This window comes from Streptomyces atratus, assembly GCF_014648655.1.
In the GTDB taxonomy this organism is placed as follows: Bacteria; Actinomycetota; Actinomycetes; order Streptomycetales; family Streptomycetaceae; genus Streptomyces; species Streptomyces atratus.
Genome location: NZ_BMRN01000011.1, coordinates 1 through 115343, shown reverse-complemented (window position 1 = coordinate 115343; position 115343 = coordinate 1). Strand labels below are relative to the sequence as shown.

The window sequence follows — 115343 nt, the reverse complement described above, 5'->3', positions numbered from 1 at the left end:
CGGAGGACGACCCACGCAATGCCGCCACCATCGCCGACAACGTGGGCGACAACGTCGGTGACTGCGCGGGCATGGCGGCCGACCTCTTCGAGTCGTACGCCGTGACGCTCGTCGCGGCGCTCATCCTCGGCAAGGCCGCCTTCGGCGACTCCGGGCTGGCCTTCCCGCTGATCGTCCCGGCGATCGGCGTGGTCACCGCGATGATCGGGATCTTCGCGGTCGCCCCGCGGCGCGCCGACCGCAGCGGGATGACCGCCATCAACCGCGGATTCTTCATCTCCGCGGTGATCTCGCTCGTCCTCGTGGCCGTGGCGGTCTTCGTCTACCTGCCGTCCTCGTACGCGGATCTGGACGGCGTCACCGACACCGCCATCTCCTCGCACGGCGGCGACCCGCGGGTCTTCGCCCTGGTCGCCGTCGCCATCGGCATCGTGCTGGCCGCCCTGATCCAGCAGCTGACCGGCTACTTCACCGAGACCAACCGGCGGCCCGTCAGGGACATCGGCAAGTCCTCGCTGACCGGGCCGGCCACCGTTGTACTTGCCGGTATCGCCATCGGCCTGGAGTCCGCCGTCTACACGGCACTACTGATCGGTCTGGGCGTCTACGGGGCGTTCCTGCTCGGCGGTACGTCGATCATACTGGCGCTCTTCGCGGTGGCCCTGGCGGGGACCGGGCTGCTCACCACCGTCGGTGTCATCGTTGCCATGGACACCTTCGGCCCGGTCTCCGACAACGCGCAGGGCATCGCGGAGATGTCCGGTGACGTCACGGGCGCCGGTGCTCAGGTCCTCACCGACCTGGATGCCGTCGGCAACACCACAAAGGCCATCACCAAGGGCATCGCCATCGCCACCGCCGTCCTGGCGGCGTCGGCGCTCTTCGGTTCGTACCGCGACGCGATCGCCACCGCGGTCGACGGCGTGGGGGCCAAGGCCGGGGGGATGACACTCAGTCTGGACATCTCGCAACCCAACAACCTGGTGGGCCTGATCCTCGGTGCCGCGGTCGTCTTCCTCTTCTCCGGGCTGGCGATCAACGCGGTGTCCCGGTCCGCCGGATCCGTGGTCTACGAGGTACGCCGGCAGTTCCGCGAGCATCCCGGGATCATGGACTACAGCGAGAAGCCGGAGTACGGGCGCGTCGTCGACATCTGCACCAAGGACGCCCTGCGCGAGCTCGCCACGCCCGGCCTGCTCGCCGTACTGGCGCCGATCGCCGTCGGGTTCACGCTCGGCGTCGGGGCGCTGGGTTCGTATCTCGCGGGCGCCATCGGTACCGGCACGCTGATGGCGGTCTTCCTGGCCAACTCCGGTGGTGCGTGGGACAACGCCAAGAAGCTCGTCGAGGACGGTCATCACGGCGGCAAGGGCAGCGAGGCCCATGCCGCGACCGTCATCGGGGACACGGTCGGCGACCCGTTCAAGGACACGGCAGGACCGGCGATCAACCCCTTGCTCAAGGTGATGAACCTGGTCGCGCTGCTCATCGCCCCGGCGGTGGTGCAGTTCAGCTACGGGCAGGACGCGAGCGTCGGCGTACGAGCGGTGGTGGCGGTGCTCGCCGTCGCCGTCATCATCGGCGCGGTCTACGTCTCCAAACGGCGCGGGATCGCCGTGGGGGATGAGGAGGACCCCGCTGACAGTGGCGGGGGACCCGCCAAACCGGCCGACCAGGCGGCTGTTTCATGAAGCGGCGACGGGAAGAGGCTGGTGGCATGTAGCCGGCCCCGGCTCAACGACCGGGCGGGCGACGCACTCTGATGTGTCGTCCGCCCGGTCCGTTCTGGTGTCGGCATGCCGGCCGGTACGCCCGTCCGTGTGCTTGCTCGTGCAGGTGCTCCAGCGTCCCGAGGGCTGTGTGGGTGAGTTGTATCTCCCTCATTTCCCTTGGTGCAAATGGCTGCAAAAGGCAACTCATCGGACGTCCGGCACCCGGATGGAGGGCGCTCGACGTGTAAGTTCCGGGGCCGAGAGCCTTGGAAGGGACCGATCCGGTGAACAAGAAGCTTGCGGCCGCGCTGTCCGGCGGTGCGGTACTGGTACTTACGCTGTCGGGCTGCAGCAGCGACGACAACAGCGACAAGGTGAACGCCTGGGCCAAGAAGGTCTGCGACCAGGTCCAGCCCCAACTGCAGAAGATCGCGAACGCCAACGCCGCCATCCAGCAGCAGACCGCCGACAACAGCAAGCCCGCCGATGTCCAGAAGACCGACTCGGCCGCCTTCCAGCAGATCTCGCAGGCGTACAAGGCGCTGGGCGCGGCTGTCGATTCGGCGGGCGCGCCGCCGGTCGACGGCGGCGAGACCACGCAGAAGGAGGCCGTGAAGGAGCTCAACGCCTCCTCCGCGGCGTACGCGAACCTGCAGAAGAAGGTCGACGCCCTCAACACGAAGGACCAGGCGAAGTTCGCCGACGGTCTCAAGGGCATCGCGGACGAGCTGAACAAGATCGGCACCAGTGGTGACGAGGCGCTGAAGAAGCTCCAGTCCGGCGAGGTCGGCGCCGCGATGGCGAAGCAGGAGGGCTGCCAGAAGCCGACGGCCTCGGTGCCGCCGAATACCGCTCCCTCGAAGCCGGCCTCCCCGTCCGCCTCGCCCAGCAAGAAGTCGTAACCGGGCGGAAGCAGTGGTTGTACGGACGGCACGGCGGCCCCGGTGGGCGCCGGGCCGCTGCCGTTGTCAGCGGTAGCGGCCACAATGGGTGGGTGAGTACGACCAGTCTCCCCGCGCCCGACCGTTCGCCCCGGCTCCGCGAAGCCCTGCTCGCCGCCGCCTTCACCGCCGATGGGCTCCTCGACCTGCTCGGTGCGCCGGCCTATGCCGCGCTCGCCCGCAGCGAGACGGTTCCGGCGCTGCGCGCCACCAGGGGGGACTCCCCGCTCGAAATACTGGTGCGGCTTTTCCTGCTCCAGCAGTCCGTCCCGTACGAGCGGGCCCGCGTCGCGCTCCCACTGGCCGAGTGCATCGAGGACGGCTGGGTGACCCGGACCGGCGACGAGGTGCGGGCCACGGTCGACGTACGCCCCTACAGCGGGCCCGAGGGGCAGGACTGGTACATCGTCTCCGACCTGGGCTGCGCGGTCGGCGGCGCGGGCGGCATCGGTTCGCGCGAGGAGGGCGTGGTCCTCGGAGTCGGCGGGGCGTCCACCACACTCGCCGGGATCACTGTCCGCACGCCTGTCGCCTCCGCGCTCGATGTCGGTACGGGCTCCGGCATCCAGGCGCTGCACGCCTCGCAGCACGCCACCCGGGTCACGGCCACCGACCTCAACCCGCGTGCGCTGGACTTCACCCGGCTGACGCTCGCCCTGTCCGGAGCCGCCCCGGCCGAGCTGCGCCAGGGTTCCCTGTACGAGCCGGTCGGAACCGAGACGTACGACCTGATCGTCTCCAACCCGCCGTTCGTCATCTCGCCCGGCGCCCGCCTCACCTACCGCGACGGCGGCATGGGCGGCGACGATCTGTGCCGGACCCTGGTGCAGCAGTCGGGCGACCGATTGAACGAAGGCGGATACGCCCACTTCCTCGCCAACTGGCAGCACATCGAGGGCGAGGAGTGGCAGAACCGGCTGAGTTCCTGGGTGCCTCACGGCTGCGACGCCTGGATCGTGCAGCGCGAGGTCCAGGACGTCACGCAGTACGCGGAGCTGTGGCTGCGCGACAGCGGCGACCACCGCACGGACCCCGCCGAGTACGCCGCACGGTACGACGCCTGGCTGGACGAGTTCGAGGCCCGCAAGACCAAGGGCGTCGGCTTCGGCTGGATCACCCTGCGGAAGTCCGCCGCGGCTGCCGCCGGGAACCCGTCCGTCGTGATCGAGGAGTGGCCGCACGCGGTGGAGCAGCCGCTCGGACCGGCCGTCCAGGCCCACTTCGCCCGCCAGGACTACCTCCGCGAACAGGACGACGCGGCGCTCCTGGCCGGCCATTTCGCGCTTGCCGCCGAGGTCGTCCAGGAGCAGGTCGGGCTGCCGGGCGCGGAGGACCCCGAGCATGTGGTGCTCCGTCAGAACCGCGGCATGCGGCGTGCGACGAAGGTCGACGCCGTCGGCGCGGGCTTCGCGGGCGTGTGCGACGGAACGCTGCCCGCGGGCCGGATCCTTGACGCGATCGCCCAGTTGATGAACGAGGACCCGGTGCTGCTGCGCGACCGCACCCCGCAGGCGATCCGACTGCTGGTGGAGGAGGGCTTCCTGGACCCGGTGCCGACGGCGAGCTGACGGCGTTGCTCTGGTCCTGGTCCTGGTCTCAGCCCAGGTCTCAGCCCAGGTCTCAGCCCAGGTCTCAGCCCAGGTCTCAGCCCAGGTCTCAGCCCCGGCCCCGGGGTGGGGCGGCTGCTGACTCCGCCACCGCAGCTGTCTCCGGCACCGGGCTCCGTTCTGGCCCGGGCGCGTGCTGCCGTACGTAATGAACGGGCTCGCCACCAGCGTCTTCACGCTCACCACCGACGGTCCGCCGCGGGGGCTGTGGATTCCGGTTGGCTCATGGACCGGTGTTGCCCCAGGGCCTCGGTCCCGCGCTTCCGCGATGTGTGAATCCGGCCATTCACCGGGGGTTTGCGTGCACGACGCCCTGGGGTGGCAGCCTCCCCCTGACCGGATGGCACAGGCCCCGGCCGAGCAGGGACAGGGAGGCGTACGGACATGGAGAGCGGACCTGCGGTCTTCGCCGGAACAGCATTCGCGCTGTTCGGCGCCGCGCTGCTGCTGTGGACGGGAGCGCGAGTGCTGCACCGCGCGCCGGTGGCGCACGGTGTGAGCCCCGTCGCGTCCGCCGCTCTCGCCACTGTGTTCGGCGTACTTTTTCTCGTCCTCGGTGTGTGGTGCTTCACCCGCATCTGATCCACTCCCCGCCGGTACCGGGCCGGGAACCGCAGGGCACGGCGGCCAGTGGCAGGGAACACGCCCGGATCGTCCCCTCTCACCGCCGGGGCCGGCAGCTCCGCCACAGCAACCAGAAACCCGCAGGCAGCGGCCGTGCGCGCAGTGGACCGCGCAGTCCGGGCGGCAGGAATGGCGGAAGTCGGGTTACCGTTCGAGTGGCCGTTGCGGGCTTTTGCCGTTTGACACGGGGGCGGGTTGTACCGTCACACTCCGCAGCGACAGCACCGTCGGCAGCGTCATGGCGCTGCCCGGATGCCCACTGAGTGCCGACCGGAGAGAAGAGCGAAGTTGTCCCCGACCAGCGAGACCGCACAGGGCGGCCGCCGACTCGTCATCGTCGAGTCGCCTGCCAAGGCGAAGACGATCAAGGGCTACCTCGGCCCCGGATACGTCGTCGAGGCGAGCGTCGGGCACATCCGCGACCTGCCGAACGGCGCCGCAGAGGTCCCCGACGAGTACACCGGCGAGGTCCGTCGGCTCGGCGTCGACGTCGAGCATGACTTCCAGCCCGTCTACGTCGTCAACGCGGACAAGAAAGCCCAGGTCAGGAAGCTCAAGCAGCTGCTGGCCGAGTCCGACGAACTCTTCCTCGCCACCGATGAGGACCGCGAGGGCGAAGCCATCGCGTGGCACCTGCAGGAAGTCCTGAAGCCCAAGGTCCCGGTCCACCGGATGGTCTTCCACGAGATCACCAAGGACGCGATCCGGGAGGCCGTCGCCAACCCGCGCGAGCTCAACCAGCGCATGGTCGACGCCCAGGAGACCCGCCGAATCCTCGACCGTCTCTACGGCTACGAGGTCTCGCCGGTCCTGTGGAAGAAGGTCATGCCGCGCCTGTCGGCCGGCCGCGTCCAGTCCGTGGCGACCCGTCTCGTCGTCGAGCGGGAGCGCGAGCGCATCGCCTTCCGTTCCGCCGAGTACTGGGACCTGACCGGCACCTTCGCCACCGGCCGCACCGGTGACGCCTCCGACCCGTCGGCCCTCGCCGCCCGCCTCAGCGCGGTCGACGGCCGCCGCATCGCCCAGGGCCGTGACTTCGGTCCGGACGGGCGGCTGAAGTCCGGCTCCGGTCAGGTGCTGCACCTGGACGAGACGAACGCCCGCGCCCTGGCCGCCGCGCTCGCCGACGCCAGGTTCGCCGTACGGTCCGTCGAGTCGAAGCCGTACCGTCGCTCCCCGTACGCCCCGTTCCGCACGACGACCCTCCAGCAGGAGGCGAGCCGAAAGCTGGGCTTCGGGGCCAAGGCCACCATGCAGGTTGCGCAGAAGCTGTACGAGAACGGCTTCATCACCTATATGCGTACGGACTCCACGACCCTCTCGGACACCGCGGTCTCCGCGGCCCGGGCCCAGGTCACGCAGCTGTACGGCGCCGACTACCTGCCGGACAAGCCGCGCACGTACGCCGGGAAGGTCAAGAACGCGCAGGAGGCGCACGAGGCGATCCGCCCCTCCGGCGACCGCTTCCGTACCCCTGCCGAGACCGGCCTCACCGGCGACCAGTTCCGGCTCTACGAGCTGATCTGGAAGCGGACCGTCGCCTCCCAGATGAAGGACGCGGTCGGTAACTCCGTCACCGTCAAGATCGGCGGCCGGGCGAGCGACGGCCGCGACGCCGAGTTCTCCGCGTCCGGCAAGACGATCACCTTCCACGGCTTCATGAAGGCGTACGTCGAAGGCGCCGACGACCCGAACGCCGAGCTCGACGACCGTGAGCGGCGCCTCCCGCAGGTCGCCGAGGGCGATGCGCTGTCCGCCGAGGAGATCTCGGTCGACGGCCACGCCACCAAGCCGCCGGCCCGCTACACCGAGGCCTCGCTGGTCAAGGAGCTCGAAGAGCGTGAGATTGGCCGCCCGTCGACGTACGCCTCGATCATCGGCACGATCCTGGACCGCGGCTACGTCTTCAAGAAGGGCACGGCGCTCGTCCCGTCCTTCCTCTCCTTCGCCGTGGTCAACCTGCTGGAGAAGCACTTCGGCCGGCTCGTCGACTACGACTTCACCGCGAAGATGGAGGACGACCTCGACCGCATCGCGCGCGGCGAGGCCCAGGCCGTGCCGTGGCTGAAGCGCTTCTACTTCGGTGCGGGCGCCGGCGACACGGCCGGAGCGGGGGCGGCCTCCGACGCGGGCAACGGCGACGGCGACCACCTCGGCGGTCTGAAGGAGCTCGTCACCGACCTCGGCGCGATCGACGCGCGCGAGATCTCCTCCTTCGCCGTCGGTAACGACATCAAGCTCCGGGTCGGCCGGTACGGCCCGTACATCGAGCGCGGCGAGAAGGACTCCGAGAGCCACCAGCGCGCGGACGTGCCGGAGGACCTGGCGCCCGACGAGCTGTCCGTCGAGTACGCGGAGGAGCTGCTGGCCAAGCCGAGCGGCGACTTCGAGCTCGGTGCGGACCCGGTCACCGGGCACCAGATCATCGCCAAGGACGGGCGTTACGGCCCGTACGTCACCGAGGTGCTGCCCGAGGGCACCCCGAAGACCGGCAAGAACGCGGTCAAGCCGCGGACGGCCTCGCTCTTCAAGTCCATGTCGCTGGACACGGTGACGCTGGCCGACGCGCTCAGGCTGATGTCGCTGCCGCGTGTCGTCGGTGAGGACGCCGACGGCGTCGAGATCACCGCGCAGAACGGCCGCTACGGCCCGTATCTGAAGAAGGGCACGGACTCGCGGTCGCTGACCTCCGAGGAACAGCTCTTCGACATCACCCTCGAAGAGGCTCTCGCGATCTACGCCCAGCCCAAGCAGCGCGGCCGCGCCGCCGCCAAGCCGCCGCTGAAGGAACTGGGCACCGACCCGGTGAGCGGGGCTCCGGTCGTGGTCAAGGACGGGCGCTTCGGTGCGTACGTCACCGACGGCGAGACAAACGCCACGCTGCGGACCGACGACAGCGTCGAGACCATCACGCCGGAGCGCGGCTACGAACTGCTCGCCGAGAAGCGCGCCAAGGGGCCCGCCAAGAAGAAGACGGCGAAGAAGGCCCCGGCCAAGAAGGCCCCGGCCAAGAAGACGACGACCGCGAAGAAGACGGCGGCCAAGAAGACGACAGCGGCGGCCAAGAAGACCGCGGCGAAGAAGACGACGACCGCGAAGAAGGCGACTGCGGCGAAGAAGGCGACTGCGGCGTCTGTGGAGGACTGACCGTACGACGACCGCCGGAGGGGCTGGGCTTTCCAGCCCCTCCGGCGTTTGCGTACCGGGGCCGGGCGGGCGAAGGGCGGGACGCCTGTGGAGGGGCTGGTCCCCCACCCCCCCCTTTCCGGAACCGAGGCTCTGCCCCGGACCCCGCTCCTCATGCGCCGGAGGGGCTGCGAATGCCTTCCCATCGCCGACGGGGCTGGAGACGCCCACCCCCCGGACGCCCATATGTTCGGGCGGGGCCTCCGGGGACCCCGCCGCTCCGGATAGGCTGGGCGGATGACGCGAGCCGAGCAGCCAACGGTCGTGAGCCCCACCTCCGACACACTTGCCGCAGACTCACGCGAGCGCGCCGTACGAGCCCTGTTGCGTGTTCCCCCGCTGAAGCGGTTGTGGAGCGCCCAGCTCGTCGGAAGCATCGGCGATGCACTCGCCCTTCTCGTGCTGGTGCTGATGTCGCTGCAAGCGGCAGTCCTTGAGGGCTCATTCGGAGCCGGGTACCGAGGGGCGGCATTTGCCGTCGCCGCGGTGTTCGGTGCCCGGATCCTTGCCACCCTGCTCTTCGGAGCCGTACTCCTGGGGCCGCTGACGACGCTCACCGCGCCAGGAGGACCGCTGGACCGGCGGTGGCTGATGATCGGGACGGACGGGCTGCGGCTCGCGCTGCTGGTCGTCGCACCGCTGTGGATCGACTGGATGCCCGACAAGGCGCTCATGATGATCCTCATCACCGTCTTCGTCATCGGCGCAGCCGAACGCCTGTGGACGGTTGCCAAGGACGGCGCCGCCCCCGCGCTGCTGCCCGCCCCGCCCCCCGAAGGCGCCGCCGTACGTCCGCTGCCCGACCACCTCGACGCACTGCGCCGGCTCTCCCTCCGTACCGACTTCGCCGCCATTCCGGCCGCCGCGGCCGTCCTGCTGATCGCCACGCTCATCGGCAATCTGCTGGGCTCGGGCCTGGAGTGGTTCTCGCTCCACCAGGCGGCCCTCGGCTCGTACGTCGCGGCCGGGCTCTTCTCGGCCTCGATCTCCACCTTGTACTTCCTGGAACTGCCCGGTTCGCAGACGCCCCGCCCGCGCTCGCCGCTGGAGGGCCTGCGCCGGCCGTCGAACGGCAGCGGAAGCGACAAGGGCCGCACCGGATCCGTGCCGCTGATCGTCGGCGCCTCTGCCGCAGTCGCCGGAGCCATTGCCGCCGCTGCCGCCGTCGCCGTACTGCACGCCGCCGACCTGCGCGGCGGCCCCGCCACCTTCGCCCTGCTGATCCTCGGCCTGACCGGAGCCACGGGCGTCGGCATCCGAACCGCGGGGAAGGTGCTGCCCGCGCTGTCGCGGCGCCGGCTGTTCGCGCTGGCCACCGCAGTCACAGGCATCGCACTCCTTGCCATGGGGCTCGTGCCGGACACGGCGACCGTGCTGATGATCGCGGTGCTCGCCGGATACGCGGCGGGCGCCGCGGCCGGCACCGGTCATGTCCTGGTCGACCAGGAGACCGAGGAGTTCCGCCGGGCCAGGACCACCGAACACCTCCAGGCCGTCGTGCGGGTACTCATCGCGCTCGGCGCGCTCGCGGGCCCGCTGCTGGCCGCCGCGATCGGCGAGCACCGCCTGACCTCCGGTGACTTCGTCTTCGCCCACGGTGGAGCGGCCTTCGCGCTGATGCTGATCGGCGCACTGCTGCTGCCCGTCGCCGTGATCGTCCTCGCCAAGACGGACGACCGCTCCGGAGTGCCGCTGCGCCGTGATCTGCGCGAGGCACTGCGCGGCGGCGACCCGGCCGTCGCCCCCGCCGCGACCGGTTTCTTCCTCGTCCTGGAGGGCGGCGACGGCGCCGGCAAGTCCACCCAGGTCGAGGCGCTCGCCGAGTGGATCCGCGCCAAGGGCCACGAGGTCGTCGTCACCCGTGAGCCGGGCGCGACCCCGGTCGGCAAGCGGCTGCGCTCGATCCTGCTCGATGTGTCGTCGGCCGGGCTCTCCAACCGGGCCGAGGCACTGCTGTACGCCGCCGACCGCGCCGAGCACGTCGACTCGGTCGTTCGTCCGGCGCTGGAGCGGGGCGCGATTGTCATCTCCGACCGCTACATCGACTCGTCCGTTGCCTACCAGGGCGCGGGCCGTGACCTCTCCCCGACCGAGATCGCCCGGATCTCGCGCTGGGCGACGAGCGGTCTCGTACCGCATCTGACGGTGCTGCTGGACGTCGACCCGGAGACCGCACGGGAACGGTTCACCGAGGCGCCCGACCGGCTGGAGTCCGAGCCGCCCGAGTTCCACGCCCGGGTACGGTCCGGCTTCCTGACGCTGGCCGCAGCCGACCCGACCCGCTACCTGGTGGTGGACGCGGGCCAGGATCCGGAATCGATCACCACGGTCGTACGCCACCGGCTCGACCAGCTCCTCCCGCTTTCCGAGGCCGAGATCAAGGCCCAGGAGGAGGCGCGCAAGGCCGCCGAGGAAGAGGCCAGGCGCAAGGCCGAGGAAGAGGCGGCCCGCAAGGCCGAGGAGGAGCGGTTGGAGCGCGAGCGGCAGGAACAGCTCGCCAAGCTCCGCGCCGAGGAGGAGGAGCGCAAGCGCCGGGAGCTGGAGGAGGCACGCCGGCGCGAGGCCGAACGCCAGGCGGAGGAGGCCCGGCAGCGGGCCGAGGAAGCCCGGCGTCTGGCCGAGGAGGAGAGGGCGAGGCTGGCGGCCGAGGAAGCGGTCCGCGAGGCCGAGCAGGCCCGGCTGCGCAGGCAGGCCGAGGAGGAGGCCCGGCTACGCAAGGAGGCCGAGGCGCGGCGGCTGGAGAAGCAGCGCAAGGCCGAAGAGGCGTTGCTGCGGGCCGAGGAAGCCCGCCGGCAGGCCGAGGCGGCGGCGGAGGCGGCCCGGGCGGAGGCGGCTGCGGCGGCGTCCGTACCGGACAGCGAGATCACGGTGCCGACACCGATCGTCAACCCGAACGATGTGACGCAGCCGGTGCCTTCGCCGGTCACCCCGCCCTCGCCCTCCGACGAGGCCGAGACGGCAATGATTCCGAAGATCCACGACCGGACCGAGCGCCCTGGCGCGGCGGGTGCCGCGGATGAGACGGCGGTTCTTCCTCCGGTACAGGACGTACGCGACGCCCGGGCTGCTCGTGACGCCCGGGACGCGAATCCGGCAGACCGGGTTCCGCGGGGCATCTTCCGTGACGAGCGCCCGGCGGACTCCGCCCGGGAGAGCGAGAACGAGCGCACGCGCGAGCTTCCGCAGTTCAGCGACCCGCATGCGGTCGCGCCGCAGCCGGTTCAGGACCACTGGGACGGTCAGGAGCACCAGGAGCGCCGGGGCCGGCGCCCTCGTCCCGAGTGGGCCGAGGAGACTCCGCTGGACGATCTTCCGACGCTGGCGGACGAGCTGCTGGGCGACCACCGCGACGACGAGGGCTCAGGCCCCTCGGGCCGGGGACGGCGCCCGCGCCGCTGATCCGCGGAGGCTGCCGGGCGGGTCTGCCCGGCAGCCGGACTGCGGTGCTGCCGGGATTGTCAGACCCGTCCCCCACAATGGGAGTCGGATCGGGGAAGCCGGATCGACAAGCAGTGACATCACAGCTGCGCGGCCGCATCGCAGGACAGCCGCGCGGCCGCACACCACCGGAAGGGCGGTGACCCATGACCGTATGGGACGACCTGGTCGGTCAGGACCGGGTGCAGGAGCAGCTCGGTGCCGCCGCCCGGGACGCCGATGCGCTGGTCACCGCCCACTCCGCGGGGGAGCCGGTGCCTCCGGGTTCGAAGATGACCCACGCCTGGCTGTTCACCGGCCCGCCGGGCTCCGGCTGTTCCACCGCCGCCCGCGCCTTCGCCGCCGCCCTCCAGTGCACCAGCCCCGACCGCGCCCTGGGCGGCGCACCGGGCTGCGGCTTCTGCGACGGCTGCCACACCAGCTTCATCGGTACGCACGCCGACGTAGAGGTGGTCCGTACCGATCTGCTCTCCATCGGTGTGAAGGAGACCCGCGAGCTGGTCCGCCGCGCCCAGCTCTCCCCGGCCGTCGGCCGCTGGCAGGTCATCGTTCTGGAGGACGCCGACCGGCTCACAGAAGGCGCGGGGAACGTCCTGCTGAAGGCCGTCGAGGAGCCCGCGCCGCGTACGGTGTGGCTGCTCTGCGCACCCTCCCTCGAAGATGTGCTGCCCACCATCCGTTCCCGCTGTCGTCATCTCACGCTGCGCACGCCCCCGGTCGACGCTGTCGCCGACGTCCTGATCCGGCGCGACGGCATCGATCCGGAGCGGGCCGCGTCCGCCGCCCGTGCCACCCAGGGCCACATCGGCAGGGCCCGCCGCCTCGCCACCGACGAGAAGGCCCGCTCCCGTCGCGCCGCCGTGCTCAAGCTTCCGCTGCGGGTCGAGGACATCGGAGGCTGCCTCAAGGCCGCCCAGGAGCTGATCGACACCGCCACCGATGACGCCAAGCAGGTCTCGGAGGAGGTCGACGCCAAGGAGACGGAAGAGATGAAGGCCGCGCTCGGCGCTGCCGCCGGGGGGCGGATGCCGCGCGGCACGGCAGGGGTGATGAAGGAGCTGGAGGACAGACAGAAGCGCCGCAAGACCCGTACCCAGCGCGACAGCCTCGATCTCGCCCTCACCGATCTGACCGGCTTCTACCGCGACGTACTGGCCATCCAGCTGGGCTCGCGGATCGCCATCGCCAATGCGGACGCACAGGAGGCCCTCGACCGCATCGCCCGCTCCTCCACGCCCGAGCGAACGCTGCGCCGGATAGAGGCGGTGATCGCCTGCCGTCGGGCGCTGGATCGCAACGTGGCGCCGCTGCTCGCGGTGGAGGCGATGACGATGGCGCTGCGTGCGGGCTGACGCCACTCATCACTCATCGCCGCTGCCCATCGCCGTTCGTCACTGCTTTTTCACCCGTACGAGCAGACAAGCGGGCGACCCGTCACGCGGCGACTACGCTCCGGGGATGGACACCAGGCGCGCGCTCCGCATCCTTGCCACCGTGCTCGGCACTGCCGGCCTCCTCATCTCCGGCTGCAGCAGTGACAGTTCGACGAGCGCCTCACCGTCCGCCCCATCGGTCCCCGCGGCGCTCGCGCCGTATTACGCGCAACACCTGAAGTGGCGGGACTGCGGCGTCGAGGGGTTCCAGTGCACGACGATGAAGGCGCCGCTGGACTACGCGAAGCCGGACGGCAGCGACATCGAGTTGGCCGTCTCCCGCACGAAGGCCACCGGACCGGGCAAGCGGATCGGCTCCCTCCTGGTGAATCCGGGCGGCCCCGGCGGTTCGGCCGTCGGTTACCTCCAGAGTTACGCGGCCATCGGCTATCCCGCCCAGGTCCGGGCCCGTTACGACATGGTCGCCATCGACCCGCGCGGAGTGGCCCGCAGCGAGCCCGTCGAATGCCTCACCGGTCCGCAGATGGATGCCTACACCCAGGTCGACCAGACCCCGGACGACGCCACCGAGGTCAACAGGCTGAGCGACGCCTACAAGGAGTTCGCAAGCGGCTGCGAGCGGCGCTCGGGCGAGATCCTCCCTCATGTCTCCACCGTCGAGACGGCCCGCGACATGGACATGTTGCGGGCCCTGCTCGGTGACGAGAAGCTGCACTACGTCGGAGCGTCGTACGGCACCTATCTCGGCGCGACGTATGCCGAGCTCTTCCCTGCCCGGGTCGGCCGCCTGGTCCTGGACGGCGCGATGGACCCGTCGCTCCCCGCAGTCGAGGCGAACCGCGACCAGACCGCGGGCTTCGAGACCGCGTTCAAGTCCTTCGCCGCCGACTGCGTGAAGAAGGCGGACTGCCCGCTCGGCACCACCTCCACCGCCGACGCGGCCACCCGCCTGAAGCAGTTCTTCGCCGGCCTCGACGCCAGGCCGATCCCCAGCGGCGCCTCCCGCGAGCTCACCGAATCCCTCGCCACCATGGGAGTCGTCGCCGCCATGTACGACGAGTCGGCCTGGCCCCAGCTCCGTGACGCCCTCACCGGGGCCGAGAAGGGCGACGGCTCCGGCCTGCTCTCCCTGGCGGACAGCTATTACGAACGCGAGCCGAACGGCACGTACGCCAACCTGATGTTCGCCAACACCGCCGTGAACTGCCTGGATCTGCCGCCCGCCTTCGCCGACGCCAATGCCGCAGCCCAGGCACTCACCGGCTTCGAGAAGGCGTCCCCGGTCTTCGGCAGGACCTTCACCTGGGCCGCCCTGAACTGCGCCCACTGGCCGGTCCGGCCCACCGGCACCCCCCACCGTATCGAGGCGAAGGGCGCCGACCCGATCCTCGTGGTCGGCACCACCCGCGACCCGGCCACTCCGTACAAGTGGGCCGAGTCCCTGGCCGGCCAGCTCTCCTCCGGCACCCTCCTCACCTACCGCGGAGACGGCCACACGGCGTACGGCCGCGGCAGCGACTGCATCGACTCGGCGATCAACACCTACCTCTTGGACGGCACCCCGCCGGCCAAGGGCAAGATGTGCTCCTGATCTCATCCGGCGCTCCGCTGACCTGCGAAAACGGGCCGAAGCCGGGCTGGTGCGGAGCACCCCCGGAAACTGTGTAGACTTGGCGACGCTGCTGATCGCACCATGGTGCGACAGGGCGTGCCGCCTTAGCTCAGTTGGCCAGAGCAACGCACTCGTAATGCGTAGGTCTCGGGTTCGAATCCCGAAGGCGGCTCCGAGAAACCCCAGGACTCACTCGCCGTGACCTGGGGTTTTTCTTATGCGTTTGCTCGACCGCTGCCACAAGGGGCCTCCGGTTGACATGAGGTGACCCGGTGGGAGGGTGGAAGAGGCGTCAAGTCCCGCCCGAGCCCGATATGTCCGAGGCGGTCGGACGGTCACCGGGAGCATCGGCTGGTGGCATGTGCGGATCCAGCGATCCGGAGTTCCGCCGGATTCGCAGGCCGGACCAAGGTCGTCCTCCACCCTGGCGGCATGGGCTGAATCGGGTGCCGGGGTCCACGCAACGCCAATGCGATCCTGCTGGGACTCGTGGTGGAGAGGGCGAGCGGTCGGCCGCTCGCGGAGTACATCGAGCGGAACGTCCTCGAATCGGCGGGAATGAATCACACGTTCCTGCCGCGGGGAACGGAGTTCCCGGCCCCGCACGCCCACGGCTGCACCGACCGGACGGCGAGCGGCAGGACCGAGGAGGCGACGGACTGGAACCCGTCCTGGGCGTGGGCCGCCGGAGGGTCTGCGACCAGCACGACATGCGTATCCGGGCCCGCGTGCTCGTCACCGGCACTCTGGTGACCCCCGCCACACAGGTCGAGCGGCTGAAGATGAGCCCCAGCAATCTGCCGAACACCGGTTACGGGCCGGGCATCTTCGATGTCGAGGGCTGGATCGGCCACAACGGCTCGCTGCCGGGCTATGAGTCCCTGGTCATCCATCTGCCGGAGTCCGAGGCGACCCTGGTCGTGCTTCTCAACACGGACACCGATTACCAGGGCTCCGAACCGAGCCTCCTCTTCGTCGAGGCGATCACCCGTGTCGTGACCCCGCAGCACATCCATACGCTGCCGGCCCAGCCGGCGGGGCGCCGAACGGGTTGGTGGGCGGGGCGGCGGTCCGGGTGCTCAGCCCGCCAACTCGGTGATCAGTGACGTCGCCCGGCCGATGAGGGCCACCTCGTGCGGGCTCATCGTCGGGTTGGCCGCGCGGCGCGAGGCGGCTTCGGCGAGGTGGCGGTCGGGGATGCCGCCGGAGGCGGAGAAGTGCGGCAACAGGGCATCCAGCAGGGCGCGGGCGCCCGCCGAAGCGGGGGAACGGGCGTCGACCGCGACCTGGGCGAGGATCAGGGTCGACATGGCCCGGTCCGCGGCCGGTACGCCTTCCCCGGTGTTGCTCCAGTCGATCACCACCGGGCCCCGGTCCGTCAGCATCACATTGTCCGGGTGCAGGTCGAGGTGGAGGATCCGGTCCTCGGGGTGCGGGGAGAGCCGGGCGGGGACGGTGTGCAGTTCGGCGAGGAGACCGGCCAGTACGGTGCCGGCCTCGGCCGCGGAGAGATCCCCGCAGAGCAGGGACTGCAGCATCGTAGGGCCGCTCAGACGTTGCAGCACCAGGTCGCAAGGGGCTGCCTCGGCGTCACGGGGGCCGAGTTGGGGGACCGGGTAGCCGTAGGCGCTGAGGTAGGACATGACCGTCCACTCGTGGGTGGCGTCCATGCCGTCGCGGTAGCGGCGCAGAACCCACTTCTCGTCGAGCGCGTACACATCGGCGGATCGTCCGGCACCCAGCAGCTCACCTATTCGCATGGGACGAACCTATGGGTGCGGGCGGCGGCACGGGGAGATCACCAGCGCATATGGACGTCCTCGGCCCAGCCGAGGAGCCGGTCCACGGCGATCTCGCGGCCCTTGTCGTCCCGGACGCGGCCGGTGCAATGGCCGAAGCACTGGTCGGTGCGGTTGGCGATCAGACCGGCGTCGGTGCGGGCGGAGCGGTTGTGGAAGGGGGTGAAGGTGAGGTCCACCAGGGGCCGGTCGTCCGCGGTGGAGGTGAGGTCCGCCACGGGCCGGTCGCCCGCCGATCCGATGGTCCACGGGGCCATGCGGTCGTCGGGCGACCAGCGCCACTCCAGCTCCTAGCCGATCTCGGTGAGCCGGCCGTCCACGCAGAGTGCGTTCTCGGTGGCGCCGGTGCCCCGCGTCCAGCGGCCGCCGAACTGCAGCCCCACTGTGTGACCGCCCGTAAGGCCCGATGCGGCGCCCCAGTTCCGGTCGACCGAGCGCGGCCGGCGGCCCCGGCCGTGGTCGAGCACGGCCCAGGCGTCCTCGCCGAACTCCAGGACTCTGTCCCCGATCCGGACCGTCCCGGAGGCCGGGCGGGCCGTGTGCTTCGACGTGTACTGGAAGCGGCGCTCGCTCCACGGCACGACGACGGACAGCGTTTCGTGGCCGGCGGGCAGAGTGGCGAAAAGGTCGACCTGTGGCCATGCGCGGAGCCCAGGGCCTGCCCGGCGGCTCGGGGCCGGGCAGGCCCTGACGCCGCCGGTCACGGGCCCCATAACGCGAAGTGAGGGGGAGAACGGGATCTCCTGAGGCTGACGTGTACGCGGCTACCTTGGCGGCAATTCCCCCGAGGTCAAGGAGAGTTCCGTGGAGAGATCCATCCTCCGCAGACGTGCCCTGGCCGCGTGTACCGCCACCGTGGCCGTCGGCGTACTCGCGCTGGCCGGCCTGACCGGCAGCGCATCCGCCGATCCCTCCCCCCCCACCTTCCCACCTCCACCGCCGCAGGCACCGGCCAGCTCTCGCCCGGTCTGCTGAAGGCCATGCGGCGCGACCTCGGACTGACCGCCGCCGAGGCGCGCGGCAGGATCGGCCACGAGTCCCGGGCGGCGGCCGTCGCCGCCTGGCTGAAGCGCTCCCTCGGAGGGGACTTCGCCGGGGCCCTGGTGAGCGGTGACGACGCCGCCCTGACCGTCGCCACCACCGATGCCACGGACGCCGCACGGATCGGCAAGGCCGGCGCCAGGCCCGTCGTCGTCGAACACAGCCTGGCCGAACTCGACACGGTCAAGGCCGCATTGGACCGGGTGGCACTGGGCAGGGCCCCCAAGGGCATACCCGCCTGGTACGTCGACGTGGCCACCAATCGCGTGGTCGTGCAGGCCGCCCGCGCCTCGGCTGCCGATGCCTTCCTCGCCGCGGCGGATGTGCCGCGTGACATGGTGACGGTGAGTCGATCGAGCGAAAAACCACGCACGTTCGCGGATCTGCGGGGCGGTGACGCGCACTACATGAACGGCTCGGGGCGCTGCTCCATCGGCTTCCCCGTGAAGCGCGGCAGCAGCCAGTCCGGTTCTGTCAGCGCCGGTCACTGCGGAACGCCCGGGGTCAGCGCCAGCGGCTACAACCAGCAGGCCCAGGGCTCCTTCCAGGGCTCCACCTTCCCCGGCCGTGACTACTCCTGGGTCGCCACCAACACCAACTGGACGCCACGCGCCCTGGTGAACGGGTACGGCAACGGCGATGTGACGGTCACCGGATCCACCGAGGCGCTGGAGGGGTCGTCGGTCTGCCGCTCGGGCTCGACGACCGGCTGGCACTGCGGAACGGTCCAGCAGCGCAACACCAGCGTCACTTACCAGGAGGGCACCGTCTCCGGGGTCACCCGCACCGATGTGTGCGCCGAACCGGGCGACTCCGGCGGTTCGTTCATCTCCGGCAGCCAGGCGCAGGGCGTCACCTCCGGCGGCTCCGGCAACTGTTCCCAGGGCGGTACGACGTACTTCCAGCCGGTGAACCCGGCGCTCCAGGCGTATGGGCTCACCCTGGTCATCAGCGGCACTCCGACGGACCCGTCCACCGACCCGACGGACCCGCCGACCGACCCGCCCGGCTCCACCTGGGCGGCCGGATCGCTGTACAACGCGGGAGACCGTGTCACGTACGGCGGGGTCATGTACCGCTGTCTGCAGGCGCACTCGGCCATCGTCGGCTGGGAACCGCCGAACGTTCCCGCGCTGTGGGAACGCTGGTAGATACGCAGCACGGCGCAGGCGTACCACCGCTGCGCGGACGTGCCCCGGGGATTCCCTCGCGGGGGCGCACGCCGCGCTCGGCCCGGGCCGGAGCATCATGCGGTCCGGGCCCTTGTGGGGCGCAAGCGGTGGGGCCGCTGTCCGGGGGCGGGCGCCGGTCCGCGGAGTAGCCTGGATGTGTACGGCTCCCGGTGAGCCGCCTTTGTCGGCCTGCGCATCGAAGGGGGCCGGTACCGCATGAACACCCTGGTCACCGTCGTGGTCGTCCTCGCGATGATCGCGATCGCGGCGTTCGTCATCCACATGCTCAATGCCAGGCATCGGCATCAGCATCTGCGTCCCGCGCACTACGATCACGGGCTGGCCGGGTTCGACGGCGGACCGGGCGCACGACCTGCTCCGGGGCCGGATACGGGTGAACAACAGGGGAGCGGAGGGCCCGGGGGGTCGAGTACGCCCGGCTCCGGCGGGTGATCCGCAGGTGGCGGGCTACTTCGCGTCCGAGTAGCGCTCCACCACCGCCGTCGTGAACGGAAAACGCACCGGCGTATCGCCGAAGGCGGTCCGCCCGGCCATGTCGCCGGCCACCCGGATGGCCTCCACGACCGCCCCTGCCTCCTCCTGTGGACAGTGCACAATCACCTCGTCATGCTGGAAGAAGACCAACTCGGCCCGGAGGCCGGCGGAGCCGAGCGACTGGCGCAGGGCGGCCAGGAGCAGCAGTGCCCAGTCCGCCGCGCTGCCCTGCACCACGAAGTTACGGGTGAAGCGGCCCCGCGCGCGGGCGTTCGACGATGCGTAACCAGGGGTGAATTCGCCCTCGGCGGAGGGTTGTTCCGTGCTCTCCTGAGGGATGCCGGCCTCGTCGTCCTCCTCGCTGCCGGCCGCGGGCGGACTGGTCCGGCCCAGCCACGTCCGTACGAGACGTCCTTCCTCGCCCGCTTTTGCCGCATCGTCGACGTAGGCCACGGCCAGCGGAAATCTTCGGCGCAGGGCTGCCAGGTTCTTCAGGCCGTCGCCCGAGGTCTGGCCGTAGATCGCGCCCAGCAGGGCGAGCTTGGCGTGGTCCCGGTCGCCGTGGAAGGCCCGGTCCGACAGCGACGTGTAGAGATCACCGTCATGGCCCGCCACCTCCATCAGACCGCGATCGCGGGAGATCGCAGCCAGCACTCTGGGCTCCATCTGGTCGGCGTCCGCGACGACGAGGCGCCAGCCCTCGTCGGCGACGACCGCCTGCCGTATCACCTTGGGGATCTGCAGCGCTCCTCCGCCGTTGGTCGTCCAGCGGCCGCTGACCGTGCCGCCCGGCTGGTACTCGGGGCGGAAGCGGCCGTCGCGCACCCAGTCCTGGAGCCAGCTCCAGCCGTGCGCCGTCCAGATCCGGTACAGCTTCTTGTACTGGATGAGGGGTTCCACCGCCGGATGGTCCAGCTCCTCCAGCTCCCAGCGCCGGGTGGACTTCACCTTGATGCCGGCCTGTGCGAACGCCTTCACCACGTCGGCGGGGAGGTCGGGGCGGACCCGTCTGCCGAAGGCGGCCGACACCTCGTCGGCCAGTTCGGCCAGCCTGCGGGGCTCGCCGCCGCCCGCGTAACGCTCGCCGAGCAGTTCGTGGAGCACGTTCCGGTGCACGTCGGCGCGCCAGGGGAGGCCTGACCGGTTCATCTCGGCGGCGACCAGCATGCCGGCCGATTCGGCGGCCGTCAGCAGGCGCATCCTGCCCGGGTGTGCGGTGGCGTCGTGGCGGCGGAGCTGGTCGGCGTACACCTGGAGCAGGTCGTCGAAGGGCAGGCCCGTGCCGGACTGCGGCTCGAAGAGGGATGACTGCGAGCCGGGCTCGGCGGAGCGGGGCGGAGGATCGGGGGGTACGGGGGCGTTGCGCAGGCGGGCGTGGGCGGCGGCTGCGGAACGGGGTTCCCCGAGCCGGCCCTCGTGGGCGAGGAGGAGGGACTCGGCGACCTCGATGTCGTAACAGCGGGCCACGGGGACGCCGGCCGCGAGCAGGCGCGGGTAGATCTCGGCGGTGGACCGCCAGACCCAGCGTGTGACATCCGGGCGGGAGCGGACCGCCTCCACGAGGTCGGGTTCGGTCAGGACCGGGGCGGTGGGCAGGCCGGTGGAGTCCAGCGGGGCGAGGAGGGCGCCGCCGGTCTCCGTGGTGGCCAGAGCCCAACGTTCGGTCATGTTGTCGAGTCTGGCACCCGGCACTGACAGGGGCGTGGGGCGCGGGGTGGGGTGGGCCGCTGCGCGGGTTTCACCCCACCCCCGCCCTTTCCCGAAACCGGGTCTCTGCCCCGGCCCCCGGTCCTCGGACGCCGGACGGGCTGGAGGGGCCGGGGGCCACGAGCGCCGGACGGGTCGAAACCTACTCGGAGTCCGTCGTCCAGGTGCCCAGGGAGATCTCGGCGGTGATGCCGGGGCCGAAGCCCGCCATCAGGCCGCGGTGGCCGTCGAGGGCCGAAGCCTCGTCGAACATGCGGCCTAGGGCGTCGAGCACCACCGCGCTGGCTATGTTGCCGTACTCGGTGAGTGTGGCGCGGCTGAAGCGGAACGCTTCCGGCGGCACGTCGAGGAAGCGGCTCAGGTCGTCCAGGATGCGCGGGCCGCCTGCGTGGATGATGTAGAAGTCCATCTTGCCGGCGTTCCACTGGTGTGCCTCCGCGACGGCGTTCAGGGCCGGGGCGAGGGGTTCCATGGTTCCGGGCACACGCTTGTCGAGCTGGAAGTGGAATCCGGTGGACCGGACCGCGTAGGAGATCCAGTCCTCGGTGTCCGGGATGATGTACGAGCCGTTGCGTTCCAGGCGGACTCCGGTGCCACCGCTGCCGCGGACCACGACGGCGGCTATGCCATCGCCGAACAGGCCGTTGGACAGCAGGGATCCGACACCCAGATCGGTGGGCTGGTAGCACAGCGAGCAGAACTCGCAGGCGACGATCAGCACATTGGCGTCGGGGTACGCCGTGCAGAAGTCGTGGGCCCGGTTGACGGCTGCGCCGCCCGCTGCGCAGCCGAGTTGGGCGATCGGCATCTGCCGTGTCTCCGGCCGGAAGCCCATCTTGCCGATGAGCCACGCGGTCGGCGGAGGCATCATGAAGCCGGTGCAGGAGACGTAGACGATCAGGTCGATCTGCCGCGGCTCCAGTGCGGCCTGATCGAGTGCCCGGCGTACCACCGCCGGCACCCTGGCCTTGGTCTGTTGCTCGTAGGTGATGCTGCGGGCGTCGAAGCCCGGGTGCTGCAGTACCTTCTCGATCGGTTGGATCAGGTGCCGTTTCCGCACCCCGGTATGTTCGATCAGACGAAGGACCAGGTCGATCTGCGGATGGTCGCCGTGCAACCGTTGGGCCAGCTCCAGGGTTTCCTCGTTGGTGATGACATACTCGGGAACCTCGATTGCCGGCTTGCAGAGAACCGCCATGGAACTCCTCCTAGCGGACTTTTGGTCCACACCGCCGGGCCCGGAACGTTGCGGGGTGTTCGCCGACGCGGGATTGGCCACCGCGGCTCCGCACGCGCGGTGCCGCGCGAATCAGAGCTTTGGTGGATTCCTGCGCCGGGGTCGGTACCCCTGATACGGGCGCGGACGGGCCGACCGTCGAAGACTGAGTTCTAGCCGCTCGTGGGCGGATACTGATCCGCCACGGCTTGGGTGGGTGGCCGTCGGGATCACGCTACGGCAGGCGGATCGGGGCCGCATGTCGAGCCGACGCGCAGCGCCCGGCAGGGCACGACGAGGCGCCCGGTGCGCGGCAGGGCACAGCAAGGCGCCCGGCGCCCCGGGATTGTTCCGGGTTGCCGGGCGCCCTGGTGCGACGCATCATCAATGAGCGTCACTGTCTGTGTACAGAGGCCCGGTGCGTTGCCGGACCGTCCCTGTCACCAGGTGACAGGCAGTTCGAGGGGATAGCGCCAGATCGAGGTCTTGTTCCAGCGCACTTCCTCGGCCGGCGTCGCCAGCTTCAGAGCGGGGAAGCGTTCCAGCAGAGTTCCGATGGCGACCTGGAGCTCCGTCGCTGCGAGCGGGGCACCCAGACAGTGATGGCCACCCCAGCCGAAGGTCATATGGGACGGACCCTCGCGCTCCAGATCCAGCTCGTCGGGCCGGTCGAACTTCCGGCCGTCGCGGTTGGCCGTCAGATAGGAGACATGCACGATGTCCCCCGCCCGGATCGCCACGCCGCTCAGCTCCACGTCCTCGGTGGCGACACGGGGGATGCCGACACCCTTGCGGAAGGGAATGAAGCGCAGCAGCTCCTCGATGGCCTGCGGGAGCATCTCGGGGCGCCCGCGCAGCATCGCGAGCTCGTCGGGCCTGGTGAGCAGCGTGTAGGCGATGTTCCCGATCTCGTACGTGGTGGTGTCCTGGCCCGTGATGAGCAGCACCATGGCCATCACGGTCAGTTCATGCTCGTTGAGGATCTCGTCCCCGTCGCGAGCCGTGGCCAGCGCGCTGATCAGGTCGTCGCCCGGGTTCTCGCGCCGCTGCGCCGTCAGTTTCTGGAAGTAGGCGCGGAGATCGGCCTTGGCCCGTACCGCGTCGTCCCGGTTCTCGACGGTCGTGTCCATCATCGTCCGGGCGTGGGCGCGCAGCTGTGCGCGGTCGGCCTCGGGAATGTCGAGGACCTCGCAGATGGTGGTCAGGGGCAGCGGGGCCGCCAGATGCTCGAAGAGATCGGCGGGGGCTCCGTGCTCCTCCATCCGGTCCAGCAGCTCGTCCACGACATGCTGGGTGCGCACCTTCATGCGCTCCATGTGACGAGGCGCGAAGCCCTTGGAGATCAGGCTGCGCAGGCGGCTGCTGCCCGGCGGGTCCATCACGTTGATCGCTTCGTCCTGAACGATCGGCTCAGGGGTCATGCGCGGGAAGTTCCGGCCGATGATGGCACTCCGGCTGAAGCGCCGGTCGGTGGTCACCGTGCGCACGTCGTCGTAGCCGGTGACGAGCCATGCCTCGCCGTCGCCGTGCGGCAGCCGGATGCGGGAGACGGGTTCTTCGGTCATCAAGTGCCTGAGCACCGGGTCGAATTCGAGGGCCTCGGCATAGTCGAACGGGCAGTGCCGTGCGCCGGCGACTGGTTCCATACGGAGCTCCAGAGGGGGGATCTGACGGGTGGTTCGAGGAATCTGCGGGCTGGACGGGACATGGGTGCCCGGTCACCCGCACAGGCACGCGCCACTCCGGGCCGATTGGTCCATATGCAGAACGGATTCGACAGCCGGGGTCGCTGGACCGGCGCAATCGGTCCAGCGACCCGGTCCGGCCGGTCTCAGGCGTGTTCGGCGTGAACGGCCGGTCTCAGAGGGACGGTACGACGTTGGTGGCCTCCACCGCGGGGCGCAGCGCCCGGGCGAGCTCGACGGCGTCGCCCACGGCCCAGAAGTGGGTGAAGAACAGGCGGGGGTCCTCCGCCAGGTGGTGGTTGTGCAGCTCGACGAGCTTGATCCCTCCGCGCCGCAGGGCCTTCAGCGTGTTCTGGACCTCGCCGGCGAGCATGGCGCAGTCGCCCGCGAGCGCGGCCCGGCCGCCGCCCAGCGGCTGGAAGGTGAACGCGCTGGTCGATCCCAGGCCGGGGGGAAGGATCAGATGGCCGTCCGCGATGGTCTCGCGGCGGAGGAAGACGCACTTGTAGACCTCGCCGTCGCTGACACCCTTGGTGCCCAGCGCCGCCTCGATTCCGGCGATGTCCAGGTCGATCGGGGTCCGCGGGCCCGGCGGCAGGGCGGGCGGGGTCCCGGTGCGGTCGAATCCGGCGCGCAGGCCGCGGGCCAGGGCCACCGCGTCGTGACCGTGTGCGTGGACGTGGGTCCACCAGATGTCGGGGGTCTGCGAGAGCAGGTGCTTGTGGAGCGCGGTCTGCTCGATTCCGTGCGCCTGCCAGGCATCGGTCGCCCGCTGCAGCTCGTTCTCGGTGACCACCACGTCGCCCATCAGCATCGTGCTGCCGTCGGCGTAACGGACGAAGGCCACATGAGTGCCCAGCGCGAGCCCCGGTGTGACGACGACGCCGTCGGAGACCACCAGAAGATCCCGCCGGGGGAAGGCCGTGTGGTAGGTCGTTGCGCGCAGCATGTCGCCGGCGCGGCCCAGCGCTTTCGCCACGCCCGCCCAGTCCGCCAGGCTGGTCGGCACCGGCTTGACCCGCTTGCCGTGCCCCGGCCCGGGCATCCCGGTGGGCAGCGCGCGAGCGGCGGCAGGCCCTGCCGCGGTCAGCATCGGCGCGAGTGCGGCCGCGGCCAGTACGCGTCGCCGCGACGTGATCGCCCTTGTATTCGTGTCCTGCTGTCGGTCTCCGGTCATCATTTGATCGCCTCCATGGCGAGATGAAACCACGGGAAACTTGAATAAAAGGGTGAAATCGGATACATCGTCAATGGGTGGGGCTGGATGGACCAATCGCGCTCTCCGGCCCGGTCCCGTACGGCCTATCCGGACCTTCGGTGCACCGGCATCGAGCGGCGCCGCACCGCTCTCGGCAACAGCGCTGCTCCGACCGCGACCACCGCACACACCCCGGCCGCCCCGGCCGTCAGCGGCCACTGCACCGATATCGCCACCGGTGCGGACAGCGAGGCCAGCGCGGCGGCGAGGCCCGCCAGGTTGACCGCGGTCACGGCCAGTCCGAGCAGCGCTCCGAGCCCGACCGCGAACAGGGTCTCCCCGGCCACCACCGCGAGGACCCGCGGCCGGGCGGCCCCGGCCAGCCGGAGGGCGTTCAGCTCCGAGGACCGTGCGGACCCCGCCATCAGCACCGTGTTGGCGAGGGCGATCGCCGTGTACACCAGCGCGATCCCCAGGATCACGATCAGGCCGAGCCGGGTCTGCGGACTCGTACGCGGGTGTGTCGCGGCCAGCCACTGTTCCGTCGACCGCACCTGGCCGCCGGTGTCGCGCAACTGTGCCGCGACAGCGGCCCGGTTCGCGCCCGGCGAGAGGCGTACGTCGATCCGGTCCACCGGAGCCGTCGGCGCGTTCGCCTGCGTGACATAGGCCCCGTTGTTCCCCGTCCCGCGCGCCAGCACCGCCGCGATCCGCAGCGCGACCGGCCGTCCGTCGCCGAGCCACACCCGTACCGTCGAGCCCACCGTGTGCTGTTCCCACTCCTCGTTCACCACGATCGAGCGGTCGTCCAGATCCCGGATGTCGCCCGCCACCACCGGCAGCCGCTCGACCGTCGCGAGGGCCTTCGCGTCGTCCACCGCCCGCGCTTCGCAAGTGATGAGAGCGGTGCCCTCCTCGCGTACGTGGACGGCTGTCGAGGCGGACGCCGACAGCGTTGCGCCACGCACCGGCCGTACCTTCAACTCCTCGCCCGTCACGACCAGATCGGCCCGGGTGTGCTCGCGCGCCTCGGCCGCTTTCGCCGCTGTCACCGTCATCGCGGAACCGGCCACCGAACCCGCCAGCGCCACGGTGATCAGCACCGGAGCGGCCACCGCCGCCGTACGCCGCAGCGACGCCGACGTGTTCGCGGTCACGAGCATTCCGGTCGCCCCGGGCAGCCGGATCAGTCGGGCCAATGGGCGTACCAGCAGCGGCGCGAGCAGGGCGGCGGCCGTGATCAGGACCATCGGCCCAGTGGTGTACGTCTTCCGCTTCAGCAGCGCGGACGGGTCCGTGGCGAGGGACTTCGCCATGAGGAACGCGGCTCCCGCGAGCAGGGCGAAGCCCAGCAGACGACGGGCCGGCGGCAGCACGCCCGAATCGACATCGGCCTCGCGCAGCGCCTCGGCCGGGCCGGTTCTGCCCGCCCGCCGCGAGGCCACCCAGACCCCCGCGAGTGCCACGGCCAGGCCGGTCCAGAAGGCGGCGTGCAGCGGCCAGGCGACGGGGCGGATGGTGAACCAGGACGGCGCCATCCCTTCGTCGGCCAGCAGTCCGGCCGACAGCGGCGCGGCCCAGCGGCCCAGCGCGCATCCGGCAGCCGAGGCGAGCGTGCCGACCACGGCCGCCTCCGTCAGCAGCAGTCGCCGCAACTGGCCCGGCGTGGCGCCGGCCGTGCGCAGCAGCCCGAACTCGCGCCGGCGCAGCGCCACCGCGAAGGCGAACGTCGACGCGACGACGAAGACCGAGACGAAGGCGGTGACGCCACCCGCCGTGCCGAGCAGGGCGTTCACGGTCAGCAGCCCCTCGGCGTCCCGCTCTGCGGCCGGGTCGGCGCGGCGGCGGCCGTCGCCGGTGAGGACGAGGGCGCGGTCACCGACGACGCGGCGCACCTCGGCGACGGGCGCGTCCACACCTACGGCGTCCGGCCCGCGGTGCGCTCCGTTTCCGTCGTCCCGTGTCACCTGGCCGAGCGCCCGGAGGTCGCGCAGGAGTGCGATATCCACAGGGTGTGGATGAGCGAGCCTGCGGCTGACCTCCGCTGTGGACGGCCCACGCCGCACCTCCACGGTCAAGGTGTCGTCACCCATCACCACCACCGGCGATCCGGCGAACCGCTGCGGCGCCCGGTCCGGGGCGTCGAAGGTCGAGGCGAGACCGAGGCCCATGGCCGCGATCAGCCCCACGCCCAGCGCGAGCGCGACGAAGGTGCCGATGAGCATGGTCCAGCGAGTACGCAGGGTGGCCAGGGCGACGGTCAGCACGACGACACCTCCGTGCGGCCCGCGACGGTCAGCACGACGACACCCCCGCATGGCCCGCGGCACCTGCTGCGGCGGCGGTCGTGCGGGGTACCGCGGTGCGTCCCGCCGCCATCCGGGCCGCGATCCGCTCGGCCGGCAGCCCGGTCAGATCGTCCGCCACCCGACCGTCGACCAGGAAGACCACCCGGTCCGCATATGCCGCGGCCATCGGGTCATGGGTGACCATCACGATCGTCTGCCCCTCCCGGTCCACCAGCTCCCGCAGCATCACCATCACCTCCTGGCTCGTCGCGGTGTCCAATGCGCCGGTCGGCTCGTCGCCGAAGAGCACCGAGGGCCGGGTGATCAGGGCCCGTGCCAGGGCCACTCGCTGCTGCTGCCCGCCGGACATCTCGGCCGGCCGGTGCCCCGCCCGGTCGGCGAGACCGAACCGGGCCAGGGATTCACGCACCTCGGTACGGGACGGGCGGCGGCCCGCGAGCCGCAGCGACAGCGCGACATTCTGTGCGGCGGTCAGCGAAGGGACCAGGTTGAACGCCTGGAAGACGAAGCCGATCCGGTCCCGGCGCAGCAGTGTCAGCCGGCGCTCGCTCAGCCCGGTCAGCTCCACCCCGCCCACCTCGACGGTGCCGGACGTCGGCCGGTCCAGCCCGGCCGCGCAGTGCAGCAGCGTGGACTTGCCGGAGCCGGACGGGCCCATGACGGCGGTGAAGGTGCCGGGGCGGACTGTGAGGTCGATGCCGTCGAGGGCGTCGACCTCTCCATAGGTACGGCGTACGGAGCGGAGCCGTACGGCAACGGTGGCACTCGCGGACGCAGCGGACGCATGCGGGGAAGTCATGTCCTCGATCGAACCGTTTCCGCGCTCCGCGATCACGACCACCAGAGCCCGTCCTCGGGGTAGGGCCAGGCATACCCGGCCGCACCGCCCTGCCTACCCTGGCCTCATGGAACCGGTGATCGACCAGGCATTCGCGGCAGCCCTCTACTCCGAGGGCGACGCCGGTCTCGACACCGGAGCTTCTCTGCTGGCCGCCGATCCGACGGCCGACGCGGAACTGTTCCGGCGCGGCGAGGAGTTCGTCCGCCGTGCCTGGGAGCGCGGCTGGCAGCCCGCCGATGTCGTACGCGTCGTCCGCCGCGAACTCGACGAGACCGCGGTCGGCCTCGCCGCCTCGCTGATCGCATCGGAGACCGGACGGTACGAGCAGCTGCCGCCCCGCTGGCGGTCCCAGCTCGACGGGCTCCCCGCCGCGTCGCCCCGGAACCGGCCCGACCGGTTCTCCTACGCCTCCGCGCTCCTCGGCCTGTACCGGCTGCTGCTCAGGCTCCCCGCCATCGAACCGGTCGGTCCGCCGCCCGGCGCTTCCCCGCACGGGCTCCACCTGCCGCCCGCGCACGACGAACCCCGGATGCTGACCCGGATCCGTGCCCTGCTCGCCAAGGCGGAGGCGACGGGCTTTCCCGAGGAGGCGGAGGCCCTCACCACCAAGGCGCAGGAGCTGATGGCCCGGCACTCCATCGACGAGGCCCTGCTCGCCGCCCGTACCCACAGCAAGGAGGCGCCGGGAGCGTGCCGGATCGGGGTCGATGCCCCGTACGAGACGGCGAAGGCGATCCTGCTCGACGCGGTCGCCTCCGCCAACCGCTGCCGTGCGGTGTGGAACAGCGACCTCGGCTTCTCCACGGTGGTCGGCTTCGAGCCGGACCTGGAGGCCGTGGAGCTGCTGTACACCTCCCTGCTGGTCCAGGGCACGGTGGCGATGACGAAGGCGGAGGCGGGCCAGCGGGCCGGTGGACGCAAGCGGACCAAGACGTTCCGGCAGTCCTTCCTGATGGCGTACGCCCAGCGCCTGGGCAGCCGGCTCGCCGCAGACACCGCCCGCGTCACAGCGGCCGCCGAAGTCGAGACCGAATCCGAAGCCGCCGGGGTGGCGGCACCCCATCTGCTCCCGGTCCTCGCCGCCCGCGACATGGCCGTCACCGACACCGCCGAGCGGATGTTCCCCGAGACCACGACCGCGCGCGTCCGGGGCGCCACGGACCTCGACGGATGGACTCATGGAACGGCCGCCGCGGACCGGGCGAGGGTGGGCGGGACCGGACCGGAGATCCACGGCAGGCGCAGAAACCGGTAGAAACCTCAGATGCCCTCTGAATTACGGCAACTCAGGCTTATCGGTGATTCCGGTTAGGCTCTGCGCATGGGCTGGCTCCGGGCGCTGAAGGAGACCGCCCGCTCGGGGCTGACGATCGAGCGGCGGCGTCTCGAACCGCTCATCGCGATCCGCGGTGCGGCCGGTCTCGCCCTCGTCATCGGGGTCGGCCTCGCGCTCTTCGGGCCGGTGGTCGCCGCGAGCTCCGCGTTCGGCGCGTTCCAGGCGGCCATCGCCACGTTCCAGCGCAGTTGGCGCCCCCGCCCCGTCCTCGCCCTGGTCTCCGGGGCGAGCCTCGCCGTATCGACATTCCTCGGCTATCTCGCCGGCCCCCGAATGCCGCTGTTCCTGGCCCTGCTGGTGCTCTGGACGTTCCTCGCGGGCCTGGCCTGGGCGGCGGGACCGACGGGCGGCCTCATCGCGTCGTCCAACGTGGCGATCATGCTGGTGACGGTCACCCTGCCCACCTCCGTCGCGAACTCGGCCGTGCATGCCCTGATGATCCTCTTCGGCGGTGTGGTGCAGGCGGCGCTGATCGTCCTGTTCCCGGTACGGAGATGGGGCGCCCAGCGCGATGCCCTCGCCGACGCCCTGGCCGCCGAGGCCGACTACGCCCGTCGGCTGCGCCACGACCCGCTCGCCGCCTTCGATCCGGTGCCGCTGATGACGGCCCGCAGCGCAGCCGCGGTCACTCCGCGTCAGGCCCGCCACCGGCCGCCCGAACTGCGTGGCTCCCGCGGTGTCGCCGAACGGATCAGACCGGTGCTCGCCTCGCTCGCGGACCCGGCTATGGGCGTCCCGTCCGAGGGGCCGGAGCGGGACCGGGTCCGCGAGCTCCTCGCCGCCGCCGGATCCGTGCTCGACTCGGCGGCCCGGGCGATCCGGGGCGGCGACCCGGTGAAGCTCTCCCCGTCCGCCGTCGCCGCGCTGAAGACCCCCGACACCGGCACTCTCCTCACCGGCCCGTCCCGCCGCGCCGCCGCCCGGCTCGGCGCGCTGCTCTCCGATGTCATCGAGACGGCCGAGGGCGAGGGGACGAAGGAGGAACGGGCCGAGGCCGAGGAGGCCGCCGAGACCATCAGGGTCACCGGGGACGGGACCCCCGCCGTCCCGCACCGCCGCCGCCCCACCCTCCTGCGGCTGGTCCCCGTCGTCGGGAGTGCGGTGCGCGCCGAACTGCGCCCCGGTTCACCGATCCTGCGGCACGCCGTGAGGGTCTGTGCAGTCGTCGCCGTCGGCTATCTCATCGGTGCCGCGCTACCGTTCGGTCACGGCTACTGGGCCCCCATGGCGGCCGTCATGGTGATGCGGCCGGAGTTCTCCCAGACGTACGGGCGTTCCGTGGCCCGCTTCGGCGGCACGATCGTCGGCGTCTCGCTCGCCACCGCGATCGGCCAGGCCACCGACCCCGGTGTGACCTGGTACGCGATGCTCTCCGTGCTCTGCGCCCTGCTGATGTATCTGCTGATGCGCACCGGGTACGTGGTCGGCCAGGCGTGCGTCTCCGCGTACGTCGTCTTCCTGCTCGGCATGGCGGGCGACAACTGGTCGCAGACCGTACACGAACGGGTCGTCCTCACCCTCGTCGGCGGCCTCCTCGCGATGATCTCGTACGCCGCCTACCCGGCGTGGGAGACCCCGAGGCTTCGCGGCAGGCTCGGCGACTGGCTGGTGGCGGACGGGCGGTACGCGGCCGCGGTCGTCGACCAGTACGCCGAACCGGCCGAGCGCGGCCAGGACGACGTCCGTTCCGCCCTGCTCGACACCCGCGAGGCCCGCGTCGCCTGGCAGGAGGCGCTTGCCACCGCCCAGCACGAACCGGTGCGCAACCGCGGCCTCTCCCGCGCAGCCGCCGAGGACACCCAGCACGCCCTCGCCCAGTTCGGCAGGGTCGCGATGCTGCTGGAGGCCCACCTCCCGTGCGGCAGCGCCACCCCCGTACCGGCCGCCGCGCACCTGGCGCAAGCGCTGCGCCGGGCCACCGAACAGGGCGCGAAGGAGCTGCGGGAGCGGCGCGTACCGGACTGGGTGGAGGTGCGCGAGGCGCTGGCGCAGTGGGACGCGCAGCAGCGGACGGGCGAAGGGGAGCCGGACCCGTTCGTGCGGAACGGGGCCGGCCTCCTCCTCGAAGCCCTGGAGGAGTTCTCCCGGGGACTGGGCGGGACGCCGAAGCCGAACCCTCCGTCGGACCAAGCCGATTGAGGGGGCGGAGCGGCGGGCGGTCAGGAGGCCGGCAGGTCCGGCAGACCCGACGGGATCGCGCCCGGTTCGGTCTTGGCCAGGGTGTCCTTTGTCCCGCCGTCCCAGGACACGACGACGGTCTTGCCGTCGTTGGACTCGATGGACCCCGTGGTGCGGTCGGTGTCGCCGTCGGCGCACTTCAGCACCAGCATCACCTTGCCCATGTCCTTCACGGTGCCCGTGCAGGCACGCTGCTCGGTGACGAGCACGGCCTTCCCGGACGCGACGGACAGGACCACGGCCTTGCCGTCGGTCTTCCCGGCCCAGCCGCCCTCCAGCGCCGCGGCGTCGGCCCCGGAGTTGCTGTCGCTGTCGCCGGGAGCCTGACTGGACTTCGCGGCGCCGGAGCTGCCGTCCGGGTCACTCTTCTTGCCGTCGCCGCTGCAGCCGGTCAGTGCTGCGGCGGTGACGAGTCCGGCAGTGATCACGGCACCGGTACGTACGGCTTTGCGCATGTGGAATTCCCCCTTGTTGACAAAAGACCGCGCCAAGCTACCAGCGCGTACCACCGGGATGGGTTGCTCAACTCGGGGTAGGCGGAGCCAAACAGGCGCCGCGTGCGTCTATCTCTGCGTCCGGAGCTGTAATCGCGGGAACACCCCCCGTGCACGTGCATCCGCTCATGCATCTGCTCATGCAGGGGAAATTGAACAGAGCTATGATCCGAGACAGTTGACACTTGCACCTTGCAACTCGGGGAGCGTCCTGTGCACCACGTGTACAACGGCATGGCGGCCACAGAGCTTCGCGGAGTCGTCTGGCAGAAGAGCAGACACAGCAACTCCCAGGGATCCTGCGTGGAGTTCGCGAAACTGCCCGACGGAGATGTGGCGATGCGGAATTCACGCCACCCCGACGGGCCGGCGCTGGTCTATACGCCGGCCGAGATAGAGGCGCTGCTGCTCGGGGTGAAGGACGGCGAGTTCGACCACCTCATAGCGGGCGGCTGACCGCGTCCCGCGGGGCGGTGTCCGGCCACCCGTCGGCAGCCCGTGCGGCCGCCGAGCGGGTCACACGTCGTCGGACAGCCGGAACAGTGCCCAGACCACCTTGCCGCGCGGTGTCGCCGCGGTGTTCGGGTTGTCCGCTCCCAGAGCGGGGGAGGGGTGCCAGCCCCAGGAGTCGCTGAAGGACTCCACCAGGAAGAGGCCGCGGCCCGACTCCGCCGAGTCGGGAGCCTCGGAGGCTACGGGGCTCTCCTGGCTGGGGTCGCGCACGGCGCACACCAGGCGCGAGCTCCAGCGCATCAAGTGCAGCCGTACGGGAGGTTCCTGAGGTTCCGATGCGGTGTCCGCGGGCAGGGCGTGCCGCAGAGCGTTGGTCACGAGTTCGGAGACGACCAGTGCGACGTCGTCGAAGCGCTCGTCCAGTCCCCAGTCGCTCAGCGTCGTCCTGGTGAACCGCCGTGCCCCGCCCACGGATTCGTAGCGGGCGGGCAGGGTGCAGGTGGCCGATCCGGAGACGGCTGAGGGATCGATGGGGGGAAGCCCCTGCCGTAACGGCTCGAGCATCGTCGATCCATTCGTCCCCATGCGAGGCACTCCCGGGATTCGCGGCTGTATCGGTACTGCGGGGTACAGCGGCACAACACGAACGAGCACGCAGGTGCGCGAGGGCCATGGTTCCGAATGCGCAGGGCAGATGCAAGGGCAGATGCACGTGCACGCGCCTGACCTGTCCGAACCCATGCCGGTTCTTGGTCATTTCTTCCTGTGTGTATTTTCGTAGCTCTCTGGGAGCCTTCTCATTTCCGTAATCGAATGAGTACGGGCTGAAGCGTTTTGATGGCAGAATCCGGCACTTGGGGTTCAGGGGGAGCCCCGGTGTCCAGGAAGCGATGGGGAGGGCCGGACCAGTGGCGGCAGGCGAGTCGAGTGGATCTGTGGTGCGGCGCATCCTGCTGGGCTCGCAGCTCAGGCGGCTGCGCGACTCGCGCGGGATCACCCGCGAGGCGGCCGGCTACTCCATCAGGGCTTCCGAATCGAAGATCAGCCGCATGGAGTTGGGACGGGTGAGCTTCAAGGCCAGGGATGTCGAGGACCTGCTCACGCTCTACGGTGTCACGGACGAGGCGGAGCGCGACGCCCTGCTCGGCCTGGCCCGCGAGGCCAATGTGGCGGGCTGGTGGCACAGTTACGGAGATGTGCTGCCCGGGTGGTTCCAGACGTACATCGGTCTGGAGGGAGCGGCATCGCTCATCCGGGTGTACGAAGTCCAGTTCGTCCATGGCCTGTTGCAGACCGAGTCCTATGCGCACGCGGTCGTCAGCCGGGGCATGGGCGACGCCCCGGCCGTCGAGATCGACCGCCGGGTCGCGCTGCGGCTGGAGCGCCAGAAGGCCCTCGTTGCCGAACGTGCACCCCGTTTCCACGCCGTGCTGGACGAGGCGGCGCTGCGCCGGCCGTACGGCGACCGTGAAGTGATGCGCGGACAACTGCGGCATCTGATCGAAATGTCGGAACAGCCCAACATCACTCTTCAAGTGATGCCCTTCAGTTTTGGCGGGCATGCGGGGGAGGGCGGTTCTTTTACGATGCTCCGATTCCCGGAATCCGATCTGTCGGACATTGTCTATTTGGAGCAGCTGACAAGTGCGCTCTATCTGGACAAGGCCGAAGAAGTCGCTCAGTACGAAAAGGCCATGGTGCGACTGCACGAGGACAGCCCCGGTCCCGAGGAGAGCCGTGATCTGCTCCGTGGTCTGCTCCAACTCATCTGATTCATCAGTACGATGACGGTTCGACGGGAGTCTGCACCTGAGTTAAGGGATCGCATGTCCTTCTTCTACGAGCTGGCCGACCAATACATCGACGGTGAGTGGCGGACCGGCACCGGCTCGTGGGACATCATCGATTTCAATCCCTACAACGGGGAGAAACTCGCCGCGATCACCATCGCGACCGCGCAGGAGGTCGACCTGGCCTACCGCGCCGCCGAGCGCGCCCAGCGGTCCTGGGCCACCACCGGCCCGTACGAGCGCCACAGCGTCCTGGAACGCGCCCTGCGCATCACCGAGGAGCTGCACGACGACATCGTCGAGGCGATCGTCGACGAGCTGGGCGGTACCCGCCTCAAGGCGGAGTACGAGGTGTGCGTCGCCGAGGAGTTCCTGCGCGACGCGATTCAGCAGGCGCTGCGCCCCCTGGGCCGCATCCTGCCCTCCCCGGTGGACGGCAAGGAGAATCGTCTCTTCCGACAGCCCGTCGGCGTCATAGGGGTGATCAGCCCCTTCAACTTTCCCTTCCTGGTGACGATGAAGTCCGTCGCGCCGGCCCTCGCGCTCGGCAACGCGGTCGTCATCAAGCCCAACCAGAATGCCCCGGTCGTCGGCGGCGGGCTGATTGCCAAGATCTTCGAGGATGCCGGGCTGCCCGCCGGACTGCTCAACATCTTGATCACCGATGTCGCCGAGATAGGGGACGCGTTCATCGAGCACCCCGTGCCCAAGGTGATCTCCTTCGCGGGCACGGACCGGGTCGGCCGCCACGTAGGCGCGATCGCGGCCGGACACTTCAAGCGGACGATCCTCGAACTCAGCGGCAACAGCGCCCTGGTGGTGCTGGAAGACGCCGACATCGACTACGCGGTCGACGCGGCCGTCTTCAGTCGCTTCGTGTACCAGGGGCAGGTCTGCATGGCCGCCAACCGCATCCTGGTGGACCGCCGCGTCGAGCGGGAGTTCACCGAGAAGTTCACCGCCAGGGTGGCCGCGCTGCGGACCGGCGACCCGCGCGACCCGGAGATCCAGATCGGCCCGGTCATCAACACCTTCCAGGCCGACGCCCTGACCGCCCTGGTCGACCAGGCACTGGCCGAGGGGGCCACCGCGCTCGTACGGGGCCGGACGCGCGGCAACCTCGTCGACCCGACCGTGCTCACCGGGCTCCCCGAGGGTTCCCCACTGCTGTCCCAGGAGATATTCGGCCCGGTGGCGCTGCTGGTGACGTTCGACGGCGAGGACGATGCCGTACGGATCGCCAACGACACGCCGTACGGACTCAGCGGCGCCGTGCACACCCGCAGCACCGAACGCGGGGTGCGGTTCGCGCAGCGCGTCGTCAGCGGGATGTTCCACGTGAACGACTCCACGGTCCAGGATGATCCGCTGGTGGCCTTCGGGGGTGAGAAGTCCTCCGGGATCGGCCGGCTGAACGGGGAGGCGACCGTGGATGCCTTCACCACCCAGAAGTGGATGTCCATTCAGCACGGCCGGACCGCATTCCCCTTCTGACACCGATGGGTTGAGGACAGGAGCTGACCGCAAGGGTCCGTAGCCTGGTCGGTGTCAGGAAGAACCGGCGCGGTTCCCCGAGGCGGACATCATGGTCACTCACGTTCCCGCAGAAGCCTCCGGCGACGAGCGCGGCGCACTCCTCTCCTTCGTCGAGGCGCAGCGCGGCGCGATCCGGCGCTCGCTCATCGGTCTGACCGAGGAGCAGGCTGCGAGCCGGCCCAGCGCCAGTGAACTCTCCCTCTCCGGGCTGCTCAAGCACGTCGCCGAGACCGAGCTGAACTGGCTGCGCCTCGCCCAGCAGCGCCCCAACGAGAAGGCCCGCACCGAGGAGACCTGGGCGGACAGCTTCCGTCTCGTCGGGGACGAGACCGTCCCGCAGATGCTGGAGTTCTATGCGGAGGTCGCGGCGGAGACCGAGGAGTTCATCCACTCGGTGGAGAGCATGAACGACACGTTCCCGCTGCCCGAGGCGCCCTGGTTCCCGAAGGACGGGAACTGCTCGATGCGCTGGCTGCTGGTCCATCTCGTCGAGGAGACCGCGCGGCACGCCGGGCACGCCGACATCATCCGGGAGTCCCTGGACGGCCGAACCGCGTTCGAGCTGGTCGCCGAGGCGGAGGGATACTCTAATCAAAGTTGAATAGAAAGGGTGCGTGACATGTCCGCGATCCGGCTGCTGGTCCTCTGTGCCGTGCGTCAGCACGGCCGGGCGCACGGCTATCAGGTCCGTAACGACCTGGAGTACTGGGGCGCTCACGAGTGGTCCAACGCCAAACCCGGGTCGGTGTACCACGCACTGAAGCAGATGGCGAAGCAGGGGCTGCTGGTCGCCCATGAGATCGCCCCGAGTACGGCGGGCGGCCCGCCCCGTACCGAGTACGAGATCACCGAGCGGGGCAACGAGGAGTACCTCACTCTGCTGCGCGCGGCGCTGACCTCGTACGACCAGAAGCTGGACGTGCTGTCGGCGGGCCTCGGTGGCATCGTCGACCTGGAGCGGTCCGAGGCGATCGCACTGCTCAAGCAGCGGGTGGCCGGTCTCACGGCCTGGCGGGCCTCGGTCACGGAGTACTACACGCCGGAGGCCGGGCCCGAGTCGATCGGTCACATCGGCGAAATCATGAACATGTGGGTCCACTCGGCGGATGCCGGGGCCGAGTGGACGCGCGGGCTGATCGCCCGCATCGAGGGCGGGGCGTACACCTTCGCGGGGGAGGGCGAACCCTTCGTCGGCGTGCTCGCCGAGGGGCAGGAGAACCCGTACGCGACGGGTGTCCACGATCCCGGCGACGACGAGTAATCAAGTTTGACGAATGGAGTCGGTGCGGTTACTTTCGACCCGCTAGTCAAGTTTGACTACGGGAGGGTGTGGCGATTTTGACCGACGCGATCGTTGTCGAAGGTGTGCACAAGCGATACGGGGACAAGCGCGCCCTGGACGGCCTGGACCTCACGGTCCGCCGCTCCACCGTCCATGCCGTACTCGGCCCCAACGGCGCGGGCAAGACCACGGCCGTACGCATCCTGTCGACGCTGCTGCGGCACGACGAGGGGCGGGTCGAGGTGGCGGGGTTCGACGTACGGGGCCGGGCCGGCGAGGTCCGGCGCCGCATCGGGCTGCTCGGGCAGTACGCGGCGGTCGACGAGGAGCTCGGTGGCCGGCAGAACCTGGAGATGTTCGGCCGTCTGTACCACCTGGGCGTACGCCGGGCGGGTACGCGGGCGGACGAACTGCTGGCCCGCTTCGGGCTCGCGGACACCGGCCGGGGGCCGGTCAAGGAGTACAGCGGCGGCATGCGGCGACGGCTCGATCTTGCCGCCTCGCTGATCACCGACCCGGAGGTGCTCTTCCTGGACGAGCCGACCACCGGACTCGACCCGCGCGGCCGGGCCGAGGTGTGGTCGGCGGTGCGCTCACTGGTGGGCGGCGGCACGACCGTACTGCTGACCACGCAGTATCTGGAGGAGGCCGATCAGCTGGCGGACCGGATCTCGGTGATCGACGCCGGACGGGTGGCCGCCGAGGGGACGGCCGACGAGCTGAAGGCGATGGTGGCCGGGGACCGCATCGATGTCGTGGTCCGGGACGGTTCGCAACTGGTGGCCGCTGCCCAGCTGTTGGGTGACGGCGCGGTCGTCGACGCGGACCGGCGGCTGATCGGGGCACCGGCACCGGACCGGATGGCGACCCTGACCCGGACCGTGCGGGCGCTGGAGGAGGCGGGCATTGAGGCGGAGGACATCGCGGTGCGGCGCCCGACGCTGGACGAGGTCTTCCTCTCGCTGACCGACCGGAGGCCGGAGCGCGCGGAGGTGGCGGCGTGAGCTCGATGAGCTGGGTGGTGTCCGATTCCTGGACGATGACGCGACGCGAACTGGCGCACTGGGCACGGCAGCCGGTGCGGATCGTCGTCGGCCTGGTCTTCCCCGTGATGCTGCTGCTGATGTTCAACTATCTGGTCGGCGGCGGGCAGGGCGTCGACGGCGACAACACCGAGTTCCTGGTGCCCGGCATGCTCGCGCTCACCATGGCCTTCGGCCTGGAGTCGACCATGCTCGCGGTCACCCAGGACCTCAACAAGGGCGTCATCGACCGGTTCCGTGCCATGCCGATGGTCTCCGGTTCGGTGCTGGTCGGCCGCAGCATCGCGGACATGCTCCAGTCGGCCGCCGCGCTTGCCGTGATGACCGGCGTCGGATACGCGGTCGGCTGGCGCTGGCACCACGGGCCGGACGCGGCGCTGGGGGCGCTGGGGCTGCTTCTGCTGCTGCGCTTCGCGATGCTGTGGATCGGCATCCAGCTGGCGCTGGTGGCCGGGAAGCCGGAGCTGGTGCAGGCCGTGCAGATCCTGGTCTGGCCGGTCGGCTTCCTCTCCAACGTCTTCGCCACCCCCGGGTCGATGCCGGGCTGGCTGGGCGCGGTCGTCGAGTGGAACCCGATGTCGGCCACGGCCACGGCGGTACGCGGGCTGTTCGGCAACCCGGGCGGACCCGGCGGCACCTGGGCGTCCGACCATGCCGAACTGCTGGCGGTGGCCTGGCCGGTGGCGCTGATCGCGGTGTTCCTCCCGCTGGCGGTAAGGAGGTTCGCCCGGATCGGCCGCTAGGGCCGCTGCCCGGAGCTCAGTGGTGGAAGGATGTCGCCGCCTGCTTGTCGCGGCTCAACGGGTGTGACTGGCGGCGCAGTTCGGGCAGTGTCAGCCTGAGGTCCTCGAGCAGCAGTTCGGCGAGGTCCGACGAGAATCCGTTGCGGCACACCACCCGGAGCACCGACAGGTCCTGCCGGTTGGCGGGGAAGGTGTACGCGGGCACCAGCCAGCCGTGCTCGCGCAGTCGTCTCGACACGTCGAAGACGTCGTACGCCTGCACGTCCGGCGTGGTCGTCAGCGCGAAGACGGGCAGCTGGTCGCCCCGGGTGAGGAGCCGGAAGTCCCCGAGCTCCTCGATCCGCTTCGCGAGCCCGCCGGCGACGTCCCGGGACGCCTGCTGAACGGCCCGGTAGCCCTCCCGGCCCAGCCGCAGGAAGGTGTAGTACTGCGCCACCACCTGTGCGCCGGGCCGGGAGAAGTTCAGTGCGAAGGTCGGCATGTCGCCGCCCAGGTAGTTGACCCGGAAGACCAGCTCCTCGGGCAGCTGTGCGGGCGAGCGCCACAGTGCCCAGCCGACGCCCGGGTAGACCAGGCCGTACTTGTGCCCGGAGGTGTTGATGGAGGAGACCCGGGGCAGCCGGAAGTCCCACACCAGGTCCTCGTCCAGGAACGGCGCCACCATCGCACCGGACGCCCCGTCCACATGGACGGGGACGTCGAGGCCGGTGCGCTCCTGGAGGGCGTCCAGGGCCGCGCAGAGCTCCGCGACCGGCTCGTACGAGCCGTCGAAGGTGGAACCGAGGATGCCGACGACGCCGATGGTGTTCTCGTCGCAGAGGTCGACCGCGGCCTGCGGGTCGAGGTGGAAGCGCTCGCCCTCCATCGGGACCAGGCGCGGTTCGACCTCCCAGAAGTTGCAGAACTTGTCCCAGCAGACCTGCACATTGATGCCCATGACCAGGTTCGGCCGGGCGGTCGCCGGGTAGCGGTCGGAGTTCCTGGCCGCCCAACGGCGTTTCAGCGCCAGGCCGGCGAGCATGCAGGCCTCGCTGGAGCCGGTGGTCGAACAGCCCACGGCGGCCGAAGGGTCGGGGGCGTTCCAGAGATCGGCGAGCATCGCCACACAGCGCCGCTCCAGCTCGGCGGTGCGCGGGTACTCGTCCTTGTCGATCATGTTCTTGTCGCGGCACTCGCCCATCAGCACCCCGGCCTGGGGCTCCATCCAGGTGGTGACGAAGGTGGCGAGGTTGAGCCGCGAATTGCCGTCGAGCATCAGCTCGTCATGGACCAGGCCGTACGCGGTCGAGGGCGGCATCGGCCCGTCGGGGAGCCGGTGCCGGGGCGGTGCCGACTCCATCCCGGCGGTCGGGTCGGCCTCCCCGAAGAACGGGTTGAGGGCCAGCCTGCGGCGTTCCTCGGACGGTTCCGTGCCCTGGGGCGAACCTTTGTGGAGAGGCATCGGCGGACAGCCCTTCTCGGCTCTCGGCGGTCATCGTGACCCGCGACGGTCCTGTCGGCGTGCGGTGGTTCAGTTCTCGGCGGCGAGGCCGTCCTTGATGGCCCGGGTGAACTTCACGACCCGTTCGGCCTGGATCCGGGCGGCGGTCAGGGTCTGCACGCCGACCGGGATGTCGCCCTGCCCCGCGACATGCGAAGTGCCGTACGGATTGCCGTCGACGAACTTCGACGGGTCCGTGTAGCCGGGGGCGACCAGGATGCCGCCGAAGTGGTGGATCGTGTTGTAGAGCGCGAGCAGCGTGGACTCCTGGCCGCCGTGCGCTGTGCTGGTGGAGGTGAAGCCGCTGTAGACCTTGTCGGCGAGACGGCCCGCCTGCCAGAGGCTGCCGAGGGTGTCGATGAACTGCTTGAGCTGGGCGGTGACATTGCCGAACCGGGTCGGCGTACCGAAGATCACGGCGTCCGCCCAGATCATGTCGTCCTTCGATGCCTCGCCGATGTCCGCGGTCGCTTTCGCGTTGGCGGCCCAGGCCGGGTTGGAGTCGATGGCCGCCTGCGGGGCGAGCTCACCGGCCTTGCGCAGCCGTACCTCCGCACCGGCCTTCTCGGCGTCCTGCGCGATGGCCTTGGCCATCGCGGCGACGGTGCCGGTCGAGGAGTAGTAGATGACGGCGACGTTGACGGACGTGGGCATTGCGGAATCCTCCGACAGGGCCTTACGGGACGTATCCATGTGAATCCATACGGATGTGACGATACGGAAAGCAGGGGCATCCGGCGCGTCGAGCGGCGGGGACCAGGGGTCGGGCAAGGGGTCCGGTCCGGGCTCACCTCAGCGGCGTGCCGTCCTCGTGCAGCTGCATCTGCGGCCGCCCGGTCACCAGTAGCCAGGCCGGCAGCGAGGCGATGCACAGCATCGGGAGCACGGCCGCGTCGCCGACCAGCACCGCCGCGGTGAACAGGCTCAGCCAGCCCTGCCGGGTGACGGCCAGCAGTACCCCCAGCACCGCACAGGTCACCGCCGGCGCCACCGGCACCGACGTGACCAGGGCATGGGCGCACAGCCCCAGCGCGACACCCACGAAGACGGCGGGGAAGATCCGCCCGCCCCGGAAGCCGCAGGTCGCCGCGATCAGCAGCGCGGCCGTCTTCACCGCGGCCATGACCGCGAACTGCCCGGCCGACCAGCCGCTCGGATCGGCGGCGAGCTCCTTCGCCTCGTCGAGCCCCTTGAACAGGGTCGGACGGCCGCCCAGCGCGCCCAGCAGGCCGAGCAGCAGCCCGCCGAGGGTCAGGGCCAGGACCGGGTGCTGCAGGGCTTGGAAGGCCCGGTGGGCATATGGGAAGGCGTATACCGCCACCAGGCCGAGCAGCGAGCCCGCCACGGCGATGACGACCGCGGAGAGCAGATCGCCCCAGTGCGGGCGGGTGTAGGCCGGCAGCGCCAGGTCGAAGCCGGGGTGGGCCAGCAGTGTCATGGTGAGCGCACCGGCGGTGCCCGCCGCGAGCGGGCCGAAGAGCCGGTCCCAGAGCGCACCGGGCTGGGCGCGGGAGGCGAGAGTCTCGGAAAGGATCAGTGCGGCGGCGACCGGGGTGCCGAAGAGCGCGCCGATGGTGCCGGCCGCGGCGAGGGAGATCCACAGCGCCACCGGTGTGCCGGGCGCGAACCGTCGGCCGAGCCAGAAGGCCAGCGCGATATTGGCGGCCGTGATCGGATTCTCCGGACCGAGGCTGATCCCGCCCGCCAGGGTGAGGACCGTGACGAGCAGCAGCCCCGGGACCACGCCGGGCGCCAACGGCGGATCGACCAGCCCGGTGGTCGCCGGATCGGGACCGGCGCGGCCGGGCACCGTCCCGATGAGCAGCCCGACCACCAGCCCGCTCGCGGTGAGCATCACGATCATCCAGAGAGCGGAGTAGCGGCCGATGGAGAGCGCGTCGGGAAGCGTCCCCCAGAGCAGGTCCTGCAGCTTCTCCGCGAGCAGGCTGACACCGAGCAGGACGAGGGCCGAGACGATCCCGACGGCCGGCGCGGGCACGATGACGGGCAGCAGTCGGCGTACGGGAGTGGTTTCGACGAGAGCAGTACCGGTGGGAACGGCTTTGGCGGCAGCGGTTTTGGCGGGATCGGGAGAATCTGTGGCCATCGGCTCACCATAACGACGCAAAAGCCACATAACCCCTCCAATGGCGCTGGGGGCGGCGGTGCTTCGGGCTTGCACCTCACGTCGCGTCAGGACTCAGGCTCAGTACGTACCCGGAACGGAGAAGGGAGCGGGGAGTCGTGGACTACTCCGTGGGACAGGTCGCCGGATTCGCCGGAGTCACGGTGCGCACCCTGCATCACTACGACGGCATCGGACTGCTCTCGCCCGGCGGGCGCAGTCACGCGGGTCACCGCCGCTACGACGACGGTGACCTCGACCGGCTGCAGCAGATCCTGTTCTACCGGGAACTCGGCTTCCCGCTCGACGAGATCGCGGTACTGCTCGACGACCCGGACGCGGACCCGCAGGAGCATCTGCGGCGCCAGCACCGGCTGCTGTCCGACCGGATCGCCGAACTGCGAAAGATGGCCGCCGCCGTCGAAACAGCCATGGAGGCACGGAAGATGGGCATCAACCTCACGCCCGAGGAGAAGTTCGAGGTCTTCGGGGGCAAGGACCCCGAGGAGCACGCGCAGGAGGCCGAACGCCGCTGGGGCGGCACTGCCACGTACGCCGAGTCGCAGCGCCGGGTCGCCCGGTACACCAAGGACGACTGGAAGCGGATGCAGGCGGAGGTCGCCGACTGGGGCGCCGCCTACAACGCGCTGATGGTGGCCGGTGAACCGGCCACCGGGGAAGGGGCGATGGACCTCGCCGAGGCCCACCGGCTCCACATCACCAAGTGGTTCTACGAGTGCACTCCCGAGATCCACCGGGGACTCGGCGAGATGTATGTGTCCGACCCGCAGTTCCGCGCGTACTACGAGTCGATGCGGCCGGGCCTGGCCGAGCACCTGCGGGACGCGATCGACGCCAACGCGGAGCGCCGCGCGTAGGACCCGGTCGTCACGGGGGCGAGGGCGCCCTCGCCCCCGTGGACCCGTGGCTCAGATCTTGCTGATCACGGCTGCCGTGCCGTATGCACACACCTCCGTGCCCACGTCGGCCGCCTCGGTCACGTCGAAGCGCATCATCAGCACCGCGTTGGCACCCCGGGCCTTCGCCTGCTCGACGAGCCGTTCCATCGCCTGGTTCCGGGTCTCGACGAGGGTCTTGGTCAGCCCCTTCAGTTCGCCGCCGAGCATCGACTTCAGCCCGGCGCCGATCTGGCTGCCCAGGTGGCGGGAGCGGACCGTCAGGCCGAACACCTCCCCGATGACCTGGGTCACCTGGTAGCCCGGTACGTCGTTCGTGGTGACGACCAGGACGCCGGACTGGGCCGCCTGTCCGCCGCCGTATTCCTCAATGCCCATCGTGCGGTACCTCCTGGAGAAAGCTTTTGCCCCGGTTCGCCGGGGTGTGAATCCTCGCACGGGGCACTGGAACCCGGGGACGTCGTCCCACGTTGATAGCTTGGGGCGGCCACGCAGCCGCCATCGATCGATCCAGGAGCCCCGGACCCTTGAATACGCTTGCGCTCGGCCCGAGCTGGCTGGACCCGGACTATCTGATCAACACGTTCGGACTGCCTGGCGTCCTTCTCATCGTGTTCGCCGAGTCCGGACTGCTGATCGGCTTCTTCCTTCCCGGCGACTCGCTCCTTTTCACCACGGGCCTGCTGGTGACCACGAACCAGCTGAAGTCTCCGCTCTGGCTGGTCTGCGTCCTGGTGGCGCTGGCGGCGATCATCGGCGACCAGGTGGGTTATCTCTTCGGCCGCAAGGTCGGTCCGTCGCTCTTCAAGCGCCCGGACTCCCGCCTCTTCAAGCAGGAGAACGTCGAGAAGGCCCACGAGTTCTTCGAGAAGTACGGACCGAAGTCGCTGATCCTGGCCCGCTTCGTGCCCGTCGTGCGTACGTTCACGCCGATCATCGCCGGTGTGAGCCGGATGAACTACCGCTCGTTCATCACGTTCAACATCATCGGTGGGGTGCTCTGGGGCGCCGGGGTCACGCTGCTCGGAGCAGCCCTCGGCAAGATCGACTTCGTCCACGAGAACATCGAGGCGATGCTCATCCTGATCGTGCTCATCTCGGTGGTGCCGATCGCGATCGAGTTCCTGCGGGCCCGTTCCAAGTCGAAGAAGGAAGCGGCGGCCGGTGGCGGCGAGAGCCATGGCCCGTCCACCGACGGCAGCCCGGTCTCCGGCCAGCGCGGCCGCCACGCCAAGCGCTGACCCGCAGCCGTACCGGCGGCAGCCTCAGAAGCCGCGCGTCCGCTTGGCCGCGCGGCGGTTCGCCCCGCCGACCGCCCCCGGCACCCGCATGAACAGCCGGGAGATCTCGCTTCCCAGATTCACCCCGATCGCGATGGCCAGCGCCGTCGCCACCGCGGTCGACAGCGAGGCGAGCCCGGTGTTCACGTTGCCCTGTGCCATGCCGAGCAGACCGAAGTACGTGGCCGAGCCGGGCAGCAGCGGGCCGATCGCCGCCGTGATGAACGGCAGCGACGAGGTGTACCGGTAGCGCGAGAGCAGCTGCCCGAACAGGCCCACCAGACCGGCCGCCGTCGCTGTCGCCACGACCGGCGAGATGCCGCCGGTCCTGGCCATCGCCCCGTAGACCACCCAGGCCACGGCGCCGTTGAGGGTCACCGCCAGCACCGTGGACCGGTCCTGCTGAAGCAGGATCGCGAAGGCGAAACAGAGCGCCATCGAGGCCAGGATCTGCACCACCGGCCGGTCGTGGGCGACGAACCTGGCCTCGGGGTTCAGCTGGGCGCCCAGCTGAAGCCCCATGTACAGCACGAGCAGCACACCGACGACGATGCCGATGAAGAGGTACATGACTTCGAGCAGGCGCGCCGCGGCGGTGATGTAGTAGCCGGTCAGCCCGTCCTGCACGCCCGCCACCAGGGCCCGCCCCGGCAGCAGCGCGAACAGCCCACCGGTGATCACCGCGGAGGGCCGTACGTCCGACCAGTGGGTGAGGGTCAGCGCGACGCCCATCGCGGCGGGCGGCATCGCCGCCACCACGAACTGGTAGAACTCCGGCAGCCCCCGCCCGGCACAGAGCCAGGCGAGCCGGTCGCCGAGCATCGCGCCGATCGCCGCCACCAGGAACACCAGCGCGCCACCGCCGACCAGCACCGATGCCGCCCCCGCGAGACCGCCGGCCGCCAGCGTCAGCACCCAACCGGAGTACGGATGCCGGTTGCGCCGGATCTCCGCCAGGCGCCGGTAGGCCTCCTCCAGTGAGACCTCGACATCCTCGGCCGTGATGTCGTCGATGAGCCGGAAGACGGCGGCCAGCCGGGTGTAGTCGGTGCCACGGCGGCGTACGGTACGGCTCGCCGTCACCGGGTCGTCGACCAGCGACGGCTGGTGCGAGATCGACAGCAGGGTGAAGGTGACCGTGGGCTCGCAGCGGTCCAGGCCGTAGCTGCGGGTCACCGCGAACATCGCCGCCTCGACGTCCTCGGCGCCCTCACCGCCGGCGAGCAGCAGCTCCCCGATACGCAACGTCAGGTCGAGCACGCGCGGCACCGCGGGCCCCGCCTCGTCGGACTTCTGCACCGGCTCGGGTGCCGGGCGCTCGGCGACCGGCATCCGCAGCATCGTGCGCATCCGGTCCTGCCAAGGGGCCTCCTTGGTCAGCCGGATCATCGGGCTGCCGTGCGCCGGAGTGAAGGCGGGCGGCGGGTGCTGGGCGCTGTAGGTGCTCGGCAGGGCGAAGGCGGAGCCGATCGTGTCCGAGCCGGAGGCCGGACCGGAACCGGGTCCGGAGCCCGAAGCGGAACCTGTCCCCGACCCCTGGGGCTCGGTCGTCAGACCGGCCGGAATGGCGAATTCCGATGTCGGATGGTCGTCGTCGGAGGCAGACGTGGGCCTCCCTACCCCGGCCGGCGGGACGAAGGCGCTGCGCGCCTCGTCGGACTGGGGCTTCTGGTCTTCTGGACCGCCCGGTTCCGCCACCACTCGACCTCGCTCCTCATCGGCTGCGCGTCTTCGGTTGCGCTTCTGCCCAGTATGGCCACGGGCAAGGGTGCTGATGCGAGGCGGGCGGAACCACGGACCGGACGGACACGCGGGCGGGCACGCGGGCGGGCATACGAAACGGGCGGCACCCTGTCGGAAGGAGTGCCGCCCGCCTCTGGCACGGAACCGTAAACGGAACCGTGCGATGTACCTCGGCCGGAATCCGGCCGCGACCCCTGGGGTCAGTGCGCGCCGCCCTGTGCCTCAAGGCGCTTGTAGGAGGCCTCGATCTCGGCCTCGGCCTCGGCGCGGCCGACCCAGTCGGCGCCCTCGACGGACTTGCCGGGCTCCAGGTCCTTGTAGACCTCGAAGAAGTGCTGGATCTCCAGGCGGTCGAACTCCGACACGTGGTGGATGTCGCGCAGGTGCTCCACCCGGGGGTCGGAGGCCGGCACGCACAGCAGCTTGTCGTCGCCGCCGGCCTCGTCCGTCATCCGGAACATGCCGATGGCGCGGCACTTGATGAGACAGCCGGGGAAGGTCGGCTCGTCCAGGATGACCAGCGCGTCCAGCGGGTCACCGTCCTCGCCGAGGGTGTTCTCGACGAAGCCGTAGTCCGCCGGGTAGCTGGTCGAGGTGAAGAGTCGACGGTCCAGGCGGATCCGACCGGTCTCGTGGTCCACCTCGTACTTGTTCCGCGAACCCTTCGGGATCTCGATGGTGACGTCGAACTCCACGGGTGGCTCCTCCATGATCAAGACATACGACTGGTGATTAAGTGTCCCCCACGCAGATGTGTGCTCGCGAAAGGGGCTGGTCAACGGTGGACGAGCCGGTGAAAAGACCGTCGGTCAATCCGCTCGACAAGCTGAGCAGGCTCACCCGGCAGGCCAGCGTGATCAGGTTGAAGGGGCTGAACGATCGGCTGTTCACGGCTGTCTCCGCCGGCCTAGGCCTGGCGCTCGCAGCCGGCGTCGTCCTTGCCGCCGGCCCCTGGGACTCGGGTCAGCGTAAGGCCGAGCGGGACTGGGCCGCCGCCCGGAGCCGCACAGGTGGCGTACATCACGAACCCGGCGCGCTTTCCGGACCGGATCCCGCACCCAGCGCCCCGGCCGTTCTCGCGCCCCTCTCCTCCGTCGTCGACAACGCCGCCCCGGACGCCCGAGACGCCCCGGACGACGCAGCGGCCGCCCTCCGCGCCACCCTGGGCCCGCTGCTGAAGGACCCCGCCCTGGGCACCGTGCGTACCGCCGTCGTCATCGACACCGCCACCGACGAGCGGCTGTACGGCCAGGGCGCCGACACGCCCATGACACCCGCCTCCACCGTCAAGATCGCCACCGCGGTCGCCGCCCTGAGCGCGCTCGGCCCCGACCACCGCATTGCCACGACGGTCCGGGCGTCCCCCGATTCCCGCAGCATCGCCCTGGTCGGCGGCGGCGACCCCACCCTCGACAAGGCCGCCCTGCGCGCACTGGCCGCCGACACCGCCCGCACCCTGAAGGACCGGGGCGTAAGAACGGTCCGCCTCACGTACGACACCTCTCGCTACTCCGGCCCGGCACGGCACCCGATCGGCCCCAACGAGAACATCGCGCCCGTCAGCGCCCTGATGACCGACGAGGGCAGGCTCGACAGCACCGACAGCGGACCCGCCCCACGCAGCGACGACCCCGCCGGTGACGCCGCCCGGACCTTCGGTGAGCTGCTCGACGACGCCGGGATCGCCACCCGGTCCGGCCCGACGGCCGGCCGGCCGGCCGCCAAGTCCCGGCCGGTCGCCGAACACCTCTCGGCCCCGCTCTCCGCACTGGTCGAACGGGCCCTGACCAACAGCGACAACGACATCGCCGAGGCACTCGCCCGACAGACCGCCCTGGCCGCGGGCGAACGGGCCGACTTCGACGGCGGCCGACGGGCCGTCACCGCACAGCTCAAGAAGCTCCACCTGCCGCTTAAAGGTGCGAACTTCGCCGACGGCAGCGGGCTGAACCGCAAGGACAAGGTCACCGCCGGACTGCTGGCCGGCCTCCTCGCCCGCGCTGCCGACCCGGACCACCCCGAACTGCGCCCCGTCCTCACCGGCCTCCCGGTGGCCGGGTTCAGCGGCACCCTCAGCGGCCGCTTTACCCAGAATTCCGCAGGCACAGGCCTGATCCGCGCCAAGACCGGCACCCTCACGGGCGTGAACACCCTCGCCGGCACGGTCGTCGACAGGCAGGGCCGGCTGCTCGCCTTCGCCTTCCTGGCATCCGGTACGACATCCCCGTCCGAGGCCCAGTCCTCCCTCGACGCCCTCGCCACCAGCCTCGCCGTCCGTACCCGATGAGCCGGTCAACACCACACCGCGGACGCACCTGAGCACGTACGGTTGACGCATGACGAGCATCGGTGGTGCCGAGATGGTCGACTGGAATCTCGCGGTCGCGACCGCGACCCGACTTGTGCGGCCGGGGCCCGAGATCAGCCGCGAGGACGCCCGCGAGGTCGTCGCGGAGCTGCGCCGGCATGCCAAGGCCGCGGAGGAGCACGTCCGTTCCTTCACCCGGATGATCCCCGAGGGGACCGAACCGGAGGACACCCCGGTCCTGGTCGTGGACCGGGCCGGCTGGATCAAGGCCAATGTCGCGGGCTTCCGCGAACTGCTCCGCCCGCTCCTGGGGAAGATGCAGGACCGGCGCGGCAACGGCCCGGGCGGTGCCGTGCTCGGTGCGGTCGGCGGCAAGGTGACCGGCGTCGAGGTGGGGATGCTGCTGTCGTTCCTGGCCTCACGGGTCCTCGGCCAGTACGAGACGTTCGCCCCCGCCACCCGTGATCTCCCGGCTTCGGCCGACGGCGGCGGCAGGCTGCTGCTCGTCGCCCCGAACATCGTCCACGTCGAGCGCGAACTCGAGGTCGACCCGCACGACTTCCGGCTCTGGGTCGCCCTCCACGAGGAGACCCATCGCACCCAGTTCACCGGTGTGCCCTGGCTCCGCGACCATCTGCAGGGCGAAATCCAGTCGTTCCTCGAAGAGACCGACGTCGACCCGATGACCGTGCTGGAACGGCTCCGCGAGGCCGCCCAGTCCCTGGCCGGGGGCCGCCCCGAGGGCGAGGACGGCGAGGACGGCGGCCGCAGCCTCGTCGAACTGGTCCAGACACCCGCCCAGCGCGAGATCCTCGGCCGGCTGACCGCCGTGATGTCCCTGCTCGAAGGCCATGCCGACTACGTGATGGACGGCGTCGGCCCCGAGGTCGTCTCCTCCGTCGGCGAGATCCGGGAGAAGTTCCAGCAGCGCAGGGCGCGCGGTGCGAGCCGTCTTGACCAGGCGCTGCGCAAGCTTCTCGGGCTCGACGCCAAACTGCGTCAGTACCGCGACGGCGAGCGATTCGTCCGTGCCGTGGTCGACGAGGTCGGCATGGACGGCTTCAACCGGGTCTGGACCTCACCGAACACCCTCCCGACCAAGGCGGAGATCGCGAAACCGACGGACTGGATCGCGAGGGTGCACCGTAAGGCAGAGTCCTGATCACGACGGGCCCGACGGCGGACGACAGGACACGAACGCGCCGGTATTCACCCATCCGAGGGACCGTAGAGGCATGGGAAGGCGTGCAATGCTCGATGGACGGCTTGCCTCTGTCACCATCGACGCACTCTGAGTGACGGCACTCTTCCCGTCCCGGCACTCCGAGGCACCTCCCAAAACTTCACGAAGGGCACCGGACATGGGTCCCCATCCTGCGGTCGCGGCGATACGCCTGGCGGTCCGCCGCGTACTCCACGACGTACTCACCGAACACGCCCGGAGCGCCGAGCACACCCGGCGCACCCCGCACCCCGAGCTCGCCGAAGCCGGTGCGGGCAGGCAGCGCGCCGCTCTCCCCGAACGCCCCGATACCCCGCTGGTGCTGGTGGCATGCTCCGGCGGCGCCGATTCCATGGCACTCGCCTCCGCCCTCGCCTTCGAGGCCCGCAAGCTCGACGTCCGGGCCGGCGGCATCACCGTCGACCACGGCCTCCAGGACGGATCCGACACCCGGGCCGCCGAGGTCGTCGACCGCCTCACCGCCATGCACCTCGACCCGGTCGAGTCCGTCGCCGTGCAGGTCGGCCAGGAAGGCGGACCCGAGGCCGCGGCCCGCGACGCCCGCTACGCCGCCCTGGACGCGGCGGCCGAGCGGCACGGTGCCGCCGCCGTCCTGCTCGGCCACACCCGTGACGACCAGGCGGAGACGGTGCTGCTGGGCCTCGCCCGCGGCTCCGGCATCCGCTCCCTCTCCGGCATGGCCGCCGCATCCGGCCCGGCCGGCCGCTACCGCCGCCCCTTCCTCCAGCTGGACCGGCAGACCGCCCGCAAGGCCTGCCTCGTCCAGTCGCTGCCTGTCTGGGACGACCCGCACAACATCGACCCCGCCTACACCCGCTCCCGACTGCGTCACGAGGGCCTGCCCGCCCTGGAGAAGGCCCTGGGCAAAGGGGTCGTCGAGGCCCTGGCCCGTACGGCGCAGCTCTCCCGCGACGACGCCGACGCCCTGGACACCTGGGCCGCCGAGGCCGACCGCGCCGTGCGGGACGACGCGGGCCGGCTGGAGTGCGCCAAGCTGTACGCGCTGCCGCCCGCCGTGCGCCGCCGGGTACTGCGCCGGGCCGCCATGGAGGCGGGCTCCCCGGCCGGTTCGCTCTTCGCCCGGCACATCGAGGAAGTCGACCGTCTGATCACCGGCTGGCGCGGCCAGCGGGCCATCAACCTGCCGGGCCGGGTCGAAGCCATGCGACAGGGTGGCAGACTGGTGATTCGGCAGAGCTGAAGCACGAGCGGCTGACATGCAGGCGAGCGGCCGCGCAGGTCCGGGTCAATACCCCGGATCCGGCAGGCAAAGAAAGAGACGCGGGTGAACGAGAAGGACATGGGCACCGACCTTCAGTCGGTGCTCCTCACCAAGGAAGAGATCGACGCGAAGCTCGTCGAGCTGGCCGCGAAGATCGACGCGGAGTACGCGGGCAAGGACCTGCTCATCGTCGGCGTCCTCAAGGGCGCAGTCATGGTGATGGCGGACCTGGCGCGCGCGCTGTCCACCCCCGTCACCATGGACTGGATGGCCGTCTCGTCGTACGGCGCGGGCACCCAGTCCTCCGGAGTGGTCCGGATCCTCAAGGACCTGGACACCGACATCAAGGGCAAGCACGTCCTGATCGTCGAGGACATCATCGACTCGGGCCTGACGCTGTCCTGGCTGATGTCGAACCTCGGCTCGCGTGAGCCGGCGTCCCTGGAGATCTGCACCCTGCTGCGCAAGCCGGACGCGGCCAAGGTCGCGCTCGACTGCAAGTGGGTCGGCTTCGACATCCCCAACGAGTTCGTCGTCGGATATGGGCTGGATTACGCGGAGAAGTACCGCAATCTGCCCTTCGTCGGCACGCTCGCTCCGCACGTCTACGGGGGCTGACCGCCTCCCGGCACCTCTCGCCCGGCCGGGGTGCCCGGCCCGTCCGGGGCGGACTACGGGAACCTTTCACCGGATTCCCGCCGTTGAGCCTTTGAAGGCGGGTTTTGACAGACGTCCCCGGCAGCCGCAGGCGACAATGCTGGGGTACCGTCCGAAGAACAGTCTTTTCTCACAGCAGCATTTACCTACGGGCAGGAGGGACGGGGCGTCATCGCCCCGTATGGATGGACGTGAAGCGATACTTCCGTGGGCCGGTCATGTGGATCGTGCTGGCCGTCCTCGCCGTGGTCGTGTTGATGCAGGTCGTCGGCTCGTCGGGCGGCTACAAATCGGTGGACACCGGCAAGGTGATCCAGGCGATCAGCAAGGACCAGGTGGCGCAGGCCAAGCTGACCACCGGTGACGAACAGATCATCAAGATCGAGTTGAACAAGGGCCAGAAGCTTTCGGGCGAGTCCGGCAGCAAGTTCCAGGCGAGCTACATCGGCGACCAGGGTGTCCAGCTGGCCGACACGCTGCAGCAGAAGTTCGAGAGCGGCAAGATCGACAAGGGCTACACTGTCTCGCCGTCGAAGCAGTCCCCGTTCATCTCGATCCTCCTCTCGCTGCTGCCCTTCGTCCTGATCGTGGTCGTCTTCCTGTTTCTGATGAATCAGATGCAGGGCGGCGGTTCCCGGGTCATGCAGTTCGGGAAATCCAAGGCGAAGCTGATCACCAAGGACACCCCGAAGACGACGTTCGCCGATGTGGCGGGGTCCGACGAGGCTGTCGAGGAGCTCCAGGAGATCAAGGAGTTCCTCCAGGAGCCGGCGAAGTTCCAGGCCGTCGGCGCCAAGATCCCGAAGGGTGTCCTGCTCTACGGGCCTCCCGGTACGGGCAAGACGCTGCTCGCACGCGCTGTCGCGGGCGAGGCGGGCGTCCCGTTCTACTCGATCTCCGGTTCCGACTTCGTCGAGATGTTCGTCGGTGTCGGTGCCAGCCGGGTCCGTGACCTCTTCGAGCAGGCCAAGGCGAACGCTCCGGCGATCGTTTTCGTCGACGAGATCGACGCCGTCGGCCGGCACCGCGGTGCCGGAATGGGCGGCGGTCATGACGAGCGCGAGCAGACGCTGAACCAGCTGCTCGTCGAGATGGACGGCTTCGACGTGAAGGGCGGCGTCATCCTGATCGCCGCCACGAACCGGCCGGACATCCTCGACCCGGCGCTGCTGCGACCGGGCCGTTTCGACCGGCAGATCGCGGTCGACCGGCCTGACATGCAGGGCCGTCTCGAGATTCTCAAGGTGCACCAGAAGGGCAAGCCGGTCGCAAAGGACGTCGACCTCGGCGCCGTTGCCCGTCGTACGCCCGGCTTCACCGGTGCCGACCTGTCGAACGTGCTGAACGAAGCGGCGCTCCTCACGGCGCGCAGCAACCTGAAGCTGATCGACAACAAGATGCTCGACGAGGCCATCGACCGTGTCGTGGCGGGTCCGCAGAAGCGGACCCGGATCATGTCCGAGAAGGAGAAGAAGATCACCGCGTACCACGAGGGCGGACACGCCCTGGTCGCGGCGGCTTCTCCCCAGTCGGACCCGGTCCACAAGATCACGATCCTCTCCCGCGGCCGCGCCCTCGGTTACACGATGGTGCTCCCGGAGGAGGACAAGTACTCCACGACGCGCAATGAGATGCTCGACCAGCTGGCCTACATGCTGGGCGGGCGCGCGGCCGAGGAGCTGGTCTTCCACGACCCGACCACCGGCGCTGCGAACGACATCGAGAAGGCCACCGCAACGGCCCGCGCGATGGTCACGCAGTACGGCATGACGGAGCGGCTCGGAGCGATCAAGTTCGGCGGCGACAACACCGAGCCCTTCGTGGGCCGGGAGATGGGCCACCAGCGCGACTACTCGGAAGAGGTCGCGGCCCTCGTCGACGAAGAGGTCAAGAAGCTCATCGAGACCGCGCACAACGACGCGTGGGAGATCCTCGTCGAGAACCGCGACGTTCTGGACGCCCTGGTTCTCCAGCTCCTCGAGAAGGAGACGCTCGGCAAGGAGGAGATCGCCGAGATCTTCGCCCCGATCGTGAAGCGTCCGTCCCGTCCGGCATGGACCGGTTCCGCCCGACGCACCCCGTCGACGCGGCCGCCGGTGCTCTCGCCGAAGGAGCTCGCCCTCACCAACGGCGCCACCACGGCGAACGGCTCGGTCGTCCCCACGGACACCGTCCAGGCCACCGAGGTGCTTCCGGAGGACCGCCCCGAGAGCTGAGGTCCCGCGTCCCCGGTGTGGTGCCTGTCACGGGAGCCGCACCGGGCCCGGAATGGATGCCGCGCCCCCGCAGGTTCTAGCCTGTGGGGGCGCGGCTTTTTCGTACGCCCGTGCGGAGGTATGTGCGGGTGACAGCTCAGAGGAACGAGGCACAGATGACCGACCCGGTGACGTTGGACGGCCAGGGTTCGATCGGTGAGTTCGACGAGAAGCGGGCCGAGGCGGCCGTACGCGAACTCCTCTTCGCCGTGGGCGAGGACCCGGACCGTGAGGGACTGCGCGAGACGCCGGGGCGGGTGGCACGGGCGTACAAGGAGATATTCGCGGGCCTCTACCAGGAGCCCGAGGACGTTCTGACGACCACGTTCGACCTCGGCCACGACGAGATGGTGCTGGTCAAGGACATCGAGGTGTTCTCCACCTGTGAACACCACCTGGTGCCGTTCCGGGGTGTCGCGCATGTCGGGTACATCCCTGCGACCAGCGGCAAGATCACCGGTCTGTCGAAGCTGGCCCGCCTCGTCGATGTCTTCGCCCGGCGCCCGCAGGTCCAGGAGAGGCTCACCACGCAGATCGCCGATTCGCTCATGGAGATTCTGGAGCCGCGCGGGGTCGTTGTCGTCGTCGAGTGCGAGCACATGTGCATGTCGATGCGTGGCATCCGCAAGCCCGGTGCGAAGACGCTGACCTCGGCGGTACGCGGCCAGCTCCGCGACCCTGCGACGCGCGCCGAGGCCATGAGCCTGATCATGGCGCGCTGAGCTCCGGAGCGGCTGTGAGGGGAGAGCTCGGTGACCGCTACGCGGCCGCCGAGCTCTTGTTGTTGTCCTCGTCCTCGGGGAGCTTGCAGATGCGCTCCAGCCAGAGGGCCGCGGCAACCACCGCGATGCCGGCCAGGACCGCGAAGCCCGCGTAGATCGCCTGGTCGCGGCGGGCCGGGATGTCGAGGGAGCCGAGCAGGAAGACGCCCGTGCCGCCGTACATGCCGGAGACCAGGGAGACGACCAGCGCGCTGGCCTGGCCGAAGACGACTGCGCGGGCCGCCATCAGTGGCTCGACGCCCTTGGCTCCCGGCCGGCGCTCACGCTGGGCGCGCAGCCGGGAACGGATGGAGAGCGCCGTCGCGAGCAGGATGGCGGCGATCACCGCGAGCACGATGGGCGCGGCGAGGGGAACGCTCGGCAGACTGCCCAGGGAGTCCCAGAGGCGGGCACCGCCCCAGGAAAGCACCCCGGCCGCGGCGAAGAGGCCGGCCAGTACCCCGAGCCGTAGTTGCTTCACCGAGTGATCCGCCCTTCGCCGCCAGTGGTGCATGTCACCAGTGGTGCGTGTCACCAGTGGTCCGTGTAGCCAGTGATCCGTGTTGCCAGTGATCCGTTTCCGTTGAGCCTAACGACTACTCGGGCAGACGGAGTTCCAGATCGGCCCGGGGCAGTACGCCCTCTCGGCCGACACCGGCCAGCAGCTCCGCGACGGGGCCGGAGCCGGGCAGCTGGGCCTCGGGGTCGACGTCGTGCCACGGGGCGAGCACGAAGGCGCGCTCATGGGCACGGGGGTGGGGGAGGGTGAGCGCCGGGTCGTCGGAGACGACGTCCGCGTACGCCACGATGTCGACGTCGATGGTGCGCGGGCCCCAGCGTTCCTCACGGACCCGGTCGAAGGCCTCTTCGATGGCCTGGCCGCGTTCCAGGAGGGAGGACGGGGGGAGCGTCGTCCTCACGACGATCACCGCGTTGAAGTACGAGGGCTGGGAGCCGGGAGCGACGCCCCAGGGCTCCGTCTCGTACACCGGGGAGACCGCTTTGACCCGCAGGCCGGGGGTGTCCTCCAGGGCGTCTATGGCCCCCTGGAGGGTCTCCAGGCGGTTGCCCAGATTGGAGCCCAGGGAGATCACGGCGCGTTTGGGGTTGGAGAGGGTGATGTCCGCGGCGTCCACCTGCTCGACCACGGAGGCGGGAACCGGCTGTACGGTCGGGTCGCTCTGCCCCTCGGTAGAAAATGCAGTCATACTCGGCTCCGGGTGATGGTGATGGTCACATCGTCGAAGGGGACGGTGATCGGCGCATCCGGCTTGTGCACCACCACCTCCACCTCCTCGACTCCTTCGTGCTTGAGGCACTTCTGGGCGATGCGCTCCGCGAGCGTTTCGATCAGATCGACCGGTTCCCCCTGCACCACGTCGACGACTTCCTCTGCGACGACGCCGTAGTGCACGGTCTTCGTCAGGTCGTCGGCGGCTGCCGCGGGGCGGGTGTCGAGGCCGAGCACCAGGTCGACGATGAACGTCTGGCCCTCTTCCCGTTCTCGGGGGAAGACGCCATGGTGTCCACGGGCCTTGAGGCCGCGCAGCGCGACACGATCCACGCGAATCACTCCTGCTGTCGTTGGGCGTAGAGACACGGGGGCCGTGTGCGGACGGCTGGGTGCTCTCTTTCGAATCTACCTGCGAGCACCGACAGTGCCCGCCCGCGGGGGCTGTGGACAGGACCTTGCGGGGGCTGGTAGCCGCTTCTACCCGCGGTACCGGATTCCAACCCCTGTCGGGCGGATGCCTCGCTCAGTGGGATGTGTCCTCGTCCTCGTCCTCATCGGATTCGGTGAGGACGGGCGAGCCGTGGTGGGACCAGAGCTTCCAGCCGTCCGGCGTGCGCCGGAACACATTGGTGGCCACGACGAGTTGGCCGACCAGCGGTCCGAGCGCGTTGCCGTCCTCCGCGGGGCCGCCGCTGAGGATGTTCTCCGTACAGGTCACCAGGGCCGTGTCGCCGGTCATCGAGACCCCGACATCGGTCAGGAAGAACTGGATGTACTCGGTGTTCGCCATGATCAGGGCGTAACTGCGCAACACCTCGCCGCGGCCGGTGAGCACCGGCCAGCCGGGGTGGACGCAGGAGACGGTGAGGTCCTCGCCCGGCAGCCAGAGCCCGGAGAGCTCGTCGAAGTCGCCGCGCTCCATCGCCTCGTAGAAGGCGGTGTTGGCCTGCTCGACGGCCGCGATGTCGGCGGCCGCCTCCGCGTGCTCGTCGCGGGGCCCGCTCACGCGGCTCCCTCGACGGCGCGGGCGACCCGTACCGCGTCGGCGGTGGCCCGTACCTCGTGGACACGGACGGCCCAGGCACCGGCGCGGGCGGAGAGCGCGGAGATCGCCGCAGTGGCGGCGTCGCGTTCGCGGGCGGGCGGCGGTGCGGCGCCCTCGTCGGCCAGCACATGGCCGAGGAAGCGCTTGCGGGAGGCGGCGACGAGCAGCGGGCGGCCCAGGGCGCGCAGCTCGTCGAGGTGGGCGACCAGGGAGAGGTCGTGGCCGGCGTCCTTGGCGAAGCCGAGACCGGGGTCGATGACGATCCGTTCCGGGGCGACACCGTCCGCGATCACGGCGTCCATCCGCTCCCGCAGCTCCGCGACGACCTCGGCGACGACGTCCTCGTACACAGCCCGGCTGTTCATGGACTCGCTGAAGCCGCGCCAGTGCATCACGACGAACGGCGTGCCGGCCGCGGCGACGACCCTGACCATGTCCGGGTCGGCGAGGCCACCGCTCACATCGTTGACCAGGGCGGCTCCGGCCGCGACCGACTCCTCGGCGACACGGGCCCGCATGGTGTCCACGGAGACCGTGACCCCTTCGGACGACAGGCCCTTGACCACCGGGACCACGCGCCGCAACTCCTCCGACGCGTCCACCCGACTGGCGCCGGGGCGGGTCGACTCGCCGCCGACATCGATCAGGTCGGCGCCCTCGGCGACCAGGTCGAGGCCGTGTTTGATCGCGGCCGTGGTGTCGAACCAGCGGCCGCCGTCGGAGAAGGAGTCCGGGGTCACATTGACGACACCCATGACCGCACAGCGGTCCCACTCCGGCAGGCCTTGGACCGTGCCCCGTCCACGCAAGGTACTCATGCGACCAGCGTAGGCCCCGTACGGCGTGCTGTTACGCCGCGCGGGCGTGGTGCTCCTGGCCCGGCGCCCGGGTGTGGGCGCAGGGGCGCGGCCGGCGTCCCGGGAATCGGCGGGCGAGGGGGCGGGGCAGCGCGAGGTTCACGAAGCCCTCGGCCTGCATGGCCGCGAGGGAGATGCGCGGCAGGTCACGGGCGGCGCGGTAGACGACGAAGCGGGGCTCCCAGCGGGGCCGGAACTTGGCGTTGAACTTGTACAGCGACTCGATCTGGAACCAGCGCGACAGAAAGATCAGCAATCCGCGCCAGGTCCGCAGCACCGGTCCCGCGCCCAGCTTCTCGCCCCGGGCGAGTGCCGAGCGGAACATCGCGAAGTTCAGCGAGACGCGCTCGACGGAGAGCTGGGAGGCGGCCTGCAGGGCGGCGACGATCAGCAGCTCGTTCATGCCCGGGTCGGCGGAGCGGTCGCGGCGCATCAGATCGAGGGACATGCCGTCCCTGCCCCACGGGACGAAGTGGAGTACGGCCTTCAGGTCGCCGTACGGGGAGTCGGCGGTGTGCTCGTCGGCCTTGTGGGCGGTGGCGATGATGCAGTCCCCGTCGGCCGGGTCGCCTATCCGGCCGAGTGCCATGGAGAAGCCGCGCTCGTTGTCGGTGCCGCGCCAGTCGGCGGCGGCCCGTCGGATGCGGGCCAGCTCGGCCTCGCCGATGTCGCGGATGCGCCGGACCCGGGTCTCGTAACCAAGACGTTCAATGCGCTTCACCATCTGGCGTACGTTGCGCATCGCGCGCCCGGCGAGCGAGAAATCCGCGACATCCACCACCGCCTCGTCGCCGAGTTCCAGTGCGTCGAGTCCGGTCTCGCGGGTCCAGACCTCGCCGCCGGTCTCGCTGCAGCCCATCACAGCAGGGGTCCAGGAGTGGGCCTTGGCCTCGTCCATGAAGCGCTCGATGGCGCCGGGCCAGGCCTCCACGTCGCCTATCGGGTCGCCGCTCGCCAGCATCACCCCGGACACGACGCGGTAGCAGACGGCGGCCTTGCCACTGGGGGAGAAGACGACGCCCTTGTCGCGGCGGAGCGCGAAGTGGCCGAGCGAGTCGCGGCCGCCGTGCTTCTCCAGCAGGGCGCGCAGCCTGGCCTCGTCGTCCTCGGTGAGGCGGGCGGCCGGGTGCTCGGGGCGGAAGGCGAGGTAGATGGTGGTGACGGCGGTCAGCAGACCGAGGGCGCCGAGCGAGAACGCCACGGTCCAGGAGGTGACTCCGGCGTACTCGACGGGGCCCTCGAAGCCGAACAGCCCGTACAGCACGTGCTGGAGCCGGTCGGCGATGCTGGGGCTCCCCACGACCCGGCCGGGGTGGACGCTGACGATGATCAGGCCCAGACCCAGCGAACCCGCGCCGAGGAGCACGAAATTGGCCAGGGCCCGCCAGCGGCTCCTGGGGTCGGGGAGCGCGGCGAATTCACCGCGATGGCGAACCAGCAGCAGGCAGAGCGCCAGCGAGACGAGCGTGCCGATGACCGAGTGCCGGTAGACGAACTGCGCCAGCGCGCCGGCCGGCAGGAGTACGACGGCCGCGCGCCAGGCCCGCCGCTTGCGCCGCTTGAGCCCGTGGGCGAGAAGCAGCAGCAGGACGCCCGCACTCAGGGAGAGGGCGGCGGCGAACGGTCCGAGGGCGCCGGGGAGCACCTCGGCGAGCGTGTGCATCCGGCTGTGCCGGAAGCGCGGGAAGACGCCCGCGCCGACATCGATCAGTCCGACGACGGTGCAGGCGGTACCGACCAGCGTCGGTACGGATTCGGGACGCGGGCCGTGTACGAACTTGCGTACAGGACTCGGAACCGATCCTGATTTATCCCCATCTAGCGTGACAGACATCGCTTCCCGTGGTTCCGCGAGAGATTCTTGAGTCCTTCGGCCGAGGCCTTCCGGACGATGTGCGATCTGTAGGACGAGGCTTCCGGGGCGAGGGTTCACCCGCCGGCCGGAAATTTCCCGACAAGAAAGCTCACCCCCCATGGGTCTTACCAGCAAGACATTTCTGGCCACGGCCATCGTGCTGGCCGTGGTGTTCTTCGCTGCCACGGTCTGGATCTGGCCACGGTTGGCCCGACGCAGCGTGTCCGCGGTGTTCGGCAGGGTCGGTCTGCTGCTGGCGACTCAGGTGACGGTCTTCGTCTCCGTCGGTCTGGTGGCCAACAACTCGTTCCTCTTCTACGGCTCCTGGGCCGATCTGTTCGGCCAGAAGCAGGATCTGGGCGTGGTCACGGACCACGCGGCCGGAACACTGGCATCCAAGAACATCGTGCGGGTCGGGATACAACGGCCGGACGTGCCGGGCGGTTCGCGGCCCACGGTGGGCGGCCGAATCGACAAGGTCGTGATAGCGGGGCGGAAGTCGAAGATCGAGAGTTCGGCGTATGTGTACCTCCCGCCGGAGTACTTCCAGCCGGCTTTCGCCCGCCGGAAGTTCCCGGCGGTCGTCGTCCTCACCGGCTACCCGGGTGTCTCGGAGAACCTTCTGAAGGGCCTTCGGTACCCGCGGACGGCTTACGAGCGGGTGAAGTCGGGCCGGGCGCAGCCGATGGTCCTGGTGATGCTGCGACCGACGGTGGCGCCGCCACGGGACACCGAATGCGTGGACATAAAGGGCGGACCGAAGACCGAGACGTTCTTCGCCGAGGATCTTCCGCGGGCGGTCTCGGATACATACCGGGTCGGTAAGCTGGCTCGTAACTGGGGCATCATGGGCAATTCGACCGGCGGCTACTGTGCGCTGAAGATCGGGCTCCACCATCCGGACCGGTTCGCCGCGAGCGCCGGGCTCTCCGCGTACTACAAGGCAGCCGAGGACCCGACGACCGGCGACCTCTTCCACGGCGACCAGGGGGCGCGCGACCGCTCCGATCTGATGTGGAGCCTGGACAATCTGCCGCAGCCCGACTCGTCCTTCCTCGTCACGACCTCCAAGCACGGCGAGGGGAACTACCGCACCACGCAGCAGTTCATGGCCAAGGTGAAGCCGCCCGCCCAGGTCTCGTCGATCGTGCTCGACAGCGGCGGGCACAACTTCAACACCTGGCGGCGGGAGATCCCTTCGGCGCTGGACTGGATGAGCAGCCGGCTGAGCGAGAACTGAGACGGGTCCGGTTCAGGAGCCCGCTTCCCGGCCTCCGTTCACCGGCTCACCGTGAGGCGGTCTTGGTGACGCTCTCCACCGTCTCGACGGCCACCTCGGCACGCGGGACGTCCTGGGCGTCCGCGTCGATCGAGCGGCGCAGCGCCTCATGGAGCCGGGCCGGGGTGAGTACGCCGAGGAAGTGGCCGTTGCTCTCCTTGTCGATGACGGCGATCCAGCCCGCGTCGTGCTGGAGCATGGTGGCGAACGCCTGCTTGAGCGGGGCTCCGACGGGCAGCCACGCCTCCATCCTGCGCGCGTGGGCGCGCACGGTGTCCTTGGTCTTGGTGGTGAAGCCGTCGGCCGGGATCCAGCCGTGCAGATTGTCCTCGCCGTCCAGCACGACGGCCCAGCGCGCTCCTTCGGCCCGCAGCCGCTCGGTCGCCCTCGCCAGGGAGTCGTCGAGGTGGACGACCGGCGGCTGCTCCAGGTCGCCCTCCTCGATGGGGGTCACGGAGAGCCGCTTGAGGCCGCGGTCGGCGCCGACGAAGTCCGCGACATAGGGGGTGGCGGGGGCGCCGAGCACGGTCGCCGGGGAGTCGAACTGCTCGATGGAGCCCTGTCCGTAGACGGCAATACGGTCACCGAGCCGGACGGCTTCCTCGATGTCGTGCGTGACGAACAGCACGGTTTTGCGGACCTGTGCCTGGAGTTTCAGGAATTCGTTCTGCAGCCGTTCCCGTACGACCGGGTCGACCGCGCCGAAAGGCTCGTCCATCAGGAGCACCGGCGGATCCGCGGCCAGTGCCCTTGCCACGCCAACGCGTTGACGCTGACCGCCGGAGAGCTGTTCCGGATAGCGGTCGCCATAAACGGAAGGATCAAGTCCGACAAGGTCGAGGAGTTCCGCCGCGCGCTCACGGCCCTTTCCCCGTTTCCAGCCGAGGAGATGAGGAACGGTCGCGGTGTTTTCCAGGACCGTACGGTGCGGGAAGAGCCCCACCTGCTGGATCACATAGCCGATACGGCGGCGCAGCCGGACCGGATCGATGGCGGATATGTCGTCCCCGTCGAGGAATATCCGGCCCTCGGTCGGTTCGATCAACCGGTTCACCATCTTCATGGTGGTCGTCTTGCCGCAGCCCGACGGTCCGACGAGCGTGACCAGCTCACCCTCGGCGACCTCGAAGGAAAGGTCGTCGACGGCGGTGGTGCCGTCCGCGTACCGCTTGGTGACATGCTCGAAACGGATCATGGTTCCCCATTGTCGCGCGTGTTCTGTGAAGGACATGTTGCTGGAATACAACGGCCTCGGCGATTGTCGGTGGTCGAGGATAGGGTCACTGGAACATCGGTACGAGGCGGTAATCGGAGGGGGGACGGATGGCTGCCGCACAGAACTGCATGGTGACGAACGACTGGATCTGTGGGGAGTATCTTCGTTCCCGCAGCCAGGAGTTGACCGATGCGACGGTCCAGCACATCTGGATCACCGCGGTCTCGGTGCTGATCGGACTCCTGGTGGCCTTTCCGCTGGCGCTGCTCGCCCGCCGCAGTCGCCGCTTCGCCGGGCCGGTCCTCGGGCTGACGACGGTGCTCTACACCGTGCCTTCGCTCGCCATGTTCTCGCTGCTGCTGCCGCTGTTCGGACTTTCCGCGGCGCTGGTCGTCACCGGTCTGGTGCTGTATTCGCTGACCATTCTCGTACGGAACATCCTGGCGGGTCTCGAAGCGGTCCCGCAGGAGGCGAAGGAAGCGGCCAAGGGGATGGGGTACGGGCCGGTCCGGCTGCTGTGGGAGGTCGAACTCCCTCTTGCCATGCCTGCGTTGATGGCCGGGGTGCGGATCGCGACGGTCTCGACGATCGCGCTGACCACAGTCGGATCGATCATCGGCAGAGGCGGCCTCGGCAACCTCATAGGGGATGCTCTGCCCAGCTTCTTCAAGGCCCAGGTGCTCACCGCCTCGGTCCTGTGCGTACTGCTCGCGGTCGTCGCCGATCTGCTGCTGCTGGGCCTCCAGCGGCTGTTGACCCCCTGGACCCGAATACGCACCGCTCCTGCAGGCGCAGGCGCAGGCGCAGGCGCAGGCGCCACGGCAAAGGCGGTCTGACCATGGGAGTTCTCGGCGAAGCCTGGACCTGGCTCACCACCGGCGCCAACTGGTCGGGGGAGAACGGGGCGGCGCACCGGCTCGGTGAGCATCTGTACGTCAGCGGCGTCGCGCTCGCCCTGGCCTGCGCAGTGGCCCTGCCGATCGCGCTCTGCCTCGGGCACATCGGGAAGGGGGGCGCGCTGGCCGTCAACATCTCCAATGTGGGGCGGGCGATTCCGGTCTTCGCGGTGCTGGCCCTCTTCATGGTCTCGCCGCTGCGCAACGCAGGATATGCGCCGACGATCATCGCGCTGGTGCTGTTCGCCGTGCCGCCACTGCTCACCAACGCCTATGTCGGGATGACGGAGATCGACCGGTCGGTGACCGAGGCGGCGCGGGGCATGGGAATGTCCGGTGGTCAGCTCTTCGCGCGGGTCGAACTCCCGCTGGCCTACCCGATGATCATGACCGGGCTGCGCTCGGCCGCTGTCCAGGTGGTCGCCACGGCGACGATCGCCGCGATGGTCGGCCAGGGCGGACTCGGCCGGATCATCACCGCCGGGTTCAACACGTACAACACGCCGCAGGTGGTCGCGGGGGCGCTGCTGGTCGCCGTGCTCGCCCTGCTGGTGGAGGTGGTGCTGGTGGGCCTGGACCGGATGCTGTCACCCCTGCGCCGCCGCAGGGTGGCATGACAACGCGGCACGACCACCCGTCGGGCCCACTTCATCGCACCCTCTCGAACCCCGGATCCCATCTCGAACAGCCCCTGTTGCTGTGGACGGAGAACAACTCATGAGCAAGACCTCGCGAATAGCGGGCACGGTCATCGGAATGGTCGCGCTGGCCGGCTCGCTCGCCGCCTGCGGTGGTGACAGCCTGGAGAAGGACAAGGGGGGCTCGGCATCGTCCGGCGGCTCCGGAAAGAAGGGCTCGCTCGTCGTCGGCGCGGCCTCCTTCACCGAGTCCAAGGTGCTCGCGGAGCTGTACGCACAGATCCTGGGTGACGCCGGATACAGCACCTCGGTCACCACGGTGGCCAACCGGGAACTGTACGAACCGTCCCTGGAGAAGGGTGAGATCGATGTCGTCCCCGAATACGCCGCGACGATCGCCGAATTCCTCAATGCCAAGGTGAACGGGGCGAAGGAGGCCGAGAAGAAGCCGGTCGCCTCCGGTGACGCGGCCGCCACGGTCGCGGCGCTGGAGAAGCTCGCCACCCCGCGCGGGCTGAAGGTGCTCCCGGTCGGCGAGGCCGTCGACCAGAACGCCTTCGCGGTGACCAAGGAATTCGCCGCCGAGAACAAGCTCAAGACCCTTTCGGATCTTGGTAGGTCGAAGGCCGAAGTGAAGATCGCGGCGGGCGACGAGTGCGAGGTGCGGCCGTTCTGCGCACCGGGTCTGAAGAAGACGTACGGCATCGATGTCACCGGTATCGACCCCAAGGGAGTCGGTACGCCGCAGTCCAAGCAGGCAGTGAAGGACGGCAAGGACCAACTGGTTCTCACCACCACCACGGACGCGGTGCTGGACAGCTACGGCCTGGTGTTCCTGGAGGACGACAAGAAGCTTCAGAACGCGGACAACGTTCTGCCGGTCGTCAATGCCAAGGACGCGGGTTCCCAGGACATTGCCGACGCACTCGGCAAGCTCACCAAGGCCCTCACGACCGAGGATCTGGCGGAACTGAACCGCAAGGTCGACACCGAGCGCGCAAAACCCGCCGATGTGGCCAAGGACTATCTGCAGTCGAAGGGCCTCATCAAGAAGTAGGGATTGGGGGGATCGGGGGCCGTCAGGTAACCGGCCGGGAACAGATTGGCGGGCGGCCCCCCAAGCGCCCCGTACGCACTGTAAATTTCAGGCCATGCCACGTGGACGTCATCGCCATTCGCCACCTCTGCACAGAATCCTTCCGTCTTCGGCCGTCGTCGGAGTCTCGATCGTCTGTGCCGCGGGCGCCTGGCTGCTCGCCGATCCCCTGATCCTGCGCGGTCTGGTGGCCGCCGCGGCGGCCGCCGCCGTGACCGGTGCGTATCTGATGCGCAGCTGGGACCGGGAAGCGGGCCATCGTGTCGCGGAGTTGACGCGTGCCCGTGCCGGCGACGAATGGCGGGCCGAGGAGCGCGTGGCCGAGTTCGAGGCCGACCTGGAGGAGTCGCGGGAGCTGCGCGTACGGCTGGAGACGAAGCTGCGCCGCAAGCGGGTGGAGCTCGCCGGCCTGCGCGGGGAGCACGCCGCGCTGCTGCGGCGGTACGCCAACGCCGAGACCGAGCGGGCCAGCGCGCTGGAGGGCCGCAGGCAACTCGCGCTCGAAGCCGCCGCGCCCCGGGAGCTGCCCGCCGCACGCAGCACACCGACACCGGCCGCCTATCTGCGTGCCGCCCAGGCGCTGGAGGACCTCTCGCGCAACGGGGCGCTTCAGGAGGCGCGCCGTACCGCCGAGCAGGCCAGGAAGCGGGATCTCGCGGAGCGGGCCCGGGAGGCGGAGGAGCGGCAGGGGAAGCACGCGGTGGCCGCGGACTCGTCCGGGGCGCAGCACCTCCTCCCGCCGACCGCCCTGCCCGCGACCCGGCCGTCTCCCGCGCTGCCCGCGGCGCGCACTGTGCCGGCCGCCAGCGCCGTCGCTCCGTACGCGGCGTCCCGCCGTCATCTGGTGCCGCAGGGCAGTTTCGACTTCTTCGGTACGCAGAAGGCGCGCGCCGCGATCGAGTCGGTGCAGAACGAGGACCTCGCGGACGTGGTGGGCGAGGAGGCACTGGCCGCGCACCGCACGGGCACGGCCGAGAACCGGGCCGTCGGCAAGGTCATCGACCTGACCGCGCACGACGAGACGGAGCAGCTGGACGTGGTGGAGCTGCGCAGCGCGATCTCGTAGGCGCGCGGGCGCGCAGGCGCTGCGCGGGTCGGCTTGGGTTTCGGCCTACTTGTCGATGTCGCCGACGACGAAGAAGAGCGAGCCCAGGATCGCCACCATGTCGGCGACCAGCGTGCCCGGCAGGAGCTCGGTGAGCGCCTGGATGTTGTTGTACGAGGCGGATCGGAGCTTCAGCCGGTACGGGGTCTTCTCGCCCTTGGACACCAGGTAGTAGCCGTTGATGCCGAGCGGGTTCTCGGTCCAGGCGTAGGTGTGGCCCTCGGGGGCCTTCAGCACCTTTGGCAGCCGCTGGTTGATCGGGCCGGGCGCGAGGCCGGCCATCCGGTCCAGACAGGCGTCCGCCAGATCCAGGGCGTTGTGCGTCTGCTCCAGCAGGCACTCGAAGCGGGCCAGGCAGTCGCCCTCGGTGCGGGTGACGACCTTGAGGGTGTCCTGCAGTTCCCCGTACGCGAGATACGGCTCGTCGCGGCGCAGATCGAAGTCGACCCCCGAGGCGCGGGCGATCGGCCCGGACACCCCGTACGCGTGCACGGTCTCGGCGGACAGTACGCCGACACCGCGGGTACGGCCCCGGAAGATCTCGTTGCCGAGCACCAGGTCGTCGTACACGTCCATCCGGGACCGGACCGAGGCGACGGCGTCCCGGGCGCGGCCCAGCCAGCCCGCCGGGAGGTCCTCCTTGAGACCGCCGACCCGGTTGAACATGTAGTGCATCCGGCCGCCGGAGACCTCCTCCATCACTGCCTGGAGCTCCTCGCGCTCGCGGAAGGCGTAGAACACCGGGGTGATCCCGCCGAGTTCGAGTGGGTACGAACCGAGGAACATCAGATGGTTCAGGACCCGGTTCAGCTCGGCTAGCAGGGTGCGCGTCCAGACCGCGCGCTCCGGGACCTCCATGCCGAGCATGCGCTCGACGGCCATCACGACGCCCAGCTCGTTGGAGAACGCCGACAACCAGTCGTGGCGGTTGGCGAGCATCACGATCTGCCGGTAGTCGCGGGCCTCGAACAGCTTCTCCGCGCCGCGGTGCATGTAACCGATGACCGGTTCGGCGTGCTGGATGCGTTCGCCGTCGAGGACGATGCGCAGACGGAGCACGCCGTGGGTGGAGGGGTGCTGGGGGCCGATGTTGAGCACCATGTCGGTGCTCTCCGCTGCGCCGCCGATGCCGACTGTCGTCTCCGTCATACGGCCAGTATTCCCTGAGTGTCCGGGGCTCCGCCGCGGGCCCCGCGGCTCAGGCGCCGGGCGGGGCAGGTCCGACCGGGGGCGCTGCCCCGGACCCCGCTCCTCGATCGCCGGAGGGGCTGGATTTCGCTTCGCGCCTCAAGCGCCGGCGGGGCTGTCTTTTCGGTGCATCAGCCAGCCGAAGTCGCCCAGGCCGCCCCGGGCCGTCAGTTCCGCTGCCTCGCCCGCCGAGGCGAGGGCCCGTACGTATCCGGCCGGGTCGGTCGACGCCAGGGCCAGTGGTGGGCGCTCGCCGTTGATGCCGAGGTGGTGCAGCGCCTCGCGTTGCGTCAGCACCTCGGGCGGTGCGCCGGCCCCGGCGTCCACCGCCGCCGCGCACGCGTCCAGCGCCACGTGCGAGGTGAGGTCGCAGCTGCCGTCCGGCACCGGCCGCACCTCGCGGCCGGACCGGAAGCCGGTAAGCGTGCCGAAAGGGGGCCGTGCCTCCCTTGCGTGGGCGTAGTCCACCGCCACCGCGAGTCCCCCGGACAGCGTGGACACCGCCTGTGCCCAGGCCTCGTCGCGCGGCCGGCCGATCTCCGCGCGGCTGCCCGGTCCGGCCGACGGCCACCAGCGGCGCAGCCACTCGGCGTCCGCCCCGGTCACCGGCTCGCCCAGCCGTTCCGTACCGTCCGCCGTCCTGACGAGGACATACCGGTCGACACCGTCCGCGTCGGTCTCGGAGACGTCGGTCGGGACGTTGTCCAGCCACTCGTTGGCGAAGAGCAGACCGTGCGTCCCCGGCGGCGGTTCGGCGCACCACTCGATTCCGGGGTCCAGACCGGCCGGGCGGGCGGCGATCTCCACGGCGTACGCCCGTACGGCGAGACCGTCGGCCCCCACGGCCGGCAGCGCCGCCAGCACCCCCGTCAGCAGTTCGCCCCGCCCCGCCCCCAGGTCCACCAGGTCGACCGAGTCGGTGCCCAGTTCCCGCGCCGTCCTGAGCAGCAGCCGGGCGACGGCGGAGGCGAACAACGGGGATGCGTGGACGGACGTACGGAAGTGGCCCGCCGGTCCTTCGGGGCTCCGGTAGAACCCCCCGTCTCCGTACAAAGCGGTCTCTGCCGCCTCCTGCCACCCACGCCACTCATCCGTCACGTTTCCAAGTCTCCACCTTGGGGAGTACGGTCCCAGCAGCTGGATCGGCCCTTCGGCTGACCCATGCACCTCCCGCCTGTCCCTACGCTGGGTCACGTGCAGCGCCTCTACGACTTCATCCGCAGACACCCGACGGGCGTCGACAGCTTCTGGGCTGTCTTCCTCCTTGGGCTCTCCGGCCTGTCCATGGTGGTGCGTGCGGGCAGCGCCGGTGAGCGGCTCGCCGCCCTGCTGATCATCGTCGGCCTCTGCACCGTCGTGGCGTTGCGCCGGCGCGCGCCGGAGAAGATGCTGCTGCTCGCCGTCGCGATGGGCGTCGCGCAGTTGGTGTTCGGAGTCAAGCCGGGCGTCGCGAACTTCGCGATGCTGGTGATCGTCTTCACCGTGTCCACCCTGGGGGAGCGCTGGGCGTCCCGGCTCGCACTGGTCTGCAGCCTGAGCGCGGCCGGTGTCTCCCAGCTGCGCTGGCCGCAGGACGTCCCGCAGAACGGCTGGCCCCAGCAGGTCTTCGTCGGCGTCGTGATGACCGTGCCGTTCGTGCTCGCCTGGGTGCTCGGCGACTCGATGCGGACCCGGCGCGCCTACTTCAGCCAGCTGGAGGAGCGCGCAGCCCGGCTGGAGCGGGAGCGCGAGGCGCAGTCGAAGGTCGCGGTGGCTGCCGAGCGGGCCCGTATCGCCCGCGAACTCCACGATGTCGTCGCGCACAACGTCTCGGTGATGGTGGTGCAGGCCGACGGTGCCGCGTACGTCATGGACGCGGCCCCCGACCAGGCACGGCAGGCCCTGGAGACCATCTCCAGCACCGGCAGGCAGGCCCTCGCCGAGATGCGGCGGCTGCTCGGGGTGCTGCGGACCGGCGACAGCCAGGAGAGCGGGGAGTACGTCCCGCAGCCCGATGTCGAGCAGATCGAGGACCTGATCGAGCAGGTCAGACAGACCGGGCTGGCTGTCGACTTCAAGATCGAGGGCACGCCGCGCCCGCTGCCCAGCGGGGTCGAGCTGACCGCGTACCGCATCGTGCAGGAGGCCCTGACCAACACCCGCAAGCACGGCGGCCCGGACGCCGGGGCCAGTGTGCGGCTGGTGTACTTCGACGACGGGCTCGGGCTGCTGGTCGAGGACGACGGGCGGGGCGCGGCGCACGAGCTGTACGAGGACGGCGGCGCCGACGGCGCGGGCCACGGGATGATCGGTATGCGCGAGAGGGTCGGCATGGTCGGTGGCACGCTGGACGCCGGGCCGCGGCCCGGCGGCGGGTTCCGGATCAGCGCACTGCTGCCGCTCAAGCCGGCCCATTAGGGCTTCGGATTTTTTTGCAGGACAGACAGGAGACAGGACACCTCATGGCCATCCGCGTGATGCTCGTCGACGACCAGGTGCTGCTGCGCACCGGCTTCCGGATGGTGCTCGCCGCCCAGCCGGACATGGAGGTCGTGGCCGAGGCCGGTGACGGCGCGGAGGCGATCGAGATACTGCGCTCCACCGCCGTCGATGTGGTGCTGATGGATGTCCGGATGCCGAGGCTGGACGGCGTCGAGGCCACCCGTCGCATCTGTGCGCAGCCGGATGCGCCCAAGGTGCTCATCCTGACCACGTTCGACCTCGACGAGTACGCCTTCTCCGGGCTGAAGGCCGGGGCCAGCGGCTTCATGCTCAAGGATGTGCCGCCCGCCGAACTGCTCGCCGCCATCCGCTCCGTGCACAGCGGCGACGCCGTCGTCGCCCCGTCCACCACCCGCCGGCTGCTCGACCGCTTCTCACCGATGCTGCCGAGCGGCAACAGCGAACCGCAGCACAAGGGCATCGGCAAGCTCACCGAACGCGAGCGCGAAGTGATGCTGCTGGTCGCGCAGGGCCTGTCGAACGGCGAGATCGCGGCCCGCCTGGTGCTCTCCGAGGCGACCGTGAAGACGCACGTGGGCCGCATCCTCACCAAGCTGAGCCTGCGCGACCGGGTGCAGGTCGTCGTCCTCGCGTACGAGACGGGGCTGGTCCGGGCCGGCGGCGGCGGTGTGGGCTGACCCGTGGGCGCGCTGCTCTGGATCAACGGACCGTTCGGCGGTGGCAAGACGCAAACGGCGTATGAGCTGAATCGGCGGCTGCCCGGCAGCGTGGTCTGCGACCCCGAGCGCGTCGGGTTTGGGCTGCACCGGATGCTGCCGCCCGGACTGCGCGGTGACTTCCAGGATCTGACGGCCTGGCGCGACGCCGTTCGCGAGGTGCTGGAACTGGCGTCGCGGGGTCATCCGGGGCCGGTGATCGTTCCGATGACGCTCGTCGACCCCGGCTACTTCGCCGAGATCATCGGGCGGCTGCGCGACGACGGACACACGGTGCACCACTTCGCGCTGCTCGCCGAGCGGGCCACGGTGCTGCGCCGGCTGTCCGAACGTGGGCTCGGGCGCGGGCTGAAGCGGGAGAGTTTCGCCGTACAGAAGCTGGATCACTGCCTGGAGCGGCTCGCGGAGCCGGAGTTCGCCGAGCACCTGCGCACCGACCGGCTGACGATCCCGCAGGTCGCCGACCGGATCGCCGGATCGGCGGGGCTGACCGTGTTGCCGGACCGGGACAGCACGCTGCGGCACCGGGTGCGGCGTACCTGGACGGGCATCAAACACATCCGCTTCGACTGAAGCTGCCACGGCTCAGCGCAGGATGCCCTCCAGGAAGTCGCTGCCGAGCCGTGCCACCACGGTCAGGTCCAGCTGGTGCAGCACGTACCGGCCGCGTCGCCGGGTGGTGACCAGGCCGGCCTTCTTCAGCACCGTGAGATGCCGGGAGACCTCGGGTGCCGTGATGCCGTACGTGTCGGCGAGTTCACCGGTCGTGTGCGCGGAACGGGCGAGGTGGCGGCACAGGCGCATCCGCATCGGGTGGGCCAGCGCATCCATGCGCAGTTGGAGCAGTTCCACGGAGGCGGGGGAGGGCAGCTCGGGGTGGTGCACCGGGTAGTGGATCACCGGACGCCAGCCCGGCGCGTGCAGCAGATTCAGGTGCGGCCAGCCGAAGGTGGACGGGATGAGGGTGAGCCCGGGGCCGATGGCGGGGTCGGCCGCGTCGGTCCGGCCCTCGGTCAGCTTGTCGGCGCTGATCCGGGTCCCGGCCTCGTCGATCGACAGGGCCGGGGACACCGCGCCCACCGCCTCGCCGAGCCCTTTGCGCCGCAGCAGATCCGTCTTGTGCCGGGCGTCGGCGACCAGCTGGACCTGTACCCGCCGCCAGGTGTCGGCGAAGAACGCCTGGTCGCAGTCCTCGAACAGACGCCGGATCCAGCGGCGTACGGAGGTGGGGTCGCTCAGCAGCTGCTCGGTGAACTCCACCTGCCGGGGGCCGCGCGCTGCCGCCATGTCCAGGGCGCGGGCGCGCATCGTCACGTTGCTGAGCGGCGACGGCGCGCCCGTTCCGTACAGGCTGTGGCAGGTGAACTCCAGGGCGGCGGAGACGAACCGTTCGTCGTCCAGTCGGTCGAGGATGTCCAGGTCCTCGGCGAGGTTCGCCCCCGTCCTGCCGTTGCCGCCACGGACCCCGGCGAACGGCATGAAGACGTCCGAGAACGTGTGGCGCCACAGGAAGTCGGCCTCGTGCAGCCGGTCGGCGAGATCGGGCTCCAGCGCGCTCGTGGTCGCTGTCGCCCAGCCGTGCAGGCCCGGGTGGTGCCCCGGCTCGGAGAGGGCGTGCAGGGCCAGCCCCAGCTCGGCGAGGGGGGAGGTCTCGAAAACGATGCGCTCGGGCGCCAGCCCCGCGATGTCGATGTGCACGCTCACCTCTCCATAGTGCGGGGTGCGCGCAGCGGGCCACGCGCCGTTTGACGGTGGTCGTCAATCGACGGGCGGGGCGGGCCGGGACCGGCCCACGCTGAGTCTATGGACGCCATTCAGCAGCACATGATCGACAGCTGTCGCGCAGCTCAGCGGGGGGAAGCGCCGCCGCCACCGCCGGGCCGGCACGACTGGGAGGTGGTGCGCGAGGCACGCGACCGGCGCCGCTTCGACGCGGTGATCGCGGGCCGCCCGGCGCGCCGCCGCCGACGGACGGCGCTGCGGGCCCTGTTCACCCGACGCCACCGCACCGCCCGGCCCGGCGCATCCGGTCCGTCCGGGGCCTGAGGGCGCAACCGTCCGGGAGGGGCCCGGAGCGCATGTGTCCGGTGCTCCCGGCCGGCCCGGCCAACTCCTGCTAAGCCAGCCGCTTCATGAACTCCCCCACCGCCGCCCGTACATCCGCCGCCGTCCACTCCAGCCCTTCCCGCCCCACCGTGACCTCGGTGAACGACACCCCGGGCGGCCCGGAAGCCGCGGGGAACCAGCGACGGAAGAACGCCACGCCCGTCTCCTCCGCCTGCCGCACGGATGCCTCCGTCAGAACATCCGCCTCGTACGGCAGCCACACCTGGAACTGGTGTGTGTGCGGCGGCTTCGGATGTACCCGGAACCAACCGGCGCCGGCCGCGGGGAAGCTCTCGGTCAGCGTCTCGGCCACCAGCTTCGCGTGTGCCACGTACGAAGGCAGCTGCGGCAGTTCCTGCTCCAGGCCTATCAGGGCGGCGAGCGCCGCCGGGAACTGCTGGAAGAGCTGCCCGCCGTACCGGTGGCGCCAGGTGCGGGCCTCCTCGATCAGCGACTCGGGACCGGCCAGCGCGGCCCCGGAGATTCCGCCGAGGGACTTGTAGAACGACACGTACACGCTGTCCGCGAGCGCTGCGATCTCCGGCAGCTCCCGCCCGAAATGGGAGGCGCATTCCCAAAGCCGCGCGCCGTCGAAGTGCACCACTGCATCGCGTTCCCGCGCTGCTGCCACCACGGCCTCCAGCTCCTCCCACGTCGGCAGGACGAAACCGGCATCGCGCAACGGCAGTTCCAGCATCATCGTGCCGAACGGCTCGGCGAAGTCGCGGATCTCCTGCGCCGTGGGCAGCCGGGGCTCGGACGTCGGATGGACGGTACGCAGCCCGCTCACCGCCTCGAGCGCGCCGCGCTCGTGCACCTCGGGGTGCGCCAGGGGATGCAGCGCCACTGTGGAATTGCCGGTCCGTCCGGCCCAGCACCGCAGCGCGACCTGCTGGGCCATCGTCCCTGTCGGGAAGAACGCGGCGGCCTCCATGCCCAGCAGGTCCGCGATCCGTCCCTCCAGCTCGGCGACCACTCCGTCGCCGTACGTGTCTGCAGGTCGGTCGAGATCGATGACTGCACCGGCTCCCGCCGCCAGAGCGGCCAGCCGCTCACCGAGCAAGAGCTCCACGGGCGGCCGGTCCAGTGCCCGTGCGGCCGCACGCCAGGCGTTCAGCCTGCGCAGACGCTGCGCAGCCTCCTGCGACCGGTCCTGCTCCTGCGCGTCGCTCCGTGCCCCGTTCGGCTCCCGCTCCTGCGCGTCGCTCCGTGCCCCCTCATGCGCCTGCCGCTGCCGTGCCTGCTCGCCCGTGCCCGCCATGTCTGTCATGGGACGATCATCACGCAGAGCGCAGCTCGGGCCCGAACGATTTCCGGGTTCAGCCGGGCCTCGGGTCGCGCCCCCGCCCGGACTTTTCCCACAGGCTGTGGACAGCCAGGAGCCAGGACGAAACGCTGGCGTAGCATGCAGAGAAATCGTCCGGTACCCCCCGCGGACTGGAACGGAAGGCCACCGCCGCGTGAATGCAACAGTCCCCAAGGAGCCCCTCGACGCGAGGGACCGCCCCGCCCGCCTCACGGTCGGCGTCGTGGGCGCGGGCCGCGTCGGCCCCGCTCTCGCCGCGTCCCTGCAACTCGCCGGGCACCGGCCGGTAGCCGTGTCGGGCGTCTCCGACGCGTCCGTGCGCAGGGCTGCTGCCCTGCTCCCCGACGTACCGCTGGTGCCGCCCGCCGAAGTCCTCGCGCGCGCCGAACTGGTGCTGCTGACCGTTCCCGATGACGCGTTGCCCGGCCTGGTCGAGGGCCTCGCCGAGACCGGCGCCGTGCGGCCGGGGCAGCTGATCGTCCACACGTCGGGGCGTTACGGGACGAAGGTGCTGGACCCGGCTCTGCGGGCCGGCGCCCTGCCGCTCGCCCTGCACCCGGCGATGACGTTCACCGGCACCTCGGTCGACGTCCAGCGGCTGGCCGGCTGCTCCTTCGGCGTGACCGCCCCCGAGGAGCTGCGGCTCGCGGCCGAGGCGCTGGTCATCGAGATGGGCGGCGAGCCCGAATGGATCGCGGAGGAGTCCCGCCCGCTCTACCACGCGGCGCTCGCCCTCGGCGCGAATCACCTGGTCACCCTGGTCGCCCAGTCGATGGAGCTGCTGCGTACGGCCGGGGTCGCCGCCCCCGACCGGATGCTCGGCCCCCTCCTGGGCGCCGCGCTCGACAATGCCCTGCGCTCCGGCGATGCCGCGCTGACCGGCCCCGTGGCCCGCGGCGACGCGGGCACGGTCGCCGCGCACATCGGCGAGCTGCGCAGGCACGCTCCGCAGGCCGTGGCCGGTTATGTCGCGATGGCCCGCGCCACCGCCGACCGCGCACTCGCCCACGGCATGCTCAAGCCGGAGCTGGCCGAGGACCTGCTCGGAGTCCTGGCCGACGGCGCCGGTACGACGGGCGGCACCGGATCACAGGAGTCCCGATGACAAACAGGACCGGCAGGCCCGGCACGTCCGGTAGGCCCCACGCCGCTGCCCCGCCCCGCACGCCCGGCACCGCCCCCGCCGCCACCCTTCTCCGTACGGCCGCCGAACTCGCCGCGTTCGCCCCCCTCAAGGGGCAACGGGCCGTGGTCATGACCATGGGCGCCCTGCACGAGGGGCACGCCACCCTGATCCGTACCGCACGTGCGGCCGCGGGCACGGACGGCCAGGTCGTCGTCACCGTCTTCGTCAACCCGCTCCAGTTCGGCGAGGCCGCCGACCTGGAGCGCTACCCCCGCACCCTCGACGCCGATCTCGCCGTGGCCGGCGCCGCCGGGGCGGACGCGGTCTTCGCGCCGTCCGTCGACGAGCTCTACCCCGGTGGTGAACCGCAGGTCCGGATCTCGGCGGGCCCCATGGGCGAGCGGCTCGAAGGAGCCTCCCGCCCCGGGCACTTCGACGGGATGCTCACCGTCGTCGCCAAGCTCCTGCACCTCACCCGCCCCGACACCGCGTTCTACGGGCAGAAGGACGCCCAGCAGCTGGCGCTGATCCGCCGCATGGTGCGCGATCTGAACTTCCCCGTGGAGATCGTCGGCGTGGAGACGGTCCGCGAACCGGACGGCCTCGCGCTCTCCAGCCGCAACCGCTTCCTGGACGCCGAGGAACGGCACACCGCCCTCGCCCTGTCCCGGGCCCTGTTCGCCGCGCGGGACAGGCTCGCCGCCCAGCAGGCGCTGCATGCCCGCGCGCAGACCACTGCGGCGACCACCGGCAGGGCCGCCGCGCTCACCGCGCTCGGTGAGACCCGCGCGGCCGCCGACACCCAGGCGGTGGCGCTGGCCCGCCCCGTGGACGGACCCGCGGCGGTACGCGCCGCCGCGCAGTTGATCCTCGACGACGCGGCCGCCGAACAGCCGCCGCTCGCCCTGGACTACCTCGCGCTCGTGGACCCGGCCGACTTCACCGAGATCCCCGACGACCGCACCACCGGTGACGCGATCCTCGCCATCGCCGCGAAGGTCGGCAAGACCCGCCTGATCGACAACATCCCGCTGACCTTCGGAGCCACCACGTGACCGGAATACGGCTGACCGCCCCCGCTCCCGGCTGGTCCATCGACGCCGACGTCGTGGTGGTCGGCTCCGGCGTGGCCGGTCTCACCACCGCGCTGCGCTGCGCAGCCGCGGGCCTCGCCACCGTCGTGGTCACCAAGGCCCGCCTCGACGACGGCTCCACCCGCTGGGCGCAGGGCGGCATCGCGGCTGCCCTCGGCGACGGCGACACCCCCGAACAGCATCTGGACGACACCCTGGTCGCGGGCGCGGGCCTGTGCGACGAGGCCGCGGTACGGACCCTGGTCACCGAGGGCCCCGACGCCGTACGGCGGCTGATCGAGACCGGCGCCCACTTCGACACCACGGACAGCGGCGACATCGCGCTGACCCGCGAGGGCGGCCACCACCGCCGCCGCATCGCCCACGCGGGCGGTGACGCGACGGGTGCCGAGATCTCCCGCGCCCTGGTCGAAGCGGTCCGCGAAGCCGCCCTGCACACCGTCGAGAACGCTCTCGTCCTGGACCTTCTCACGGATGCCGAAGGCCGTACCGCGGGCGTCACCCTGCACGTCATGGGCGAGGGCCAGCACGACGGTGTCGGCGCGGTCCGCGCCCCCGCGGTGGTCCTCGCCACCGGCGGCATGGGCCAGGTCTTCTCCGCCACCACCAACCCGGCGGTCTCCACGGGCGACGGCGTGGCCCTGGCACTGCGGGCCGGTGCGGAGGTCTCCGACCTCGAATTCGTCCAGTTCCACCCGACGGTCCTCTTCCTCGGCGCCGGCTCCGAGGGCCAGCAGCCCCTGGTGTCGGAGGCGGTACGGGGCGAGGGCGCCCATCTCGTCGACGCGTCCGGTACGCGCTTCATGACCGGGCAGCACGAACTGGCGGAACTGGCCCCGCGCGACATCGTCGCCAAGGCCATCACGCGCCAGATGCAGCTGCGCGGCACCGAGCACATGTATCTCGACGCCCGCCACTTCGGCGCCGCGATGTGGGAACAGCGCTTCCCCACCATCCTGGCGGCCTGCCGCGCCCACGGCATCGACCCGATCACCGAACCCATCCCGGTCGCCCCCGCCGCGCACTACGCCTCCGGCGGCATCCGCACCGACCTGCGGGGACGTACGACCGTGCCCGGCCTGTACGCCTGCGGCGAGGTCGCCTGCACCGGCGTGCACGGCGCGAACCGGCTGGCGTCCAACTCCCTCCTGGAGGGCCTCGTATTCGCCGAGCGCATCGCGGCGGACATCGTCGGGGACCGGCCCAGCGCGGGCGCCGCGACAGTCGGCACCCTTCCCGCCCCCTCGCCGCTGCTCGCCCCCGAGGCACGCGCCACGATCCAGCGGATCATGACCCGGGGCGCCGGAGTCCTGCGCTCCGCCGAGAGCCTGGCCGCCGCCGCCGAGGAACTGGAGGCCCTGCACAACAGCGCCGCCGCGGCCGCCGGGGCTGCCGAGCCCAAGGTCGCGGTGCCCGGTGTCGAGGCGTGGGAGGCCACGAACCTGCTCCTCGTCTCGCGCGTCCTGGTCGCCGCCGCCCGCCGACGCGAGGAGACCCGCGGCTGCCACTGGCGCGAGGACCGGCCCGAGCGCGACGACGAGAACTGGCGCCGCCACCTCGTCGTCCGGCTCACCCCGGAGCGTCGACTGGTCCTCCGTCGGACGGAGACCGAGGCATTCGGGCCCGTACGCCCGACGCAGGTACCAGACTGCGCAGCAGCACCACTGATTCACCCCGCCGACGTCACCGAGGAGCCGTAACCGTGAGCACGCCCGAAGAGAATCCGCGCCCCACACCCGTGGACGTACCGCTGATCCAGATCGGCGCGCCCGCACCGTCCGCGGGCGGCTGCGGGGACGGCTGCGGCTGCGGCGGGGACGAGTTCTACGAGCTCGACCCACTGGAGTGCGGCCTCGACCCCGACCTCGCCCAGCTCCTCGCCGACGCGGGCCTGGACCCCGTCCAGGTCGAGGATGTCGCGCACGTCGCCATCGAGGAGGACCTCGACGGCGGTGTCGACGTCACCACTGTCGCGACCGTTTCGGAGGACGCCGTGGCCACCGGCGACTTCACTGCCCGTGAGGCGGGTGTCGTGGCCGGTCTGCGCATCGCCGAGGCCGTCCTGTCCATCGTCTGCACGGACGAGTTCGCGGTCGAGCGCCACGTCGAGGACGGCGACCGCGTCGCCCCCGGCCAGAAGCTGCTGACCGTCACCACCCGCACCCGCGACCTGCTCACCGGCGAGCGCAGCGCACTCAACCTGCTGTGCAGGCTCTCCGGCATCGCGACCGCCACCCGCGCCTGGGCCGATGTGCTCGAAGGCACGAAGGCCAAGGTCCGCGACACCCGCAAGACCACCCCGGGCCTGCGCGCCATGGAGAAGTACGCGGTGCGCTGCGGCGGTGGCATCAACCACCGCATGTCGCTGTCGGACGCGGCGCTGGTCAAGGACAACCACGTCGTCGCGGCGGGCGGCGTGGCCGAGGCCTTCAAGCGCGTACGCGATGAGTTCCCGGACGTACCGATCGAGGTCGAGGTCGACACCCTGCAGCAGGTCCGAGAGGTCCTCGACGCGGGCGCCGACCTGATCCTGCTGGACAACTTCACCCCGCTGCAGACGGCCGAGGCGGTTGCCCTGGTCGGCGGCCGCGCGGTCCTGGAGTCCTCCGGCCGGCTCTCCCTCGACACCGCACGCGCCTACGCGGAAGCGGGCGTCGACTACCTGGCGGTCGGCGCGCTCACCCACTCCTCGCCGATCCTCGACATCGGCCTGGACTTCCGCGACACCGACGGGGCCGGCGTCTGATGCTGCTCACCATCGACGTCGGCAACACCCACACCGTCCTCGGCCTGTTCGACGGTGAGGAGATCGTCGAGCACTGGCGGATCTCCACCGACGCCCGCCGCACCGCGGACGAGCTCGCGGTGCTGCTCCAGGGCCTGATGGGCATGCACCCGCTGCTCGGCGAGGAGCTGGGCGACGGCATCGAGGGCATCGCGATCTGCTCCACGGTCCCGGCCGTCCTGCACGAGCTGCGCGAGGTGACCCGCCGCTACTACGGCGACGTCCCTGCGGTCCTCGTCGAGCCGGGCATCAAGACCGGGGTGCCGATCCTGATGGACAACCCGAAGGAGGTCGGCGCGGACCGCATCATCAACGCGGTTGCCGCCGTCGACCTGTACGGCGGTCCGGCGATCGTCGTCGACTTCGGCACGGCCACCACCTTCGACGCGGTCTCCGCCCGCGGCGAGTACACCGGCGGTGTCATCGCCCCCGGCATCGAGATCTCGGTCGAGGCACTGGGCGTCAAGGGCGCCCAGCTCCGCAAGATCGAGCTGGCCCGGCCGCGCAGCGTGATCGGCAAGAACACGGTCGAGGCGATGCAGTCGGGCATCATCTACGGCTTCGCGGGCCAGGTCGACGGTGTCGTCGCACGGATGAAGAAGGAGCTGGCCGCCGACCCCGACGACGTCACCGTCATCGCGACGGGCGGCCTTGCGCCGATGGTGTTGGGCGAGTCCTCCGTCATCGACGAGCACGAGCCCTGGCTCACCCTCATCGGTCTGCGTCTGGTGTACGAGCGGAATGTGTCCCGGATGTAGCGGATACGGGGCGTACCTGCGGGAACGGTTCGGCGGAACGGGGGCCGCCGCCGCGCCGCCCACGGCCAGTTAAGCCGATTTTGTCCATTTAGCACGTATTGTCGCGTCATGCCCACGCCTTACGGATCACGCGGCGGTATGGCGTTCAGCGCGGACGAGCTGCGTGTGCTCCGACGCGCCCTCTCCATCGCCCTTCACCCCACGCCCCTGCCCGACGAGGACGTCCAGGACTGCCTGCGGCTGGCAGGTGCCGTGGACGAGGCGGTCGGCGAGGCGGGACGGCTGCGCACGTTCCTGCTCGCCGACCTCGTCCGCTACCGCAACGCCCTCCCCGGCTCCGTCAGCGGCTATCTGGAGCTTCTCCAGGACGCCCTGGCGGGCGGATACGACCCTCGTCCCGATGACCTCGCCGCGCTGCGCGCCCTGCGCCACAGACCGGTGGCCGCGGCGCTCCTGGAGCGCTGTCAGGCCCTCGCGGAGCGGTCGGTGCGGGCCCGCCTCGCCGGACGCTCCGCGCCGCCGGCGGCCCCCGCACCCCGCAGTCGACTCCTCGCCCTGCCCGGCGGCCGGGCCGCCGACGCCGAACCCGAACGGCCGAAGACCCCGGCGGCCCCGCCCCGGCCGGCCCCGCCGCCCGAGCGCCCGGCGCCGAAGCCCTCGGAGGTCTTCCCGCCCCGCCGCCCGGTCCCGCCACCGCAGCAGCGGGCCGCGGGATAGCCCCGCCGCACGCGGAGGGGGCGCGCGGAAGCCGGTACCGGCCTCGCTACTCTGGACGCCATGGACTACGTATCCGCGCTCGTTCCCCCCGTGGTGATGGCCGCCTTCTTCATCGGCCTCGTCGTGACGATCGTCAAGAGTCAGGGCGGTCCCAACAAGGCCAAGGAGGACGCGGCCGTGGATATGGCGATCGGCCGCGCCGAGTCGGTCCAGCAGGCGCCGCGCGAGGGTGTCTGACTTCCCCGGACCTCGCCGCACGCGAAGGGCGCACGACTTGTCAAGAGCCGTGCGCCCTTTTGCTGCGTAAATAGCCGAGCATTCCCGGCATCTGGCACTAAAGTGACATTGTGCCCCGTCAATTGGGAGATCTGGAAGACGCCGTGATGACGCGGGTCTGGCAATGGAACCGTCCGGTCACCGTGCGGGAAGTCCTTGAGGACCTTCAGCAGGAACGCTCCATCGCCTACACCACCGTCATGACGGTAATGGACAATCTCCATCAGAAGGGCTGGGTGCGCAGGGAAGTCGACGGCCGAGCATATCGATATACGGCGGTCTCCACCCGCGCCGCCTACTCGGCCGCACTGATGAACGAAGCCTGGTCGCACAGCGACAACCCGGCCGCCGCTCTTGTCGCCTTCTTCGGCATGATGTCCGCCGAGCAGCGCGAGGCCCTCAAGGACGCCATGCGGATCGTTCTGCCCAACCTGAACGGGGCCTCCGAGTTGCCGTCCGGCGAAGCGGCGGATGAAGCGACCCATGAAGGGGTCGATGAACCGGCTGATGAACCGGCCGGAGAAGCGGCCGAAGATCCGGCCGATGACGCGGGCCCGGAGACCGGGCGATAGCGTCTGGGTATGTCCTCAGAGCTTCCGCATACCGATTTCCGTACCGAACCGTCGGTTATAAACGTGGCCATCACAGTCCGCCGTGCCAGGACCAGCGATGTGGCATCGGTCCGCCGTCTCCTCGACGGGTACGTACGCGAAGGCATCCTGCTCGACAAAGCAACGGTGACGCTTTACGAGGACATCCAGGAGTTCTGGATCGCAGAACGCGACGAGGACGCCCGGGTCATCGGCTGCGGTGCACTGCATGTGATGTGGGAAGACCTCGCCGAAGTGCGCACTCTCGCGGTCGATCACAGCATCAGGGGTGCCGGAGTCGGGCATCAAGTACTGGACAAGTTGTTGCAGACCGCCCGTTGGCTGGGCGTGCGGCGGGTTTTCTGTCTCACCTTCGAAGTCGACTTCTTCGCGAAGCACGGCTTCGTGGAGATCGGAGAGGCGCCGGTCGACGGAGATGTCTACAGCGAGCTACTGCGTTCCTATGACGAGGGTGTAGCAGAGTTCCTGGGTCTCGAACGGGTGAAGCCGAACACTTTGGGTAACAGTCGGATGCTTCTGCACCTGTGACCGCCACAAGAAGCCGTAGCCCTATGTCCGAATCGCGCATGTTTCCCGTCTTCTCGGGATCCTGAACCTCTGCCGGGGGTTTGTGTTTTTCGGGGAAAAGCGGTTTCCTTTCCGCGTACTACATTTTCGATGAAAGGAAATCCGGTGGCACAGAAGGTTCAGGTCCTTCTTGTCGATGACCTCGACGGTGGCGAGGCGGACGAGACGGTGACGTTCGCTCTGGATGGCAAGACGTACGAGATTGACCTCACCACGAGCAACGCGGACAAGCTCCGTGGTCTTCTTGAGCCGTACACCAAGGGTGGCCGGCGTACGGGTGGCCGTGCAGCGGCCGGCCGTGGCAAGGGCCGTGCCGTTACGGGTGGCAACAAGGACACCGCGGAGATCCGTAAGTGGGCGCGCGAGAACGGCCACAATGTGAATGACCGCGGCCGTGTTCCCGCGGAGATCCGTGAGGCTTACGAGAAGGCCAACGGCTGAGCTGTCGACTCATCGGTCGACCGCCCCGTTCGGGCGCGCATCAACCGGACCCGGTGGCATTCCGTCGCCACCGCGTCCACGAGCCGTACGAGATCGGGAGCATCCCCACCCCTGCTCCCGAGGCCGGCCAGGGCCGGGAGCTCCGGCTCTCCCTCGTGCCGCAGCCCGGGGGGCCGCAGCCATACGGCGGCCCCCGACCGGCCCGCCACCCGACCGGGCGGCTCCGGCGCGGTGATCCGACCGCCCGTACCGATGGCAGTCAGCGAGAGGGCGACCCCGCCCCACTCCAGCCAGTCGAGCAGCCCGGGCAGCTCGTCGGCGCTTCCCGCTGTCACCAGCAGGCTCATCCGCGATCCCGTCAGTGACACAGGTCCGGTGCGGCCCACCCGCCGCAGCGCCGCATGGCCGGCGGCCGCAGGCACCTCCAGGACGTCGAACCGCAGCCCGGTCAGCAACCGCACCGGTGTGGTGCCCTCCGTTGCCCAGCCGAGCTCGCGCTCGTACCACTGCGCCCACCGTGCGCACTCGGCGTGGCCCTCCTGCTCGTCGGCGAGCGATTGCAGGGTGGATGGGACGGTGATGGCCATGTCAGGAGAACGGCCGAGCACCCCAGGAGTTACGCAGAGTCTGCGGCCGGGTGCTCAGTGTGTCCGAGATGGGGGCGTAGAGACGTATTCGAGAGCGCGAAGATGTTCGCCCGTAGCGGAGGGAACCGGCGTGCGCCGCATGGACTGTCTGTAATTGCGGGTAAGACATCCCTAGTGGGGAGGGGCGACACGCAGGCTCGGGCATCTCACGTTCGCCATCGGCGTACTGGCGAAAGGGGTATCTGCCTGGCCTGCGGGAACATCGTCTCGCACCATCGGGTTGGAGCAGATGTCGGCGTTCGGGGCAGGAGGCCAAGGACGGTGTCGGCAGTTGGAATGAGCGGTCCCCGCTTGCGGGACTAAGCTGCGGAAGGACAGGGAGGGGACCGACCCCTTACTGCCTGACCGCTCTGAGGAGCGATTAACGATGTTCGAGAGGTTCACCGACCGCGCGCGGCGGGTTGTCGTCCTGGCTCAGGAAGAAGCCCGGATGCTCAACCACAACTACATCGGCACCGAGCACATCCTCCTGGGCCTTATCCACGAGGGTGAGGGTGTCGCCGCTAAGGCCCTGGAGAGCCTCGGGATTTCGCTCGAGGCGGTCCGCCAGCAGGTGGAGGAGATCATCGGCCAGGGCCAGCAGGCCCCGTCCGGGCACATCCCCTTCACGCCCCGGGCCAAGAAGGTCCTGGAGCTGTCGCTCCGTGAGGCCCTCCAGCTCGGCCACAACTACATCGGCACCGAGCACATCCTGCTCGGCCTGATCCGCGAGGGCGAGGGCGTCGCGGCCCAGGTCCTCGTGAAGCTGGGCGCCGACCTGAACCGGGTGCGGCAGCAGGTCATCCAGCTGCTCTCCGGCTACTCGGGCGGCAAGGAGGCGGCAACCGCGGGCGGCCCCGCGGAAGGCACGCCCTCCACGTCCCTGGTGCTCGACCAGTTCGGCCGGAATCTCACCCAGGCCGCTCGCGAATCCAAGCTCGACCCGGTCATCGGGCGCGAGAAGGAGATCGAGCGGGTCATGCAGGTGCTGTCCCGCCGTACCAAGAACAACCCGGTTCTCATCGGCGAGCCCGGCGTCGGTAAGACGGCGGTCGTCGAAGGACTGGCGCAGGCCATCGTCAAGGGCGAGGTGCCCGAGACCCTCAAGGACAAGCACCTCTACACCCTCGACCTCGGTGCGCTGGTCGCCGGCTCCCGCTACCGCGGTGACTTCGAGGAGCGCCTGAAGAAGGTCCTCAAGGAGATCCGCACCCGCGGCGACATCATCCTGTTCATCGACGAGCTCCACACCCTGGTGGGTGCGGGCGCCGCCGAGGGCGCGATCGACGCCGCCAGCATCCTCAAGCCCATGCTGGCCCGCGGCGAGCTGCAGACCATCGGTGCCACGACGCTCGACGAGTACCGCAAGCACCTGGAGAAGGACGCCGCTCTCGAGCGCCGCTTCCAGCCCATCCAGGTCGCGGAGCCGTCTCTGCCGCACACCATCGAGATCCTCAAGGGGCTGCGCGACCGCTACGAGGCCCACCACCGCGTCTCCATCACGGACGAGGCGCTGGTCCAGGCCGCGACGCTGGCTGACCGGTACATCTCGGACCGCTTCCTGCCGGACAAGGCGATCGACCTGATCGACGAGGCCGGTTCCCGGATGCGCATCCGCCGGATGACCGCGCCGCCGGACCTCCGCGAGTTCGACGAGAAGATCGCGGGCGTCCGCCGCGACAAGGAGTCCGCGATCGACTCGCAGGACTTCGAGAAGGCCGCGTCCCTGCGCGACAAGGAGAAGCAGCTTCTCGCCGCGAAGACCAAGCGCGAGAAGGAGTGGAAGGCCGGCGACATGGACGTCGTGGCCGAGGTCGACGGCGAGCTGATCGCCGAAGTCCTGGCCACCGCGACCGGCATTCCGGTCTTCAAGCTGACGGAGGAGGAGTCCTCCCGTCTGCTGCGCATGGAGGATGAGCTCCACAAGCGCGTCATCGGCCAGAAGGACGCCATCAAGGCCCTCTCGCAGGCGATCCGCCGTACGCGAGCCGGTCTGAAGGACCCGAAGCGTCCCGGTGGCTCGTTCATCTTCGCCGGCCCGTCCGGTGTCGGTAAGACGGAGCTCTCCAAGACGCTCGCCGAATTCCTCTTCGGTGACGAGGACGCGCTGATCGCCCTCGACATGTCGGAGTTCAGCGAGAAGCACACGGTTTCCCGCCTCTTCGGTTCTCCCCCCGGCTACGTGGGTTACGAAGAGGGCGGCCAGCTCACCGAGAAGGTGCGCCGCAAGCCATTCTCCGTCGTCCTCTTCGACGAGGTCGAGAAGGCCCACCCCGATATCTTCAATTCCCTGCTCCAGATTCTGGAAGACGGTCGCCTGACCGACTCTCAGGGCCGGGTCGTGGACTTCAAGAACACGGTCATCATCATGACGACCAACCTCGGGACCCGGGACATCTCCAAGGGCTTCAACCTGGGCTTCGCAGCCCAGGGCGACGTCAAGACCGGCTACGAGCGTATGAAGAACAAGGTCAACGAAGAGCTCAAGCAGCACTTCCGCCCCGAGTTCCTCAACCGTGTCGACGACACGGTCGTCTTCCACCAGCTCACCGAGGAAGACATCATCCAGATCGTCGACCTCATGCTGGCCAAGGTGGACGAGCGCCTGAAGGACCGCGACATGGGCATCGAGCTGAGCTCGGAAGCCAAGTCGCTCCTGGCGAAGAAGGGTTACGACCCCGTGATGGGCGCCCGGCCGCTGCGCCGGACGATCCAGCGCGAGATCGAGGACATCCTCTCCGAGAAGATCCTCTTCGGTGAGCTGCGCCCCGGTCACATCGTGGTCGTCGGCACCGAGGGCGAGGGTGAGGAGAAGAAGTTCACCTTCCGCGGCGAGGAGAAGTCGGCGCTGCCCGACGTCCCCCCGATCGAGCAGGCGGCAGGCGGCGCGGGCCCGAACATGTCGAAGGACGTGTAAGGACGCCCCCGAGCGCCTGAGCACCTGAAGGGGCTGCCCCGGAACCGTGAGAACGGTCCGGGGCAGCCCCTTTTGCCGTGCCGTCGTGCCGTCGTGCCGTCGTGCCGCGGTGCCTGCGGTGCCTGCGGTGCCTGCGCGGTGCCCGCGGTGCCTGCGCGGTACCTGCGGTGCCCGCGGTGCCCGCGGTGCCGCCGTCAGTGGCGAGCGGCACGCACTCCACGCGCCGGCCGCCGCGCTGCCGGGGGATCTGCCGCGCGATGCCGAGCAGGACGTTCCTGGCGAAGACCGGACCGCCGGACATGCTCGGGGCCGTACCGCTGGATGTCGGGGAAACCGTGATCTCGCAGTTGGGAAGCGCCTGGGCGCTGTGGGGGACACCGAGCTGCTGACGGCGGCCGGGCTGCGCCGCCCCGCTGTGCCTGCGGCGTCACTGGCCATGGCCTGTCCCCGCGGGAGCGCTGATCCGGTCGCCGTATCAGCGTAGTCAGGTTGCAGGCCGAAGGGCCCGAATCGGACAGCCTCAGGCCCCACCGGCCGTGACAAGGCACACAGCCCGTTCCGGGCCTACTAGGGGTGATAGGGGCAGGTGCCGCGATCGCGGCGGGGACCTTTGCCCCTGTGTGGCGAGGGGGCTTCGGGGGCGGAAAGAGAGAAGCCCGGATCGCTATGTTTAGTCCGATTAGGGCGGTTTGGAGCTGGGGTTAAACCTGTCCGAAACAAGAGTTTCGATGAGTCCGGAAATGGGGTGCGTGAAGCCCGCACCAAGGGATTCCCGAGGCTCTCGCTACGGCTTTTGTTCGTAGATGGGGTGTTTGGGCATTTATGGGGGTGCGGGTTACCAAGGGATGGCCAGCCCGACGGAAGCGTCGGGTCCAGTCATCTCCGGAGGTTCTCCGCTTATGTCGAATCGCGTTTCGTTCCAGCACTCCCGTCGCCCGTCCCTGTCCCGTGTCCGTGGCGCCGTGGTGGCAGCCGGCCTGGGGACGTCGATGGTTCTCGGTGTGGGTGCTGCGTTCGCGGCCGGCACGGCGGGTGCCCCCGACGCCGCGAGCCTGATCAATACCAGCGCGGCCGACTCGGTCGCCAAGCAGGCGGCGGTGCAGGGCAAGGCGGCCAAGGCTGCCAAGGCCGAACGCGCGGCGGTCAAGAAGGCGGCCGCGAAGAAGGCCGCCGCCTGGGAGACCCCGGTGCGCCACTACGTGCTGAGCGCGAGCTTCGGCAACGACGGCGCCCGCTGGGCCCACAAGCACTCCGGCCAGGACTTCGCCGTGCCGATCGGCACCGAGGTGAAGGCCACGCACAGTGGCACCGTCGTGAAGGCCGGTCCGAACGGCGGCGGCGACGGCCCCGCGTACGGCAATGCCATCGTGATCAGCCACGGCAACGGCGTGTACTCGCAGTACGCCCACCTGTCGCGGATCGATGTGCACATCGGTCAGACCGTGAAGACGGGCGAGAAGATCGCCCTCTCCGGCAACACCGGAAACTCCAGCGGCCCGCACGTGCACTTCGAGATCCGGACCACGCCGAACTACGGTTCCGCGATCAACCCGGTCTCGTTCCTGCACAAGGAAGGCGTCATGGTCTGACCCGGTCGTGACGCACCCCTCGGGGCCTGTCCGGCGGATCACGGCCGGACAGGCCTACTCGGTGGCCCCCGGGTTGTGCGCCCGGGTGACCAGATCGAAGGCGACTTCGAGGACGGCCTCGCGCTTCTCCTCGGGGTCGCCTTCGAAGTCCTTGAAGGCGAACATGCCCGCGTGCATCGTGAAGAGCGCGGTGAAACAGCGCACCTGGTCGGTCAGCGGAGCATCGGGTTCCTTGATCAGATCGACCAGGCCGACGACGCGGTCCTTGATGGTCTTCCCGATGCTGAGCTCCCGTACGGTCGCCTGGTTCTCCTGCATGAACTGGAAGAGCGGGGCGGCGGCGGTCAGCGCCTCGCTGTAGCGGCGCAGGATCTCCTTCTTCGTCTCCAGGCTGTGGGGCTGGCCCCTGCCCCACTCGATCAGCTCCTCGACCGGCCGGTTCAGGTCGTCGAAGATGCTGACCAGGATGTCTTCCTTGGTCTTGAAGTGGTAATACAGCGCGGCCTTGGTGACATCCAGCCGCTCGGAGATCTCGCGCAGCGAGGTCTTCTCATAGCCCTGTTCGGCGAAGAGTTCCAGGGCGACGTCCTGAATGCGCTGGCGCGTGTTGCCTCGGCGCGGCTGCGGTGTGCTGCCCATGGCGCTCTCCTCGATACTTACTTGACGCCCGGCTAGTTACGGGGCTACTTTCCCCAGTGTAGTCAACTAGCCGGGCGGCAAGTAAGTGCCTGGTATCACAGGGGATCAGGGGAGTGGGGACCATGTCGGACCTGAAGAAGGCGGCGGACGGAAAGGCGGACGACCGGCCTGCCGAGAAACCCGAGAAGCGGCAGCGCAGCGTCCAGGTGGTGATGCTCGCCCTGATGATCACGATGCTGCTCGCCATGCTGGACAACCTGATCGTCGGCACCGCAATGCCGACCATCGTCGGTGACCTCGGCGGCCTGGAGCATCTGTCCTGGGTCGTCACCGCGTACACCCTGGCCACCGCGGCCTCCACCCCCATCTGGGGCAAGCTCGGCGACATGTACGGGCGCAAGGGCATCTTCCTCATGTCCATCGTGCTCTTCCTGATCGGCTCGGTACTGAGCGGAATGGCCCAGGACATGGGTCAGCTGATCGGCTTCCGGGCGGTCCAGGGACTCGGCGCGGGCGGCCTGATGGTCGGCGTCATGGCGATCATCGGCGACCTGGTGCCGCCCCGCGAGCGAGGCAAGTACCAGGGGATGATGGCCGGTGTGATGGCGATCGCCATGATCGGCGGACCGCTGGTCGGCGGCACCATAACCGACCACCTCGGCTGGCGCTGGAGCTTCTACATCAACCTGCCGCTGGGCGCGGTCGCCCTCGCCATGGTCACCGCGGTGCTTCATCTGCCCAAGCGGGAGCGCACCGAGGCGAAGGTCGACTACCTCGGCGCGGGTCTGCTCACCCTCGGCATCACCGCGATCGTGCTGGTCACCACCTGGGGCGGTTCCGAGTACGACTGGAACTCCGCTGTGATCATGGAGCTCATGGCGATCGGTGTCGCCTCGCTCGTCGGCTTCCTCTTCGTCGAGACGAAGGCTGCAGAACCGATCATTCCGCTCCACATCTTCCGCAACCGCAACTTCACCCTGATGTCCGTCGTCGGCTTCATGTCGGGCTTCGTGATGTTCGGTGCGGTGCTCTTCCTGCCGCTGTTCCAGCAGTCCGTCCAGGGCGCGTCGGCGACCAACTCGGGTCTGCTGCTCCTGCCGATGCTGTTGTCGATGATGGTCGTCTCGCTGATCGCGGGACGGGTCACCACCAGCACCGGCAAGTACAAGATCTTCCCCGTGGTGGGCTCGGTCCTGATGGTGACCGGTCTGTTCCTGCTCTCGCAGATGGACACCGGCACCACGCGGTTCACCTCGGGCATCTACATGGCGGTGCTCGGTGCGGGCATGGGCTTCCTGATGCAGATCACCATGCTCGTCGCGCAGAACAGCGTCGAGATGAAGGACATGGGCGTCGCCTCCTCCGCGACCACCCTCTTCCGTACGCTCGGCAGCTCCTTCGGTGTCGCGATCATGGGCGCGCTGTTCACCGGGCGGGTGCAGGACGAGATGGTGGCCCGCGGCGGCGGGGGAGCCACGGCGAAGTCCGCGCAGCTGGACGCGGCGAGCCTGGCGAAGCTGCCGGACGAGATGCGTGAGGCGTACCAGTTCGCGGTGTCGTCGGGTACGCACATCGCGTTCCTGGTGGGCGCCTCGGTCGGAGTGATCGCCCTGCTTGCGTCGGTGTTCGTCAAGGAGGTCCCGCTGCGGGGAGCGGGCCCGGAAACCGTGTCGTCGGACGGTGCGCAGGAACCGGCCGAGGTCGCCGGCCCCAAGCAGCCCGAGGCCGTCTGATCCCTCGCGCCGCACGAGCGCTGCACGGTCCGTGTACGAGGAGGCTCCCGGGGCGCGCCCCGGGAGCCTCCTTCCGTATCCGGTTCAGCCGCCGGACTGCCTGCGGCCGGACTCCACGCTCTGCCCGTCGCCGTTGCCCGGCGTGCGCTGTTCGGACAGGCGCAGGATCGGGAAGCTGCCGGTGTTCGTCGGTGCGTGCTCGGGCAGCCACAGCACGGCGATCGCCCCGCCCGCGCCCTTCGCCGCCCCTTCCGGCGCTGCGTTGCGGAAGGTCAGCCGGGCCCCGAGGACCCGCGCCTGACCGGCCGCGATCGTCAGCCCCAGACCGTGTCCGTGTCCGGCCCGGTCGCTGCTTCCGGTACGGAACCGGCTCGGGCCCTCACGCAGCAGCGCCGCCGGGAACCCGGAACCGTGATCGCGGATCCGCACCACCCGGCCCTCGACCGTGACCTCCACCGGAGTGGCACCGTGCTTGGCGGCGTTCCCCAGCAGATTGCCGAGGATCCGCTCCAGCCGGCGCGGATCGGTGCTGACCCAGGACTCGTGGACGACCTGGACCCGCGCATCCGGGTCCAGCAGCGCGACCCGTCGGCTGACGAACTCACCCAGCTCGATCTCCTGCAGCTCGGCCCGCTCCGACGCGCTGTCCAGCCGGGCCACCTCCAGCACATCCTCGACCAGCGTGCGCATCGCCTGCGCCCGGTCCCGTACGAGCTCGGTGGGGCGGCCCGGCGGCAGCAGCTCGGCCGCCGTCAGCAGACCGGTCACCGGGGTACGCAGCTCGTGCGCGATGTCCGCGGTGACCCGGCGCTCCGCCTCGATGCGTTCGTTCAACGCGTCCGTCAGCGCGTCCACCGCGCGGGCCAGCTCATCGGTCTCGTCCTGGACGACACCGCCGACGGCCTCCCTGACACGTACATCCGTATTGCCCTGCGCGACCCTGCCCGCCGCGGCCGCCGCCTTGCGCAGCCGGCGCGACAGCTGCCCGCCGATCAGCACGCCCAGCGCGCAGCCGCCGAACACCACCGAGACCGAGCCGATGATCAGCGCCCGGTCGAGATCGCCCATGATCGTGGCGCTGCGGTCGGCGAAACGGGTGTGCAGCGAGAGCACATCGCCGTTGCCGACCGGTACGGCCGCCCACACATCGGGCACCCCGTTCCTGGCCTCCTCGACATGCGTGGCGCGCCGGTTCCTGTCGGTCTCCGCGCGCAGGCTGCGCGGCATCGTCGGGTCGTTGAGCTTGGCTCCGAACCGGGGATCGGCCTTCTGTGTCTTCTTCGCCTCGTACAGCAGCTGCGCGTACGTCAGCCGCTCCAGCTGGACCTCGCGTGCGTTCTCCAGCATCGAGACGCGGGCGGCGTTGTGGACGACGAGGCTCAGCGCCACGGCGACGAGCGCGCCCACTGCGGCGATCGCGATACTGATCTTCCAGCGGACCCCCGTCCGCAGTGCCAGCCGCTTCATGGCTTGAGTTTGTAGCCGAAGCCGCGGACCGTCTCGATCCGGTCCTGGCCGACCTTTGTGCGCAGCCGCTGCACATGGACATCCACGACCCGGGTGTCACCGCCCCACCCGTAGTCCCAGACCCGCTCCAGGAGCTTGTCGCGGGAGAGCACCGTGCCGGGCGCGGCGGAGAACTCCAGCAGCAGCCGCATCTCGGTCGGGGTCAGCGCCACCTGCCGGCCGCCCCGGTGGACCTCCATGCCCTCGGTGTCGATCTCCAGATCGCCGAAGACCAGCACCCCGCCGACGGGCTGCGGCTCCGGCTCCCCGCTGCCCGGCTGCCCGCCCGACGCATGACCGAAGCGGCGCAGCACGGCACGGATCCGGGCGACCAGGACCGCCCCGTCGAAAGGCTTGGTGACGTAGTCGTCGGCGCCGGCCTCCAGGCCGAGCACCACATCGATCGAGTCGGCCCGGGCCGACAGCATGATCACCGGGACCGTCGACTCGTCGCGGATACGACGGCAGAGGCTGACCCCGTCGAGCCCCGGCACCATCACATCGAGCAGGGCGATGTCGGGCCGGTCGGCCCGGAACGCATCGAGCCCCGACAGTCCGTCGGGCATCGCGGTGACCACGAAGCCGTCGCGCTCAAGCGCCAGCTGGGTGGCCTCGCGGATGACGTCGTCGTCCTCGACGAACAGGACGTGGGTCTCGGCCATCGGACTGCCCTCAGTTCCCCGCCGGTCCGGCGGATTCCGGAAGCCCGGCTTCCCCGTTGCCGACGGCTCGGTTGAAGTCGTTGTGCACCCGGTCGTGCTCGCTGAACCGGTTGTTCGCCCAGCGGTAGGTGATCACTTCCTCGCCGGAGGGGTACGCGACCGAGTCCTTCTTCTCGTACACCTGGGCCGTCACCACCAGATCACCGCGGTCGATGGTGCCGTACACCGCGGGCTGCTCGATGGCGAACACGTTCTCGTACGTGCCGTTGCCCCGCTGGCGGTACACATAGGTTCCGACGCCCACCGAATCGCCGCAGGTCATCACGTTCACCACGACGTCGGCCGAGGGACCGGCGGTCATAGTGCCGTACGAGGTGTCCACCGGGTACTCGGAGCCGCTGCAGGGCTCCAGATCCGTCCTGACCCGCTCGCTGACCTTGGGGTCCCGCTTGAGCAGCGCCACGGGATCGATCCGGGGCGTGGGCTTTGCCGTGGACGTCGGATCGGCGCTCGGCGTGACCTGGGCGACCGCCTGGGTACCTGCCGGGCCCTCGTCACGGGTGCCGGTACCGCCGGTGGAGCAGCCGACGGCGAGCAGTGCGAAAGCGGCGAGCCCGACCAGGGTCGTGGTGCTCGCCGTCCAGCCGGTCAGGACCCGGCCACGACTGCCGGTGGCCCCGCGGCCACCGCCGTCTCCTGCGCCGTCAGGGTCGCCGCCGTTGTCGCTTTCACCGCTGGCTGTCAGGCCGCGCACCGCTCCCGCCCCCGTTCGTCCATACGCCTGCCCGCCTGTGCCCGTACCTGCGCCGTTGCCCGCGCACGTACCGGAGCGCCGACGGCCGGAGCACGGTCGGCCGCCGTCAGGCCACGCTCCTCCCGGAGCCGGGCCTCCCTGCTCGCTGCCTCACGGCTCTCCAGCTCCAGGCGCAGTCGCGCCAGCGCACGGTGCAGCGTGCTCTTCACCGTACCGGCCGACATGCCGAGCGCCGCAGCCGTCTCCTCCGTACTCATCTGCTCCCAGTGTCGCAGCACGACGACGCTGCGCTGCTTGGGAGCCAGTACGCCCAGCACATCCATCAGCAGGGCGCGGTCGGCGCGCTGCTCGGTGCCGTCGTCGACGCTCGCGTCGGGCAGCTGCTCGGTGGGAACCTCGTCCAGTTTGCGGGCCCGCCACCACTCGGTACGGGTGTTGATCATGACGCGGCGCAGATAGGCGTCGGCGAGGGACTTGTCGGCGATGCCGTCCCAGCGGCCGTACGTACGGACCAGGGCGGTCTGCAGCAGGTCCTGCGCATCCACGGGGTCGGGGACCAGTCGGCGTGCACTGCGCAGCAGTGCCTCCTGCCGAGTGCGTACGTACTCCTCGAATTCGAGCACCTCGCCCTGCGCCATTCCAACCGCCTCCGTCCCCGTAGATCCCCGTAGAACCGCCGTCAGCCATCGATCGGCCGGGCTGACGTCGCTGACGCTACGGAGCTGTTGTCACGGGGCTGTGCGGAGCAGCCATACGCTGACGCACGGCTGTCCATCGGTTGTGTAACAGCGGGGGGAGAGGGCGGCAGGGGCCTTCAGCTCAGCGGCAGCCGGTACTGGCCGCCGGCCAGCGGCTCGACCAGGCCGTCCGCGACCAGGCCGTCCAGCGCGCGGGCTCGCTGCACCGGTTCGTCCCACACCTCGTCCAGTGCCGACTGCGGCACCGGTGCCACGGCCTCGCGCAGCACGGCGAGCAGCCGTCCGCGTACCTGCCGGTCCGTGCCGGCGTAGGTCTGACCGCGCCGCGGGGGCCCCTGGTGGGCGGGCTTCCCGGCCAGCCGCCAGGCGCACTGCCCGGCGATCGGACACTGTGTGCAGTCCTCGTTCTTGGCGGTGCAGACGAGGGCGCCGAGCTCCATCGTCGCGGCGGCCCAGCGGGCGGCCCGTTCGTCCTCCTCGGGGAGCAGGGCCCGGGCGAGCTTGCGTTCGGCGGCGGTGGTCGCGTTCGGCGGGTACTGGATGCCGGTCGCGGCCCGGGCGAACACCCGGCGGACGTTCGTGTCGAGTACGGCATGCCGCTGTCCGTACGCGAACGAGGCCACGGCCGCCGCGGTGTACTCACCGATCCCGGGCAGTGCGAGCAGCTGACCGTGCTCGCTCGGTACGTCGCCGCCGTGCCGTTCAGTTATTGCCTGCGCGGCCCCGTGCAGGCGGAGCGCCCGGCGGGGGTAGCCGAGCCGGCCCCAGGCGCGGACCGCCTCACCGGGCGGCTCGGCGGCCAGATCGGCCGGGCGCGGCCAGCGGGCCAGCCACTGTTCGTACACCGGGAGGACCCGGCTGACGGGGGTCTGCTGCAGCATGAACTCGCTCACCATCACACCCCAGGCGCCCGCTTCGGGGCGGCGCCAGGGCAGATCGCGGGCGTGCTGTTCGAACCACCCGATGACGGGATCGTGGAGGGAGGCGGGGGGCGTCTGTGTCGCAGTCATGGCAGTCATCGCATCGCCGATCCTGACACGGAAGGGCAGAGGACGGCTCCGCGCACGGTGGTGTCGCTCCTCCTGAGGGCCCTTGGGGTGATATTGCCACCCGTCTGTCCCCGCGATATCCGGCAACCGGCCCAAGGAGACTCCCCCCGGGCCGTCAGTGCCGTTTGCCCCGCCGCCTGGACCGGCCGGCCGCCGCCCCCGGGCCCGATGCCCAGACGGCCAGGGGTGCCCCGCTGCCTCGCACCGTCCGGACGAGCGACCGTGCCGGCCGGTACAGCACAGCGACCGCCACGGCGGCCACCACCGCACCCAGCAGCAGGCCGACCGCCACGTCATGCGGATAGTGCACCCCGACGAAGACCCGCGAGAAGGCCATCAGCAGCGCCAGCGGCACGGTGAGCCAGGCCAGCCGGGGCCGGGCGATCGCCAGGGCGACGGCTGCCGCGCCGGCGATCGCGGAGTGGTTGCTGGGGAACGACCAGTCGCCCGTCGGCGGACACGGCACCAGCGAGGCCGCCGCCCCGACGACCGCCCGGCACGGGCGTTCCTCGTCCACCATCGACTTGAGCACCTCGCTGCACACATAGGAGAAGGCCGTCGCAATGGGTGCGAGTACCGCCAGCGCCAGGGCGCCGTCGTCCGCCCGTCGGGCACGCCACCACCCGGTGATGAACAGGACGCCGAAGACCAGGAGTCCGAGCTCCGTCCATATCTCGGCCAGGTGTTGCACCCATGACGGCATGTCATGTGCGAAGTCGGTGATGTCCCGGTAGAGCGGGGCAGTAGATGAACTATCCATGTGACAGAGGGTAGTCAACAAAACCGGGTGGTCACCCGGGGCGATCCCCGGCGCCCAACTCGGTGGAAGTACGGGGCTGGAGCAGGCCGTCCCGAGATGATGATCCGCAAAACTTCAGGGCCGGGCGGCGGGTGGGGCGGGAGTCGGCGCCGATCTCTCGTACAGTTTGCGCCGTGGGATCTTTGCGTAATCCGATCGGGCCGCTTCCCTCCACCATCTACTGGCGACGGAGGGCCGTAGCGGCGACGCTGGTTGCGCTGCTCGCGTTGCTGATCGTGTGGGCCGTCACCTCCGGTGGGGACAAGAAGAACACGGACGACTCCCGGCCCGGCGGAAAGGGCCCCGCGCACGCGATCACTCCCGGCGCCTCCCCGTCGGGTCCGGCCATCAGCCAACAGCCCGGCGGACGCGACGAGTCGGGCGACTCGGGCAGCGGCGGCGGAGACGACAGCGGTACGGGCGCGGGCTCCGACGGCGGCGCGAGCGACGGCGGTAACGGTGCCGACGGCACGGACGCCGGCAGCGGATCGGACACCGGAGCCGGTGGCGCGAGCGCAAGCGGCGCGACGATCGGACAGCAGGTCCCGGCAGGCTCCTCGCTCCCCGACTGCGCCGCCGGCGCACTGCAGTTGAGCCTGAGCACCGAACTCAGCTACAGCCCCGGCGAGAAGCCGAAGTTCCGGTTGATCGCCAAGAACACCTCGTCCACCACCTGCAAGGCCGACTTCGGGCCGAAGAGCGCGGTGCTCACCGTCACCGAGGCCGGTGGCGACGACAGCCAGGTGTGGTCCTCCAAGGACTGCCCGCGCGACGCGGGCAGCCTGCTGCTGAAAGTCCCGGCGGGCTCGACCGTCTTCCACACCGTGGAGTGGGACCGCAAGAAGAGCGTCCCGCAGTGCACGACGCCGCCCGCGGCAACCGCGGGGCCCGGTACGTACCTGGTCGAGGCGAAGGCGCCGGGCGAGCCGGTGCAGCGCGCCTCGTTCGTACTCGCGAAGGACTGAGGACAGGGCCGGGGAAAGGGCAGGGAACCCGTGGGGCCGGGCTCGGAAAAATACTTCGGGGCCCGGTCTCCCGGGCCCCGACACCGCCTGCTGCGCGTACCGCTACACGTACCGCTCGAGAATCGACGACTCGGCCAGTCGCGACAGCCCCTCGCGCACGCTCCTCGCCCGTGCCTCGCCGACCCCGTCCACCGTCTGGAGGTCGTCCACGCTGGCGGCAAGGAGCTTCTGCAGACCGCCGAAGTGCTCCACCAGCCGGTCGATGATCGCCCCGGGCAGCCGCGGCACCTTCGCCAGCAGCCGGAAGCCGCGCGGCGAGACCGCCGAATCCAGCGTCTCCGGCGATCCGCTGTACCCCAGTGCCCTTGCCACGACGGGGAGTTCGAGCAGTTCGGTGTGGGAGAGCGCGTCGAGTTCGGTCAGTGCTTCGGCGACCGTACGGGACCGCTTCGCGGTCGGCTCCGGCACATAGTCGCGCACGACCAGCTCACGCTCCGGCTCGACGCCGGCGATCAACTCGTCCAGCTGGAGCGAGAGGAGTCGGCCGTCGGTGCCCAGCTCCACCACGTACTCCGCGATCTCGGTCGCGATCCGGCGGACCATCTCCAGCCGCTGTGCGACGGCCGTCACATCCCGGACCGTCACCAGGTCCTCGATCTCCAGCGCCGAGAGGGTGCCCGCGACCTCGTCGAGCCGGAGCTTGTACCGCTCCAGGGTGGCGAGTGCCTGGTTGGCGCGGGAGAGGATCGCGGCGGACTCCTCCAGGACCCGGCGCTCCCCGTCCACGTACAGCGCGATGAGGTGCATCGACTGCGAGACCGAGACGACCGGGAAGTTGCACTGCTTGGAGACCCGGTCCGCCGTGCGGTGGCGGGTGCCGGTCTCCTCGGTGGGGATGGAGGCGTCCGGGACCAGCTGCACACCGGCCCGCAGGATCTTGGTCATGTCCTTGTCGAGGATCAGCGCCCCGTCGAGCTTGGCCAGCTCGCGCAGACGCGTCGCGGTGAACTCCACGTCCAGCACGAATCCGCCGGTGCACATCGACTCGACGGTTCTGTCCATGCCCAGGACGATCAGCCCGCCGGTGTTGCCACGGAGGATGCGCTCCAGGCCGTCCCGCAGGGCCATTCCGGGCGCGACGGCGGTCAACGAGGCGCGCATCAGCGCCTCGTTACCGGTGCCTTGGCCGGACTTTCCGGGCGATGCTGCCCGGTCGCTGGCTGCCACTGCACTCCTCCGGTCACAGGTTTGCGGTGCCCTTACGTCCCTCGTACCGTTCGTACGGACGGGCGAGACCAGGGCAAAGTCTACCGGCGCGCGTTCTCCTCCTGCGGGGCCTGTGCGCGAGACCGGCGCGGGAGCACTCTCAGTGCATCACCCATGTTGGCGACTTCTGTGACCTTCATACCGGCCGGGACCTTCCCCGGGTCGGTCGGAACCAGCGCGTGCGTGAAGCCCAGACGGTACGCCTCGGCCAGCCTGCGCTGGACTCCCGTAACCCTTCTGACCTCGCCCGCGAGGCCTACTTCGCCGATCGCCACCAGGTTCTTGGGGAGTGGTGTGTCACTCGCGGCACTGGCCAGCGCCAGCGCGACCGCGAGGTCCGCGGCGGGCTCGGAGAGCTTCACACCGCCGACCGTCGCGCTGTAGATGTCCCGCTTGCCGAGCGAGCTGATCCGGCCGCGCTGCTCCAGAACGGCCAGCATCATCGACACCCGGGACGTCTCCAGACCCGAGGTGGTGCGCCGGGGCGAAGGGATCTGGGAATCGACCGTCAGCGCCTGCACCTCGGCGACGAGCGGCCGCTTGCCCTCCAGAGTGACGGTCAGGCAGGTGCCGGGCACGGGTTCGTCGCGGCGGGTGAGGAACAGCCCGGACGGGTCGGCGAGGCCGGTGATGCCCTCGTCGTGCAGCTCGAAGCAGCCGACCTCGTCGGTCGCGCCGTACCTGTTCTTGACGCCCCGTACGAGCCGCAGGCGGGCATGGCGGTCGCCCTCGAAGGACAGCACCACATCGACGAGATGCTCCAGCAGCCGCGGCCCGGCGATCGCCCCGTCCTTGGTGACATGGCCGACCAGCAGCGTGGACATACCGCGTTCCTTGGAGGCCCGGATGAGGGCGCCGGCGACCTCCCGGACCTGTGCCATGCCGCCGGGCGCCCCGTCGATCTCGGGCGAGGCGACCGTCTGCACGGAGTCGAGGATGAGAAGCGACGGCTTGACGGCGTCCAGATGGCCGAGGACCGCGGACAGGTCGGTCTCGGCGGCGAGATACAGATGGTCGTTGATCGCCCGGATCCGGTCGGCGCGCAGGCGGACCTGGCTCGCGGACTCCTCGGCGGTGACATAGAGCGTGCGGTGGTCGTCGCTCGCCGCCTTCGCGGCCACGTCCAGCAGCAGCGTCGACTTCCCGACGCCCGGCTCGCCCGCGAGCAGCACGACGGCGCCCGGCACGAGACCGCCGCCGAGCACGCGGTCCAGCTCGCCGACGCCGGTCGACCGGGCGGTGGCCTGCCGGCTGTCGACCTGGCCGATGGGGAGCGCGGCGGTGCTGACCCGGCCGGCCGCGGTGGTGCGTACGGCGGGGGCGCCGCCGAACTCCTCGACCGTCCCCCACGCCTGGCATTCGGGGCAGCGGCCGAGCCATTTGGCGGTCGTCCAGCCGCATTCGGTGCAGCGGTAGGACGGCCGGTCCTTCGCGGATTTCGTACGGGCAGCCATGGCGCAACCGTATAGGTGAGGTCCGACAATGCCGCCGGGCGCGGTCCGCCGACGCCGCCCGGCGCGGGCGCGCGCCCGCCAGTGACCCCCGGGTCGGCCCGGCGGTCCGGCGAAATCAGGGATTCCGTCCCCTGGAGCAGGGATCCCTGTCCTCTTTTGAGCGATACGTTCACCCGGAAGGATTAAATGTGCCGAAGGGGCGCTAAAGGCATGCTCTGTGCTGCCTACGGTCGCCAGGTGACGAGCAGCAGGCTGGAGCCCCCCACGCACACCACCGGCGCACACCGGGCGCGGCGCCGTGCGCCCAGCTCCTCGGCGCAGCCTTCGCCGCAGCGACCGCCTGCACGTTACGAGCCGCATCTCGATGGCCTGTTCACCTACTGCCTTTCCGTGCTCTGCGACCACGATGCCGCCACCGAGGCGCTCGGCGGTGTGCTCGCGATCGCGGAACGGCAGGACGGCCGGTGCCCGGCGGGTGAGGAGGAACGTAAATCCTGGCTGTATGCGCTGGCCAGATGGACGTGTCTGCGCAAGCTCGCCGAGCAGAGACAGGGCCGTCAGGCGCACCGCCACAATGCCGGGAAGCTGTCGGGAAGACGGTCGGCCGAGCAGGAGACGAAGCGCGAGGCGAAGCGGGCGGGGGGAGGGCTTCCGGGAAAGCAGCCGGGCGGGACGGCCACCCAGGGGGCGCGCGCGGGCCGCCGTATGTCCCTGGCCGTCGCCGCGAAGGCCACTGAGGCCGCCCCGTTCACGCCGGGCGGCGCCCCGGCGGGCAACGCCCCCGAATCCGAAGCCGCCGCCGAGGCGCACCGCCGTGAACTCGCTCAGCTGGCCTGGCCGGAGGCCGCAGGCACCACCCCCGAACAGCGCGAAGCGCTCGAACTCGCCGTGCGCCACCGCCTCGCCCCGCGCGCGGTCGCCTCCGTCCTGGGCCTCGAACCGGCGACCGCCCGCGAGCTCCTGGCCGCCGCGGCCTGCGAGGTGGAACGCACGCGTGCAGCCCTCGCCGTCGTCGAGAGCGGCAACTGCCCCACCGTCGCCCGGCTCACCGGCGACCACCGTGTCCTGCTCTCCGCGACCCTGCGCCGCGAACTCGTCCGCCATGTCGACGACTGCCCCCGCTGCCGCCGGGCCGCCGAGCGGGCCGGCGCCGAGGGCCCCTGGCCGGGCGCGACCGTCACCCCGGCCGCCGCGCTGACGGTCGTGGAGGCGCCACGGCCCTCCGCATACGTCGCGATGGTCCACGCCCAGCGGAACCGGTCCGCCGGCCCGCGTTTCGACCGGGCGGGCTTCCCCATGGACCCGAAGGACCAAGCCGCCCGCCGGGACCGGCTGCGGGCCAGGGTCGTGACGACGACGGTGGTGGCGACGGTCGTCGCCGCCCCGGTGATCGCGCTGTGGACGGCCTACCGCGGCGCGCCGCAGACCGGCGAGGGCCACGACGGCTCCTCGGTCACCGCGACCGAGACGGACGTCCGCCACGACCTCGACGGCACCCCGGACGGCCACTACGAGAACGCGGGCAATGCCCGTCCCCAGCCCGGTGCCCGCTTCGAGGACGGCCGCACCCCGGACGTCTCGGCCGAGGTGATCAGCTCGGGTCCGGTGCGGGGCGGCGTCGGCGGGCTCATCGTCGAGGCCCGCTCGTCCGGCGGCACGACGCTCATTCGCCTGACCGCCTCGGGCGGCGCACCCGTCGCCTGGTCGGCCCGCGCGGCTGCGTCCTGGCTGCGCCTCAGCAGTTCCTCGGGCACGCTCGCCGCAGGCGCGAGCATCACGATCCGCGTCCTTGTGGACCACCTGCGGCAACCCACCGTTCCCTGGAGCGCACGCATCGCCCTCGCCCCTTCCGGTTCGGTCGTGGCGATACGGGGATCCGGGGCGACGGCACCGTCACCCGGCGGCCCCGGCCACCCGGGTACGGCCGACCCCTCCACCCCTTCGGGCCCGTCCGTACCGTCGGATCCGCCCGCGTCCTCGCCGGATCCCACACAGCCGACCCACCCGACGGACCCCACGCCGTCACCGTCGAACCCGTCCCCGACCGATCCGACGCCGTCCCCGAACCCGTCCGACTCCACGACGCCGACCGAGCCGGGTACGGGCACCACCGCACGGACGGGCTGAAACAGTCCGCCCGGGGCTGCGGCAGACCGCGCGACGTGACCGGCCGAGCCACCGGAAGGCACCTCAGCCGTCACGCCGTCACGCCGTCACGCCGGATCGACCGGATCCGCCGGGTGCGGCGCCATCGGCAGCAGCGAGGACAGGCGCTCCTCGCACAGCTCGACCAGCCGGTCGTACCCCTTCTTGCCCATCAGCTCGATGAGTTCCGGGCGGTACGACACGTACACCGGCTCCCCGGCCCCGTGCGCCGAGGTCGCCGATGTGCACCACCAGTGCAGATCGTGGCCGCCCGGACCCCAGCCCCTGCGGTCGTACTCGCCGATCGAGACCTGGAGCACACGCGTGTCGTCGGGCCGGTCGATCCAGTCGTACGTACGCCGGATCGGCAGCTGCCAGCAGACGTCCGGCTTGGTCTCCAGGGGCTCCTTGCCCTCCCGCAGCGCCAGGATGTGCAGCGAGCAGCCCGCGCCGGCCGCGAACCCGGGACGGTTCTGGAAGATGCACGAACCCTTCCAGCGCCGCGTCTGGCGCTCCCCGTCGTCGTCGACCTCGACCCAGCCCGTCTCCGTGCCGACATCGTGGAACTGCCACAGATCAGGGGTCAGCCGTGCGACATGGCTCGCCACCCGCTTCTCGTCGTCCTCGTCCGAGAAGTGCGCGCCGAGCGTGCAGCATCCGTCGTCCGCGCGCCCCGCCTGGATGCCCTGGCAGCCACTGCCGAAGATGCAGGTCCACCTGGACGTCAACCAGGTCAGGTCGCAGCGGAAGATCTGTTCGTCGTCCGCGGGGTCCGGGAACTCGACCCAGGCGCGTGCGAAATCGATCCCCGCCTCGTCTTCGGACCGGTTCGGCCCGTTCGCTTCCTGCTGCTGCATCTCCTGCTTCGTTTTCTGCTTCTTCGTGATTTTGCCCGGCTTCGCCTTTTTCGTCTTTGGCACGCGCCAAGAGTAAGTCCGCGGCCCCGGTAGCGTTCCTGGTATGAGACTCGGAGTCCTCGACGTGGGTTCGAACACGGTGCATCTGTTGGTGGTGGACGCGCACCCCGGCGCCCGCCCGCTGCCCGCGCACTCGCACAAGGCGGAGCTGCGCCTGGCCGAACTTCTCGACGGGGACGGCGCGATCGGCCCCGACGGTGTGGACCGGCTCGTGGCGACGATCACCGACGCGCTCCAGGCCGCCGAGGACAAGGGGTGCGAGGACGTTCTACCGTTCGCCACATCCGCGGTACGGGAGGCGAGCAACGCCGACCAGGTGATGGCCCGGGTGCGGGACGAGACGGGCATCGACCTCGCCGTCCTCAGCGGTGCGGAGGAGGCCCGGCTCACCTTCCTCGCCGCGCGCCGCTGGTTCGGCTGGTCGGCGGGGCGGCTGCTGGTCCTGGACATCGGGGGCGGCTCGCTGGAGATCGCGTACGGCATGGACGAGGAGCCGGACGCCGCGGTGTCGCTGCCGCTAGGGGCCGGCCGGCTCACCGCCGGGTGGCTGCCGGGCGATCCGCCGGACCCGGCGCAGGTGAAGGCGCTGCGCCGCCATGTGCGGGCCAGGATCGCCCGGAGCGTCGGGGAATTCACCCGCCTCGGGCGCCCGGATCATGTCGTCGGCACCTCCAAGACCTTCAAGCAGCTCGCCAGGATCGCGGGCGCCGCACGCTCCACCGACGGCCTCTACGTACAGCGCGCCCTCACCCGCAAGGCGCTGGAGGAGTGGGTGCCGAAGCTGGCCGCGATGACGGTCGAGCAGCGCGGCACCCTGCCCGGGGTCTCCGAGGGCCGGGCCGCGCAGCTGCTGGCCGGGGCGCTGGTGGCGGAGGGTGCCATGGATCTGTTCGGGGTCGAAGAGCTGGAGATCTGCCCCTGGGCGCTGCGCGAGGGCGTCATCCTGCGCCGTCTGGACCACATGCCGACGGAGCCGACGGAGTAGGCCGCGCCGAGCTGAGCGCCGCCGGGGTGGCCGGAAGCCCGCCATGGCCCTTCTCACTTTCCGCCCGGGTCTCTCGGCGCGGCGTCACACTGCCCGTAGGCTGTCCCAGTGGCAGAACCAGTGGTGCGCATCCCGGATGCGAAGGTCGCCCTGTCGACGGCTTCCGTCTACCCGGAGTCGACGGCGACGGCCTTCGAGATCGCCGCGCGTCTTGGTTACGACGGTGTCGAGATCATGGTGTGGACCGACCCCGTCAGCCAGGACGTCGAGGCGTTGCGGCGGCTCTCGGACTACCACCAGGTGCCGATCCTGGCCGTCCACGCGCCCTGCCTGCTGATCACGCAGCGCGTCTGGTCCACCGATCCGTGGGTGAAGCTCCAGCGTGCCCGTGCCGCCGCTGAGAAGCTCGGGGCGACGACCGTCGTCGTCCACCCGCCGTTCCGTTGGCAGCGCAACTACGCGCGTGACTTCGTCACCGGGATCTGGCGCATGGCGGACGAGACGGATGTGCGGTTCGCCGTCGAGAACATGTACCCCTGGCGCTACCGGGACCGCGAGATGCTGGCGTACGCCCCCGACTGGGACGTCACCAACGACGACTACCGCCACTTCACCGTGGACCTGTCGCACACCGCGACGGCCCGCACGGACGGCATGGCGATGGTCGACCGGATGGGCGACCGGCTCGCCCACATCCATCTCGCCGACGGCAAGGGTTCCAACAAGGACGAGCACCTGGTGCCCGGCCGCGGCGACCAGCCCTGCGCCGAACTCCTGGAACACCTGGCCCGTACCGGCTTCGACGGCCATGTCGTCATCGAGGTCAACACCCGCCGCGCCATGTCCACCGCCGAACGCGAGGGCGACCTGGCGGAGGCGCTGGCCTTCACCCGGCTCCACCTGGCGTCGTCCTCGGCCGAGGCGCCGCGCCCATGACCGGTGGCCACACCGATCCCACCGATCCCGCCGGTCCCGCCCCCAAACGCCGCGGCCGCCCGTCCCGTACGGCCGGGACCACCGGCCCCGACGCCCGCACCCGCATCCTGGAGGCGGCCCGCACCGAGTTCGCGGAGCGCGGCTACGACAAGACGTCGATCCGGGGCATCGCCAAGGCGGCAGGCGTCGATTCCGCCCTCGTGCACCACTACTTCGGTACGAAGGACGAGGTCTTCGCGGCCGCCATCGAGCTCTCCTTCGAGCCGGCCCTGGTGATCCCGGCCATCCTCGGCGGCGGCACGGACGGCTTGGGGGAGCGGCTGGCCCGCTACTTCATCGCCGTATGGGAGAACCCGGCGTCCAGGGCACCCCTGCTGGCGATCATGCGGTCCGCACTCACGCACGAGGCGGCGGCGAAGATTCTCCGCGGCTTCGTCCTGCGCCGCCTCCTGGAACGCATCGCGGAGGCACTGGACGTACCGGACGCGACGTTCCGCGCGGAACTGGCTGCCTCGCACATGCTCGGGATCGCGATGCTGCGCTATGTCATCCGCGCGCAGCCACTTGCTTCGGCGCCCCCGGAGAAGATCATCGAGATGGTGGCACCGACACTGCAGCGCTACCTGACGGAACCCTGACACTTCAGCCTCGTCGGCCACCCCCCAGCGACATCCAGCCCCTTCGGCGCTTGAGGAGCGGGGTCCGGGGCGGAGCCCCGGTTCCGGGAAGGGGACCAGCCCCGCGCCGCGTCCCACTCGCCGTGCACCCCCACCGCACCCTCGATCTCCCCGGCCCACCCACCGAGAACCCATCCCGCATACCGGACACCGTGTCCAGATCTTGGAGCCGGAGGCGTAGGCTCGGAAGCAGTCTTTTCTGTCGAAGGAGCGAGAGACGATGCCGCAGCTGAGGTCCCGCACTGTCACCCACGGCCGCAACATGGCGGGCGCCCGCGCCCTTATGCGGGCCTCGGGCGTAGCGAGCGAGGACATCGGCAAGCCGATCATCGCTGTCGCCAACTCCTTCACCGAGTTCGTCCCCGGCCACACCCACCTCGCCCCGGTGGGCAGGATCGTCTCCGACGCCATCAGGGCCGCAGGCGCCGTCCCCCGCGAGTTCAACACCATCGCCGTCGACGACGGCATCGCGATGGGCCACGCCGGGATGCTCTACTCGCTCCCCTCCCGCGACCTGATCGCCGACTCCGTCGAGTACATGGTCGAGGCGCACTGCGCGGACGCGCTGATCTGCATCTCCAACTGCGACAAGATCACGCCCGGCATGCTGATGGCCGCGATGCGCATGAACATCCCGACGGTCTTCGTCTCCGGCGGCCCGATGGAGGCCGGCCAGGCCACCCTCGTCGACGGCACGGTCCGCAAGCTCGATCTGATCAACGCGATCAGCGACGCCGTCAACGAGAACGTCTCGGACGAGGACATCCTCCGTATCGAGGAGAACGCCTGTCCCACCTGCGGCAGCTGTTCCGGCATGTTCACCGCCAACTCGATGAACTGCCTGACCGAGGTCCTCGGTCTCTCCCTCCCCGGCAATGGCTCCGTCCTCGCCACACACACCGCCCGCAAGGCGCTGTACGAGGACGCCGGCCGCACGGTGGTGGAGATCACCAAGCGCTACTACGAGCAGGACGATGCGACGGTCCTGCCGCGCTCCATCGGCACCCGCGCCGCGTTCGACAACGCGATGGCGCTGGACATCGCCATGGGCGGCTCCACCAACACGATCCTGCACCTGCTCGCCGCGGCGCAGGAGGCCGAGCTCGCCTACGACCTCGAAGACATCAACGAGGTCTCGCGCCGCGTCCCCTGCCTGTCGAAGGTTGCGCCCAACGTGGCCCCCGGCGGCACCTACTACATGGAGGACGTCCACCGGGCGGGCGGCGTCCCGGCCATCCTCGGTGAGCTCTACCGCGGCGGTCTGCTCAACGAGGACGTGCACTCGGTGCACTCCGCCACCCTCGGCGAGTGGCTGAAGAACTGGGACGTCCGGGGCGGCTCGCCGTCCCCCGAGGCCGTCGAGCTGTGGCACGCGGCCCCCGGATGCGTGCGTTCCGCGACGGCCTTCTCGCAGTCCGAGCGCTGGGACACCCTCGACCTGGACGCGGCGGGCGGCTGCATCCGCGACCTGGAGCACGCGTACTCCAAGGACGGCGGCCTCGCGGTCCTCAAGGGGAATCTCGCCGAGGACGGCTGCGTCGTGAAGACGGCGGGCGTCGACGAGTCGATCTGGACCTTCGAGGGCCCGGCGGTCGTCTGCGAGTCGCAGGACGAGGCCGTCGACAAGATCCTCCGCAAGGAGATCAAGGAGGGCGACGTCGTCGTCATCCGTTACGAGGGTCCGCGCGGCGGTCCCGGCATGCAGGAGATGCTCTACCCCACCTCCTTCCTGAAGGGCCGCGGCCTCGGCAAGAGCTGTGCGCTCGTCACCGACGGTCGCTTCTCCGGGGGCACGTCGGGCCTGTCGATCGGCCACGCATCGCCGGAGGCGGCGTCGGGCGGCACGATCGCGCTGGTCGAGGACGGCGACCGGATCAGGATCGACATCCCGAACCGCTCGATCGAGCTCCTCGTTCCCGAGGCCGAGCTGACCACCCGCCGTGAGGCGCTGAACGGCGTGTACGCGCCGAAGAACCGCGAGCGCAAGGTCTCGGCGGCGCTGCGCGCGTACGCGGCGATGGCGACGAGCGCGGACCGGGGTGCGGTGCGGGACGTGTCCGGGCTCGGCTGAACCAAGGCTGACCGAGGCAGTCACGAACGCTGCCGCAGGACCCCGCTCTCACCAGTGAGCGGGGTCCTGCCCGTCGACGGCGAACACGGACCCGTCGGGCGCGGTACCGAAGACGGTCCGGCCGGCGGCGACAGGGGCGGGCAGCGCCGATGCGTACGTGAGTTTCCCGTCCCGGAGCCGGGGGCTCGTCTGGCCCAGCAGCGTTCCGCGCTCGGTGTCCACGGCGAGCAGCCGCCCGTCCGCTGCCGAGAAGTACAGCCGGTTCCCGGTGGCGAGAACGGGCGCCGACGTCCGCCCGGCAGCGGTCTCCAGCTGCCAGCGAACAGCCCCGTTGCCTACCGGGCGCGTGTCGACGGCGACCAGGGTCCCGCCGTGCGCCAGCAGATACGCGGTGTCCCCGCCCACCACGACCTCCGGTTCGTTCATCCGGAACGGCAGTGCCAGCCGTGCGACGCGCTTGCTTTCCGGGTCGTAGTGGACGAGCCCGACGGTCTGGGCGTCCCCGTTCATGGACGTCAGGACGAGCGCACCGTCCGAGGTCCCCACCGGGGTGAGCATTCCGTCCAGCCGCCGCCGCCACGCCGCGTGCCCCGTTGCCGCATCGACGGCCGTGACCAGCGTGGTGGACCCGTAGGCCGAGTGCTCGAATGCGTAGGCCAGCCCCGATCCTCCGTCGTACAGCGCGTAGTCCGGACGCCGGTGCCCGGTGAGCGGATGCCGCCAGAGGGACACGCCGGTCGCAGAGTCGAGCGCTTCGGTCGTGCCGTCCTCACTGACCAGCAGCAGCGTGTCACCCGCGGCGAAGGGGGCGCCGAGGTACGGGGAGAGATCCGCGTCCCAGACCTGTTCGCCCTTGGCGGCGTCGTACGCCCGGAGCTTCCCGCCCGGCACCGCCGTATGCACCAGACCGCCGGAGACCGCCACCACGCCGACCGACGGGGTGTCCCCGGCGGGGCCGTGACGGGACCACAGCACCCGGCCGTCCGCGGGGTCCAACCGGGCGGCGCCGATACCGCCCGCCGCGCAGTACAGCGCCGCGGGCGGGCCGGACGCCTCCTCGCCGGCACCGACCGCAGAGGAACAGACCGGCGTGGACCTGCCCGAGGTCGGCAGCGGCGTCCGCCACGGCGCGAACGCCGCCGAGCCCTTCGCGCCGCCTGACTCACCCGACTCACCGGAGCCTTCCGACTCACCCGAGCCACCTGAGTCGCCCACCACCCCGGCAGCCCACACCCCACCGGCACCCATGACGAGCAGCGCCGCAGCGGCTGCCAGCCACCGCCGCTTGCCGCCACCGCTCGTGGTCGCCTTCCTGCCCCGCGCCGCCGCGCCTACATGCGTGTCCGCATCCGCACCCGCCCCCGCCGCGATCTCCGGCCCCGACACCGCCGGAGCTTCGACAGCACCCGGCCGCCGCTGCGACGGTATGAACGCGGCGGCGTCGTACGAAGGAGGGCGCAGCGCCACCATGATGTCGTCCGGAGTGGGCCGCTCCGCAGGGTCCTTCGCCAGGCACTGGCCGATCAGCGGCGCCAGATCGGTCGGCACCCCCGTCAGATCGGCCTCGTCGTGCACCACCTGGTAGGCCACGATGTACGGGCTGTCGGAGTCGAAGGGCCCCCGGCCGGTCGCCGCATGGACGAGCACGGCCCCCAGGGCGAACACGTCCGCGGCGGGCCCGACTTCACGCGGCCGCTGGAACTGCTCGGGCGCCATGTACGGCGGCGAGCCGATCAGCTTGCCCGTCTCGGTGCGCAGATCGCTGTCGTACGGCCGGGAGATCCCGAAGTCGATGACCTTGGGCCCGGAGTCGGAGAGCAGCACGTTGCTCGGCTTGAGGTCGCGGTGGATCACCCCGGCCCGATGGATGTCGCGCAGCGCCTCGGCAAGTCCCGCCGTGAGTCTGCGCAGTTCGGCGGGGGCCATCGGCCCGTTCCGCTTCACCTGGTCGGAGAGTGTGGGGCCGGGCACGTACAGAGTGGCCATCCAGGGCCGCGCGGCGTCCGGATCGGCATCGACGACCGGTGCCGTGAAGGCCCCGCTGACCCGCCTCGCCGCCCCGACCTCCTGCCGGAAGCGTGCCCTGAACTCAGGGTCTGCCGAATAGTGCCGGTGCACCACCTTGACGGCGAGCTGCAGCCCCGAGGCGGAGCGCGCCAGGTGCACGACGCCCATGCCGCCCGCGCCGAGACATGCCTCAAGGCGGTAATGACCGGCGTACTCCGGATGCTCCGCTTCCGGATTGGCCCCGGTACCTCGCAGCGGCGGCATCGCCCACCCCCGTGTGTTCGTCCGCAAGCGCGACGCACGGAGCCTAGTCGATGGTGCGTGCGAAACAGGCGGGGCTTGTAGCCTGCGCGTCGTACACACCGTCTCTCAACGGGGGAGGGCCTCACGGCCATGGCAGAGCACACCGACATCACCACCGGCACCACCGACGCGGCCGAGGACGTGGCCGCGCTCGCCGGCACCGACGACGTCACCAGGTACCCCATCGCACCGGGTTACCGGGTCAACGTCCGCACGGGACCGGGCACCCAGTACGGCATCGTCAGGACGCTTCCGTACGGAATGAAGGTTCCGGTCTACTGCCAGAAGCCGGGGGAGCGGGTCACCGGCCCGTACGGCACCTCGAACCTCTGGGACAACATCGCCAACGGCCAGTTCGTGGCGGACGCCTACGTCCACACGGGCAGCGACGGCTACATCGCCCCGCGCTGCGACTGACCGGGCCCGCGACGGGACGGCGATCGGGCCCGTGACGGGGACGGCGATCGGGACCGGGACCGCCCGGGGATAATCGACCTCGTGAGCGAGAACAGCGAAGCCCCCGGCCCCGGTACCACGCCCGGCAGCACTGCGCCCGGCTCCACCACGCCCGGCCCGCAGCCCGAGCCCCTGCTCTTCTTCGGTACGACCTGGGTCGACCACGACGGGGGCTACGGGCTGCGACGCGCCGGGGCGGCGGTGGGCTCCCTCGCGGCCGCGGTCGCCGCCTGCTTCGTACTCCGCTTCGCCTTCCAGGGACTGGAGATCGCCGATGTCGGCAATCTCGTCGGCATCCTGGTCGTCCTGATGTTCGCCATATGCAGCGCCATCGCCTTCCGTAAGACGTGGGAAGGCTTCGGCCGCCGCCCGACCGATCCGGCGCGAGAGGCCAATCTGCGCGGCCTCAAGACCATCGGCTTCGTCGGCTCACTGATCGCGTACTTCCTCCGTACGTTCAAGGAGGCACCGGGCGAGCAACTGCGCCGTACGGAGTACGAGACGGCCCTGGCCCGCTACGCGAAGCGCCGCTCGGCCCGCACCGGAAACCCGGCCGCCCGCAAGACCACCAAGGGAAAGCGGCCCAAGCGCAAGTAGGGCGGCCCCACGAGCGCAGAGCCCCGCGAGCGCGGGTCACGTCCCGCGAACACCGGCGCAAGGCCCCCGCGCGGGCCACGATGTCCCCATGCTTCCTTCCGGCTCCGACTCCGGCTCCGACTCCGGCTCCGACTCCGATTTCCGGGCACGCACCTCCTCACCTGCCTCCCCGGCCCCACCCCGCGCCCTCTCCTTCGACCGTGCGGCCGCCCAGTACGCCGCGGCCCGCCCCGGCTACCCGTCAGCCCTCTTCGACACCGTCGAGGAACTGGCCGGCCGCCCCCTGCGTGGCGCCCGCACCATCGACGTCGGCGCGGGCACGGGTATCTCCACCCGACTTCTCCACGACCGGGGCGCGCGGGTCACCGCAGTCGAACCGGGCCCCGGCATGGCGGAAGAACTGCACCGGGCACTCCCGTACGTGCCGATCGTGCGCGGCGACGGCAACCGCCTCCCCATCGCCACCGCGTCGGCCGACCTGATCACGTATGCCCAGTCCTGGCACTGGACCGACCGGAACCGCGCTGCCCCCGAGGCCCTGCGCGTCCTGCGCCCCGGCGGCGCACTCGCCCTCTGGTGGAATGTCTCGGACCACTCCGTCCCCTGGATCGCCGAGCAGGACGCCCGCCTCCGCCGCTTCTTCGGTGCCGACGAGGGCGCCCATGGCTCGCCCGTCCGCTCCCGCGACCTGCCGCCCGAGCTCGGCTTCGTACACCGCACGGTGCCCTGGACCAGACGGGTGTCCCTCGACACCCACCTCGCCAATCTCGGCAGCCACTCCGCCTTCCTCGTCCTCGGTGAGGAACCCGCGCGCCGATTCCTCGCCGAGGAGCGCGACCGGCTGGCGGAGCTCTTCCCGGACGGCACGGTCGAGGAGAGTTACGTGGTCGACCTGAGCGTGGCGATCCGCCCGGGCTCGACCCCGGCCCCGCTGAGGTCGGGCACGTCGGCCCGGTCGTGCTCTTGACGGGCAGACACGGCCAGGATCAAAATTCATCGCATGATGAATTCTCCGGGCGTCGCCATCGAGGCCCGCGGCCTCACCGTGGTACGAGGCAACCGCACCGTCCTCCGCGACCTCGACTTCACCGTCGAACCCGGCAGGATCACCGGCCTCCTGGGCCCCTCCGGCTGCGGCAAATCCACCCTGATGCGTGCCGTCGTGGGCACCCAGGCCAAGGTCACCGGCACCCTCGACGTGCTCGGCAGCCCCGCAGGACACCCCACTCTCCGCCCGCGCATCGGATACGTCACCCAGGCCCCGTCCGTCTACACCGACCTGACCGTCCGGCAGAACCTCGACTACTTCGCGGCGATCCTCCAGCCGGGCCGCCGACACCGGGGCGCCCGCCGCGCCGCCATCGCCCGCGCGATCGCCGAGGTCGACCTGACCAGCCACGCCGACGCGCTGGCCGGCACCCTCTCCGGCGGCCAGCTCACCCGTGTCTCCCTCGCCGTGGCCCTGCTCGGCACCCCCGAACTCCTGGTCCTCGACGAACCGACCGTCGGCCTGGACCCGGTGCTCCGCCGAGACCTGTGGAATCTCTTCCACGCCCTCGCCGCCGACCGCGGCACCACACTCCTCGTCTCCTCCCACGTCATGGACGAGGCCGAGCGCTGCCACCGGCTGCTCCTCATGCGCGAGGGCGAGATCCTCGCCGACGACACCCCCGAGGCGCTGCGCACCGCCGCCCACGTCGCCACCGTCGAAGAGGCGTTCCTCCACCTGGTCGACGTAGCCGCCACCCGTCAGGAGACCGTCCGATGAGCGCCCCGCACCCGCAGCCCCAACCGGCCGCACCACCCCTCAGCCCTGCCCGCACGCTCGCCACCGCCGCCCGCGTCCTGCGCCAGCTGACCCACGACCCCCGCACCGTCGCGCTGCTCCTCCTCATCCCGGTCGTGATGATCACGCTGCTCCGGTACGTGTTCGACGGCAGCCCCCGCACCTTCGACGCCATCGGCGCCTCGCTCCTCGGCATCTTCCCGCTGATCACGATGTTCCTGGTGACCTCGATCGCCACCCTGCGCGAACGCACCTCCGGCACCCTCGAACGCCTCCTCGCCATGCCGCTCGGCAAGGGCGACCTGATCGGCGGCTACGCCCTGGCCTTCGGTGCCGTCGCGATCGTCCAGTCCCTCCTGGCCACCGCACTCTCGGTCTGGGCGCTCGGCCTGGACGTCACCGGCTCACCGTGGCTGCTGCTCCTGGTCGCCCTGCTCGATGCCCTGCTCGGCACGGCCCTGGGCCTCTTCGTCTCCGCCTTCGCCGCATCCGAGTTCCAGGCCGTCCAGTTCATGCCGGCCGTGATCTTCCCGCAGCTCCTGCTCTGCGGACTGTTCATCGCACGCGACCGAATGGCGCCCGTCCTCGAAGCCATCTCGAACGTCCTGCCCATGTCGTACGCGGTCGACGGCATGAACGAGGTCCTCCACCACACCGACGTCACCGGCGATTTCATCCGCGACGTCCTGGTCGTCGCGGGCTGCGCCCTGCTCGTTCTCACCCTCGGCGCGGCCACGCTCCGTCGACGTACCGCCTGACCGGCCCCGGTGCGAGGATGACGGACACGAGCACCGAGAACCGTCAGCACGACGCACCGAGAACCGCGAGCACCGCCCGGAGGATGAACCACATGACCCAGACAGTTGCAGTCCTCGGCACCGGCAAAATCGGCGAGGCCCTGCTCAGCGGCATGATCCGGGCAGGCTGGCGCCCGGCGAACCTGCTGGTCACCACCCGCCGCTCCGAGCGTGCCGAGGAACTCCACAGCCGCTACGGCGTCGATTCCGTCACCAACGCCGAGGCCGCCAAGCGTGCCGACATCCTCATTCTCGCGGTCAAGCCCCAGGACATGGGCCGGCTCCTGGACGAGCTCGCCGAACACGTCACCGCAGACCGCCTGGTCATCAGCGCTGCCGCAGGCATCACCACCGCCTTCATCGAGGACCGCCTCACCGCGAGCACCCCGGTCGTACGCGTCATGCCGAACACCCCCGTCCTCGTCGACGAGGGCATGTCCGTCATCTCCGCGGGCAGCCACGCCACCACCGAACACCTCGCCGCCGCCGAGGCGATCTTCGGCGGCGTCGGCAAGACCCTGCGCGTCCCCGAGTCCCAGCAGGACGCAGCCACCGCCCTCTCCGGGTCGGGGCCGGCGTACTTCTACTTCCTCGTCGAGGCGATGACCGACGCGGGCATCCTGCTCGGCCTGCCCCGCGCCCAGGCGCACGACCTGATCGTCCAGGCCGCCATCGGTGCCGCCGTGATGCTCCGCGACAGCGGCGAACACCCGGTCAAGCTCCGCGAGGCCGTCACCAGCCCGGCCGGCACCACCATCAGCGCCATCCGCGAGCTGGAGAACCACGGCGTACGAGCTGCCCTCATCGCCGCCCTCGAAGCAGCCCGCGACCGCAGCCGCGAACTCGCCTCCGGCAACGGCTGACGGCTACCCGGCCGCCTCGATCAGCTCCACACTGCGCACCACCTTCGCGAACCCACCGCCGTGCAACGACACGGCGGTGGCCCGCGCCAGCTCATCCGCGCCCAGCGTCCACCCCCACGGCCCGATCCCGTCGAAGGTGTACGTCGCATCCAGCGCGAAGAACACCTCGTACCCGAGGTTCCCGCCCATCCGTGCCGTCGTCTCCGCGCACATATTGGTCTGGATCCCGGCCACCGCGATCTGCCGCACCCCGTCCCGGTCCAGCCACGCTCCCAGATCGGGCGTTCCGTAGAAGGCGGAGTTCACGCTCTTCGTCACCAGCAGCTCGGGCCCACCGCCCTTCCCCCGCCGCTCCTCCACGTACCCCTTGAAGTCGTTCCCCGGCTGCCCCACCCGCAACGGCGAATCCGGCTTGGGCGAGTCATGCCGTACGAACACCACGGGCCGTCCACTCGCCTGCCAGGCATCGATCAGCCTCGCAATGTTCCGATCGGCCCCGGGATTGTTCCGCGGCCCCCAGTACGCCTCCTCCTCAAAACCTTCCTGTACGTCCACCACGACCAGCGCTGCGTTCTCTGCGATCTCCATGCGAACGATGCTGCCGCGCCGCACCCCTATGGCCCAGAGGTCAAAAAGCCATCGATCGATGCTTTACTGCCACCATGCCCACGACCGGCCGCCCACCCGCCCGCATCGCGCTCGTCTCCTTCCCCGGCATCCGCGCGTTCGACGTCTCCGTCATCACGGAGGTCTGGGGAGTGGATCGCACCGACCGCGGCGTCCCGCCCTTCGAACTGCGCCGCGCCGCCGCAGACCCGGCCCCCATCCCCCTGCGCGGCGGCCTCTCCCTCACCCCCGACCGCACCCTTGCCTGGCTCACCCGTGCCGACCTGATCGTCGTCCCAGGCCTCGACGACCACCTGACACCGGCCCCCGAACCGGTCCTCGAAGCGCTGCGCCGTGCCCATGCCCGAGCCACCCCCATCGCGGCCCTCTGCGGCGGAGCCTTCACCCTCGCCCAGGCCGGCCTCCTCGACGGCCGCCAGGCAGTCACCCACTGGAACCTCACCGACCTCCTGCGAACCCACCACCCCCACGTGACGGTCGTCCAGGACGCCCTGTTCCTCCACGACGACAACATCTGGACGTCAGCGGGCACCGCGGCCGGCATCGACCTCTGCCTCCATCTCGTACGTACGGCCCACGGCGCGGAGGCGGCCGCGACGATCGCCCGCTCGATGGTCACGGCCCCCTTCCGCACCGGCACTCAGGCCCAGTTCATCGAGCAGCCGACGCCCCACACCGACCGCGACGCCGACACCCTCGCCTCGGTACGGGCCTTCGCCCTGACCCGTCTGGCCGAACCCCACACGGTCGCCGGCCTCGCCGCGCACGCCGGAATGTCCCCCCGCTCCTTCGCCCGCCACTTCCAGGCCACCACCGGCACGACCCCGCTCCGGTGGCTTATCACCCAACGCGTTGCCGCAGCCCAGAAGCTCCTGGAACAGACGGACCTGCCCCTCCCCGAGGTCGCCCGCCGCGCCGGCTTCGGCAGCGAGGTCACCATGCGCCAGCACTTCGCCGCCCACCTCTCCACCAGCCCCCGCGACTACCGCCTGGCCTTCCACCAGAACCCGGGCAGGCCCGAGGTTGACACGACACGCCCACATCCGTAACGTTCTCCGAGTTGTCCGACGTGAGCACCGACTTCGGTCGGTCCCCGGGCAGCCATTCCGCAGTAACCACATCTGGTCAGCGACATCTGTCGTCAGACTTTCTGTGCGCATTTGCGAAATGAAGAATCCGCGTTCGAAGGAGCGCGACCCCGATTAGCGTCGAGGTCCTGGATTCGCTAAAGTCTCACTCGTCGGAACGGCCCAACAGCCGGGAAGACAAACCCCGCTGACTGGGAATCAGGGCCGAAAGGATCTGATAGAGTCGGACTCGCCGGAAAGGGAAACGCGAAAGC

103 protein-coding genes, 1 tRNA gene and 2 pseudogenes (1 of these 106 running past the window's edge) are annotated in these 115343 nt (G+C 70.4%); 66 read left to right on the top strand and 40 right to left on the bottom strand.

Going from position 1 to position 115343, the window contains the following annotated elements; translation table 11 throughout:
- The 11 genes from IEZ15_RS20280 to IEZ15_RS44850 all read left to right on the top strand — a co-directional run.
- Positions 1–1691, top strand: partial view of a sodium-translocating pyrophosphatase gene (locus IEZ15_RS20280; protein ID WP_189278684.1) — the 3' portion only. 751 nt of this gene lie to the left of the window's left edge; 1691 of the gene's 2442 nt are visible here — the last part of the coding sequence; its start codon lies beyond the left edge, outside the window; it ends in the stop codon at positions 1689–1691.
- 305 nt (positions 1692–1996) lie between these two features.
- Positions 1997–2614 (top strand): small secreted protein, encoded by a 618-nt coding sequence (locus IEZ15_RS20275; protein WP_189278683.1) that lies wholly within the window; start codon positions 1997–1999, stop codon positions 2612–2614.
- A 92-nt stretch (positions 2615–2706) separates the two neighbouring features.
- Complete coding sequence (locus IEZ15_RS20270) at positions 2707–4221, top strand: DUF7059 domain-containing protein (protein WP_189278681.1); 1515 nt, start codon at positions 2707–2709, stop codon at positions 4219–4221.
- Between the two features lie 423 nt (positions 4222–4644).
- A complete protein-coding gene (locus IEZ15_RS20265; protein WP_093893721.1) occupies positions 4645–4842 on the top strand; it encodes a hypothetical protein in 198 nt (65 codons plus the stop codon).
- Between the two features lie 330 nt (positions 4843–5172).
- A complete protein-coding gene (gene topA / locus IEZ15_RS20260) occupies positions 5173–8031 on the top strand; it encodes a type I DNA topoisomerase (RefSeq protein ID WP_189278678.1) in 2859 nt (952 codons plus the stop codon).
- 276 nt (positions 8032–8307) lie between these two features.
- Positions 8308–11469, top strand: a complete 3162-nt coding sequence (gene tmk / locus IEZ15_RS20255) for a dTMP kinase (protein WP_189278676.1) — start codon at positions 8308–8310, stop codon at positions 11467–11469.
- A gap of 185 nt (positions 11470–11654) precedes the next feature.
- Positions 11655–12860 carry a DNA polymerase III subunit delta' gene (locus tag IEZ15_RS20250; RefSeq protein ID WP_189278674.1) on the top strand — a complete coding sequence of 402 codons (1206 nt, stop codon included), beginning with the start codon at positions 11655–11657 and terminating at the stop codon, positions 12858–12860.
- Between the two features lie 106 nt (positions 12861–12966).
- The gene (locus tag IEZ15_RS20245) at positions 12967–14493 is read left to right on the top strand and encodes an alpha/beta hydrolase (protein WP_189278672.1); all 1527 of its coding nucleotides are present in this window, start codon (positions 12967–12969) and stop codon (positions 14491–14493) included.
- Between the two features lie 119 nt (positions 14494–14612).
- Positions 14613–14686: transfer RNA gene (locus IEZ15_RS20240), tRNA-Thr, on the top strand.
- A 317-nt stretch (positions 14687–15003) separates the two neighbouring features.
- Entirely contained in the window at positions 15004–15267 is a 264-nt protein-coding gene (locus IEZ15_RS44855; protein ID WP_308427426.1) for a serine hydrolase, read from the top strand.
- Complete coding sequence (locus IEZ15_RS44850; RefSeq protein WP_229845992.1) at positions 15225–15620, top strand: serine hydrolase; 396 nt, start codon at positions 15225–15227, stop codon at positions 15618–15620. Before IEZ15_RS44855 ends, IEZ15_RS44850 begins: the two co-directional genes overlap by 43 nt.
- On the opposite strand, the gene IEZ15_RS20230 is transcribed toward IEZ15_RS44850, so the two are convergent.
- Together IEZ15_RS20230 and IEZ15_RS20225 are read right to left on the bottom strand one after the other, a co-directional pair.
- Complete coding sequence (locus IEZ15_RS20230; protein WP_189278671.1) at positions 15594–16274, bottom strand: phosphotransferase; 681 nt, start codon at positions 16272–16274, stop codon at positions 15594–15596. The two genes, IEZ15_RS44850 and IEZ15_RS20230, sit on opposite strands and share 27 nt — an antisense overlap.
- A gap of 38 nt (positions 16275–16312) precedes the next feature.
- A pseudogene (locus IEZ15_RS20225) lies at positions 16313–17026 on the bottom strand (DUF2804 domain-containing protein).
- A gap of 91 nt (positions 17027–17117) precedes the next feature.
- Here IEZ15_RS20225 and IEZ15_RS20220 point away from each other — a divergent pair.
- Positions 17118–18505, top strand: a pseudogene (locus IEZ15_RS20220) (alpha-lytic protease prodomain-containing protein).
- 237 nt (positions 18506–18742) lie between these two features.
- On the top strand, positions 18743–18979 hold the full coding sequence (locus IEZ15_RS20215) for a hypothetical protein (protein ID WP_189278668.1): 237 nt from the start codon (positions 18743–18745) through the stop codon (positions 18977–18979).
- A gap of 15 nt (positions 18980–18994) precedes the next feature.
- Here the strand turns inward: IEZ15_RS20215 and IEZ15_RS20210 are convergent, their stop codons facing one another.
- The 6 genes from IEZ15_RS20210 to IEZ15_RS20185 all read right to left on the bottom strand — a co-directional run bounded on the left by IEZ15_RS20210 (position 18995) and on the right by IEZ15_RS20185 (position 27935).
- Positions 18995–20689, bottom strand: a complete 1695-nt coding sequence (locus IEZ15_RS20210; RefSeq protein ID WP_189278667.1) for a bifunctional 3'-5' exonuclease/DNA polymerase — start codon at positions 20687–20689, stop codon at positions 18995–18997.
- Positions 20690–20870: 181 nt separating this feature from the next.
- On the bottom strand, positions 20871–21926 hold the full coding sequence (locus IEZ15_RS20205) for a type III polyketide synthase (RefSeq protein WP_114245245.1): 1056 nt from the start codon (positions 21924–21926) through the stop codon (positions 20871–20873).
- Positions 21927–22384: 458 nt separating this feature from the next.
- Complete coding sequence (locus IEZ15_RS20200; RefSeq protein ID WP_114245244.1) at positions 22385–23590, bottom strand: cytochrome P450; 1206 nt, start codon at positions 23588–23590, stop codon at positions 22385–22387.
- 214 nt (positions 23591–23804) lie between these two features.
- Complete coding sequence (locus IEZ15_RS20195) at positions 23805–24809, bottom strand: DUF1259 domain-containing protein (RefSeq protein ID WP_229845991.1); 1005 nt, start codon at positions 24807–24809, stop codon at positions 23805–23807.
- A 122-nt stretch (positions 24810–24931) separates the two neighbouring features.
- The gene (locus tag IEZ15_RS20190; RefSeq protein WP_189278663.1) at positions 24932–27094 is read right to left on the bottom strand and encodes an ABC transporter permease; all 2163 of its coding nucleotides are present in this window, start codon (positions 27092–27094) and stop codon (positions 24932–24934) included.
- Between the two features lie 28 nt (positions 27095–27122).
- Entirely contained in the window at positions 27123–27935 is an 813-nt protein-coding gene (locus tag IEZ15_RS20185) for an ABC transporter ATP-binding protein (protein WP_189278661.1), read from the bottom strand.
- 106 nt (positions 27936–28041) lie between these two features.
- On the opposite strand from IEZ15_RS20185, the gene IEZ15_RS20180 reads away from it, so the two are divergent.
- Positions 28042–29232 (top strand): DUF2786 domain-containing protein, encoded by a 1191-nt coding sequence (locus IEZ15_RS20180; protein WP_189278659.1) that lies wholly within the window; start codon positions 28042–28044, stop codon positions 29230–29232.
- 66 nt (positions 29233–29298) lie between these two features.
- Positions 29299–31452 (top strand): FUSC family protein, encoded by a 2154-nt coding sequence (locus IEZ15_RS20175; protein WP_189278657.1) that lies wholly within the window; start codon positions 29299–29301, stop codon positions 31450–31452.
- Between the two features lie 20 nt (positions 31453–31472).
- Here IEZ15_RS20175 and IEZ15_RS20170 read toward each other — a convergent pair whose 3' ends face one another.
- Positions 31473–31946 carry a hypothetical protein gene (locus IEZ15_RS20170; RefSeq protein ID WP_189278655.1) on the bottom strand — a complete coding sequence of 158 codons (474 nt, stop codon included), beginning with the start codon at positions 31944–31946 and terminating at the stop codon, positions 31473–31475.
- A gap of 252 nt (positions 31947–32198) precedes the next feature.
- On the opposite strand from IEZ15_RS20170, the gene IEZ15_RS20165 reads away from it, so the two are divergent.
- A complete protein-coding gene (locus IEZ15_RS20165) occupies positions 32199–32441 on the top strand; it encodes a DUF397 domain-containing protein (RefSeq protein ID WP_037690973.1) in 243 nt (80 codons plus the stop codon).
- A gap of 60 nt (positions 32442–32501) precedes the next feature.
- On the opposite strand, the gene IEZ15_RS20160 is transcribed toward IEZ15_RS20165, so the two are convergent.
- A complete protein-coding gene (locus IEZ15_RS20160) occupies positions 32502–33002 on the bottom strand; it encodes an ATP-binding protein (protein WP_189278653.1) in 501 nt (166 codons plus the stop codon).
- Between the two features lie 326 nt (positions 33003–33328).
- Between IEZ15_RS20160 and IEZ15_RS20155 the strand changes: the two genes are divergently transcribed.
- The 6 genes from IEZ15_RS20155 (at position 33329) to IEZ15_RS20130 (ending at position 38832) form a co-directional block, all read left to right on the top strand.
- A complete protein-coding gene (locus IEZ15_RS20155) occupies positions 33329–34210 on the top strand; it encodes a Sco1979 family transcriptional regulator (protein ID WP_114245238.1) in 882 nt (293 codons plus the stop codon).
- 54 nt (positions 34211–34264) lie between these two features.
- A complete protein-coding gene (locus IEZ15_RS20150; RefSeq protein ID WP_189278651.1) occupies positions 34265–35722 on the top strand; it encodes an aldehyde dehydrogenase family protein in 1458 nt (485 codons plus the stop codon).
- Positions 35723–35813: 91 nt separating this feature from the next.
- The gene (locus IEZ15_RS20145) at positions 35814–36365 is read left to right on the top strand and encodes a DinB family protein (protein ID WP_189278649.1); all 552 of its coding nucleotides are present in this window, start codon (positions 35814–35816) and stop codon (positions 36363–36365) included.
- An 18-nt stretch (positions 36366–36383) separates the two neighbouring features.
- On the top strand, positions 36384–37025 hold the full coding sequence (locus IEZ15_RS20140; protein WP_189278648.1) for a PadR family transcriptional regulator: 642 nt from the start codon (positions 36384–36386) through the stop codon (positions 37023–37025).
- A gap of 77 nt (positions 37026–37102) precedes the next feature.
- The gene (locus IEZ15_RS20135; protein ID WP_189278823.1) at positions 37103–38050 is read left to right on the top strand and encodes an ATP-binding cassette domain-containing protein; all 948 of its coding nucleotides are present in this window, start codon (positions 37103–37105) and stop codon (positions 38048–38050) included.
- A 5-nt stretch (positions 38051–38055) separates the two neighbouring features.
- A complete protein-coding gene (locus IEZ15_RS20130; protein WP_114249122.1) occupies positions 38056–38832 on the top strand; it encodes an ABC transporter permease in 777 nt (258 codons plus the stop codon).
- Between the two features lie 16 nt (positions 38833–38848).
- Here IEZ15_RS20130 and gad read toward each other — a convergent pair whose 3' ends face one another.
- From gad to IEZ15_RS20115, 3 genes are all read right to left on the bottom strand, one after another.
- Positions 38849–40273 carry a glutamate decarboxylase gene (gene gad / locus IEZ15_RS20125; RefSeq protein WP_189278646.1) on the bottom strand — a complete coding sequence of 475 codons (1425 nt, stop codon included), beginning with the start codon at positions 40271–40273 and terminating at the stop codon, positions 38849–38851.
- Positions 40274–40342: 69 nt separating this feature from the next.
- Entirely contained in the window at positions 40343–40966 is a 624-nt protein-coding gene (wrbA, locus tag IEZ15_RS20120) for an NAD(P)H:quinone oxidoreductase (RefSeq protein ID WP_189278644.1), read from the bottom strand.
- A 133-nt stretch (positions 40967–41099) separates the two neighbouring features.
- Positions 41100–42419: an ion channel protein gene (locus tag IEZ15_RS20115; protein ID WP_189278642.1), complete on the bottom strand. Its 1320-nt coding sequence runs from the start codon at positions 42417–42419 to the stop codon at positions 41100–41102.
- A 137-nt stretch (positions 42420–42556) separates the two neighbouring features.
- Between IEZ15_RS20115 and IEZ15_RS20110 the strand changes: the two genes are divergently transcribed.
- Positions 42557–43315 carry a MerR family transcriptional regulator gene (locus IEZ15_RS20110; protein WP_189278640.1) on the top strand — a complete coding sequence of 253 codons (759 nt, stop codon included), beginning with the start codon at positions 42557–42559 and terminating at the stop codon, positions 43313–43315.
- A gap of 51 nt (positions 43316–43366) precedes the next feature.
- Here the strand turns inward: IEZ15_RS20110 and IEZ15_RS20105 are convergent, their stop codons facing one another.
- Entirely contained in the window at positions 43367–43732 is a 366-nt protein-coding gene (locus IEZ15_RS20105; protein ID WP_189278638.1) for a YbjQ family protein, read from the bottom strand.
- A 149-nt stretch (positions 43733–43881) separates the two neighbouring features.
- Here IEZ15_RS20105 and IEZ15_RS20100 point away from each other — a divergent pair, with 149 nt between their 5' ends.
- Complete coding sequence (locus tag IEZ15_RS20100) at positions 43882–44595, top strand: DedA family protein (protein WP_189278636.1); 714 nt, start codon at positions 43882–43884, stop codon at positions 44593–44595.
- Between the two features lie 24 nt (positions 44596–44619).
- Here the strand turns inward: IEZ15_RS20100 and IEZ15_RS20095 are convergent, their stop codons facing one another.
- Positions 44620–46335 (bottom strand): threonine/serine exporter family protein, encoded by a 1716-nt coding sequence (locus tag IEZ15_RS20095; RefSeq protein WP_189278634.1) that lies wholly within the window; start codon positions 46333–46335, stop codon positions 44620–44622.
- A gap of 242 nt (positions 46336–46577) precedes the next feature.
- Positions 46578–47072: an inorganic diphosphatase gene (locus tag IEZ15_RS20090; protein ID WP_003968257.1), complete on the bottom strand. Its 495-nt coding sequence runs from the start codon at positions 47070–47072 to the stop codon at positions 46578–46580.
- An 86-nt stretch (positions 47073–47158) separates the two neighbouring features.
- Here IEZ15_RS20090 and dacB point away from each other — a divergent pair, with 86 nt between their 5' ends.
- The 6 genes from dacB (at position 47159) to folE (ending at position 54784) form a co-directional block, all read left to right on the top strand.
- Positions 47159–48664, top strand: a complete 1506-nt coding sequence (gene dacB, locus IEZ15_RS20085; protein ID WP_229845990.1) for a D-alanyl-D-alanine carboxypeptidase/D-alanyl-D-alanine endopeptidase — start codon at positions 47159–47161, stop codon at positions 48662–48664.
- A 49-nt stretch (positions 48665–48713) separates the two neighbouring features.
- On the top strand, positions 48714–49847 hold the full coding sequence (locus IEZ15_RS20080) for an Rv3626c family coenzyme F420 biosynthesis-associated protein (RefSeq protein WP_114245226.1): 1134 nt from the start codon (positions 48714–48716) through the stop codon (positions 49845–49847).
- 199 nt (positions 49848–50046) lie between these two features.
- Positions 50047–51129, top strand: coding sequence for a tRNA lysidine(34) synthetase TilS (gene tilS, locus IEZ15_RS20075; RefSeq protein ID WP_189278632.1), 1083 nt, complete (start codon positions 50047–50049; stop codon positions 51127–51129).
- A 99-nt stretch (positions 51130–51228) separates the two neighbouring features.
- A complete protein-coding gene (gene hpt / locus IEZ15_RS20070; protein ID WP_072487175.1) occupies positions 51229–51768 on the top strand; it encodes a hypoxanthine phosphoribosyltransferase in 540 nt (179 codons plus the stop codon).
- A gap of 224 nt (positions 51769–51992) precedes the next feature.
- A complete protein-coding gene (ftsH, locus tag IEZ15_RS20065) occupies positions 51993–54023 on the top strand; it encodes an ATP-dependent zinc metalloprotease FtsH (RefSeq protein ID WP_189278630.1) in 2031 nt (676 codons plus the stop codon).
- Positions 54024–54178: 155 nt separating this feature from the next.
- Positions 54179–54784 (top strand): GTP cyclohydrolase I FolE, encoded by a 606-nt coding sequence (folE, locus tag IEZ15_RS20060; protein WP_114245223.1) that lies wholly within the window; start codon positions 54179–54181, stop codon positions 54782–54784.
- A 37-nt stretch (positions 54785–54821) separates the two neighbouring features.
- Here folE and IEZ15_RS20055 read toward each other — a convergent pair whose 3' ends face one another.
- The 6 genes from IEZ15_RS20055 to IEZ15_RS20030 form a co-directional block, all read right to left on the bottom strand.
- Entirely contained in the window at positions 54822–55304 is a 483-nt protein-coding gene (locus tag IEZ15_RS20055) for a DUF3180 domain-containing protein (RefSeq protein WP_189278819.1), read from the bottom strand.
- A gap of 115 nt (positions 55305–55419) precedes the next feature.
- Entirely contained in the window at positions 55420–56031 is a 612-nt protein-coding gene (folK, locus tag IEZ15_RS20050; protein ID WP_114245221.1) for a 2-amino-4-hydroxy-6-hydroxymethyldihydropteridine diphosphokinase, read from the bottom strand.
- A complete protein-coding gene (gene folB, locus IEZ15_RS20045; protein ID WP_093893688.1) occupies positions 56028–56387 on the bottom strand; it encodes a dihydroneopterin aldolase in 360 nt (119 codons plus the stop codon). The genes folK and folB overlap by 4 nt, the downstream gene beginning before the upstream one ends.
- 193 nt (positions 56388–56580) lie before the next feature.
- On the bottom strand, positions 56581–57063 hold the full coding sequence (locus IEZ15_RS20040) for a nuclear transport factor 2 family protein (protein WP_114245220.1): 483 nt from the start codon (positions 57061–57063) through the stop codon (positions 56581–56583).
- Complete coding sequence (gene folP / locus IEZ15_RS20035; protein WP_189278628.1) at positions 57060–57920, bottom strand: dihydropteroate synthase; 861 nt, start codon at positions 57918–57920, stop codon at positions 57060–57062. The genes IEZ15_RS20040 and folP overlap by 4 nt, the downstream gene beginning before the upstream one ends.
- Before the next feature lie 31 nt (positions 57921–57951).
- Complete coding sequence (locus IEZ15_RS20030) at positions 57952–59793, bottom strand: phosphatidylglycerol lysyltransferase domain-containing protein (RefSeq protein ID WP_189278626.1); 1842 nt, start codon at positions 59791–59793, stop codon at positions 57952–57954.
- A gap of 139 nt (positions 59794–59932) precedes the next feature.
- On the opposite strand from IEZ15_RS20030, the gene IEZ15_RS20025 reads away from it, so the two are divergent.
- Positions 59933–61054 carry an alpha/beta hydrolase gene (locus IEZ15_RS20025; protein ID WP_189278624.1) on the top strand — a complete coding sequence of 374 codons (1122 nt, stop codon included), beginning with the start codon at positions 59933–59935 and terminating at the stop codon, positions 61052–61054.
- 46 nt (positions 61055–61100) lie between these two features.
- On the opposite strand, the gene IEZ15_RS20020 is transcribed toward IEZ15_RS20025, so the two are convergent.
- Entirely contained in the window at positions 61101–62288 is a 1188-nt protein-coding gene (locus IEZ15_RS20020) for an ABC transporter ATP-binding protein (RefSeq protein ID WP_189278622.1), read from the bottom strand.
- 128 nt (positions 62289–62416) lie between these two features.
- Between IEZ15_RS20020 and IEZ15_RS20015 the strand changes: the two genes are divergently transcribed.
- The 4 genes from IEZ15_RS20015 to IEZ15_RS20000 all read left to right on the top strand — a co-directional run bounded on the left by IEZ15_RS20015 (position 62417) and on the right by IEZ15_RS20000 (position 66005).
- A complete protein-coding gene (locus IEZ15_RS20015) occupies positions 62417–63145 on the top strand; it encodes an ABC transporter permease (protein ID WP_189278620.1) in 729 nt (242 codons plus the stop codon).
- Between the two features lie 2 nt (positions 63146–63147).
- Positions 63148–63822 carry an ABC transporter permease gene (locus IEZ15_RS20010; protein WP_114245214.1) on the top strand — a complete coding sequence of 225 codons (675 nt, stop codon included), beginning with the start codon at positions 63148–63150 and terminating at the stop codon, positions 63820–63822.
- A gap of 100 nt (positions 63823–63922) precedes the next feature.
- Positions 63923–64900, top strand: a complete 978-nt coding sequence (locus tag IEZ15_RS20005) for an ABC transporter substrate-binding protein (RefSeq protein ID WP_189278618.1) — start codon at positions 63923–63925, stop codon at positions 64898–64900.
- Between the two features lie 94 nt (positions 64901–64994).
- Entirely contained in the window at positions 64995–66005 is a 1011-nt protein-coding gene (locus IEZ15_RS20000) for a hypothetical protein (protein ID WP_189278616.1), read from the top strand.
- A gap of 45 nt (positions 66006–66050) precedes the next feature.
- Here IEZ15_RS20000 and IEZ15_RS19995 read toward each other — a convergent pair whose 3' ends face one another.
- Together IEZ15_RS19995 and IEZ15_RS19990 are read right to left on the bottom strand one after the other, a co-directional pair.
- The gene (locus IEZ15_RS19995) at positions 66051–67193 is read right to left on the bottom strand and encodes an NADH-quinone oxidoreductase subunit D (RefSeq protein ID WP_093893679.1); all 1143 of its coding nucleotides are present in this window, start codon (positions 67191–67193) and stop codon (positions 66051–66053) included.
- Positions 67194–67331: 138 nt separating this feature from the next.
- On the bottom strand, positions 67332–68330 hold the full coding sequence (locus IEZ15_RS19990) for an SAM-dependent methyltransferase (RefSeq protein WP_189278614.1): 999 nt from the start codon (positions 68328–68330) through the stop codon (positions 67332–67334).
- A 96-nt stretch (positions 68331–68426) separates the two neighbouring features.
- Here IEZ15_RS19990 and IEZ15_RS19985 point away from each other — a divergent pair, with 96 nt between their 5' ends.
- The 3 genes from IEZ15_RS19985 to IEZ15_RS19975 are packed head-to-tail and all read left to right on the top strand — an operon-like array spanning position 68427 to position 70963.
- Positions 68427–69629, top strand: coding sequence for a sensor histidine kinase (locus tag IEZ15_RS19985; protein ID WP_189278612.1), 1203 nt, complete (start codon positions 68427–68429; stop codon positions 69627–69629).
- A 44-nt stretch (positions 69630–69673) separates the two neighbouring features.
- Positions 69674–70351 (top strand): response regulator, encoded by a 678-nt coding sequence (locus IEZ15_RS19980; protein ID WP_114245211.1) that lies wholly within the window; start codon positions 69674–69676, stop codon positions 70349–70351.
- Positions 70352–70354: 3 nt separating this feature from the next.
- On the top strand, positions 70355–70963 hold the full coding sequence (locus tag IEZ15_RS19975) for an AAA family ATPase (protein WP_189278610.1): 609 nt from the start codon (positions 70355–70357) through the stop codon (positions 70961–70963).
- Between the two features lie 12 nt (positions 70964–70975).
- On the opposite strand, the gene IEZ15_RS19970 is transcribed toward IEZ15_RS19975, so the two are convergent.
- Positions 70976–72088 carry a DUF5937 family protein gene (locus tag IEZ15_RS19970; protein WP_189278817.1) on the bottom strand — a complete coding sequence of 371 codons (1113 nt, stop codon included), beginning with the start codon at positions 72086–72088 and terminating at the stop codon, positions 70976–70978.
- Positions 72089–72193: 105 nt separating this feature from the next.
- Between IEZ15_RS19970 and IEZ15_RS19965 the strand changes: the two genes are divergently transcribed.
- Entirely contained in the window at positions 72194–72436 is a 243-nt protein-coding gene (locus tag IEZ15_RS19965; RefSeq protein ID WP_114245209.1) for a hypothetical protein, read from the top strand.
- Between the two features lie 70 nt (positions 72437–72506).
- On the opposite strand, the gene IEZ15_RS19960 is transcribed toward IEZ15_RS19965, so the two are convergent.
- Positions 72507–73766 (bottom strand): threonine aldolase family protein, encoded by a 1260-nt coding sequence (locus IEZ15_RS19960; RefSeq protein WP_373302590.1) that lies wholly within the window; start codon positions 73764–73766, stop codon positions 72507–72509.
- 190 nt (positions 73767–73956) lie between these two features.
- Between IEZ15_RS19960 and IEZ15_RS19955 the strand changes: the two genes are divergently transcribed.
- The 10 genes from IEZ15_RS19955 to IEZ15_RS19910 all read left to right on the top strand — a co-directional run bounded on the left by IEZ15_RS19955 (position 73957) and on the right by IEZ15_RS19910 (position 82177).
- Positions 73957–74907, top strand: a complete 951-nt coding sequence (locus IEZ15_RS19955; RefSeq protein WP_189278608.1) for a Rossmann-like and DUF2520 domain-containing protein — start codon at positions 73957–73959, stop codon at positions 74905–74907.
- Positions 74904–75983: a pantoate--beta-alanine ligase gene (gene panC / locus IEZ15_RS19950; protein WP_189278606.1), complete on the top strand. Its 1080-nt coding sequence runs from the start codon at positions 74904–74906 to the stop codon at positions 75981–75983. The genes IEZ15_RS19955 and panC overlap by 4 nt, the downstream gene beginning before the upstream one ends.
- Positions 75980–77722, top strand: coding sequence for an L-aspartate oxidase (locus IEZ15_RS19945; RefSeq protein WP_189278604.1), 1743 nt, complete (start codon positions 75980–75982; stop codon positions 77720–77722). The genes panC and IEZ15_RS19945 overlap by 4 nt, the downstream gene beginning before the upstream one ends.
- A gap of 2 nt (positions 77723–77724) precedes the next feature.
- Complete coding sequence (gene nadC / locus IEZ15_RS19940; RefSeq protein WP_114245205.1) at positions 77725–78768, top strand: carboxylating nicotinate-nucleotide diphosphorylase; 1044 nt, start codon at positions 77725–77727, stop codon at positions 78766–78768.
- Positions 78768–79565: a type III pantothenate kinase gene (locus tag IEZ15_RS19935; RefSeq protein WP_114245204.1), complete on the top strand. Its 798-nt coding sequence runs from the start codon at positions 78768–78770 to the stop codon at positions 79563–79565. Before nadC ends, IEZ15_RS19935 begins: the two co-directional genes overlap by 1 nt.
- Before the next feature lie 138 nt (positions 79566–79703).
- On the top strand, positions 79704–80282 hold the full coding sequence (locus IEZ15_RS19930; protein WP_189278813.1) for a hypothetical protein: 579 nt from the start codon (positions 79704–79706) through the stop codon (positions 80280–80282).
- Between the two features lie 60 nt (positions 80283–80342).
- Entirely contained in the window at positions 80343–80519 is a 177-nt protein-coding gene (locus tag IEZ15_RS19925; RefSeq protein WP_189278602.1) for a hypothetical protein, read from the top strand.
- A gap of 110 nt (positions 80520–80629) precedes the next feature.
- On the top strand, positions 80630–81130 hold the full coding sequence (locus tag IEZ15_RS19920; protein ID WP_189278600.1) for a BlaI/MecI/CopY family transcriptional regulator: 501 nt from the start codon (positions 80630–80632) through the stop codon (positions 81128–81130).
- 9 nt (positions 81131–81139) lie between these two features.
- Positions 81140–81697: an amino-acid N-acetyltransferase gene (locus tag IEZ15_RS19915; protein WP_114245201.1), complete on the top strand. Its 558-nt coding sequence runs from the start codon at positions 81140–81142 to the stop codon at positions 81695–81697.
- A gap of 144 nt (positions 81698–81841) precedes the next feature.
- Positions 81842–82177 (top strand): histone-like nucleoid-structuring protein Lsr2, encoded by a 336-nt coding sequence (locus tag IEZ15_RS19910; RefSeq protein ID WP_093894032.1) that lies wholly within the window; start codon positions 81842–81844, stop codon positions 82175–82177.
- On the opposite strand, the gene IEZ15_RS19905 is transcribed toward IEZ15_RS19910, so the two are convergent.
- Positions 82156–82764 carry an SCO3374 family protein gene (locus IEZ15_RS19905; RefSeq protein ID WP_189278598.1) on the bottom strand — a complete coding sequence of 203 codons (609 nt, stop codon included), beginning with the start codon at positions 82762–82764 and terminating at the stop codon, positions 82156–82158. The genes IEZ15_RS19910 and IEZ15_RS19905 overlap by 22 nt on opposite strands.
- Before the next feature lie 427 nt (positions 82765–83191).
- Between IEZ15_RS19905 and IEZ15_RS19900 the strand changes: the two genes are divergently transcribed.
- The 3 genes from IEZ15_RS19900 (at position 83192) to IEZ15_RS19895 (ending at position 87309) form a co-directional block, all read left to right on the top strand.
- A complete protein-coding gene (locus IEZ15_RS19900) occupies positions 83192–85720 on the top strand; it encodes an ATP-dependent Clp protease ATP-binding subunit (protein WP_093894034.1) in 2529 nt (842 codons plus the stop codon).
- 257 nt (positions 85721–85977) lie between these two features.
- A complete protein-coding gene (locus tag IEZ15_RS46420; RefSeq protein ID WP_268250401.1) occupies positions 85978–86109 on the top strand; it encodes a hypothetical protein in 132 nt (43 codons plus the stop codon).
- A 510-nt stretch (positions 86110–86619) separates the two neighbouring features.
- Complete coding sequence (locus tag IEZ15_RS19895; RefSeq protein ID WP_189278596.1) at positions 86620–87309, top strand: M23 family metallopeptidase; 690 nt, start codon at positions 86620–86622, stop codon at positions 87307–87309.
- Positions 87310–87363: 54 nt separating this feature from the next.
- Here the strand turns inward: IEZ15_RS19895 and IEZ15_RS19890 are convergent, their stop codons facing one another.
- Positions 87364–87948, bottom strand: a complete 585-nt coding sequence (locus IEZ15_RS19890; RefSeq protein WP_189278594.1) for a TetR/AcrR family transcriptional regulator — start codon at positions 87946–87948, stop codon at positions 87364–87366.
- A 122-nt stretch (positions 87949–88070) separates the two neighbouring features.
- On the opposite strand from IEZ15_RS19890, the gene IEZ15_RS19885 reads away from it, so the two are divergent.
- A complete protein-coding gene (locus IEZ15_RS19885) occupies positions 88071–89681 on the top strand; it encodes an MDR family MFS transporter (protein ID WP_189278592.1) in 1611 nt (536 codons plus the stop codon).
- An 84-nt stretch (positions 89682–89765) separates the two neighbouring features.
- On the opposite strand, the gene cseC is transcribed toward IEZ15_RS19885, so the two are convergent.
- From cseC to IEZ15_RS19855, 6 genes are all read right to left on the bottom strand, one after another.
- Positions 89766–91148 carry a two-component system sensor histidine kinase CseC gene (gene cseC, locus IEZ15_RS19880; protein WP_189278590.1) on the bottom strand — a complete coding sequence of 461 codons (1383 nt, stop codon included), beginning with the start codon at positions 91146–91148 and terminating at the stop codon, positions 89766–89768.
- On the bottom strand, positions 91145–91849 hold the full coding sequence (cseB, locus tag IEZ15_RS19875; protein WP_114245196.1) for a two-component system response regulator CseB: 705 nt from the start codon (positions 91847–91849) through the stop codon (positions 91145–91147). The genes cseC and cseB overlap by 4 nt, the downstream gene beginning before the upstream one ends.
- A gap of 10 nt (positions 91850–91859) precedes the next feature.
- Positions 91860–92603, bottom strand: a complete 744-nt coding sequence (locus tag IEZ15_RS19870; RefSeq protein WP_373302589.1) for a hypothetical protein — start codon at positions 92601–92603, stop codon at positions 91860–91862.
- Entirely contained in the window at positions 92591–93241 is a 651-nt protein-coding gene (locus tag IEZ15_RS19865; RefSeq protein ID WP_114245195.1) for a SigE family RNA polymerase sigma factor, read from the bottom strand. The genes IEZ15_RS19870 and IEZ15_RS19865 overlap by 13 nt, the downstream gene beginning before the upstream one ends.
- Positions 93242–93417: 176 nt before the next feature.
- Entirely contained in the window at positions 93418–94320 is a 903-nt protein-coding gene (locus tag IEZ15_RS19860; protein ID WP_114245194.1) for an HhH-GPD family protein, read from the bottom strand.
- 145 nt (positions 94321–94465) lie between these two features.
- Positions 94466–95110: a phosphatase PAP2 family protein gene (locus IEZ15_RS19855; protein ID WP_189278588.1), complete on the bottom strand. Its 645-nt coding sequence runs from the start codon at positions 95108–95110 to the stop codon at positions 94466–94468.
- Positions 95111–95283: 173 nt separating this feature from the next.
- On the opposite strand from IEZ15_RS19855, the gene IEZ15_RS19850 reads away from it, so the two are divergent.
- Positions 95284–96114, top strand: coding sequence for a hypothetical protein (locus tag IEZ15_RS19850; RefSeq protein ID WP_189278586.1), 831 nt, complete (start codon positions 95284–95286; stop codon positions 96112–96114).
- Positions 96115–96216: 102 nt separating this feature from the next.
- Here IEZ15_RS19850 and disA read toward each other — a convergent pair whose 3' ends face one another.
- Together disA and radA are read right to left on the bottom strand one after the other, a co-directional pair.
- On the bottom strand, positions 96217–97341 hold the full coding sequence (gene disA / locus IEZ15_RS19845; protein ID WP_114245192.1) for a DNA integrity scanning diadenylate cyclase DisA: 1125 nt from the start codon (positions 97339–97341) through the stop codon (positions 96217–96219).
- A gap of 80 nt (positions 97342–97421) precedes the next feature.
- A complete protein-coding gene (gene radA, locus IEZ15_RS19840; RefSeq protein WP_114245191.1) occupies positions 97422–98834 on the bottom strand; it encodes a DNA repair protein RadA in 1413 nt (470 codons plus the stop codon).
- Positions 98835–99071: 237 nt separating this feature from the next.
- Here radA and IEZ15_RS19835 point away from each other — a divergent pair, with 237 nt between their 5' ends.
- Positions 99072–100961 (top strand): BACON domain-containing protein, encoded by a 1890-nt coding sequence (locus IEZ15_RS19835; RefSeq protein WP_189278584.1) that lies wholly within the window; start codon positions 99072–99074, stop codon positions 100959–100961.
- Positions 100962–101047: 86 nt separating this feature from the next.
- On the opposite strand, the gene IEZ15_RS19830 is transcribed toward IEZ15_RS19835, so the two are convergent.
- Positions 101048–101899: a DUF3109 family protein gene (locus IEZ15_RS19830; protein WP_189278582.1), complete on the bottom strand. Its 852-nt coding sequence runs from the start codon at positions 101897–101899 to the stop codon at positions 101048–101050.
- A gap of 40 nt (positions 101900–101939) precedes the next feature.
- On the opposite strand from IEZ15_RS19830, the gene IEZ15_RS19825 reads away from it, so the two are divergent.
- The 4 genes from IEZ15_RS19825 to ilvD all read left to right on the top strand — a co-directional run bounded on the left by IEZ15_RS19825 (position 101940) and on the right by ilvD (position 106565).
- Entirely contained in the window at positions 101940–102881 is a 942-nt protein-coding gene (locus IEZ15_RS19825) for a Ppx/GppA family phosphatase (protein ID WP_189278580.1), read from the top strand.
- Between the two features lie 108 nt (positions 102882–102989).
- Positions 102990–103817, top strand: coding sequence for a sugar phosphate isomerase/epimerase family protein (locus IEZ15_RS19820; RefSeq protein ID WP_229845988.1), 828 nt, complete (start codon positions 102990–102992; stop codon positions 103815–103817).
- Positions 103814–104455, top strand: coding sequence for a TetR/AcrR family transcriptional regulator (locus IEZ15_RS19815; RefSeq protein WP_189278578.1), 642 nt, complete (start codon positions 103814–103816; stop codon positions 104453–104455). Before IEZ15_RS19820 ends, IEZ15_RS19815 begins: the two co-directional genes overlap by 4 nt.
- 259 nt (positions 104456–104714) lie before the next feature.
- A complete protein-coding gene (gene ilvD, locus IEZ15_RS19810; RefSeq protein WP_114245186.1) occupies positions 104715–106565 on the top strand; it encodes a dihydroxy-acid dehydratase in 1851 nt (616 codons plus the stop codon).
- A 48-nt stretch (positions 106566–106613) separates the two neighbouring features.
- Here the strand turns inward: ilvD and IEZ15_RS19805 are convergent, their stop codons facing one another.
- The gene (locus tag IEZ15_RS19805) at positions 106614–108836 is read right to left on the bottom strand and encodes a serine/threonine-protein kinase (protein ID WP_189278576.1); all 2223 of its coding nucleotides are present in this window, start codon (positions 108834–108836) and stop codon (positions 106614–106616) included.
- A 129-nt stretch (positions 108837–108965) separates the two neighbouring features.
- Between IEZ15_RS19805 and IEZ15_RS19800 the strand changes: the two genes are divergently transcribed.
- The 6 genes from IEZ15_RS19800 (at position 108966) to proC (ending at position 113374) form a co-directional block, all read left to right on the top strand.
- The gene (locus IEZ15_RS19800; RefSeq protein WP_114245184.1) at positions 108966–109292 is read left to right on the top strand and encodes an SH3 domain-containing protein; all 327 of its coding nucleotides are present in this window, start codon (positions 108966–108968) and stop codon (positions 109290–109292) included.
- Between the two features lie 81 nt (positions 109293–109373).
- On the top strand, positions 109374–109928 hold the full coding sequence (locus tag IEZ15_RS19795) for a hypothetical protein (protein WP_189278574.1): 555 nt from the start codon (positions 109374–109376) through the stop codon (positions 109926–109928).
- A gap of 88 nt (positions 109929–110016) precedes the next feature.
- Positions 110017–110895, top strand: coding sequence for a class I SAM-dependent methyltransferase (locus IEZ15_RS19790; RefSeq protein WP_189278572.1), 879 nt, complete (start codon positions 110017–110019; stop codon positions 110893–110895).
- Positions 110896–110928: 33 nt separating this feature from the next.
- Entirely contained in the window at positions 110929–111696 is a 768-nt protein-coding gene (locus IEZ15_RS19785) for an ABC transporter ATP-binding protein (RefSeq protein ID WP_189278569.1), read from the top strand.
- Positions 111693–112472: an ABC transporter permease gene (locus IEZ15_RS19780; protein WP_189278567.1), complete on the top strand. Its 780-nt coding sequence runs from the start codon at positions 111693–111695 to the stop codon at positions 112470–112472. The genes IEZ15_RS19785 and IEZ15_RS19780 overlap by 4 nt, the downstream gene beginning before the upstream one ends.
- 92 nt (positions 112473–112564) lie before the next feature.
- The gene (gene proC, locus IEZ15_RS19775) at positions 112565–113374 is read left to right on the top strand and encodes a pyrroline-5-carboxylate reductase (protein ID WP_114249112.1); all 810 of its coding nucleotides are present in this window, start codon (positions 112565–112567) and stop codon (positions 113372–113374) included.
- Positions 113375–113377: 3 nt separating this feature from the next.
- Here proC and IEZ15_RS19770 read toward each other — a convergent pair whose 3' ends face one another.
- Complete coding sequence (locus tag IEZ15_RS19770) at positions 113378–113962, bottom strand: cysteine hydrolase family protein (protein WP_189278565.1); 585 nt, start codon at positions 113960–113962, stop codon at positions 113378–113380.
- Positions 113963–114036: 74 nt separating this feature from the next.
- On the opposite strand from IEZ15_RS19770, the gene IEZ15_RS19765 reads away from it, so the two are divergent.
- Positions 114037–115050: a GlxA family transcriptional regulator gene (locus IEZ15_RS19765; protein ID WP_114245178.1), complete on the top strand. Its 1014-nt coding sequence runs from the start codon at positions 114037–114039 to the stop codon at positions 115048–115050.
- The last annotated feature ends 293 nt before the right edge of the window (positions 115051–115343 follow it).

Coding starts and splice junctions, on each gene's coding strand:
- IEZ15_RS19895 (WP_189278596.1), top strand. CDS start 86,620: ATGTCGAATCGCGTTTCGTTCCAGCACTCCCGTCGCCCGTCCCTGTCC.
- IEZ15_RS19890 (WP_189278594.1), bottom strand. CDS start 87,948: ATGGGCAGCACACCGCAGCCGCGCCGAGGCAACACGCGCCAGCGCATT.
- IEZ15_RS19965 (WP_114245209.1), top strand. CDS start 72,194: ATGGACGCCATTCAGCAGCACATGATCGACAGCTGTCGCGCAGCTCAG.
- IEZ15_RS20200 (WP_114245244.1), bottom strand. CDS start 23,590: ATGGAACCAGTCGCCGGCGCACGGCACTGCCCGTTCGACTATGCCGAG.
- IEZ15_RS46420 (WP_268250401.1), top strand. CDS start 85,978: ATGCCGAGCAGGACGTTCCTGGCGAAGACCGGACCGCCGGACATGCTC.
- IEZ15_RS19805 (WP_189278576.1), bottom strand. CDS start 108,836: ATGCCGCCGCTGCGAGGTACCGGGGCCAATCCGGAAGCGGAGCATCCG.
- IEZ15_RS20170 (WP_189278655.1), bottom strand. CDS start 31,946: ATGCGCAAAGCCGTACGTACCGGTGCCGTGATCACTGCCGGACTCGTC.
- IEZ15_RS19770 (WP_189278565.1), bottom strand. CDS start 113,962: ATGGAGATCGCAGAGAACGCAGCGCTGGTCGTGGTGGACGTACAGGAA.
- gad (WP_189278646.1), bottom strand. CDS start 40,273: ATGCCTCTCCACAAAGGTTCGCCCCAGGGCACGGAACCGTCCGAGGAA.
- IEZ15_RS20185 (WP_189278661.1), bottom strand. CDS start 27,935: ATGACTTCCCCGCATGCGTCCGCTGCGTCCGCGAGTGCCACCGTTGCC.
- wrbA (WP_189278644.1), bottom strand. CDS start 40,966: ATGCCCACGTCCGTCAACGTCGCCGTCATCTACTACTCCTCGACCGGC.
- folE (WP_114245223.1), top strand. CDS start 54,179: ATGACCGACCCGGTGACGTTGGACGGCCAGGGTTCGATCGGTGAGTTC.
- IEZ15_RS20205 (WP_114245245.1), bottom strand. CDS start 21,926: ATGGCGGTTCTCTGCAAGCCGGCAATCGAGGTTCCCGAGTATGTCATC.
- IEZ15_RS19900 (WP_093894034.1), top strand. CDS start 83,192: ATGTTCGAGAGGTTCACCGACCGCGCGCGGCGGGTTGTCGTCCTGGCT.
- IEZ15_RS20080 (WP_114245226.1), top strand. CDS start 48,714: ATGACGAGCATCGGTGGTGCCGAGATGGTCGACTGGAATCTCGCGGTC.
- tilS (WP_189278632.1), top strand. CDS start 50,047: ATGGGTCCCCATCCTGCGGTCGCGGCGATACGCCTGGCGGTCCGCCGC.
- folP (WP_189278628.1), bottom strand. CDS start 57,920: ATGAGTACCTTGCGTGGACGGGGCACGGTCCAAGGCCTGCCGGAGTGG.
- IEZ15_RS19800 (WP_114245184.1), top strand. CDS start 108,966: ATGGCAGAGCACACCGACATCACCACCGGCACCACCGACGCGGCCGAG.
- IEZ15_RS19780 (WP_189278567.1), top strand. CDS start 111,693: ATGAGCGCCCCGCACCCGCAGCCCCAACCGGCCGCACCACCCCTCAGC.
- IEZ15_RS20245 (WP_189278672.1), top strand. CDS start 12,967: ATGGACACCAGGCGCGCGCTCCGCATCCTTGCCACCGTGCTCGGCACT.
- IEZ15_RS19815 (WP_189278578.1), top strand. CDS start 103,814: ATGACCGGTGGCCACACCGATCCCACCGATCCCGCCGGTCCCGCCCCC.
- IEZ15_RS20210 (WP_189278667.1), bottom strand. CDS start 20,689: ATGACCGAACGTTGGGCTCTGGCCACCACGGAGACCGGCGGCGCCCTC.
- IEZ15_RS19905 (WP_189278598.1), bottom strand. CDS start 82,764: ATGGCCATCACCGTCCCATCCACCCTGCAATCGCTCGCCGACGAGCAG.
- tmk (WP_189278676.1), top strand. CDS start 8,308: ATGACGCGAGCCGAGCAGCCAACGGTCGTGAGCCCCACCTCCGACACA.
- cseB (WP_114245196.1), bottom strand. CDS start 91,849: ATGGCCGAGACCCACGTCCTGTTCGTCGAGGACGACGACGTCATCCGC.
- IEZ15_RS19915 (WP_114245201.1), top strand. CDS start 81,140: ATGTCCTCAGAGCTTCCGCATACCGATTTCCGTACCGAACCGTCGGTT.
- IEZ15_RS20145 (WP_189278649.1), top strand. CDS start 35,814: ATGGTCACTCACGTTCCCGCAGAAGCCTCCGGCGACGAGCGCGGCGCA.
- IEZ15_RS20180 (WP_189278659.1), top strand. CDS start 28,042: ATGGAACCGGTGATCGACCAGGCATTCGCGGCAGCCCTCTACTCCGAG.
- IEZ15_RS20175 (WP_189278657.1), top strand. CDS start 29,299: ATGGGCTGGCTCCGGGCGCTGAAGGAGACCGCCCGCTCGGGGCTGACG.
- IEZ15_RS19995 (WP_093893679.1), bottom strand. CDS start 67,193: ATGACGGAGACGACAGTCGGCATCGGCGGCGCAGCGGAGAGCACCGAC.
- IEZ15_RS20230 (WP_189278671.1), bottom strand. CDS start 16,274: ATGCGAATAGGTGAGCTGCTGGGTGCCGGACGATCCGCCGATGTGTAC.
- IEZ15_RS20155 (WP_114245238.1), top strand. CDS start 33,329: ATGGGGAGGGCCGGACCAGTGGCGGCAGGCGAGTCGAGTGGATCTGTG.
- IEZ15_RS20010 (WP_114245214.1), top strand. CDS start 63,148: ATGGGAGTTCTCGGCGAAGCCTGGACCTGGCTCACCACCGGCGCCAAC.
- IEZ15_RS19935 (WP_114245204.1), top strand. CDS start 78,768: ATGCTGCTCACCATCGACGTCGGCAACACCCACACCGTCCTCGGCCTG.
- cseC (WP_189278590.1), bottom strand. CDS start 91,148: ATGAAGCGGCTGGCACTGCGGACGGGGGTCCGCTGGAAGATCAGTATC.
- IEZ15_RS20030 (WP_189278626.1), bottom strand. CDS start 59,793: ATGTCTGTCACGCTAGATGGGGATAAATCAGGATCGGTTCCGAGTCCT.
- IEZ15_RS19790 (WP_189278572.1), top strand. CDS start 110,017: ATGCTTCCTTCCGGCTCCGACTCCGGCTCCGACTCCGGCTCCGACTCC.
- IEZ15_RS19925 (WP_189278602.1), top strand. CDS start 80,343: ATGGACTACGTATCCGCGCTCGTTCCCCCCGTGGTGATGGCCGCCTTC.
- IEZ15_RS19865 (WP_114245195.1), bottom strand. CDS start 93,241: ATGGCGCAGGGCGAGGTGCTCGAATTCGAGGAGTACGTACGCACTCGG.
- IEZ15_RS44850 (WP_229845992.1), top strand. CDS start 15,225: ATGCGTATCCGGGCCCGCGTGCTCGTCACCGGCACTCTGGTGACCCCC.
- IEZ15_RS20160 (WP_189278653.1), bottom strand. CDS start 33,002: ATGCTCGAGCCGTTACGGCAGGGGCTTCCCCCCATCGATCCCTCAGCC.
- radA (WP_114245191.1), bottom strand. CDS start 98,834: ATGGCTGCCCGTACGAAATCCGCGAAGGACCGGCCGTCCTACCGCTGC.
- IEZ15_RS19860 (WP_114245194.1), bottom strand. CDS start 94,320: ATGACTGCCATGACTGCGACACAGACGCCCCCCGCCTCCCTCCACGAT.
- IEZ15_RS20115 (WP_189278642.1), bottom strand. CDS start 42,419: ATGGCCACAGATTCTCCCGATCCCGCCAAAACCGCTGCCGCCAAAGCC.
- IEZ15_RS20140 (WP_189278648.1), top strand. CDS start 36,384: ATGTCCGCGATCCGGCTGCTGGTCCTCTGTGCCGTGCGTCAGCACGGC.
- proC (WP_114249112.1), top strand. CDS start 112,565: ATGACCCAGACAGTTGCAGTCCTCGGCACCGGCAAAATCGGCGAGGCC.
- IEZ15_RS20215 (WP_189278668.1), top strand. CDS start 18,743: ATGAACACCCTGGTCACCGTCGTGGTCGTCCTCGCGATGATCGCGATC.
- hpt (WP_072487175.1), top strand. CDS start 51,229: ATGGGCACCGACCTTCAGTCGGTGCTCCTCACCAAGGAAGAGATCGAC.
- IEZ15_RS20000 (WP_189278616.1), top strand. CDS start 64,995: ATGCCACGTGGACGTCATCGCCATTCGCCACCTCTGCACAGAATCCTT.
- IEZ15_RS19885 (WP_189278592.1), top strand. CDS start 88,071: ATGTCGGACCTGAAGAAGGCGGCGGACGGAAAGGCGGACGACCGGCCT.
- IEZ15_RS20250 (WP_189278674.1), top strand. CDS start 11,655: ATGACCGTATGGGACGACCTGGTCGGTCAGGACCGGGTGCAGGAGCAG.
- IEZ15_RS20025 (WP_189278624.1), top strand. CDS start 59,933: ATGGGTCTTACCAGCAAGACATTTCTGGCCACGGCCATCGTGCTGGCC.
- ftsH (WP_189278630.1), top strand. CDS start 51,993: ATGGACGTGAAGCGATACTTCCGTGGGCCGGTCATGTGGATCGTGCTG.
- IEZ15_RS19980 (WP_114245211.1), top strand. CDS start 69,674: ATGGCCATCCGCGTGATGCTCGTCGACGACCAGGTGCTGCTGCGCACC.
- IEZ15_RS20150 (WP_189278651.1), top strand. CDS start 34,265: ATGTCCTTCTTCTACGAGCTGGCCGACCAATACATCGACGGTGAGTGG.
- IEZ15_RS20020 (WP_189278622.1), bottom strand. CDS start 62,288: ATGATCCGTTTCGAGCATGTCACCAAGCGGTACGCGGACGGCACCACC.
- folK (WP_114245221.1), bottom strand. CDS start 56,031: ATGACTGCATTTTCTACCGAGGGGCAGAGCGACCCGACCGTACAGCCG.
- IEZ15_RS19785 (WP_189278569.1), top strand. CDS start 110,929: ATGATGAATTCTCCGGGCGTCGCCATCGAGGCCCGCGGCCTCACCGTG.
- IEZ15_RS20195 (WP_229845991.1), bottom strand. CDS start 24,809: ATGATGACCGGAGACCGACAGCAGGACACGAATACAAGGGCGATCACG.
- IEZ15_RS20265 (WP_093893721.1), top strand. CDS start 4,645: ATGGAGAGCGGACCTGCGGTCTTCGCCGGAACAGCATTCGCGCTGTTC.
- IEZ15_RS19855 (WP_189278588.1), bottom strand. CDS start 95,110: ATGGATAGTTCATCTACTGCCCCGCTCTACCGGGACATCACCGACTTC.
- IEZ15_RS20005 (WP_189278618.1), top strand. CDS start 63,923: ATGAGCAAGACCTCGCGAATAGCGGGCACGGTCATCGGAATGGTCGCG.
- IEZ15_RS20015 (WP_189278620.1), top strand. CDS start 62,417: ATGGCTGCCGCACAGAACTGCATGGTGACGAACGACTGGATCTGTGGG.
- IEZ15_RS19930 (WP_189278813.1), top strand. CDS start 79,704: ATGGCGTTCAGCGCGGACGAGCTGCGTGTGCTCCGACGCGCCCTCTCC.
- IEZ15_RS19960 (WP_373302590.1), bottom strand. CDS start 73,766: ATGACAGACATGGCGGGCACGGGCGAGCAGGCACGGCAGCGGCAGGCG.
- ilvD (WP_114245186.1), top strand. CDS start 104,715: ATGCCGCAGCTGAGGTCCCGCACTGTCACCCACGGCCGCAACATGGCG.
- IEZ15_RS19825 (WP_189278580.1), top strand. CDS start 101,940: ATGAGACTCGGAGTCCTCGACGTGGGTTCGAACACGGTGCATCTGTTG.
- panC (WP_189278606.1), top strand. CDS start 74,904: ATGACAAACAGGACCGGCAGGCCCGGCACGTCCGGTAGGCCCCACGCC.
- IEZ15_RS20130 (WP_114249122.1), top strand. CDS start 38,056: ATGAGCTGGGTGGTGTCCGATTCCTGGACGATGACGCGACGCGAACTG.
- IEZ15_RS20105 (WP_189278638.1), bottom strand. CDS start 43,732: ATGGGCATTGAGGAATACGGCGGCGGACAGGCGGCCCAGTCCGGCGTC.
- IEZ15_RS19765 (WP_114245178.1), top strand. CDS start 114,037: ATGCCCACGACCGGCCGCCCACCCGCCCGCATCGCGCTCGTCTCCTTC.